The organism is Archangium sp., assembly GCF_057119385.1.
The window spans coordinates 1-88,067 of the sequence record NZ_DBNGVP010000033.1 but is presented as its reverse complement, the minus strand read 5'-3'; the positions used below and the strand labels follow the sequence as shown (position 1 = coordinate 88,067).

Below are 88,067 nucleotides of genomic sequence, written 5' to 3'. Positions count from 1 at the left end.
GCGAACGAAAACGGACGTCGGGAGAGATAACCTCAACCAACCGAACCGCCGGATGCGGATCCGCCTGTCCGGTGGTGTGGCAGGGGGAGTAGGGAGTTACCCTCTCTACCCCCCTATGCCGATTGGGGACCAAATCGTGCTCCCTGGGGTCCAAATTCGGACCAAACCGGAGCGCACGACATGGGCAACAACAGGGTATGGGCGGGGAAGTGGAAGGGGGGGCGGACGTTCAACGGGAAGGATGGCCGTCCGGTGTTCGTGCTGCGGAAGATGGTTCAGGGACGGGCCTATACCGTCCACCTGGACGCCCGCAGCGAGACGGAAGCGGAAGCCGAGCTGGCCCTCTTCATGCGCGACCCCGAGGGCTACAGCACCAAGCGGGAGGCGCGACAGCAGCAGCAGGAATCCGCCGTTCACCTCAACGCCGAGACCGTGGGCCGCTTCCTCGACTCCATGAGGCAGGCAAAAACCACCGAGCGGTACGTGGGCAACGTCGGCTACTACTTGGCGACGTGGGCCGAAGCTCTCTCGGGGAGGGATCTGCGCACCGTCACCCTCCAGGAACTGCTGCGGGAGTTGGCCCGTCACAAGACGGCCAGGAAGAACCGCATTACGGCGCTCAAGTCGTTTGCTTCTTGGTTGAGGGAGCAAGGGGCCCTCTCCCTGGCCGAAGACCCCACCGTGTCCCTCAAGGTGCCCGTGACCCGTCCCGAGAAGGCCGTGCGGGAGAAGGGTTACAGCATCGAGACCACCGAGCGGCTCTATCGAGCCATCAGCGGATGGGAGTTCACCAACTTCGGGCAGGAGGAAACGCGGCGCATGACCGACGTGCAGTGTGTGCGCGACGTGCTGTGTATCCACGCCAAGACAGGGATGCACGGCACGGAGATCGAGCGGCTAGCCAAGGGCGAGGGAAAGGTTGCCGTGTTCGAGGACCAAGGCGAGATCGCCGCAACGGTGACGTTCATCCACAAGAGCGGGAACGTTCACCGGCAGAGCATCGACCGGCAAACCCTGGCGGCTGTGCAGCGGCTACAGGCGAGAGGGGCTGCGCCGGTTGATAGTCATATCCGCCGGGTTGTGACTCGCGCCTGTGAAACCCTCGGAATCGAGCCGATTAATTTCGGGGAGTACCGGCACAGCTTCGTTACCTGGGCTTCGGAGTGCGGGCAGGAAGTAAGGCCCAAGGCGGGAGGGCTCCCACTGGCCGCGATTGCCGCCGTGGTCGGCCACCACTCGGCAAACACAACGAAACGCTTTTACGACAACGTGAAGGTGCCCCCGATGATCAAAATTCCGATCAAACTGGAGCACCCCGACGACCCGGCACTGCTGCCGGTGCGGCGAGCGCAAATCAGGCTCGTCGAATCAGCTTGAGGATTTCATCCCGCTCCCCCCGCCCGGCGTTGCTCTGGGCGGGGCGCCGCTTGAGCATGGGCGCTGGTTCGCGTTTGAGCTTGGGCGCTGGCTCGCGGTCGATGCCGTCAATGAGAGCTTCGAGGCTGGGCAGGTCGATCATGGCCACCTTCCCAAGCTTCGGGGCACGACGGAGGACGCCACTCTTCAAAAGCTCGAAGATGCGCGAGCGCCCGCAGCCGAGCAGGGCCTGCGCGGCTTCGATGGAGACGGCTCGCACCGCTTGAGCAGGAGCCGCGTTGCTGAGCCTGTTCGTGATCTCGCGCACGGACTCGCGCAGGCCCCGCACTTCCTCGTAGAGCGCCCGCAGTAGGTCAGCCTCGCCAGTTGAGGCAGGGCGGGCCGCTGGTTGCGCCCTGGTCTCTGGACCACCCTGCGCACCCGCAGAGGCACATCCGCAGCAATCAGAGGCGCCCGCCCGCCCGCCAGCCGTGGAGGGAGCCCCCTCCGTACAAACGTCGATCTCCGCCATACCCGCCACCCATCCAAGCAACCAACCCCGACCAAACAACCCACCAGATACAGCGACAGGCACCAAAGTGACACAACCCTGTGGAATGTGTCCAGGCTGCTAGTCGTGGGCCGCCGATGACTGGCCTGCGCATAGTCAGGCAACCAAGTAACGCGAGGCGCGCCACCACCGGGGCCACCACCGGGGCCACCACCGGGGCCACCACCGCGCCACCACCGGGGCCACCACCGGGGCCACCACCGCGCCACCACAACGCCGCTGTTGTGAAGCGTCCAAGCAGGCGGCCCGAGGTTTGTGCCGCACTCCGGTGCTCTCCACCACGCCCGAGGCTCGGCTGCCGTGCCCTGGTGCCCTGTGGCCTCCACTGCGCCCTGGTGCCGCTACCGCGCTGCTGATGCGCTCCACGCGCCCGAGGCTCGGCTGCCGTGCTCCGGTGGTCTTCCACCGCGCCCTGGAGGGCTCCACGGGCCCGAGCTTCGGCTGCCGCGCCGTAGGTGCCCGCCACCGCGCCGCTGATGCGCTCCCACCGGCCCGAGGCTCGCGCCGCGCCCTGGTGGCGCTGCCGCACTGTTGGCGCTCCAACCGGCCCGTGCTTCGGCTGCCGCGCTGCTGGCGCCCTCCGCCGAGCCCCGGCGTCGTGCCCTGGCGCCGTGCTCGAGAACTTCGAAGCCGCGCCAATTCCGGCGAACTCCAGAGGCCGGATTGCTGCGCAACCAGGGGCGCTAGGTCTGAGCCCCAGGCGGCTGGGCGCAGCGTCGGGCGGCGCGGTGGATGCACCGGGGCAGCAGCCGAGCCTTGGGCCCGTGGAGGGGGCATCAACGGCGCGGTGAAGCCCATCAGGGCACGGTGCGCCACTCGGGGGGCAGGGCGCCAGAGGACGGCAGCCGAAGCTCGGGACCTGGGAGGGCTCGCACGGGGCGGCACCTCTCCCGCCCGCTCACGTCGGGGCGGCCCTGTTGACCCCCGCAGTCGGCTGGTCCTTCCCTTGGTTGGTCCCGCATGTTACCTAGCGGTCTACTCACTAAGGTTCACGGCTGGTCTATTCGACCACCCGTTGTCACAACTCGCGAGGTGTCCATGCCGAACGCTCCCCATGCGCGCCGGATAGGGGCTCGTGTTGCCCGTGCTCGCCCCTGGCCCTTTCCCCTCACGCCTGCATTGCTGGCTGTGCTGTTGCTGTGTCCCGCCGCATGCGCCAGCGGCCCACGTCCCGAGGTGTTCCGCGCCATGCGGGATGTGCTCGCGGACTTGGACGACTTCGGCGCGCTGCTGCTGGAGGCCGGACTACCGCCGGACATGCTGCCCCCGGGCCGGGAGGTGTCGCCGGAGGAAGCAACGCGGCTGCGCGTCGCCTTCGGCCTATATCCGCCCACCTCCCGCACCTATGGCCCGCGACTCGTCGCGGACATGCTGCTGCGGGAGGTCACCGAAGGCGCCGCCTCCGTGAAACGCTCTGAGCTGGATTCACGCCTGCTGCGTTACCGCGAGTTAAGCGTGATGGGCTCCGATGGCTTCCTCTCCTCAGCCCTCACTGGCACTCCCGCCCAGTGCATCGGCCCGGTAGAGGTGAAAGGCGGCGCGCTACGGGCGGGTGAGTTCGAGGTAGGCGGCTTCTACGCGCCGGATGGCAATGGCGGCTGGCTGCGCGTCGTCTTCCTTCCCCCCTTCAAACGCTCTCTGTAGCTCTAGCTGCAAAGCCTTCCACATACCGGAGTCACACCATGCCCTCACCAGGAAATAGCCCCCGGCGAGCGACTCGCCAGGGGGCGGATCGTTACAGGGATTATCGTTTCTCTTTCGAGTCAGGGGATTATCGCTATGACGTAGAAGCACCCCTCTTGCTCCACCCCGACTTTGACACGCTGTTGGTCGCATCACGTCGGCACCTCAAGAAGAAGGAGCGCCGTAGCATCATACTCAAAAAGGTTGGTGCCATTTCCGGGCGCGAAGCGCGGGCGCGCGCCACGGAAGAGGTTCGGCTCGCGGGGTTTCTGCATCATCCCAGAATCGCGCGGGTTTTTGATTTCGTCGTCCACGACGGCACCCCCTTTGTCGTCATGGAGCACGCGAAAGGCTCTTTCCTTTTCACTCTTCTGGACTTGGCGGCGGCGGTGGAGTACCGCCTGCCCACTCCCTTTGCTGTCCACGTTGCCGCCGAGGTGGCCGACGCCTTGGCCTATGCGCACGAGTGCGAGGATGACATGGGGACTCCCTTGCATATCGTCCACCGTGCCGTGGGTCCCATGCGTATCCGCCTCACCTTGGATGGCCGAGTCAAACTGACCAATTTCGGGGCGGCTTATTCCGAGTTGGCCGGGCGTATGCCCACACCGCGCGATTTGCTGAGAGGAGATCCAGCCTACATCGCCCCGGAACTCCTGCGCGCCATATTCGCGGCCAATCAGAGGAAGTCAGACCCGCTCGCTCCGAAAGAACTCGACGGGCGCGCGGATGTCTTCTCCTTGGGGCTGGTCTTGTTGGAGATGCTGACGGCGAAGTATCCGCTAGACCCGCTCGGGCTCCTCCCCGAGCGCCCAGCTACGCGCTTCCCTCCGGGCATTCGTACCGAGCGCCCCACTTGGATAGGCTTGGACGTGTTGGCTAACCGCGTGCTGCGGTTTGGGACGGAAGAGGTATCGCGGGCGACTGGGTTTGTTTCTGAGCCGCTCCGAGCGATCCTGATTCGAGCCCTCGCGGCGGACCCTGGCCAGCGTTACCCGACAGCCGCCGACTTACGCGACGACTTGCGCGGCTACCTCCGCGAGGTGGCCGGGCCTTCCTACGGGCGCCAGCAAGTCATGGCCGAGGTTCAAACCGTTGTGCGGATGGCCACTGAGCGCAAGAAGCTGGCAGCCCAGCCGATGGAATACGGCGTGCTCCCCGACCTTGAAGATTTGCAAGACGAAGCGAACGGCGGCTGAGGACTCTCATCATGTCCAATAGACATCCCACACAAATCAAGCTGGCAAGATACTTGGGAGCCGCTGCGCGTGAATGTCGGTTGCGTGCGAACATGACACAGGCGGACGTGGCGGAGTTGGTCAACATCGCAACGGAGGTGTATGGCCGCATTGAGCGGGGGGGAGTGCTCCCGAGCTTGCCCACCTTCCGGCGCCTGTGCCGTGCCCTCCGAGCGGATGCCAACAAATTGCTAGGGCTCGACGCTCCCCCCACGTCGGAAGCATCGGCGCGGTCATCTACGGAAGCGTCGGAGCCCTTGCCCGTGGATGTCCTGGAGGAGCCCATATCTACGCCAGAGGACCCGCCCGGATTGCGGCGCCTGTTCCGCTACCTCAAGAAGCTAACTCCGGAACAACTCCGCGCCATAGGCCATGTTGCCAGTACCTACCTCAAGCCATATGAACGCCGGTAGGGCATACCAGCGCAACCAGAGGGGCTGACACATGGATGACTTGGATTCTGAATACGGAGACCTGATGAAAAGCCTTGGTGAGGCGGCCCGTGCCGTCCGCGAAAGGTTGAACGTGACTCAGGCCGAAATCGCGAGGGGTGCCGGAATCGCGCCAGCCGTTTACGGGAGGATTGAGCGCGGCCACATGATGCCCGCCGTTCTAACGCTGCGCAAAATCGCGGTGTCCCTCGGCATCTCGGCGGACGTGCTGTTGGGCATTACCTCGAAGGAGGTGGCCAAGAACATGGACGAGCCACCGCCCGAGGGGGATTTGACTCCCGAGGTGCGCCGACTCGTGCGCACCTTGAAGGCGTGGCCTGACGAAAAGGTGAAGCTCCTGTCGCGCTTCGCCAAGCTGCTGGAGCCGGTGCAGTTGCCCGACTCCGAGCCGGAGGAATGAGCGGGCTCCCGGCGTTGGGGCCGGGGCGTGGGCGGCTCGCGTTCGTGCTCGGCGCGGACGTGCCATGGAGGGGACTGCCTTCCGCTCCGGCCCCAGTTTCCAACCGGGCGAGCCTGCGCGAGAACGACCCAACCGCGCGCGTTGGGTTCTGCTAGAGTTGCGGACCTTCGGAGGTTCGCGGCATGGTCATTCATCTTCCAAAAGACGGCGCCCGGGTAGGCGACTATACAATCCGCCACAAGCTAGGCGAGGGCGGCTCTGGCTATGTCTACAAGGCCGAGCGCGGCGGGCGTTACTTCGCCATCAAGTTCCTTTCGGAATTGGAGTGGACCGGCTGGAACCGGCGGGAAGTCACCATCATGGTCCGCCTTCAAACCCTCAACCTTCAAATCCCAAACGTGGTGGGCTTTCGCGGGTGCGAACGGTGGCCAGACCCGGACATAGGCTATCCATACATTGTTATGGATTTCGTCCCCGGGTTGACCATGGACAAGTATGTCCAAAAAAACAACCCCTCGGCCCGGGTGGCATTGGGCAAATTCCTGAAGATTGCGAAGGCCATGGGGGCGGTGCATCGGCTCGACGTGCTGCACCGGGACTTGAAGGAATTAAACATCATCATCCGAGCCGACGACGGCGAGCCAGTCGTGATTGATTTTGGCTACGGAGCCATGAAGGGAATTCAGACTGAAACAGGGCCGGGGCGAGTGCCCCCCGGGACGCCCGAGTATCGCAGCCCCGAGATCATCAAGTTTCTGAGAGGCGAGACACCAGAGGACATATATACATACACCGTGTCTGACGAGTTGTGGACAATGGGAGTAATTCTGTATTGGCTGCTGACGGATGTAATGCCGTTCGGTGGCCGGTTGGAAAGTGGGCTGAATGATCGGATCCGCCTGAATACACCCAGGGCGCCCCACCTCATCAATCCGCGCGTGCCCGAGTCGGCAAGCCGCTTGTGTATGCGCATGTTGGAGAAGGACCCGCAGGCACGCTTCAAGGATGATGAGGAGTTGTGCGCCGCTCTGGATGCGGTGCTGACTGCCTCCGAGGGTGATGCAAGTTGGGATTTGCCGTTGATAGATCCCCTCTCCCCCCACGATGCGACAACGGCAGGCAATGCGAGTGCGGACGAAGAGCCGAACGGAAGGGCGAAGGAAGTACAGCTGTGGATAGCAGCGCACAAACCCCGGCGCGGCTGGTGGCCTGTGGAGGGGCCACCGGCACGGGAGCAGGAGGCGCCCCCGCCCCCGTCCCCGGACGAGTTGCCCTCCCCCAGGGCCAAGCCGGAGGCGCCCGCTGCGGGCCCAGTGGCGGACGGGGCGGCGCCAGGAGGGGCACGGGGCGTGCGTCGCTGGCTGGGAGCCTCGGGCCCCCTTCCCATGGGGGCCCTGATGGTGGACATGCTCAAGCGGCCTCCCCTTGCGCTCGTGGCGGGGCTCGCGGTGGTGGCGCTCGCGGTGGGCTCCCTGGGGCCGCTGCAAAAGCCCGCCCCCGCTCCGAGTGTCGCGCCTGCCTCCATGGCCCAGAAGGCCTCGCCCCCACCTAGCGCGTCTGCCAGCGGTGGGGAGACGGAAGGGGCCGCACCCATCCGCGAAGTGGCGCAGCCGCACAACCCAGCCGAAGCTAACGCGGGCGCGGCGCCCGTGAGGGCCCAACCCCCCGCGCCTACCCTTACCGCCATGCTTCGCAAGTCAGACACGACGAACAAGCCAGACGACACGCCCAAGCCCCAGCCGCAACGCGCGGGCAGGCTCCCCCCCTTGAAGAGTGCCGCCGCTGTGGGCGCTACCTGTGCGCTGCTTGAGGGATGCACTGGAGGCACGACCCCCCAGGTGCGCCCCACGCCCGCGCCTGTCGAGTGCCCCGCCGATTGGAAGACGTCGCACGAAAGGTTAGGCATTCGCAGCGGGCGGGCAGGCGTCGTGCTGCAAGGGTACGAAGGGGAGAACACCGAGAGGGCTCCTCTGCGGGAGGGTCCCGTTACGGTGGTGCTGGATGACAAGGTGGGCAAGCTGCCCGAGGGCTCCTTGCTTTCGGGGACGTTGCAGCTTGGGGAAAGCCGCTTTTATGGCACCTTCACCCGGGTGCAGATTCCAGGCGGGGACGCCTACCCCGTGTGTCTGGTTATTGGCCTGAATGACCCGTCAGCCATGCCGGGTGGACCGGATTGCCCCGCCGGACTGGGCGACTGCCCAGCGCACGAGAGCAGGCCCGGCAACGTGAAGATGTTCACTCGCTTTGACGTGTTCCCGAAGGGCTCTCGCTCGGGGAACACGTTTTTTTAGTCAGTGCTGCCGCGCCGTTGCGGTTAATACGGGCCCGCCGGTTGCCGGACGCGGGCCCGCTTGCATTCTGGAGGTTGGATTTCCGTGCTGCCCCCGTCCCCTGGCGCCCTTTTGGCGCTCGCCCTTCTCGCTGGCGCCGCACAGGCCGCCGAGCCGCCGCCCCCCGTTCCCCTCTGTGCTGCTACCTCCCGCATCGATGTGGCGGCGTACTCCACGGGACAGGTCTCCGAGGTGTGCGTTAGTCCGAACGAGACGACAACGTTTGCGTTTGACTCCCGCCTTGCTGCTGGGGCCGTGGAGGTCCAGCCAGAGGGCCGCCTTGCGGATTGGACCCCGGGCAAAGAGGGTCTGACTCTCCACGTCATTCCCAAGGGGGATTTTCTGCCAGGGGAGAGGGTCAAGGTAACGGTGCGCTTCGCGGATGGCGCGGCCCCGACAGGTGCAACCTTCTGGCTCGTGGGCCATGCGGCAAGGGGGGCGCGGCGCGTGGAGGTGTTCCGCAAGCCCCGCCCGGCGGACGTGCTCCAGAAAGAGAAGGACGAAGCACAGGCCGAAGCGCGCCAATGCCAGGAGGACAAGGCGCGGCTTCTGGCCGAGCGCAAGGAGCCCGGCGGGCTCATGGGCGCCGCGTGGCTGGAGCGTGAAGAGGAGGTTGAATCGCGAGACATTGGGAGGGACTTGAAGCACGACCCGGCCAACGCACTACAGACAAAGGCGGCCAAGAGTTACAGCCAGCGCAAAGGCGTAACCCTCCCAGGAGGCATGGCGGTAAGGCTTCAACTCCTAAACCCTGGCGCCGAACCCTGGACGGCGGCGGGGGCGGTGTTGAAGGACGCGACGGGCGCGGAGGAGGTGGAGCTTTCCGCGTGGCAAGTGTCGGCCATTGCTCCCGGCGCTCGTGGCTTTGTCGTGATGGGCGCGGAGCGGGAGCCGGGGCAACTCGCCTGCCCCTGCACCCTCAAGCTGTGGGAGGCGCAAGGGCCGCGCACCGTCAACCTCGGGAACGTCACCTTCCCGGCTGAGGAGTAAGCTGGGAAGCAAGGCGCGGCGCGCGAGTAGTGCCGCCACCCCATCCGGCGGGAGGGAAAACCAACCTACCCGATGGGCTTTCAGCACCTCACCAGACCCGGCGGCTTGACCTAGCTATCAGCCGCTTTCTGTAATGGACGGGTTTGGGCTTCCAGCTCGGGCGGCTCGCCCGGAGAGGTGCGGCAATGTCTAGGCATTCTGTCGATACTCGCCCCGTGGACACACGGCGGCCCCAGCGCGCGGGTGCGCTGGCCCTGGCGGCGCTGATGCTGGTTACAGCGTGCGCCACGGGGGCCCCCATGGGTGGTGGGTTGACGGCTTCCCGTTACCGTCAACCCGTGCCGCACGACTCGTCCGAATCATCGGGGCTGGAAGCGGAAGCCGAAGACGGGAGCCAGGAGGGAGAGGCTTTCTTTGCCAAGCTGCCCACGGACTTTGCGCCTGTGCAGGTGAGTGACGCCGAGTTTTCGGAGACCATGACAACGCTTTGGCTCAACATGCCGCTTCGGGTGGCCGCGTCCCGTCCCCCGTTGTATGTCGGCCGTAGGCTGGCGTTGGCTTCCGCGCCCTTGAGTGGCGAAGCGTGGCAATCAGACCTGGCCCGCTCCTATGGGCATTTTTGCGAGCGGTGCGGCACGCCAGGGGATTGCCTGACGCTGTTTGAAGACGGGCCCCGCCTTCAGGATGACGACAAGCGAAGCCTTGCGCTCGCCCTGGCGGTGGGTCCTGCCCTGGAAGGCGTAAACGCGGAAGTGCGGGCCATGCTCGACCCTACGCGAATGCTCGCCATGGTCAGCATTGGCATCACGGCGTATATGGCGCTGCTGCTGGCGCCCGTGCCCGAGCCGATAACGAAGGGCGCGGCCCTGGTGTTTAGCGCCGCCCTGTGGGGCTATCTTGGTTATGAATTCTTCGACCTGCTGCGTGCCTATGCGCAGCTTTACGAGGATGCACCCCGGGCCTCTACCTTCGCGGAGCTCCGCGAGATTGGCGAGCGTTTCGGACGTGTCATCGGTCCCAACAGTGTGCGGATTCTCGTCATCGTCGGGACGGCGGCCATTGGTGAGACGGCGGCCCTCGCTTCCAGTGCCCCGAAGCTCCCCGGATTCGCGCAAGCGTCGGAGAGAGTCGCGGCTAACACCGGCTTGGGCTTGCTGGAGACGGTAACCGGAGCCGAGCGCCTTATTATCTCTGTGCCCGAGGGGACGATCCGCGTGGTATTGGCGCCTCATGCTGTGGCCATGGCCGCCCGGGGAGTTGCCGCTGGGAGCCCGGCCCCGACTCGGGGTAAGCTCCTTCCGAACGGACATAGGGCGTGGGGGTCGTTCGGTGGTTTTAAGTCGGCCATGGGTTCAGCGGGCCCCGGAAAGGAATGGCATCACATCGTGGAGCAGACCAAAGGCAACGCGAAGCGGTTCGGGGGCGAGGCCCTGCATAATACCGAGAATGTCATTGCGTTAGACAAGGCGCTTCACACGCGGGTTAGCGCCCTCTTTTCTAGAAAGGCGCGTAGGATTACGGGCTCAAGGATTCTGACGGTGCGGGAGTGGCTCAGCACTCAGTCCTACGAGGCGCAACGGGAATTTGGCCTGCTGGCCATTCAGAACGTCAGGAACGGCATTTGGCCATGATTGATTTGCAAGGTCTTGTGGCGGAGTTTGCGCGGCATGTACAGGCAGAAACCGAGGCTGCTTGGCGGGGCGATTCCAAGACGGCGAACAAGCACGCTGATCAGTGCTTAGCCGTGTTTGACAAACTGCGGGCTCATGGCGACACCGGACGGGATGCGCTCGCGGTGTTCTTCACGCATCCACGCATGGACGTGCGTGTGTCAGCGGCGGCGCTGCTGTTGCGCCATCGCACGGCGGAAGCCAAAGCGGTTTTGGAGGAAGCAGCGAAGGGCCAAGGACTGATCCCTTTTGAAGCATCCCAGGCGTTGAAACGCTGGGAAGAGGGTACATGGGCCCTAGACCCTGCCGACGATAATGTGGGGTCTCCCGAAGCGACCGGCCCGGCAGCGCCGAGCAAGCGCAGCCGACCGCGCACGGAACGCGCCGCGCCTGACAAACGGAGGGGGAGCAAGCGGGGCAAACGCGGTGGGTGATCCCGAAAGGGCTTGGCAGTCGAAACTCGGGCCCGGTGGAGTCCGCCAGGGCAGCCCGGCAGCCACAGTGGGCACCTCGGGCCGGTACTCGGGTCAACGGTGCTCAGGGCGGTGGGGCCTGCACGCGCGATCCGCGCCCGAGTCGATTTCTCGGGCCTTGCAGCGAACAACCGTTCGAGAATAGTGAGCGCTCATTCAGGGGTTAGAACTGTTGAGCAGGGCCATGACAGTGGGGTCCTTCGCGGACTTTTCGTCTTTCCACTGGTTGTGGCAGCGCAAAACGTGGAAGTACCTCGTTCCGGCCCGGAAGTCGTCGGGGAACTCCCTGACGGTTTCATCAATCCAGTTACGAAAGTCGCGCCGGTAAACATCCTCGTTGACGAGACCGCGCACGATGCACGCGCAGAGACGGTCCATCGTATTCAGATACTCCTCAGCGGACTCTGCGAGCAATGCCTTGGCGCCGTTGATCTCGTCATCACTCGGTGGATTCGCAGATTTCACCGCGTTGGCAATCTTCATGGCTTGTCCGGCCGCTTCAGCCCAGCGTCGCCTAGCAGACCGAATGCCTTCCTCAAGCTGGAGGACGGCCATCAGGCTCGATATCCGGCTTGCCTCAGCGCCGGTACGAGCCGAATCCGCAACGCCCTTCAATTGAAGCCCAGTAAAGACAAGGGCTCCAACTGCGGAGAAAGCAGACACAGCTTGAATATAAAGTCCAATTTCCTCGGTCGTCATTACTCCCTCTACTTCCTTTGCGCAGCAGCAGCCAGCATCTGGGAGGCCACGGCATGGAGGTCGAACAGCCGTCTTGCGGCTGTAGTATCGTCAAGCCGAATCTTGGGTGCCTTCGCGTACCGCTTTTGCACCTCACTCCAGAACCACTGACGGGTCGCATCGTCTGTGTTGCTGGCCGTCAGTTCACGTTGAATGCGGCCGATAACGGCTTGAAATTGATCAGTGGCAACGCACATCGAGAGATCGTAGACGCACTGATCAACGTAGGCGTTTGAAATCATGTCTCGTGCTCCTCACTTCCCTGGCGAGGCGGCAGCAAGCGACTGCTGCTGTGCGGTCGCCAGCATTTGCGAAGCTACTCTGTGGAGATCGTACAACCTCGCAGCGGCAGTAGTGTCCTTGAGTACGAGTTTGGGTGCCTTTTCATAGCGCACCTGCACCTCGCCCCAGAACCACTGACGATTATCGCGGTTGGTGCCCCAGGCGTTCAGGTTGCGCTCGATGCCGCTGACGATGTTTCTGAAATCGTCGGTGCTGCGGGCCATCGCAAGGTCTTTGACACACTGATCAACGTACTCGGACCAAGTCACTCATTCTCCTCTGCGGATCACGCTGAGGTGCTGAATAACCACTGCCGAGCCAGTGTCAAGAAGTGCCCAGAACACCGCGCGCTCCGCCCCTGGGAGCCTGTCTAAGTGTCTTCGTGACCTACCGCATATTGGGCGGTGCGAGTTATGCGCACCACTATATGTGGTATGTAGGAGTCGTCTTCGGCGGTGCTCCGACAAGCTCCAAGCGTCTTCGGGCGCGGGTGTGCGGTGGATGGGGCAGCGGGCGCGGCAGCCAAAGCTCGGGCCCGGTAAGAGGCACCAGGGCGGCAGACGAGGCTGGTACTCGGATCAACGGTGCTCAGTCGGTGGAGGCCCACCAGGGCAGCCGGGCAGCCACGGCAGGCATCTCGGGCTCGGTGGATGCCACCAGGGATGTGCGGCGCGGTGCCACTTCGAATTATCCTCGACGCTCTCGCGAGCTACGGAAAGAATGGGTGCTCCTGACCCGGCCCTGGCCTGGAGTCCCCATGACGAGCCTCACCCCGTACCTCAAAGACGCCTTGCAGCGTGTGCAGCGGCTGGCGGATGGCACCTTGTTCACTCTGAACCCCCACAACAAGAGATATCAGAGTCTGTACACCGCCGAAGAGTGGGCCAATATCCGGAAGCGCATATCTGTGACCACCTTCGGGGAACGGTTTCTGAAGTACATTGAGGACTACAACCGCGACCATGGACTCATCGCGGAGATTCTTGAAAAGCTCACTAACAATAGACAGCCGTACCGCAAGGTGGGACCACCAGCCTCGGAGTAACAGAGCCTTTTCGCGCGCCTGCTGGCGGATGGCAGCGGCGCCCACCGTGGTGCCCTCGCGCGTCGGATTCCCGGCGCTCGGCTCGACCAGTTCGGCCTGTGGAGCATGCGCCAGGGCCGCAGCAGTGCTCACCGTGGCACGGCCCACGATGGAGACGGAGCTTTCCGCGTGGCAGGAGACAGTTATCCCCCCCGGCGCCCGTAGCTTTGTCGTGGTAGGCGCCGAGAGGGCGCCGGGGCACTTGGCGCCCCTGCACCCTCAAGCTATGGGAGGCGCAAGGGTCGCGTACTGTCACCCACCGTCACCCTCGGGAACGTTACATTCCCAGTGAGCCAAAAGGCGGAACCTTGAGCCCTGCCATTTCAAGCGGGGCCGGTCTCAATGGACTGTTCGTCAACACCAGGGCGGCCCAGCGGCCATGGTGGGAGAAACTCGGGGCGGGGTGGGGGGGGCACCAGGACAGCACGGTGGGCACCTCGGGCCATTGGACGCCGCCAGGGCCCGGCGGTAGTAGACTAGCGCATCAGCGCTAGAAGATAGATCCAGGGCTGGAGGGCTCGCCGCTCCCACCCGGTGAGGGGCCCAAGGGGACCAAAAAAGGACCAAACCGAACGGACGCGCCTGGACTCGCCCGGACAGATGGGCGCCCCATTTTCAGAGGGAAACGGCGGGTGTGCCTCTGGGTCCGAGGGAGGTCGGAGCCGCCCTTAGCGGCTTCGATTCCCGCCGCTTCCACTGGATGTAGCAAGGCCCTGGCCGCCATCAAGAGTCGCCGCTTGCCTCCACACATCACGCAGGCGAAGATGTCGAGGTCGAACGTCCTGTTCTGGAGAATGGGGCTTGCCTCCCCACCTCATGGGGGGTGAACAATCACCGGCTGACGCTCCTGGAGTGCTCGAGGGGCAGGAGGAGCCGGTCATGCGTCAGCTTGTCACCCACGCCCTGTGTCTGATGCTGATACCGATGTTAGCTCGAGCCGCCCCTCTCGGCAGAGAGCTCGAGCCTGTCGAAGTGCGCGAGTACGACGGCGGCTGGGGGCGTAAAGGGGTCCAACTCGTCTTCAAGCGACTCCCGCCCGACCACGACCAGGGGGGGCTGACTCGGGAGGATGGGCAAGCCATCCGTGCGGCCTTCGAAGAGGTATACGGCAAGCAGGAGCCACTCCCTCCGCCACGGTACCCCGGCGGGACGAGGCTTGCGAGTGTGGGGACGCAATATGTCAGCACGGCCCCTTCAGAGTGGCAGGAGAAGATTCGCAAGGACTATGAAGAGCTTTACGGGAAGGGGCCGTCTGCCCTCGCATTGCCAGGCAACCTGGAAAACAGCCGCTTCTTCCAGGCGCTGAGGCTCTCCCCTCAATATATGGGAGAGGGCGCACGCGAGGCGGCCATGGAGCTGTTCAGCTCGCCCGCCTTCATCGTATCCATGGCCGCCTCAATGACTTTGTATCTCGCGGCGCTCGCGGCACCTGAGCCCGTTCTGAGTAAGGGGTTTGTGGCGGCTGTCTCGCTATGGCTCCTGGTCACCTATGGCGCTACGGAAATCATGAACGTAGCGATGGTGGTCAAGCAGCTGTACCAGGAGGCCGAGGCGGCGCAGAACTTCGAGCAGCTGGACAAAGCCGCCCGGAACTTTGGCCCGAAGATAGGCGGCACGGCGCTGAGAGTCCTTGTGACGATCGCCCTGGGGCGGCTGGCGGGGAAGCTGCCACAGGTGCCGAAGGCGCCGGGGGGAGGTGGTCTGTGGACAAGGCTCGGCATGCCTCGGTACGCACTGACGAGAACTGTCACACTGCAGGGGGCACCGGTCGTGCAGGGGACCGGTGCGCAGGTGACGGTCGTGATCGGAGAGGCAGCGGCTGCGGAGACCTCGGTGGCGAACGGCACGGTCCTGCTGATGGGGGCTCTGCTGGGCACAGAGGCGTCCGCGGCCAAGGCAGCCATCCAGGCGGCCCGGACAACGGGAGGCTGCCGGGAAGACAACAGCAAGGGTGATGCTCCAGAACACCACATCGCCACCGACAAGAATGGCAAGGCCGAAGTCAGGGGTGGCCCCTGGACACCACAGTTCGAGCCTCTCTTCGAGCGAGCCGGCATGAGCCTCGATGATCCAGCGAACAAGCTCTTTGTGATTGGCCATAAGGGGCCTCATCCCGAGCAGTACCATCAAGAGGTTTATGATCGTCTGAATAACGCAACCAAGCTGTGCGCGGGGCCAGACGAATGCAGGCGCAAGCTGACCCATGCGCTTGATGAAATCGCGGGCGACATCTGCAGGTCTGGCTCGAGACTCAACAAGCTCGTTACAAAGAAGCCATGAGCACTCAGGATAGATATTTCCGTCTAACGGGCGATGTGCACATTCCGGGGCGCTGGTATGTCCAAGGCCCATGGGACGCTGAGGGAAGAAGGGTTGTTCCCGGGCGGCTACAAGAGGGAAAGGCTTTGAGCTTGGACTGGATGCCCTTCTTCTCTGTGCGTTGCCCCGGGCAAGCACTCGATTATACGGAAACAGAGGCCACTGCCGTTGTAAGCCATCGCTTTGTTTCCCTGTGCGAGCAGCTAGGCATCCAGAACAACGTGCAGTTCATCCCGGCGCGAGTGGAGAACCAGTCTGAGCGGTATTTCATCCTCAACACACTCCACATCATCAGGTGTATTGATGAGGCTCGATGCGAGGAGGTTTCATTTTGGGAGCCCAGGCATGGAGAGCCAGAAAGGGTGGGCGAATACCGGAACGTCGCCGGTCTGAGGATAGACCCGACGAAGGTTGGCGGCGCTGATATCTTCCGTCCTTGGGGCTGGACGGTGGTGCTGATCGTCTCCGAGCGCGTCAAACTGGCCATGGAGGAAGAAGGCGTCACCGGTGCCAGCTTCATCGAAGTGTGACAGCATCCGGCCGCCCGTGGCCCTGCCTCCCGTACGCGAGGTCGTTGTGGACACGGATGGCGTTACGATCAACGGGCTCGAGCCGAGGCGTACCGGGTGGCCGCGCTCAATGGGCTCAACCGCCTGTTCTGACGGGTGCCCCCTCCAGCCCTTCGCGCAGGGACTGCACATGCTGGCGGAAGGCCTTCCCTCCGTCCTCCGCCTCTTCCCAGACCATTCGCAGCTCGCTGGACTCGTTGACGAGGAGTGGGAGGAGCCGTAGGGCTGCCTCCACGGCCTGGCCCAGGTGTTTGGCGGGTGCGTCCGGCAGTCGGTCCCCGAGCCCGCGGGGCACGGCGGTCCGCGGGAGCGCTCCGCTCCAGACCGCCACACACGCGGCGAAGTCGTACGTGCGCTGGTCCCCTCCAGCATCCGGCCGCCCGTAGCCCTGACGCCCGTGCGCCAGGTCGTGGTGGACACGGATGGCGTTCACCACGCCGAACTCCACCATCCACGGCAGCAGGTCCTCGCCAAAGCTCACCGGGTCCCCGAAGGGCGCGGGGGTCGCGCGGGCCCGCCGGGCCGGCCAGGCGTGCCGGTGCGCGGCGCGGAAGGCACGCTCCCACTCCTCCGGGGACCGCACCGTGCCGGGGGCAGGCAGGCGCCCCTCCGCGGCCTCTCGCGCCAACGCAAGCAGTTGCTCGGGCGAGCGGCGGGTGTACTCGGGGTGGCGGCGCGCCTCCGCGTAGTCCACGTGCTCGAAGTTCCCGGCCGACGCGCTCGTCAGCGAGTAGAGCGAGAAGGGGACCGACTCGAAGGCGTAGCGGATGGGCCGCGCCAGGTCCTTCCGCAGCGGAAGCTTCGTGGTGACCGGCCACTGCCGCGTCACGTGCGAGAGGCTGCACGGGATGCGCCGCGCGGGCCCTTCACCCCCGACAATGCGCGCCGCCTCCCCCTCAGCGCCCGCACCGGCGAAGAGCGCGAGCTCGCCGGGCCCGATCACCTGCGCGAAGGCGAAGCGCCCCTGGCCGACGGGAAGGGCGAGCACGTCCCCTTTCGTCGCGCGTGCGGGCCGGGCGGCAGAGTCCTTCGGAGCAGCCAGGCGCTGCTTCAGCTCCGCGAGCTGCTGCGCGAGCTTCTCCCGGTGGCCGCCGTCCTCGAACAGCTCCAGCAGCTCCGAGCGGCTTCGCGTGAGGCGGGAGAGCGCCCCCGCCGCCTCCTCGCAGAGCGCCGGGGTGGCCCGGAGGCGCGCGGCGGTCTCCAGCACGTCGTCCGGCGCGTCCTTCGCGGGCGCTCCCCGGGCAGCCGCCACCAGCTCGGCAGCGGCCCACGCAGTGGCTCCCGCGTCCACCTCGAGGTACTCGGTGTCGGGAGTTCTGGCGACGGCCTTCAGCGCGGCGCGCACGAGCCTTCCGGGGGATTCCTCCTCGCGCAGCTCCGCGAGGAAGTCCGCCGCAGCATCCGACTCGAAGGGTCCGCGCCCCCATGCTCCCATGCTGTTCTCTCCGGGAAATCGCCGAGGAGTACTCTCTCAGAGGAGAGGGACCTGGGCGAGTCGCTCAACCGCCTGTTCTGACGGAGAGCCCCTGCGCTCGATACCCAGGCTGAGCCTAGCTCAGGCGTACCTTCAGGTGCTCCACGGCGGCGTTGGGCCGCCCCAGGAAGGCATCGAGCAGGCGTTCCTCGACGGACTCCTGTTCCCAGACCGCGGCACGCTCGAGTCCCACGCATTCCTGGAGCTCGGCGGCTCTCGCGTTGCCCGCCGTGTCGAAGATGGTGCAGCGGCGGAAGTCTCCCACGTCCTGCCTGAACTGGACGAGTGGCTGGGCCAGGTGCTGCTCGAGCGCTCTCCATCCGATGGGCTCCCACGCATTCAGGGCCATCAGGTTGACAGCGATCTTGAAGAGGACGGGCTTCGACGAAATCCTGTCCACATCAGAGTCCGGGTCCGTGGTTCTGTGTTTGTAGAAGGCAATATGGGGTGGTTCGAGCAGTCTCCCGTAGCCAAAGGAGCCATCGGCGAGCGCAAGCCTGACAAACGTGCCTGTTTTGTGCTTCGGCTTGCCCAACTTTCAATCTCCCGTGTAGGGGGGGAGTTGCCCCCGGTGCTTCAGTATCCATCAGCCCACCATGAGGCGTACCGGGTGGCCGCGCTCAACGGGCTCAACTGCCTGTATCCGACGGTTGAGCCCCTCCGCGGGCATCAGCGCTGGCGGCGATCCTCGCGCGTCTCGCGGCGGTCTTCCCGCGTCTCACGCCGGTCCTCGCGCAGCTCGCGCTTGTCGCCGGCCACCTCGCCGCGGGCGAGCTGCGTCAGCTCCACGATGAGCGCGCGCTTGCGGTCCAGCTGCGCGGGCGCCTGGGCTCCGGCGAGCGTCTTCAGCTCCTGGGCGATGCGTCGGCGCACGGACTGGGACGCGGCCTCCACCTGGGTGTCGCGCCGGTCATCGCGGCGGTCGCGCCGGTCGTCGCGGAGGTCGTGCCGGTCGTCGGCGAGCGCTCCCGGACGGCCAGCGGCCTGGTCCCGGCGCACCTCGCGGCGATCCGAGCGGATTTCACGGGTGTCTCGGCGGACCTCGGCCTTGTCGGCGGCGAGCTCGGTCCGACCCTCGGCGAGCTCCTGGCGCAGCAGGGTGTTCAGGCGCGAGTCCACCTCGGCGAGCCCTGCGGCATCCTGGTGGGCGCGGGCCGCATCGAAGCGGGCCAGCACGGCCTCGAGCTCCACCACGTCCTTGCGGTCATCGCGGGTCTCCTGGCGGTCCTGGCGCTTGTCCTGGCGGTCCTGGACGCGCTCGGCGTGGTTGCGCACGGCCTGGGCGCTGGCGGTGGTACCGGACAGCAGGAGGGCGGCGACGAGGGCTCGGGTGGGACGGTTCATGGCGTTATTCCCCTGGAAAATCGGTTCGAATCTCCCAAACCCGGGAGATGAATGGAAGTTGCGGGCTGCCTTCGGGGGAGGGTCTTGGGTAATAGACGGGGAGGGGCGCGCGAGGTGCGCACCCCGTGACTCCGAGGTACGGCATGCGGGAAGGCAACGGTGAGGGGGAGCTGACTCCAGCGGTGGTGGAGTCGCTGGTGGGGAACCATCGGCGCTTCCTGGGTTTCCTCGAGCGGCGGGTGGGGAGCCGGGCCCAGGCCGAGGAGATCCTCCAGTCCGCCTATGTGCGCACCCTGGAGAAGGGGGGCGAGCTGGAGGACGGAGAGGGCGCGGTCGCCTGGTTCTACCGGCTGTTGCGCAACGCGCTCGTGGACCACTACCGCCGGCAGGGCGCCGAGGGCCGGGCCCTGGAGCGCGAGGCCCGCGAGGCCTCCGAGCTGGGGCCGGACCCCGAGCTGACGCAGACGGTCTGCGCGTGCATCCACGACCTGCTGCCCGCGCTCAAGCCCGAGTACGCGGAGATGGTGCGGCAGGTGGACCTGGAGGGGCGGGGCGTGCCCGAGGTGGCCCGGGAGGCGGGCATCACCGCGAACAACGCCGGGGTGCGGCTGCACCGGGCGCGGCAGGCCCTCAAGAAGCAGCTGGAGCGCAGCTGTGGCACCTGTGCGTCGCACGGGTGCCTGGACTGCACGTGCGGCAAGCCGGGTGGGGGCTGCAAGCCGTCCGCGTGACGGAGTGCGTCAGGGCTGGACGCAGGAGGGGGACAACCGCCAGCCGCCCGCTTGACGGGCAGGGGGGCGCGGTGATGCACCCATCCGAACCAGGGCGCGAGGCGTGCCCACTGTAAGAGCCTGGCGGGAGTTCCGTCAGCCCGGGTGAAAGGACGAATTTCCTCATGGCCCACGAGCACACCCACGCGCACGATTCCCACGCCGCCCACCCGGAGGGCCCCCCGGCCCCGGGCGAGGGCAAGGTGCTGGACCCGGTCTGCGGAATGACGGTCGACCCAGCAACCGCCAAGGGGGGCAGCCACGTCCACAAGGGCGCGACCTACCACTTCTGCAACCCGAAGTGCCGCGAGCGCTTCGCCGCCGAGCCCCGGAAGTACCTCGAGGCGAAGGGTGAGCCCGAGCCGGTGGAGGCCCCGCCGGGCACGATGTGGATCTGCCCGATGGACCCCGAGGTCCGCCAGGACCACCCGGGCGCCTGCCCCAAGTGCGGCATGGCGCTGGAGCCCGAGCAGCCCATGACGCTGGCGGCGCGCACCGAGTGGGTGTGCCCCATGCACCCGGAGATCGTGCGGAACGAGCCCGGGGCGTGCCCCATCTGTGGCATGGCGTTGGAGCCGCGCACGGTGCTGCCCGAGGAGCAGCCGGACCCCGAGCTGCTGAGCATGACGCGGCGGTTCTGGGTGGGCGTCGTCCTCACGCTGCCGCTGCTCTTCCTCGGTATGTCCGAGATGATTCCCGGCCAGCCGGTGCAGCACGCCGTGGCGCCTCAGCTGCTGGCGTGGATACAGCTGGCGCTGGCGAGCCCGGTGGTGCTCTGGGGCGGCTGGCCCTTCTTCGAGCGCGGTTGGGCGTCGGTGAAGAACCGGCACCTCAACATGTTCACCCTCATCGCCATCGGCACGGGGGCGGCGTACCTCTTCAGCGTCTTCGCCACGCTGGCCCCCGGGCTGCTGCCGCATGCCTTCACCGGCCATGGCGGCGCGGTGCCCGTCTATTTCGAGGCGGCGGCGACCATCATCACGCTGGTACTGCTCGGACAGGTGCTGGAGCTGCGGGCCCGCCGCGCGACCTCGGGGGCCCTGCGCGCGCTGCTCAGCCTCGCTCCGGCCGTGGCCCGGCGCATCCGCGAGGACGGCCGTGAGGAGGACGTCTCCCTCGAGCAGGTGAAGGCGGGGGACTCGCTGCGCGTGCGCCCGGGCGAGAAGGTGCCGGTGGACGGCGTGGTGCTGGAGGGCGAGAGCGCCGTGGACGAGTCCATGGTGACGGGCGAGTCCATCCCGGTGGAGAAGGTGCCCGGCGCCCGCGTCACGGGGGGCACCGTCAACGGCACGGGCAGCCTGGTGATGAAGGCCGAGCGGGTGGGGAAGGACACGCTGCTGTCGCGCATCGTCCAGCGGGTGAGCGAGGCCCAGCGCTCGCGCGCGCCCATCCAGCGGCTGGCGGACAAGGTGGCCGCGGTGTTCGTCCCGGCCGTCATCACGGCCTCCGTGCTCACCTTCCTCGTGTGGGCCTTCCTCGGGCCGGAGCCGCGGCTGGCGCACGCGCTGGTGAACGCGGTGGCGGTGCTCATCATCGCCTGCCCGTGCGCGCTGGGCCTGGCCACGCCCATGTCCGTGGTGGTGGGGACGGGCAAGGGCGCCGGGGTGGGCGTGCTCATCCGCGACGCCGAGGCGCTGGAGTTGCTGGAGAAGGTGGACACCCTGGTGGTGGACAAGACGGGCACGCTGACGGAGGGCAAGCCGAAGCTGGTGTCGGTGGTGGCGGCCGAGGGCATGGACGAGGCGCGGCTGCTGCACCTGGCGGCGAGCCTCGAGCGGGGCAGTGAGCACCCGCTGGCGGCGGCGGTGGTGGCGGGGGCCGAGGCGCGCGGGGCGGTGCTGTCGGCGGCGCAGGGCTTCCGCTCGGTGACGGGCAAGGGAGTGACGGGGCGCGTGAACGGCTCGGAGGTGGCGCTGGGCAACGTGGCGCTGCTGGAGTCGCTGGGCGTGGACGCGGAGGCGCTGAGGCCTCGCGCCGAGGCGCTGCGGCGCGAGGGCCAGACGGTCATGTACGTGGCGGTGGAGGGCAGGCCGGCGGGGCTGCTCGGCGTGGCGGACCCCGTCAAGGCCACCACGGCCGAGGCCCTGGCCACGCTGCACCGCGAGGGCGTGCGGGTGGTGATGCTCACGGGCGACAGCCGCACCACGGCCGAGGCGGTGGCGCGCCAGCTGGGCATCGACGAGGTGGTGGCGGAGGTGCTGCCCGAGGGCAAGGGCGACGTGGTGAAGCGGCTGCAGGCCGGGGGCCGCACGGTGGCGATGGCGGGAGACGGCGTGAACGACGCACCCGCGCTGGCGCAGGCGGACGTGGGCATCGCGATGGGGACGGGGACGGACATCGCGATGGAGAGCGCCTCGGTGACGCTGGTGAAGGGTGACTTGAGAGGCATTGCCCGGGCGCGCGGGCTGAGCCGGGGCACGCTGCGCAACATCCGGCAGAACCTCTTCTTCGCCTTCGTCTACAACACCCTGGGCGTGCCCATCGCCGCGGGCGTGCTGTACCCCTTCTTCGGGTGGCTGCTGAGCCCCATGCTCGCGGCGGCGGCGATGAGCCTCTCGTCGGTGTCGGTCATCGGCAACGCGCTGCGTCTGCGAAAGCTGAAGCTTTGACGTGTCACTTCGCTGACAGCACCGAACACTGAACATCGCCAAGAGGGAGCCTGCGAGGACGGCGGGAGGCGTCTGTCCGCCCGCTCCCTCCACGGGCTGACGGTGGAGCGTGTCGCTCCCACTTCGACGGGACGAGCACCAGCCTCCCAGGGGCGAGGTGGAATATGCGCACGCTGTTGCTCTCCCTGGGTCTGTTCCTGGCCTTCCCCGTCGGAGCACAGGAGGCGGAGCACGGGCACGACACTCACGCGGAGCCTCCGGCCCAGGGTGGGCACGACACCGGACACATGGGCCACATGGGGCACATGGGACACGAGGCGCGCGAGGTCCAGTCGCTCCGGGACATCCCCCTGATGCGGCGGGGCTCGGGCACGTCCTGGCAGCCGGACCTCATCCCCCCATCCATGTTGCATGGGGAGGTGGCGGGCTGGGGCCTCATGTTCCAGGGCCTGCTCTTCGGCGGCTACGACGTGCAGGGCGGGCCCCGGGGAGACGACGCGTTCGCGGGAATCGGCTGGCTGATGCTCATGGCGAACCGGGAGCTGCCCTCGGGGCAGCTCGTCGCGAGCGTCATGTTGAGCCCCGAGCCCTTCACCGCGGGCGCGAACGGTGGCTACCCCCTGCTGCTCCAGACGGGAGAGAGCTTCGAGGGCGAGCCGCTGCGGGACCGCCAGCACCCGCATGACCTCTTCATGGAGCTGGCGCTCTCGTACTCGCACTACTTCTCGGACACGTGGGGGCTGATGCTCTACGCGGCGCCCGCGGGCGAGCCGGCGCTGGGCCCGGTGGCCTTTCCGCACCGGGTGTCGGGCTGGTACGACCCGCTGGCCGTGTTGGGGCACCACTGGCAGGACTCCACGCACATCTCCTTCGGGGTGCTGACCGCGGGCATCCTCACGCCGAAGGCGAAGCTGGAGCTCTCCTGGTTCAACGGCCGCGAGCCCGACGAGAACCGCTACGGCCTGGACCTGCGGGCGCCGGACTCGTTCTCCCTGCGGCTGTCGGCCAACCCCACGGCGCGGGTGAGCGCGCAGGTGTCCTACGGCTACCTGAAGAGTCCCGAGCTGCTCGAGCCGGACGTGTCGGTGCACCGGCTCACCGCGTCGGCCACGTACCACGCGCCCTTCGGGAGCAATGGCTTCTGGGCGACCACGGCCGTCTTCGGCCGCAACCTCGAGGAAGAGGAGGCGCCCACCAGCTCCTTCCTGCTGGAGAGCAGCCTGGCCCTGGACGGGCACCACGTCGTCTTCGGGCGGGCGGAGTACGTCCAGAAGGCGGGGCACGACCTGGTGCTCCCCGAGCCGCTGGAGCACTCCGTCTTCGACGTGGGCAACCTCGTGCTGGGCTACGTCTACAACCTCGGTCCCTTCGGTCCGGTGCGGCCGGGCGTGGGCGTGCGCGGTGCGCTGAACCTGGTGCCCGAGGGGCTCGCGTCCTTCTACGGCAGCCGCACCCCCGTGGGCGGCATGGTGTACGTCCGCCTCGCGCCGGCCGGGGGGCACCACTGAGCCACCAGGAAGCGTGCACTCCCCAGGCATCCCATTAGAGTGGGGCCATGTTTTCTTCTCGTGAGGAAGGGCGTGGCCCGGCCGCGCCGTCAGGACTCGTCTCGGTGGTCCGGCTCCCCCAGAGCTGGTTCATCCTCTGCGCCTCGCGCGAGCTGGGGCGCAAGCCGCTCGCGCGCACGCTGCAGGGCACGCCGCTCGTGCTCTTCCGCAACGAGGCCGGCAAGCCCGCGGCGCTGGTGGACCGCTGCCCCCATCGCAACGTGCCCCTGTCCCTGGGCAAGGTGGTGGGTGGCCAGCTCCAGTGTGGCTACCACGGCTGGCGCTTCGACACGGCGGGCCAGTGCCGCGCCATCCCCGGCCTCATGGGCGAGCCCGGCGCGAAGTCCCGCTGCGCCGCCTGGCATGCCACGCGCGAGCAGGAGGGCTTCGTCTGGGTGTACTCCACCCCCGGCGTCGAGCCCACGCACGAGCCCTACCGCTTCCCCCTGCTGGACGCCCACGGCTACAGCACCGTGCGCCGCACCCTGCGCGCGAAGGGCTCGCTGCACTCCCTGCTGGAGAACACGCTGGACGTGCCCCACACGTCCTTCCTCCACGGAGGGCTGTTCCGCACCGAGAAGAAGAAGAATGAAATCGAGGTGGTGGTGCGCCGGGGCGCGGACCGGGTGGAGGCCGAGTACATCGGCGAGCCCCGTCCCGAGGGCCTCGCCGCGCGGCTGCTGGCCCCGGGCGGCGGCGTGGTGCAGCACTTCGACCGCTTCCTGCTGCCGTCCATCGCCCAGGTGGAGTACCGGCTCGGGGACGACAGCCACGTCATCATCACCTCGGCGATGACGCCCGCGGACGACTGGGACACGCTGGTGTACGCCGTCGTCACCTTCCGCATGCCGCTGCCGCACTGGCTGGTGAAGCCCTTCATCACCCCGGTGGCCCTGCACATCTTCGGGCAGGACGCCCGCATCCTCGAGCGCCAGACGGAGACCATCCGCCGCTTCGGCACCGAGACGTTCGCCTCCACCGAGGTGGACGTGCTCGGCCCGCCCATCCTCCGCCTGCTGCGCCAGGCCGAGCGCGAGAAGGTGGCCACCTCGGCCGAGGTGCAGGAGACGCGGCTGAAGATGCAGGTGTGAACAGGGCGGCTGCGCGCCACCGGACAATCCGGGACCTTCCGGGCTGACCGAGTTTCCACCAGCGCACAGATTCGCGAGAGGGGGCATGGCCGGAAGTCGGGGGGAATTGTCACCCTGCGGGCATGCTCCCCACGCTGACCACCGAGAAACTCGTCTTCGCGCAGTCCGTGGATGCCCTCTTCGTGCGCGCGCTGGGACCGCACCTGACGCGGGAGGGGCGGCGCCGGCTGAAGGACGTGGGGCTGGATTTGAACGAGCCCTTGCGGCCGGCCTACCCGCTGGAACTGTGGAAGGCCTTCCTACGGGTGGCGGTGAGCGACGTCTTCCCGGCGGCCCCGCCCCAGGAGGCGTGGTGCGGCCTGGGCGAGCGCTACCTGCAGGGCTTCCGGCAGACGGCGCAGGGCCGGGCGAGCATGTCGCTGGTGACGCGGCTGGGGCCGAGGCACACGCTGGAGCGCGTGCCGCACAACGTGCGGGCGGGCAACAACTTCAACGAGGTGCGGGTGGAGGAGCTGGGCACGCACGCGGCCACGCTGTGGATGAAGGACGTGGCCGCGGACAACCCCTTCTTCGCCTGTGGCTTCCTCGCCGAGACGCTGCGCGCGGCGGGGGCGGGGGACATCTCCGTGCACCCGGTGGCCTTCGATGGCACGGCGGCCACCTTCCGGCTCACCTGGACGCACGCCGCCACCCGGCCGGCCGCGGTGGGGCTGACGCGGCGCTGAGCTTCAGGCGGCCAGGCGGCGCGCGAAGAACGAGAGGATCTCATCCCGTGCGGCGAGGGTCGGCTCTCCCGCCGCGTCGATGAGGTGCGCCGTCACCACGCTGTGGGGGCCACCGACGACGCGTTTGAAGAAGGGCGGGGGCTCGGGATTCGCCGCCTCATCGGGGAGGACCTTCGCGACGAAGCGGTCCCCGAGCGCGGCGGTGTAGGCCGCGAAGCGTTGCGCCGTGCAGAACCGATCCCCCGCGAACCGGTAGCCCATCACCGTCAGGTCCTCGCGCTCCAGACGCTCCTTCACGCGAGCGAGCTCCTCGGGGGCGATCTGGATTTCCCCTGGATTGTTCAGCGGCAGCGAGGGTTGGCAGAGCACCGGGGCGAGCATCGAGGGCTCGAGCATCATGCTGAGCGCGAAGTTGCCGGTGAAGCACATCCCGATGGCCCCCACGCCCCGGCCGCCGCACTGCTCGTGGGCGAGGCTCGCCAGTGCGCGCAGCCACCGCGTGACGGGACTCGATTCATTCGCCGCGAACGCGCGGAACTCGGCGCTGACGCACGCGCGCTGGAGCACGGCCGCTCCCTCCTCCGCATCCGGGAATGCACCGTCGCGCCCGAAGAGCGACGGCATGTAGACGGTGAAGCCAGAGTCCCGGACCCAGCGGCTGAAGCGGGCGACGTGCGGGCTGATGCCTGGCATCTCCGCCATGACGATCACCGCCGGGCCGGTGCCGGCGACGTAGACCCCCTTGGTGTTGCCGAGCAGTGTGATGGAGCGGCGCTCGAAATCGTCGAGCGGCTCATCCGCCATGGGTTGTTTGAGCATGAGAAGAGGATGGCGCTTTGGGTCCACGCGCCCAAGTGGCAGGACTGACAATCTTCGGTCTAGGCTTGCCAGATGATGATCACTCACCTGGTCTTCGACGGAGTCGCGGATGGTCCGATGGGCGTGGCGCTCGACATCGTGGGAGCCGCGGCGCGGGTGGTGCGGGCGGGGCTCGTGGCGCTCCCCAAGGGCCGCCAGGCGCCGCGCCAGCGTGTGGTGTCGATGGATGGGGAGCCTGTCCGCACGGCGGCGGGACGCACGCTCGCGGTGGATGGCGCTCCGGCTCTACGAGGAATGGGGGCGGGTGATGTCCTGGTGCTACCCGGGCTCGGGATGGCGACGGCGCCCGAGCTCTCCGCCGCGCTCGAGCGCCCGGACATCGTGCGTGGTGTGGAGCTGGTGGCGCGCGCGGCCGCGAAGGGGGTGCTCGTCGCCGCGTCCTGCTCGGCGACGTTCGTTCTCGCGTCCGCGCGTGTGCTCGATGGCCGGCGGGCGACGACCACCTAGTGGCTGGGTCCGGTGTTCACCCAGCGCTTCCCGCGCGTGACGCTGCGCTCGGATCGCATGGTGGTCGAGTCCGGCGGCGTCTTCACCGCGGGCTCCGCGTTCGCGCACGCCGATCTCATGCTGGCGATCCTGGCCTCCACCTCGAGCCCCTCGGTCGCGCACACGGTCGCCCGGTATCTCGTCCTCGACGAGCGCGCGTCGCAGGCGCGCTACATGGTGCTGGAGCATCTCGGCAGCTCGGACCCGGTGATTCGTCAGCTCGAGTCATTCGTGACGGCCAACATCGAACGGCAGAGCACCCTCCACGAGATGGCTCGCGCCACGGCCACGTCCCCCCGCACGCTCGCGCGAAGGGTGGCGAAGGGGCTGGGGATGACGCCCCAACGGTTCGCACAACGACTGCGGGTCGCCCAGGCGGTCCACCTGCTCGAGACGACGCGGCACCCGGTCGACGAGGTGGCGGCTCGTGTCGGTTACGCCGACCCGGCCGCGTTCCGGCGCGTTTTCCGCCGCGAGACGGGGGAGACACCGCGCGCGCGACGCATGCGCTCCGTCCGTGATGGCTGAGCACGCGAGCGCCGGGCCCGCGCGTGGGTCAGCCAAAGCGGCACTGCCTGTCCAACGCGAGGAACGGGTCCGGCATGCACTCCATGAAGGAGAGCATCCGCTCCTCGAAGGCGGCCGTCTCGCTGACGAAGCGCCAAGCACGGACTCTCCCCGCGGGTGGGCGGGGGGCCTCCCCTGGCCTCCTGCTGAATGGATGCGGAGCGAACAGTCCCCGCGCCGGCTGTGCGGTGCTGAACCCGCGTACAGTCTTTGTGCAGGGTGCCGCGTGGGCCCCGATGTAGTCTGCGTCGGGTACTGGCTGTTCCTCCTCGAGCCGAGGTGGTGCCGTGGGCATTTCAACGCGACTCACGTGGCTGTCCGCATTCCCGCGCTGGCTCGTGGTGGTTCTGCCTGCCCTCTCGGGCTGCAGCATCAATCATTACCAGCCGAGCCACTTCCAATTCACCACCATTGTCGAGAAAACTGGAGCGGGGCCAGGTGGCTGGCGGGCCGCGTGTATCCATGCGACCGTCATCAATCAATCGACCCTGGAGCCCTATTTCTGTAACTTCGGTGTTGAAATGCCAATCGAGCACAGAGACGTCGGATTGATCTCCGAGCCGCTTGCTCAGCGGCTTGCCGCCGATTGCGCCAACCAGGCGTTGCGAGAGGTGCTTGCCGCCCCTGCCTCTCCGCTTCCTGGGCTTGTCTGCACGCAATTCAGGAAAATGTTTCACGAGGTCCTGAATCGCGCCGTGCGGGGCGCGAAGGTGACGGTTTTGTGCGAAGAGGAAACAAGTCCCATTCGAGTTGACTTCTAGGCCCATGCCCATTTCGGCGGAAGAATTGCTGGCTGTTGTCCGGCAGTACTGGCGTTCAGACCATGAATTTGACGATAAGCTGGAAAGGAGCCCTGAGCTGAAGAGGTTCCATGCCGTGTGGAAACAGGCACTCAAGAATCTCGATCAGTGGCGCGCGCTCATGGACGAGCTCCGAGTGGAACTGCCGCACCTCAACATCGGGCATCCCACAGCCACCTGTGATCCCTGCTTCAAATGCATGGTGTATACGAACCAGGAACCCGTGTCCTCGGACCCATACGATGACGAGCCGCGATCGCGCCTCTGGACGGTGGTCGGCTGCCTGAGCGTTCTGGCGCCTGTCTATACCGTTTATGGCGTGCAGTACGACTACAAGGGTCGAGACGTGCGCGGTTCCGCCAGGGTCTTTTTCGATCCACTTCCGCCCGAGATGCAGGCCCCTGCGGAGGTGATTGCGAGGAAGATCGAGGCGAGGTACAGGGCCGAGGCCCTTCCCCGCGAGAGCGCCGAAATCCGGGTCCCGTTGATTGTGCATTTCAAGGAGCCGCCCGAGACCACGCTCTTTCACGCGCTCTTCACACCCGAGCCTGAAAACCTGCCTCTCTAACCCCCTTCGAGGAGCCCGCAGCCCGGGCTCTCCATCGCTCCCACTTCCCGACGGCCGCCCACCCCTGGGGCGGGCGTGCGCATTGACGGCCCTCCTAAACCGGTGTTCAGTCTGAGGGAGAGCGCGCCATGGCCCCCCAGATTGCCCTCGATTTCGCCACGTCGTCCCAGAAGCCCGTGCACCCGGCCCTCGAGCCGTTCCACCCGGTGGTCCAGCGGTGGTTCACCGAGCGGCTCGGCGAGCCCTCGCGCCCTCAGGTGGAGGGCTGGCCCCTCATCCAGGCCCAGCAGGACGTGCTGATCGCCGCCCCCACGGGCAGCGGCAAGACGCTCACGGCCTTCCTGGCGGCCCTGGACCGGCTGTTCCGCCTCGCCCTGGAAGGGAGCCTGGAGGACCGGACGCAGGTGCTCTACGTGTCGCCGCTGAAGGCCCTGGGCAACGACGTGCAGAAGAACCTGCTGCAGCCGTTGGAGGAGCTGATGCAGCGGGCGCGGGCGGCGGGCTTCTCGCCGCAGGAGCTGCGGGTGCAGGTGCGCACGGGGGACACCTCGGCGTCCGAGCGTGCGCAGATGGTGCGCCGGCCGCCCCACATCCTCATCACCACCCCAGAGTCCATCTACCTGTACCTGACGGCGGACCGGGCGAGGGCCACGCTGCGCTCGGTGCGCACGGTCATCGTGGATGAGATCCACGCACTGGCGAGGGACAAGCGGGGCAGCCACTTCGCGCTGTCGCTGGAGCGGTTGAAGGCGCTCACGGAGGTGAGGCCGCAGCTCATCGGCCTGTCGGCGACGCAGAAGCCGCTGGAGGCCATCGCCGGCTTCCTGACGGGGGAGCGGGCGGCGGAGTGCCGGCTGGTGCAGGTGGGGCACCAGCGGCCGTGGGATTTGAGGGTGGAGATTCCTGACGCGGAGCTGGGCTCGCTGGCCACGAACGAGATGTGGGGCCAGGTGTATGACCGGCTGGTGCAGCTGGCGGGGGAGCACCGCACGACGCTCGTCTTCGTGAACACGCGGAAGATGGCGGAGCGGGTGGCGCACGACCTGGGCGAGCGGCTGGGTGTGGACAAGGTCGCGGCGCACCACGGCAGCATGTCGAGGGAGATGCGGCTGTCGGCGGAGGAGCGGCTGAAGGAGGGGCAGCTCTCGGTGATGGTGGCCACGGCGTCGCTCGAGCTGGGCATCGACGTGGGCAACGTGGACCTGGTGGTGCAGCTGGGGACGACGCGCTCCATCTCGGTGCTGTTGCAGCGGGTGGGCCGAGCGGGCCACTACAAGGGAGGCATCTCGAAGGGCATCCTCATCGCGATGACGCGCGACGAGCTGATGGAGTGCGTCGGCTTGCTGAACGCGGTGCGCGAGGGGGACCTGGACGCGGTGCGGATTCCGGAGAAGCCGCTGGACGTGCTGGCGCAGCAGGTGGTGGCGGCGTGCGCGTGCGAGGAGTGGGACGAGCGGGCGCTGTACAGCCTGTTCCGCCGGGCGTACCCGTACCGGAGCCTGACGTACGAGGAGTACGAGAAGGTGCTGGAGACGCTCTCGGAGGGCGTGTCGCTGAGGCGGGGGCGGGCGGGGGTGCACCTGCACCGGGACCGGGTGAACCAGCGGCTGAAGGCGCGGCGGGGCGTGCGAATCACGGCGCTCACGAATGGAGGAGCGATTCCGGACACGTTCACCTTCAACGTGGTGGCGGAGCCGGAGGGGAAGGTGGTGGGGACGCTGGACGAGGACTTCGCGGTGGAGTCGACGCCGGGGGACATCTTCCTGCTGGGGACGACGGCGTGGAGGATTCAACGGGTGATGGGGGCGTCGGTGATGGTGGAGAACGCGCACGGGCAGCCGCCGACGGTGCCGTTCTGGCGAGGCGAGGCGCCGGGCCGCACGGACGAGCTGAGCTTCCACGTGGGGCGGCTGCGCGAGGAGCTGACGGCGCGGAAGGACGCGGCGCTGTTCCTGGAGAAGGAGCTGAGGGTGCCGCCGCCAGCGGTGGACGCGCTGCTGGCGTACCTGAGGGCGGGGCAGCAGGTACTGGGCACGGTGCCGAGCCACACCACGATCGTCGCCGAGCGCTTCTTCGACGAGGCGGGAGGGATGCAGCTCATCCTCCACGCGCCGTTCGGGAGCCGGGTGAACCGGGCGTGGGGCCTGGCGTTGCGCAAGCGCTTCTGCCGCACGTTCGACTTCGAGCTGCAGGCGGCGGCGACGGAGGACGGGCTGCTGTTGTCGCTGGGCGAGCAGCACTCGTTCCCATTGGAGGACATCTTCCAGTTCCTGAATCCGGAGAACGTGGAGGAGGTGCTGGTGCAGGCGGTGCTGCAGGTGCCGCTGTTCGGGACGCGGTTCCGGTGGAACGCGACGCGGGCGCTGTCGCTGTCGCGGTTCTCGGGGGGGAAGCGGGTGGCGCCGAACCTCCAGCGGGCGAGGAGCGAGGACCTGCTGGCGGCGGTGTTCCCGGCACAGGTGGGGTGTCAGGACAACCATGGAGGGGCGGACGTCGAGCTGCCGGACCATCCGCTGGTGAAGCAGACGATGGAGGACTGCCTGCGCGAGGCGATGGACATCGACGGCCTGCGCGAGGTGCTGAGGCGGATGAAGGACGGGCGCATCAAGCTGGTGGCGAAGGACGTGCCGGAGCCGAGCCTGTTCGCGCACCAGATGGTGAACAGCCAGCCGTACACGTTCCTGGACGACGCACCGGCGGAGGAGCGGCGGGTGCGCAACGTGGTGCTGCGGCGGACCTTGCCGGCGGAGGACGCGGCGTCGTTCGGAGCGCTGGACGCGGACGCCATCGACCAGGTGGTGCGGGACGCGGCGCCGCCGATGCGGGACGAGGACGAGCTGCACGACGCGCTGCTGCAACTGGTGCTGTTGCCAGAGGCGGAGGTGCCAGGGCGCTTCGTCTCGAGCCTGCTGGCGCAGCGGCGGGTGGCATGGCTGGAAGTGGGAGGGAGGCGGTTCCTGGTGCCGGCGGAGCGACAGGGGGCGATCCGGGCGCTCTTCCCCGAGGTGCCATTGCAGCCGGAGCTGCAGCCGTTGCCGGGGGACAAGCCGGTGGAGCGGGACGCGGCGGTGCAGCAGGTGGTGCGAGGGTGGATGGAGCTGTTGGGGCCGACGACGGCGGGAGAGCTGGCGGAGCAGACGGCGCTGGACGAGTCCGAGGTCTTCCTGTCGTTGCACCAGTTGGAGGCGACGGGAGGAATCCTGCGAGGCCGGTTCCGCCCCTTCATCCCTCACCAGGAACAACAGTCACAGCCCCAATCAAAGCCTCAATCACAGCCCCAATCACATCCTCAACCAAGGACAGATCCCCTCTCCCTCCGGGAGAGGGACGGGGTGAGGGTGTCGGAGATCCCGGGTTCCACCCCGGCCGTGGTGGAGTGGTGCGATCGCCGTCTCCTCCAGCGAATCCACCGGCTGACGGTGGGACGCCTGCGCAAGGAGATCGAGCCACTCAGTGCCCAGGACTTCATGCGCTTCCTCTTCCGGTGGCACCACCTGGAGGAACTGGACGCGCTGCGAGGCTCGACGGGCCTCTCGAAGGCGATCACCCTGCTGCAGGGTTACGAAGCGCCGGCCTCGGCGTGGGAGCGCTACCTGTTGCCCGCGCGGATGAAGGGCTACCTGGGAGACCTGCTGGAGCGGGCCTGCTACTCGGGCGAGGTGGCCTGGGGACGCCTCACCCAGAAGGACGCGAAGCCCGCGCCCGGCCCGCGCCGGGGAGCCCCGGCCACGCCCCCCGAGCCCGAGCCCACCCGCTCGCGAGCGGCGACACCGAACCGCAACGCGAGCCTGACCTTCGTGCGGCGAGAGGACCTGGACTGGATGCTCTCGGCGGCGAGGCCGAACGCGGTGCTGTCGGACGGGGGCGTCTGGGTGCCACCGGACCTGTCGGGGCCGGCGAGGGACGTGGTGGCGGTGCTGGAGCAGCGAGGCGCGTGCTTCTTCAACGACCTGTGCTCGCGCTCGCGCCGGCTGCCCGCGGAGGTGGAGGACGCGCTGTGGGAACTCGTGGCGCGAGGCCTCGTCACAGCGGACGCGGTGCAGAACCTGCGAGTGCTGCAGAGCCCGGCGCAGCGCAAGCGCCAGAAGCTGTTGCAGCGAGGAGGCCCGGGCCGCTGGAGCCTGCTGGTGCCCTCGGAGCCGAAGGCGGAGGAGGAAGTCCGGGAGTCACTGGCCCGGCTGTTCCTCCAGCGTTACGGCATCGTCTGGAGGGACCTGGTGATGCGCGAGTCATTGGCGCCCACGTGGCGCGAGCTGCTGTACGTGTACCGGCGGATGGAGGCGCGAGGAGAAATCCGCGGAGGCCGCTTCGTGGCGGGCTTCGTGGGAGAGCAGTTCGCTTTGCCAGAGGCGGTGGACGTCGCGCGAGCAGTGCGGCGGCAGGCGCCCTCGGGAGTGAGGGTGCAGCTCTCGGCGGTGGATCCACTCAACCTCACGGGAGTGGTGACGCCGGGCCCGCGAGTGCCGGCGACGGTGGGCAACGTCGTCACCTATGTGGACGGAGTGCCGCAGGGCTTCGACGCGCGGGGAGACGACGAGGATGGGGTGGAGGAGTCCAGCCCTGGCGAGACGGCCCAGACCAACTGACCTCATCCGGGCGAACTGTTCGGGTCAGGGAGCAATCCCTCCAGTGCGGCGAGGCGCTTCGTGGTCTGTATTTCATCCTCGAGATAGGTGTTGGGCTCGGGGAAGACTTGCTCCACCAGGGCACAGAGTCGAAGGGCTTTTTCCAGGGATTCTTTCGTCCGCTCGAGATTCCAATATCTGAGTTTGAAGAACCACGCATCCTCGAGTATGGCCAATGCCTTCTGTTCCCCTTCTTCGTAGAGCTTCATCGCTCCCAGTGGATCGTTCTGGAAGGTATCCAGGAAATTACCCAGCTCCAGAATGACGGGAGCGCCACGGTTCGAACCCAGGATGGCCAGTTCGAGGAGGCGCTGGATTTCAGAGAATACCTCCTCCGGGTTTCTGCCGGGTTGGTCGATGACCTGTTGTACCCGGGCCAGGTAGAGAAGGTTGGGGGTGAAGGCAGGACATTCTTCCGCGAGCTCGCGAAGCAGTCTCAGTTGCTCCCGGTTTCCTCGCTCGTGCTCACCGGCTTTTCTGGCTGCCTCGAATCTCTTGACCAGTTCGTCCACGCTGAGATGTGTCATGAGGTTGCCCCTACAGCTTCTCCATCAGCCGTTTTGGATTCTGAAGAATCTTGACCACACTATTGAGCTGCGCCTTGGTCGCCAGGCTGAAGTCTTCCCGCTCCAGCATTTGTTTGACTTCGAAGAGCGTGTAGTCCTTGAGTTGTGAGGGAAAATTGCGCGCACGCTGAAGCGTGGCGGGAAGCTGTCCCACCCGCATATTCAGCAAGGAGATCCTGTCCAACATTCGCGCGGCCATTGGGGCAGCGATGAGTCCCGATGCTTTTGCCTCGGCAATCAGGACTTGCGCCTCTGCGAACTGGCCGTTGTTGATGAGAGCCCAGATCCGAGCGGAGACCGTGTTGCAGCTCTCATCAGCCGTGTCCGTTGCCTGAGGTGTACCCGGCACCTGGCGGACCGCGCTGCTTTCATGACTGCATCCGCTCGCAAGAAGGACGGCTCCCATGAGGAGCAGACAGGTCTTCATGCTTGGACTCCCAGGGTGGAGCTGCTTGCGATGGGGATTGTGTCAAAGAGGGGGGCGGCGCATGCTCTTGGGGACACACCTTTACAGGCGTACCTGATGGGGATTGATGCCCCCCTCGTCCCTTGGGAAAAGGGAAATTGCCGCGAGCAAGTTGTCAGTGCAGTTTCCCAGGAGCGTCCTTCGCGGATCTACCTGAAGGGGATTAGAGTGCGCGCCCTGGAACGGAGATTCCACTAATCCGCCGGAATAGAGAGAGAGCATAGCGGTCAGTCATCCCACTGACGTAGTCTGTCACCCGAAGGAGTCGGTGATACGTGGACGAGAAGCTTTTCTTGCCGGCCCTTTGCTCCATTAGCGCAACCAGCTTTTCATCTCGCTGCGAGGGCTTTTCCTTCATCGCAGCAACGACGAAGGACGAAAGAAGCCCACCCAGCGCTTCGTATCCAGCGAGTTCAATCTCCAGTACGCTCGTGGCCTTGTAGCACTTTGCTTGAGCGAGTTGCTGCAGTTGCTGCAAGTCACTTGCGGAGGGAATAACCTTTGACAGAGAGCGCTCGAACTTCCCCTCGAGTATTTGGGGCTCATTGGCCATGAATGCCTCGACGCATTCCCTTAGGAACTGACCAACTGCCATGGCGCGCAGATATCCAATGGCGCTGCGCTTGTCCTCGGTTCGCTTGTATTCGTCCTCTTTGAACCCCGAGACTTTCCGGACTACTGGGAGGAGGACTGATTCGGCGGCTTCTGCCGCGACGTAGCCGAGCCGCACCCCGTCCTCGATGTCAAGGATGGAGTAACAAATATCGTCTGCAGCCTCGACCAGAAACGCAAGAGGGTGTCGTGTCCAGGCCAAGCCATCGAAGCTGGGCTGTTGCGGTACCAAGCCAACCTCGTCAGCCACCAGCCGAAACAAGGGTGCCTCCGATTGGTTGAAACCGTGCTTCTTCAAGTCCGCTCGCAGTGAGTTCTTGTTCTCGTTGGAGAGCTCCAGCGCTTTGTGTGACTCTCTTGGGTACTTGGTGAATGTAGCAAGCGTCGCTGCAGTCAGTTGCATGCCCCCGTCTCCTTCAAGCTGGAGGCGGGACAACAGTCTGAACCCTTGCGCGTTGCCCTCGAACTTCAAGAGGTCCATGCGCTCGCGGCCGGTGAGATTGGTTAGGAATTGCTGTCCATCACCGTGCTCGAAGAAGGAAGCAATCGCGGACTCACCGCTGTGTCCGAAGGGAGGGTTCCCGATGTCGTGAGCCAAGCATGCGGCAGCAACAACTGCACCCACATCCTGCGGGAACCGCTCAGGCAACTGGTCTCTCTCTCGGATCCGCTTCCCGACCGCGATTCCAAGCGACCGCCCCACCGAGGCCGCTTCCAAGCTGTGGGTCAGTCGCGAGTGGACGACATCGTCCTCGGGCAATGGGAACACCTGCGTCTTGTCGTGCATACGGCGGAATGCCGTAGAGAAGAGGATCCGATCCCAGTCTCGCTCGAATGCGCTGCGCTCGGGCTCCTCGGTCTTCTCCAGGAGTGTGCCGTCATTCCTGAGGCGCTTTGTCGAGAGCAACTTTTGCCAGTCCAAGGATGACCTCGTGTAGAAGGAACTCTGTAGAGCATAGCGCACAACAACTGCCCAGGCACTTACTGATGTAGTGTCATGAAATCTACTTTCTCTCGGCAGAACGGCGTACTGCCAGAGCTATGGGGGAGAGCCAGGCCACTTCTACATCGAAGCGTCGGACCTTCATCTCCGAGAGCAAACGGTATAGACGCTGAGAAATGAGTATCAGCGGTTGGGTACGGAACAGGCCCTGCCGCAGACCGACTCGCTGACGGGTGCACGCCCAATCATTTCCGTCGAGACTCGACCGAGAAACGTAGACCTCGGAGAGCACACGGAGTCCCAGGACGTGTCCCTTGGGGCAGCGAGCCGTATCGGGCTCTGGCGCGAAGAAGCTGTTGCCGACCCGGGTGGGTGCGGCCACTTCCAATGAACACGAGGGAATGACGAGCTGCCGCCATGCCTTGCTCCGCTCGCCCTGCTTTCCCAGTACGGGCCGCAATTCCATCCCCGTGATGCCGTGCGCACGCAGTGCTTCGGCCAGTCGCGAGGAAACCACGAGTTCACCCCCGAGCGTCTGCGCGATGTCCCGCCCCTTGGGGATGCGTTTGAGGTCGAGCCGCAGCTCGGAGACCTGCCGTGCGCCGGATCCACAGGTGGCGCATGCCTGGGACTCGTCATAGCGGGTGCCGCACTCCTCGCCCGTGGGCTCGAAGAAGGGCCGGACCCTCATCCAGAGCAGCTCGGCGGATTGTAGCTCGCGCTGTGAATAGCGGCGGCGCACCTGCCAGAAGGTAACCATCGTCGTTCCCTGGCGGTGCTCTTCCTGCTCGTGCTTGCGAATGGCCTCGACCAGTGGGTCATCCACGTCCAGTTCGAGCCGGCGGGTGATGTCCCAATCCTCGCCAACACCTGGCGGAAGGAAGTGCTGGGCTTTGTCCGAGGAGATCCGGATTTCGATGGTTTCACGCATGGCGTCTAGAAATGCACCCCGGGGAGCGGATATTTTGCGTAGACCTTTCGCATGATCTCTTGCTGTTGAGCGGGGCTGGGGATTTCCTGCCCATAGGGATGCTCGCGCCGGAAGGCATTGGTAATGAGTTGATGATAGGCGGGGTCCACATCAACCGTCGGCCCATCGTCAACACCACCGAGATACTTGGGATGCAGGTGGTGTTTCTGCTTCGGCTTCCCGAATAAATGGGGGAAGGCAGTTCGGGCCTCCGCCTGACCCTTGTCGAAGTTCTCGCGCGCGACCTTCGGGTCCAGGATCTTCGTGAGTGGTGATGGGCCAGCGGGCTTGGGCTGCTGGGTTGCCTTGGGCTGAGAGGCTTGCGGCTTGGGCTGCTCAGCGGGAGGAGGCTTGACCGGTAGAGAAGGGGTGTTGCGGATACGTGGCGTGCGGAAGAACTTGGGACCGAGCGCTACGATTTCAGAACCATGTTCATCGCTGGCATCGAGCCCCAGGCGCATGGGGCCGGATACGGCCGCACAGCCCTCGAGGATGGTCAGCCATAGCGAGAGCAGCACAATCATGCGCATCGGGATTGTTCTCAAGACGCGTGGTGACTACACATGCGCCGGATGGCTCGACGAGACGGCGGCTGGGTCTTCCAGGGCCGCCGCCTCGCCGTTGCGGACAACGCGCTACTTCGCGCGCCCTTCCTTCCACGCCTGCAACAGCTGCTCATAGGGCACGGTCTCGCCCTTGGGCTTCTCGTTGGCGAGCTTCGCGTGCGGCGCTCCCGGCGCGTCCAGCCAGAAGCTCGCCTCCTTCACCGGGTTGAGCTTGGGCGGGCAGTTCTGCATGCCCGCGCGCTCCAGCCGGCCCAGTACGTCGTCCATCTGCTCGGCCAGCGCGTCCATGGCCTGCTGCGGCGTCTTCTCGCCCTCGACGGCCAGGCTGATGTTCTGCCACCACAGCTGCGCCAGCTTCGGGTAGTCCGGCACGTTGGTGCCCGTGGGCGTCCACGCCACGCGCGCCGGGCTCCGGTAGAACTCCACCAGGCCGCCGTACCGGTCCGCCACCTTCGTCACGTGCTCGGAGCGCACGTCCGAGTCACGCACCGGCGTCAGCCCCACCAGGAACTTCTTCAGCGACGTCGTCTTCGCCACCGTGAACTGCGCGTACAGCCACGCCGCCTTCCGCTTCTCCAGCGGGGTGCTCTTGAGCATCGTCCACGAGCCCGTGTCCTGGTAGCCGAGCTTCATGCCGTCCTGCCAGTACGGGCCGTGCGGCGAGGGCGCCATGCGCCACTTCGGCGTTCCGTCCGCGTTCACCACCGGCAGCCCCGGCTTCGTCAACGGCGCCGTGAAGGCCGTGTACCAGAAGATCTGCTGCGCCACGTTGCCCTGGCCGGGGACCGGTCCCGCCTCGGAGAACGTCATGCCGGCCGCCTGGGGCGGTGCGTACTTCTTCAGCCACTCGATGTACTTCGTCAGCGCGTACACCGCGGCCGGGCCGTTCGTCTCGCCACCGCGCGCCACCGAGGCGCCCGCCGGGTTGCAGCCCTCGACGCGGATGCCCCACTCGTCCACCGGCTTGCCGTTGGGCAGGCCCTTGTCTCCCACGCCCGCCATGGACAGCCACGCGTCCGTGAAGCGCCAGCCCAGCGACGGGTCCTTCTTCCCGTAGTCCATGTGGCCGTACACCCGGACGCCGTCGAGCTCCTTCACGTCGTGGGTGAAGAACTCGGCGATGTCCTCGTAGGCGGACCAGTTCACCGGCACGCCCAGCTCGTAGCCGTACTTCTTCTTGAAGCGCTCGCGCAGGTCCGGCCGGCTGAACCAGTCCTGGCGGAACCAGTACAGGTTGGCGAACTGCTGGTCCGGCAGCTGGTACAGCTTCCCGTCCGGGCCGGTGACGAAGCTCTTCCCCATGAAGTCGTCGATGTCGAGCGTGGGCAGCGTCACGTCCTTGCCCTCGCCCGCCATGAAGTCCGACAGCGGGATCACATGCCCGTAGCGCACGTGCGTGCCAATCAGATCGCTGTCATTCACATACATGTCATAGATGTTGCGGCCCGACTGCATCTGGGTCTGCAGCTTCTCGATGACATCGCCTTCCTGGATGAGGTCATGCTTGACCTTGATGCCCGTCATCTCCTCGAAGGCCTTGGCCATCGTCTTGGCCTCGTAGACGTGGGTGTCGATCGTCTCCGAGACCACGTTGATGGTCTGCCCGCGGTAGGGGGCGGCGGCCTCGCGGAACCACTTCAGCTCCGCGAGCTGCTGCTCCCGGGTGAGGGTGCTCGGCTGGAACTCCTGGTCCACCCACTTCTCGGCGGCCTTCTCCAGCGCGGCCAGGTCCGCCTGCTGCTGCTGGGCGGTGGCGGCGGGCTTCGCACCTTCCTCTGGCTTCGACTCCTTCTTGCACCCGGCGATGGGGACTGCCACGGCCAGTGCCAGCACACACTTCAACGTGTTCTTCAACGGGTTACCCCCAGCGAGCAATGAAGAGCATGAACAGCAACGACAGACCCAAGGCGAACCAGACGGAGGCATCCGTCAGCCCCACCCATGCGAGGTGGATGAAGGCGCTGCCCATGAGCCCCACGAAGAGGCGGTCTCCGCGGGTGGTGGCCATGGGCAGCAGGCCGCGGCGGGGCAGGGAAGGGGAGCGGATTCCCCAGACGGTATAGGCGGCGAGCAGCAGCACGATGACCACGAAGAAGCCGGCCGTGGGCGCGGTCCAGGCCATCCATTCCAGGTCCATGGGGGCTCACACCCTTCCCAGGGCGAAGCCCTTGGCGATGTAGTTGCGCACGAAGTAGATGACGACCGCGCCGGGCACGAGCGTCAGCACTCCGGCGGCGGCGAGCAGGCCCCAGTCCATGCCGGCGGCGCTCACGGTGCGCGTCATGGTGGCGACGATGGGCTTGGCCTCCACGGACGTCAGCGTGCGCGCCAGCAGCAATTCCACCCAGCTGAACATGAAGCAGAAGAACGCCGTCACGCCCACGCCCGAGCGGATGAGCGGCAGGAAGATGCGCAGGAAGAAGCGGGGGAAGCTGTACCCGTCGATGTATGCCGTCTCGTCGATCTCCCGCGGCACGCCGGACATGAAGCCCTCGAGAATCCACACGGCCAGGGGCACGGTGAAGAGCATGTGCGCCAGGGCCACGGCCCACGGCGTGTCGAACAGGCCGATGCTCGAGTAGAGCTGGAAGAAGGGGAGGAGGAACACGGCCGGGGGCGACATGCGGTTGCTCAGCAGCCAGAAGAAGAGGTGCGAGTCGCCGAGGAAGCGGTAGCGCGAGAAGGCATAGGCCGCGGGCAGCGCCAGCAGCACGGAGAGCACGGTGTTGATGCCCACGTACGTGAGCGAGTTGAGGTAGCCGTTGCTCCAGTCCGGGTCCGTGAAGATGGTGACGTAGTTGGCGAACGTGGGATTCCGGGGCCAGAGCGTGAAGCCGCCCAATATCTCCTCGTTCGTCTTCAGCGACATGCCCACCAGCCAGTAGATGGGGATGAAGCTGAGCAGCAGGTAGAGGGGCACGGCGAGCCGTCTCATCGCGCCTCCTTCGAGCCAGCCGTCGCCGTCATGGCCGTGTAGAAGATGTAGCTGAGCAGCAGGATGACGAGGAAGTACACGAGCGAGAAGGCCGCCGCCGGGCCGAGGTCGAACTGGCCCACCGCGAGCCGCGTGAGGTACTGGCTCAGGAAGGTGGTGGCGTTGCCGGGTCCGCCGCCGGTGAGGACGAAGGGCTCGGTGTAGATCATGAAGCTGTCCATGAAGCGCAGCAGCACGGCGATGGTCAGCACGCCGCGCAGCCGGGGCAGTTGGATGAAGCGGAACGTGGCCCAGGCCGAGGCGCCGTCGATACGGGCCGCCTGGTAATAGGCCTCGGGGATGGCGCGCAGGCCCGCGTAGCAGAGCAGGGCCACCAGCGGCGTCCAATGCCAGACGTCCATGAGCAGCACCGTGAGCCAGGCATCCAGCGCGTTGGCCGTGTAGTTGTATGGGAAGCCGAGCGCGTTGATGAGCACGCCGAAGAGGCCGATGTCCCCGCGGGCGAAGATCTGCCAGATGGTGCCCACCACGTTGAAGGGGATGAGCAGGGGCAGGCCCAGCAGCACCAGGCACACGGACGCGGCGCGGCCCTCCTTGGGCAGCACCAGCGCGAGCGCCACGCCTAGCGGAATCTCCAGGGCCAGCACCGCCAGCGAGAAGCCGAGCTGCCGCCGCAGCGCTCCGTGCAGCTCGGGGTCCCTCAACACCTTGCGGAACCACTCGGTGCCCACGAAGACCCGCTGCTCCGGGCCGAGGATGTCCTGCACCGAGTAGTTCACCACCGTCATCAACGGGATGATGGCGCTGAAGGCGACGGCCACCAGCACCGGCAGCACCAGCAGCCAGGCACGCTGATTCGTGGGCTTGTTCATGGAATGGCTCGGCCTCCGGCGTACAGCGTCGTCCAGCGCGGCGGCAGCTCCAGCCAGCAGGCCTCGCCCGGCGCGAGCCGCTCCTCCTCGGGCAGCCGCACCTTCAGCGCCTGCGTCCCCAGCCGCGCGGTGGCCAGCTTGTGCCGCCCCAGGTCCTCCACCTGCGTCACCTCGACGCGCACCGAGGACGGCGTGCCCTCGGGGACGCGCCGGAGGAACTCGGGACGGATGCCGAGCCGCAGCTCGCCCCCGTTCTCCCGCGCCCGCGCGCACACGCCCGCGTCCAGCGGCAGCCGCTGCCCCTCCACCACCACCGCGCCGTCCTCCACCGTGCACGGCAGCAGGTTCATCCCCGGGCTGCCGATGAAGTAGCCCACGAAGGTGTCCGCCGGGCGCTCGAAGAGCTCCTGCGGCGTGCCCACCTGCACCACGCGCCCCTGGTTCATCACCACCACCCGGTCCGCGAGCGTCAGCGCCTCCACCTGGTCGTGCGTCACGTACACCAGCGTCATCTTCAGCTGCTCGTGCACCTGCTTCAGCTTGCGGCGCAGCAGCCACTTCACGTGCGGGTCGATGACCGTCAGGGGCTCGTCCAGGAGGATGGCCGCCACGTCCCGGCGCACCAGCCCCCGGCCCAACGAAATCCGCTGGCGCATGTCCGCCGACAGCCCGCTGGCCCGCATGCGCAGGTCCGGGGTGAGCTCCAGCAACTCCGCGACTTCCTCCACCCGGGCCCGTGTCTCGGCGGCCCCCATGCCCCGGTTGCGCAGCGGGAAGGCCAGGTTCTCCGAGACGCTCATCGTGTCGTAGATGACGGGGAACTGGAACACCTGGGCGATGTTGCGCCGCTGCGGCGGGGCCGCGGTGACGTCCACGCCGTCGAAGAGCACCTGTCCCCGGGTGGGCTTCAGCAGGCCGGAGATGATGTTGAGCAGCGTCGTCTTCCCGCACCCGGACGGCCCCAGCAGCGCGTAGGCGCCACCGTCCTCCCAGACGAGCTCCAGGGGGCGCAGCGCGTAGTCCTGCTCGGACGCGGGCGCGGGCACGTAGGCGTGGGCGATGCCGCGAAGCTCAATCCTGGCCATGGGCGGGCGCCTCGGAGGAGAAGGGGGGCGCGGCCATCAACCGGCCCTCGGGGCTGAACACGAACATCCGGGAGGGCGGGACGAACAGCTCCAGCGGCGCGCCGTACGGGTGCCGGTGCACGCCCTCCACCTGCGCGGTGAGCGCCAGCCCCGCGTGCGCCGCGTGCACGAGCGTCTCGGAGCCGCTCACCTCCTCCACCTCCACGTGCGCGGGGATGCGCACGTCTCCGGGGCCTCCGGGCGACAGCCGCACGTGGTGGGCGCGCACCCCCAGCCGGTAGCGCCCCGGCGCGAGCCCTCGCAGGTGCCCGGACAGCGGGAAGGCCACCTCGGGCGACAGGCGCGCTCCCTCCTCGGAGAGCTCGGCGTCCCACAGGTTCATCTGCGGGTCGCTGAAAATCCGGCCCACGCGTTCGGTGGCGGGGGCCTGGTACACCTCCAGCGTCGGGCCCGTCTGCAAGAGGCGGCCCTCGTGGAGCACCGACGTCTTCCCGCCGAGCAGCAGCGCCTCGGTGGGCTCGGTGGTGGCGTACACCACCACGGCGGGGCGGTTGCGGAAGAGCTGGCGGATTTCCGTGCGCAGCTCCTCGCGCAGCTTGTAGTCGAGGTTGGCCAGGGGCTCGTCCAGCAGCAGCAGCGAGGCGTCCTTGGCCAGCGCGCGCGCCATGGCCGTGCGCTGCTGTTGTCCGCCGCTCAGCTCCGCGGGCAGCCGCTGGAGGTAGGGCTCCAGGCGGAGCGCGGCGGCCGTCTCGCGCACGCGCTTGTCCAACTCCGGCCCGCGCAGCTTCCCCGCCAGCCGCAGCGGCGAGGCGATGTTCTCGTAGACGGTGAGGGAAGGGTAGTTGACGAATTGCTGGTACACCATGGCCACGTTGCGGTGGCGCACGTCCACGCGCGTCACGTCGGCCCCATCCGCCCGCAGCGTCCCCGTGGTGGGCTTGTCCAGCCCGGCCATCAGCCGCAGCAGCGACGTCTTCCCCGCCAGCGTGCGGCCCAGCAGGATGTGGAAGGCGCCAGGCTCGAGCTTCAGGTGGATGTCCGCGAGGTGGGTCTCCCCCTCCACCACGCGGGTGACGTTCTCCAGCTCGATGCCATGGCTCACCCGGTGTGTCCCCTCGATGCGCTGCGCCGTGAGTGACCGCGGGCGCATCGTAGGGAGAAGGCTCTCACCGGGTCCAGCGCCAGGAGCGCGGGCTTCACCGGTGCGTCTGGGGCTGGACGCGTCGCATCATGGCACCCTAGCGTCCGGTGTGGACCCACTTCCGGGTCAGGGGGCCGTTCATGCGCCGTCGTCTCGCCATCCTGGGGCTGTTGAGTCTCACTGCTTGTCCCATCCTCGAAGAAGATCCACCCACGCCCGAGCTCGCCGGTACGGTGCAGGGCGTGCTGACTCCGTTCCAGGGGCAGTCGGCCAGCGTGCGCACCACCCCCTCTCCGCTGGAGACCGGGGACCGGAGCCTCTCGCGGGCCGTTGTCGGTGCCCTCGCCTCCAAGGGGGTGCTGCGTACGGGCATTCCCGAAAGACCGCTCCCGGCGCGGGAGTCCCTCATCCTGGGAGAAGTCATCGTCCGCTTCGACGAGGCGAACCTGCCCGTGGAGACGGCCCTCGCGCGGGCGCGGGCGCCCGGCTACCGCGCCGTGCACCGGGGCCGGGTCAGCGAGCACCTGCACGTCATCCGCTACGAGCCCACGGGGGTGAAGGCTCAGTCGCAGCCGGGCGCCGGGGACGCGCGGTCCGTGGGCGCCCTGACGAGCGCGGAGCACACCGCGCTCGTCCAGCGGCTGTCGGCGGTGCCCGGGGTGCGTTACGCGGAGAGCAACCTGCGCGTGAAGGCCTTCTCCCTTCCGAATGATCCGCTCTACTCCCGTCAGTGGCACTACCCGGGCATGAACCTGCCGGCAGCCTGGGACATCACCACCGGCCTGGACTCCATGGTGGTGGCGGTGGTGGACACCGGCATCGTCCGGCACCCGGACCTGGACTCCCGCGTCATCGCGGGCATGGATCTCATCTCGGACCCCGCCAACGCGGGGGATGGCAACGGCGTCGACAATGATCCGACGGACATGGGCAAGGACTCGCCCAACGGCGGCTCCTCGTACCACGGCACGCACGTGGCCGGCACCATCGGCGCGGTGTCCAACAACGGGCTGGGCGTGGCCGGTGTCACCTGGAAGGGGAAGGTGCAGCCGGTGCGCGTGCTGGGCGCCTCGGGCGGCTCGCTGGCGGACATCGCCGCGGGGATGAACTGGGCCTCGGGCGGCTCGGTGCCCGGCGTGCCCGTCAACCCCACGCCCGCGCGCGTCGTCAACCTGAGCCTGGGGGGAGCGGGGAGCGTGCCCCAGTCCGTCCAGGAGATCGTCAACGCGGGCGTGGCCCGGGGCTCCGTCTTCGTCATCGCCGCAGGCAACGAGAACCAGAACGCCACAAACACCTTCCCGTGCAACATGCAGAACGTCATCTGCGTGGGCTCGGTGCGCTTCAACGGCAAGCGCAGCAGCTTCTCCAACTATGGCCCTCCGGTGGATGTGATGGCCGCGGGCGGGCAGACCAGTGAGGACCGCAACGGCGACAGCTACCCGGACGGCGTGCTCTCCACCCTGATGGACGCCCGCAACCAGCCCTCCTACGAGTGGTACAACGGGACGAGCATGGCGGCCCCGCACGTGGCGGGCATCGTGGCGCTGATGCTGGCGGTGAATCCCTCGCTCACCGCCGCCCAGGTGGAGGCCATCCTCAAGGAGACGGCCGACACCTCCAGCCAGTGCGCCGAGGGTTGTGGCGCCGGCCTCGTCAACGCCCAGGCCGCCGTGCTGCGGGCCAAGGGCTCCTCCGGCACCGAGGTGGCGCCGAAGCTCGGGGTGGGCTCCACCCAGCTCTCCTTCTCCGGCGGGGGCTCCCAGCAGCTCTCGGTGCGCAACCTGGGCGGGGGCACGCTCCAGGCCAGCGCGAGTGTCACCGGCGCGCAGGCCTCCTCGGTATCCCTCTCCAGCCGGACGTTGTCGATTCCCGCCTACGGCTCGGTGCCCCTCACGGTGAGCGTCAACCCGGGCACGCTGCCCGATGGCAGCTACGTGGCCCAGCTCTCCCTGCGAGCCACCACCGGAACGGGCTCCGCCGACGTGCTGGTGAAGTTCCGGGTGGGGGCCTCGCAGGACAAGGACGCCGTCATCGCCTTCGCCTACAAGACGCTGCTCGGGGAGTGGCAGGTGGACGACGAGGGGGTGGCCCTGGTGCCGGCGGCGAGCGGCTATGCCTATTCCCTCTCCCTGCCTCCGCGGACCTACTACGCGCTGGCCACCATCGACGATGACGGGGACAACGAGTTCTTCGAGGAGGGAGAGCGCGTGGGCTTCTGGCGTGACGCCACCGAGTTCGAGGCCATCGACGTGAAGCAGGACCAGGTGAGCAAGGACGTCAGCTTCACCCTGGTGCCCTACAGGTCCGTGGAGGAGTCGCCCGAGCCGGTGGTGGGACAGTCCTGCACCAGCGATGCGCAGTGTGGCACCGGGGGCCTGTGCGTGACGGCCTCGCAGGGCTACCCGGGAGGGTACTGCACGCGGGAGTGTCTCACCGCCGCCTGCCCGGTGGGCTCCAAGTGCTACGCCAACACCGAGGGCACGGAGGCCTACTGCTTCGCGACCTGCACGGGCGTGGGAGGCCAGGGCACCTGCCGGACAGGCTACGTCTGCTACGACGATGGGGCCGGTGGCGGAGCATGTGACACCCCTTGAGGGTTGGGAGGGATCCGCTGTTCGCGACAGGACGGGCCGGGCGGCGAGGGGGTGACTGCCTCTCCGCCGGCTCTCCGGGCTGGCCTGGGGTTGACACTCGGCCGCAATCCTCGTTTCCCGGTGCGCGGCCAATGGACATGCTCGGAAAAGCCTTGTTCTCACCAGAGCCCCGTACACCAGAGCCCCGTTCCTTGTTGCAGACGTTGAAGGCCGAGACCCGCCCGCACCACGAGCGCGCCGAGCGCGTGGTGCGCCTGCTGTCTCCGGACCTCACCCCCTCCGGCTACCGGCGCCACCTGGAGGCCCTCCATGGCCTCTACGCCCCGGTGGAAGCCTCCCTCGCCGCGTGCCTGGAGGGCCGCATCCCCGGGCTGCGCCTCGCCGAGCGGTGGAAGGTGCCCCTGCTGGAGGAGGACCTCCGGGCCCTCGGCCATGACGATGCCTCGCTGGCCTGTCTGCCCCGTCACCCGGGCCTGCCCTGCCTGTCCGGGGTGCCCGAGGCGCTCGGGGCCCTGTACGTCCTGGAGGGCGCGACGCTCGGGGGGCAGCTCATCCTGCGCCACCTCACCCGGCACTTCGCGGGTGCTGCCGTGGGCGGGTTCGCCTTCTTCCGGGCCTATGGCGAGGCCGTGGGGCCCATGTGGAAGGCCTTCGGCGAGGCCCTGACGCGCGCCTGCCCGGAGCCGGCACTGGCACCCCGGGTGGTGCGGGGTGCCCAGGACACCTTCGAGGCCTTCGAGGCCTGGCTTCGGGAGGCCCATGTCGATGCGCCCTCCCGTCTCTGAAGTGGAGCTCTCGCAGTGCGAGCGCGAGCCCATCCACCTGCTGGGCGGCATCCAGCCCCACGGGGTGTTGCTGGCCTTCTCGGAGCCGGACTTCACCCTGCGGCTGGTGAGCGCCAACACCGAGGCCCTGCTGGGACGCCCGCCGGAGGCACTCCTGGGCCGGCCGTTGTCGGACGTCCTCCACGCCTCCTCGCTCGTCCTGCTCACCCGGGCCCTGTCCCAGCCGGCCTCCGGCCAGCTGCGCCTCGAGGCCGCGGGCCGCTTCTTCACCGGCGTTCCGCACCGCAGTGACGGGCTGGTGGTGCTGGACCTGGAGCCTGGCACGCCGGGCGCCCACGAGGAGGAGGCGCTGGGGATGGTGGACCTGCTCCTCACGCCGCTGGCCCGCGCCCGGGGCCCCCAGGGGCTGCTCCAGGCGGCGGCGGAGGCGGTGCGCGCGCTCACCCGCTTCGACCGGGTGATGGTGTACCGCTTCGACGCGGACTGGCATGGCGAGGTGCTGGCGGAGAGCCGCGACGAGGCCATGGACAGCTTCCTGGGCCTGCACTTCCCCGCGAGCGACATCCCCGCCCAGGCCCGCGCCCTCTACACGCGCCACACGCTGCGCCTCATCGCCGACGCGCGCGCCGCGCCCGTGCCGCTGCGGCCCCCCGTGCTGCCCTCCGAGGGACGTCCGCTGGACTTGTCCGGCTCGGCCCTGCGCAGCGTGTCCCCGGTGCACCTGGAGTACCTCGCCAACATGGGGGTGGGGGCCTCCATGTCCATCTCCCTGGTGCGCGACGGCCGCCTCTGGGGCCTCATCGCGTGCCACCACCGCACGCCCCTGGTGGTACCGGCCGCCACGCGCCGCGCCTGTGATGTGCTGGCCCGGCTGGTGTCGCTGCAGCTCGCCGCCGAGGAGCGCGCCAGCGTGTCCGCCGAGCTCGCCCGCCGCGCCCACTTGCAGACCCTGCTGGTGGAGCGGCTCTCCGAGCAGGCGGGGACGCTGCCCGCGGCCCTCTCCCAGCAGACGGAGCTCCTGCTCGGCCTCACCGGCGCGGGCGGAGTGGCCCTGCTGCTCGGCGAGGCCCTCATGCTCGTGGGCACCACGCCCTCCGCGGAGGACGTGCGGGAGCTGGCCACCTGGCTCGCCGGACAGCACTTCGACGGCACCTTCCACACGGAGCGCCTCGCGAAGGCGCACCCGCCGGCCGCCGAGTACGCGGACGTGGCCAGCGGGCTGCTCGCGGTGCGCCTGGACGCGGCCTCTCCGCGCTTCATCCTCTGGTTCCGCCCGGAGGTGGCGCGCACCGTCACCTGGGCCGGCAATCCCCAGAAGCCGGTGGTGCCCGGGCCCGGCGCCAGCCGCCTCCACCCGCGTGCCTCCTTCGGCGCTTGGCAGGAGACGGTGCGCGGGGCCAGCGGCCCCTGGACGCCCGAGGACGTGGCCTCCGCCGTCAGCTTCCGCTCGGCCCTGGTGGGCGTGCTGCTGCGCCATGCCGCCGCCCTCGCCCGCTCCAACGCGGAGCTGGACGCCTTCGGCGGCACGGTGGCGCACGACCTCCAGGAGCCGCTGCGCGGCATCCAGCAGTACGTGGGCTTCCTCCTCGAGGACCATGGCGAGCAGCTCGGCGAGGACGGGCGCCGGCAGCTCGAGGAGGTGCGGTGGCTGGCGGGCCGCACCCAGGGGCAGATGGATGCCCTCTTCGAATACAGCCGCGTGGGGCGGGTGGAGCTGGCCTGGGGCGAGGTGGACATGCAGGAGCTGGTGGACGAGGTGCTGCTCACCGTGTCCGCCCGGCTCCAGGAGAACCGTCTGGAGGTGCGGATGCCCCGGCGTCTGCCCCGGGTGCGGTGTGACGGGGTCCGCATCCAGCAGGTCTGGGCCAACCTCCTCACCAATGCCGCCAAGTACCACCGGAAGGACGGGCCGCGGTGGGTGGAGCTGGGCTTCCACGGCCCGGGCGAGCCCCTGTCCCATCCGGCACGGCGGCGGCCGGATGAGTACGTCTTCCATGTCCGGGACAACGGCATCGGCATCGCGGAGCGGTTCCACGAGGACATCTTCGAGATGTTCCGCCGGCTGCACCCCGCCCACGCCTACGGGGGCGGAAGTGGGGCGGGTCTCGCCATCGCCCGGAGGCTCGTCCGGCTGCACGGGGGCGAGCTGTGGGTGGAGTCCTCTCCCGGCCAGGGCTCCACCTTCTCCTTCACGCTGGGAGAGAGGCCCCGCTGATGCAACGGCCCCTGCTGCTCGTGGAGGACAGTGATCCGGACTCGGAGGCGCTGTTGCGCGTGGCCCGCAAGCTGCCGCTGTCCGCGCCCGTGGTGCGCTCGACTACCTCTTCCAGCGGGGGGCGTACGCGGAGGCTCCCCAGCCGGTGCTGGTGCTGCTGGACCTGAACCTGCCGGGCATCGGGGGCCAGGAGGTGCTCGCCCAGCTCAGGGCGGACCCGGTGCTGCGCTCCCTTCCCGTCATCATCTTCTCCAACTCCACCGAGGCGCGGGACGTGCGCTCGGCCTACGGCGGGGGTGCCAACAGCTACCTCTTCAAGCCGAGCGGCGCCGTCGAGTTGCAGGAGGCCGCGCGCGCGCTGGAGTGCTTCTGGTTCAGCGCCGCGCTGCTTCCCGGACTGGAGGAGCCCACGGGATGAGCCTGCGTGTGCTGCTCATCGACGACAGCCTCGCGGATCAGCGGGCGCTGCGCAGGGCGCTCGAGAAGGACACGGAGACGCGGTGGGAGGTGGAGCAGGCCAGCTCCGCCGAGGAGGCCCTGGAGCGCTTGCGCCACCCTCCAGCGCCCGACGCGCTGGTGCTGGACTTCCACCTCCTGGAGGTGACGCGGGGAGGGGAGCGGCCGCTCGAGCGCGAGGAGGTGGACCTGTTCGCGCTGGTGCGGGTGAAGGTGCGCGAGCTGGGGCCCCTGGTGGCCACGCACCCGGTGCACCTGCACGTGGAGGGCACGGACTTCCAGGGCAAGTGGGACGAGGCGAGCCTGGAGCGGGTGTTGGACAACCTGCTGGGCAACGCGGTGAAGTACAGCCCGCGCGGAGGCTCCATCGACGTGTGGCTGGCCGAGGAGTCTTCGGGGCCGGAGGGCTGGGTGCGGCTGAAGGTGCAGGACCAGGGGATGGGGATACCGGCGGCGGACCTGCCGCACATCTTCGAGCGCTTCCGCCGGGGCCGGAACGTGGCCCCGGTGATTTCTGGCAGTGGCGTGGGACTGGCGAGCGCGCACCGGCTGGTGGAGCTGCACGGCGGAACGCTCACGGTGGAGAGCGAGGAGGGCAGGGGCTCCTGCTTCACCGTGCGCCTGCCCCGAGCGCTGAGCGTGCGCGAGTCCCAGGTGGAGCAGGAGCAGTCGGCCTGAGGTTTCAGGGGCCGATGGAAGTGGGGGGACGAATCGGGGCGCCCACGCCGATGTAGCACTTGCCCTGGTACTCGGCCGCGCCTTCGGAACAGGGAGGGCGTCTGGCGACTTCCAGCCAGCACCCACCGCGGATCTCCACTTCGTCTCGCTTGGGATTGCACGGAGGCTTCTTCTGACCCGCCACGGGTTTGTCAGGCATGGGGAATCCTTCAATCCCGGCCCAGGAGTCGTCACTCGTGCGGCTGAGGACCAGTTCTTCCACCGTGGAGTGCGCTTCCTGTGAGTGCAGCTCCTGAGGCGGGTGCTCGGTGGCCCGTGGCCAGAGGACCACCGTGAGCGCGAGCAGCGCGGCCAGCGCCAGAGCCGCCCTGGGCGAGCCGAGCCGGCCCGCCGGACGCGGACGGGACTCCTTCGGACCTCCCGTCAGGTGGGCGCGCACCTCCGGCCGGGCGTCGATGCGCATGAAGGTCGCCGCCCATCGCTCGAGCATCCACGTGAGCTGCCGGGGTTGTCCGTTCCCGGGAGCGTGCTCCACCTCCAGCGCGAGGTAGGGCGGGGTGACGTTGGCGGTGGCGCGCACCTGCCAGTTCTCTTCCGCGCGCAGATCTCCCTTGGGGGCGGGCATGAGCACCAGGGCGGGGTTGCCCGTCTCGGTGTTGCGAGCCTCGTACAGGCGGCCCAGCCCACCGCCGATGGCGCGATGGCGCAGGGTGACGCGATACGGCCCCAGTGCTCCTCCGCTCCAGGGTTTGTCTTCTTCTTTCATTCGCTCCTCCGATCCCGGGTTCCTAGCACGGCGACACGGCTGATGACCATACAGGTCAATATTGTCCACCCGGGCCATACCACGTCCGCGGTAGGGCGGTGGGTTCAATGAGCGGAACCGAGGCCGGAGGAGAGTTGAGGGCCCGTGCTTGGTCGCGACGTTGGAAGAGCCGATGAAGCAGAGGACGCTGTAGGTGGACTATGCGCATCTGCTGCGCCGTACTTTCGTGCTGGGTGTCTTCGTCCGTTCTCAATGCGGATGCAGCAGGCAGGTGCAGGCGTACTTGAGGCCACTCGGTGGGGTCCTCGCCATCCTGGAGCACCAGGGACTGCTCAGGCGGGCCGATGCTGGTTGCGGCACTTGGAACACGCTAGCTTGGCAGACGTGGTGCTGAAGCTGGCGCAGCCACTATCAAGTCGCTCTAGCCTTCTGAGGAGCCGTGGCTCGGGAGAGGCTGTGTGCCCCAAGGGGTTGCTCGGCCCTCAGCACTGGCGCCGTACATGGCCTTGCTGACCCCAGCAGTTGCCCTACGCGGACGCCCTGCACCAGCCCGCTGCCCGCAGCGGGGCCTCTATCTCTTTTTGTTGGGAGACAAGCAGCCTCGTTTCGTGCTCTCAACCTTCGTGCTAGTAGGAGCAAGCGGCACTCCTACCTTGGTGACCTCTCTCTATCTACTGGAATCAGTGAGTTAATGGAACGTCTCTCAGAGAAAGCGCAGGATTCTCTCTCCGCTGCTCTCCGCCATGTGCGGGACGCAGAGCATCTCGCAGACGCTTCGAACCCACATGCCTCTCTCGATCAGGCATTCCATCTGGCGGGATTTGGGCCGGAGTGCGTGCGGAAGGCGACTTTGAGCGATCGCGCATTGGACAAGGCGATTGGACATGGGGTAGGGCCCAGCGCTGAGATGGCGCTAAGCGCAGCTCTTGCCTGGGACGTTGTCGCGCACCGCTACCGACTGGGGGACTGGGCTGAGCGGTTCTCAACCTTGAGGCAGTGGTCTGTCGACTCCCGATATGCGCGCACAGGCCGCTTCACGGCAACCGAGGTTCAGGCGCTTCTCTCCGACGCTCGTAGGGCTGTCGATGAGGTTGTGTGGGCGATCTGGGCCGATGGTCGGCTTCCGAGGACGTTCACATGGTAACCTTTGACGACGTCCTGCCCACGCTCGTGCGCGTCATCGAGGAATCGTCGGTCGCCGCGACGATTCGGCGTGCCGGTGTGGTCCGGGATCTGGAGGGCCGTGTTCGCCTTATCATAGAGCCAGATCCATCTCAGCCAATACCAGATATGAGCGCGTTGGAGCAAGCTCTCGTGCAAGCCCTTCAGCGGTGGATCGAGCCCCCTTTGCTAATGACGACGGACCTGCGGGAGCCCGGGCGGCTAGCGCGAGCGTTGATGGGCAAGAGCAACATACAGTGGCCTGATGCCCGTTACGTACAGTCGAGCACGCTCCAAGAGGTGCCTGCCACCCCTGGTCGCTGGAACAAGATCGAACGGCGGCTTTCCAAGTACGATTGGGTTCGGGACGAGAGAGCGACGCCCCCATGGCCTTTGAGAGAAGGTTCTCCACCGATCGTCACTTTTTATTCTTTCAAGGGAGGTGTTGGACGTACCACTCTGCTCGCATCGTGCGCGTGGCAACTCGCCGAATTGGGCAAGAAGGTGGTCGTAGTCGACCTGGATGTCGAGGCTCCTGGATTGTCAGCCCTATTCGAGGTTGAGAGTCGGCGGGGCGTGGTTGACTTTCTCGTGGACTTCATTGGGACTGGCCAAATTGATATGGACGGGTTGGTTTCTGCGCCGGGTTCCTTGGGTCCGTTGAAAGGCAACATTGAGGTTGTTACAGCGGGAAACCTTGATGAGCGCTACTTCGAGAAGCTGTCCCGGCTCGATTTTATCGGGGGCGGGCTGCTGGATGTTAAGGGAGAGAGTCCCGTTGAACGGGGGCTACGCCACCTCCTGGGCGCGTTGCGCGGTCGTCAAGCCGATTACATCTTTATTGATTCACGGGCTGGCTTACATGACATCGCAGGACTGTCTCTTCACGGGCTCGCACACGTAGATGTGTTCGTAAGTCGTGCATCCGAACAGGGGTACCGCGGACTTGAACTGACGCTCCAGGCTCTGGGCAGGCGCAAGAAGGTGGATGACCTGCTTTGCGTCGTGGCTCACTCATTGGCCCCTCCAGATCCAGCCTCTCAGGAAGCCAAGATTGAGGAGGAGGAGTTCCTCAAGAGGGCTTACCGTGCGTTTGACCAAAGCCTTTATGGCAAATTGCCGGAGAGTCCTCAGCTTGAGGATGACGAGGAGCCACATTGGCCGAAAGTCATTCGGCGCCACCCGCTCCTTGAGCGCCTGACGCATCTCGGTGCCGCACGTGAGGTGTTGTTCTCAGAGGGCTACAAGCAACTCCTCGAACGCATTGTCGAATTGTGCGAACCAGAAGAAGACGTGGAAAGCACGAGTGAGGAAGGCATCCAATGACCAACCAGGAGAGGCTCAAGCTTCTGGAGAAAATGTCCCGCCTCAAGCATGTCGAGGACGAGAACGTCAGCACGGCCGATGTCTTTCTACCACTGCCGATGCATCGGATGGCCTTGCGGCCGGAGATGGTTATCATCCGAGGAGGCCGTGGGACGGGAAAGAGTGCGTTGTTCCGGTTCCTTCGGACTTCGGGACCGCTTTTGAGAGATTTTTTTCAGGATACGAGCCTGCCTGACGCTTCTTTCATTGACGCGTTCTCCGATGACAGTCAGGCGCACCCGCAGCCGATCGTGCTGGATAGTATCGCCGCCACTAGGTCCATGGGCTCTTTGCGTGTTTTCTGGATGACGCATCTGCTCGTACGCATCCAAGCTGGTTTGCCAGGTAGCCCTCCGCTTCCTCCACAACTTGTGACGGTTCGTGAGGGGCGCGAGCATGATCTGGCTCAATGGCTGCCGTGGGCCGAGGCGAATATCGGTCAGGTGGCCTCCGCCTTGGATGGGCTGGAGAGCTATCTCTCGAAGCAGAAGCGCACGGTTTTTGCCACCTACGATCATCTTGACCGACTCGGAGAGTTTGATCGTGAGGTCCGAAGTCGATACGCCAGTAGTTTGCTGGCACTTTGGCTTTCGCTGTCAAACCGATTTCGCCACCTTCGCGCGAAGATCTTCCTTCGAGACGATCTATTCGAGGACGCGGAGGGTAGTTTTGCCGATGCGAGCAAGTTGCGACCACGCTCAATTGCGCTCGATTGGACTGTTGAAGCACTCTACCGCGTTGTCGTGCGTCAACTTGCCGCACCCTCCGATGAGCACCCCTCAAGACTCAAGGAGATGCGTACATGGCTTCGGTCTATCGCGGGGCTTCAACTCACGGAACGTCAGGGCTTTGGTCTCCTCCCTGGGGAGATGCCAGAAACAGTGCAAAGGGCATTTGCTGATCGCCTTACTGGCAGATTGATGGGCAAGGGTTTAAAAAAAGGGTTCACCTACAGATGGATTCCGAACCGCCTGCAAGATGCGAATGTGCGCATCGTGCCGCGTTCGTTTCTTGTCCTCCTAGGGCATGCTGCTGAAGATGCTAAAAACCGTTCGCCGGGTAATATTAACCGGTTGATGAGCCCACAAAGCCTCGTTGCTGCATTGGTCCCAACTTCGCGAGCCCGTGTCAAAGAGATTTCCGAAGAATACCCAATCGTGAACCGACTGGAGAACCTGCGTGGTTTGGAGGTCATGCTCGAACGGGATGAAGTCATCCGGCGGTTGGCGAAGCCTGTGCCTGCAGAGCATGCGGGTCTCCCGCAGAATGGAGAGAGCGTGCTGGACGAACTCCTGAGGATCGGTGTCCTCAAAGAGCGTGATGACGGTCGCATTGATGTTCCTGACATCTACCGGTATGGGTTCGACATCAAACGCAAGGGCGGAGTGGCCCGCCCGAAGTAGGAATACCGCTTCAATAGATTGGAAAGAGCTGGGGGAGGTGTGAGGCGGCGTGCAGCGGTGCGGGGACTGAGTGGAGGAGGTAGAAGCCGAGGCTCGCGCACGCGACAAGCCAGTATTGTGGGCGTGCGCCGTAAGGGTGAGCCCTTTCAAGGTGAAGGAGAGGACCGCCTCCTGGCAGGGCCTGCAAGAAAGCACTTGGAGATGGAAAGGCAGCCTCGAGCAGGGCGCAGAAGAGCAGGACAAGGCTGCTGGCCCGCCAATCCTTATCGAAAGCAATGCCCCAGCACAGTCCTCTGGAATCAGGGGACACCTGGCTTCACCCTGGGGGCGCTCATTGTCTGCATTCCGTCAGGTCTGCTCTTGCCCTCGTAGCACTCGTGCAGTCGATATATGCCGTCGGGCGACCTCTCCCGGGACGTACTCCTTCTTGGTCTTCTTCTTGGATTTGCGCGGGTGCTTGCGCAGCCTGGCCACTCTCACGTTCGCCGCCAGTTCCAGCAGCGTCCGGCTCAGCTCGGGCGCTGACTGCAACTCATAAGGCCGCCATGTGGGTTCTGGTAATGCAATCATCTCGCTCCGCCAGCACATTCGTCAACAGGCGGATGATGTTTTCACCGTGCCGGGTTGGCTCGTCCAAATGCAACTCGATGCGCCGCAACCTCAACTGGCGCCCTGTCTCGTCCTCTATCCCTACGGCCTGTTCATACACAAGCCCCGTCTCCACTCGCCCCTCCTCCCGCCGCTCCTCCACTGGCGTCGGGTTGGGAGAAGCTCCATGCTCGCGGATGACGAAAGCGGCCTGCTTGTCATGAATGCCGAGCAGAATGCGCGTGGTGGAGAAGTTCCTGTCGGCCAACTACAACTCCCCCGGCCGCACCTGCTCCAGCACCGGCCCCATGAGGGCCCGCTCCTGCGCATGCGCATCCTCGGCGGGCACCATATCCACCACCAGGTCCAACTCCGGCGCATATACCACCAGGGACTGTCCGGGCAGCGCCGCTCCGCGAAACTCTCGCAACGGCTTCATCCTCTTCTCACTGGCCGCCAGGTGGTTGCCGTCCAGCACCCTCACCACGTATCCCGCTGCCCAGGGCGCTCGCCCCTGCCTCATGGGCTTCACCACCGCAGTCAGCCTCTCGGCGCTCCCTCGCACCAGGGCGCCCACCACCTCCGGCTCGGTACGCTTCACCTTGTCGTACAGCGCCGTGAGGGACACCCCCAACTCGGGGCTTGCCTGCGCCGCCGCATGCAAGGAGGGCTTGAGCCCCAGCGCCACCAATCCCATCAGGTCCACCACCGTGGAGAACATCAACTCGCGCGTGTACTGCTTGTCCCGGTGGCGCTCGAACACCTCCTCCATCCACTCCCGGCTCAGCGCCTGCTGCATCACCAACCGCACCATTGTTACCGTCAGCGGACTGCTCTTCTTGAATCGCTCCAGGATGGCTTCCAGGGCCATGGCTCCCTCCCTTCGGAGTCGTCCCTGAACCATGACCTCTCCGGTAGCCCTGTGCTGCTCCCTCGCTTTCTTGCCCGCTCTCTTGCTCGCTTTCCTTCCGGAGTAGTATCACCCGCCCAACCCGCGGGCTCGTGGCCATCCCATCAGCCTACGTGCCTCACCTTTCCAGTCTCGGTGATGGGCTACCCCTGCTCACGGGGGGCCTGCCCATCAACCAACTCGCTCACCCGGGCCCACTTCTCCCTCATCCATCGTGCTCGGTAACACTGAAGGCGCTCGAATAGCCTCCTGGCCAGGCCGGTGACCCGAATTCTTTGACACCCTCTCCGGAGCCCTCATGTCCCTCCGTGTTCGTCGTCATGCATCCTGGGCCGCCGCGGCCGTGCTGTGGGCCACCCCCATGACCGTCCCGGCCGCCCTCGCCCAGACAGACCCCGCTCCGGCCGTGCCCGCTCCCGCGAAGGCGCCCGGGGAGGGTTGTGCCAAGGGCCGCCGCGTCCAGGTGAAACCCCAGGAGCTGAAGAAGAAGGTGCGTGGCGCCACCTCGCGCACGGAGCTGAAGCAGCTCCTCGGCTCGCTGGGGATGAACATCGAGTGGAACGGGCTGTCGTGCTCCAAGAAGGAGGAGGAGGAGCCTCCCTCCGTGGTGCTCGACGTCTTCAAGGCCCGCATCGTCTCCGCCGAGCAGCAGGACCTCGTCGTCCAGGCGCGTGGCCGGGTGTGCGAGGAGGCCCAGCTCCTGAGTGGCGTGGTGCTCCACCCGCTCGAGGGGAAGGACACCCACTGCGCCATCGACATGCCCTTCCTCCCCGGGCTGCCGGACACCTACCACCGCAAGACCGTCTTCGGCTTCGAGAACCTGATCGACCCGGTGCGCCAGGTCTTCAAGGTCGACTCCCAGAGGGAGGACTCGCGCAACACCTACTTCGAGCTGTCCTACTGGGAGGCCCAGGACGGCGAGCTGCGCCACATCTTCTCCATCTCCACGGGCGAGCACATGGGCTTCATGAATGGCGTGTCCACCGCGAAGGTGACCGCCCAGGGCGCCGGCTTCCCGCGCCAGCTCCTCATCAAGGAGTCGAGCAGGACGTGCGGGAATTTCGTCGACATGCCCTCGGGCGAAAGCGTCTACACGAGCGACTGCACGGAGGTCTTGAACGAGCAGCTCCAGTGCTACCAGCGAGACCCCAAGACGGGCCGCGCCGGGTACGCCGAGTGCCAGCGCTCTCCATACTGAGCCGGGGGCGCCACGCGCTCATTTCTGTTGGCGCATCCGCTCCTGGGTGAGCTTGCGTGTGTCATCGTCATAGAAGCCGAGCGGGGTGTACTCCCTGCGGCGCAGATCGATGATGGCCTCCACCCTCGCATTGGCTTCCTCCGGGGAGAGGTTCGGGAAGTTCTCCGCGATGTACACCGCGAGCATCGTGCGATCGTCCGTGTTGTAGTTCGCGTCGCCCCCGCTGACGTAGTCCGGAATCATCGTGTTCAGCGCCGCCACGACGGCGCGCACGGCTCCGAGCTGGGAGGGCAGCAACACCGAGGCCACCGCCGAGCCCGATGGCCGCTCCGGTGTCGCCACCTGCCACTTCTGGAACCAATCCATCTCCTTGTAGTTGTACTTCTTGAGCATCTCCTGGAGCCCCTGGGGCACCTCCTTGGGATCGACCTGGTGGGTGAGGAGCTGGATCATGCTCGAGGCCCCGAGGTATTCCGCGGACAGCTTGAGGTGGCTGTCGCGATGCCGCTGAGCCCGCTCCCAGTTCGGGAGCTTCTCCTTCAGGAGGTTCTCCGCCGTGCCGTGCTTCTTCTTCATGGAGGGAGAGCGATCCAGTTGGGCCTGGCAGCTCTCCCGGGTGGGCTTCAGCTCCGCGGGGCCCAGTTGGTCCTTGTAATTGTGCTGGACCGCGAACCTCTTCTGCAGGTCCTTCGCGAGACTCTCGGTCACCCCACCGATGATCTGCAGTCCGAGCCCCATCCGCGTGCCCTTCGTCTGGAATCCCAGGACCGTCTGGAAGGGCATGCCGAAGTGCTGATTCCAGTCGTACATGGGCTCGAAGTCACTCACCTCCATGTTGCCCTGGGTGATCAACAGATCGCCCGCACAGCCCGTGGCGAACGGATCCTGTCCCAGCGAGATGACATAGACATCCACCTCGCCCAGGGTTTCCGGAGACTGGCTCTGCTCGTGGGTCTTGATGAGGACGCGATTTCCCTGCGGCTCGACGGTGACGGGCTTGCGGCCGATCTTCTTGATGTCGATGTCCGTTTGCGGCTTCTCGATGGGGAGCCGGTGGCCGGGGAGGAAGATGGGGGTTCCGTTCCCCCAGATCCACATCACCTTGTGGCCGAGCTGCCAGGCCCGCTGCGCGGCATCGATTCCAGCGTTCGTTCCATGGACGGCCACCGTCAGTTTCTGGACGGGCGTCTCCCGGTGCCGGGTGTTCCCCCGGATGCGAGAGGTCTCCGGGAACAAGGTCATGAACTCATCCAGGTTCACCACCTTGCCCCGGAGGGCGTCCTTCATCTGGGAGACCGTCATGTCCTCCCGGTCGTCTTTCGGTACCTTGGGGCAGATGGAGTCGCCCAGCCCGCGGTGAGCGCCAAGTCCTGTCGCGACCACGACGAACGCCGCGGAGTACGAGCCCTGGCGGGTATTGATCCGGAAGACGTCTCCGAGCTTCTCGATGGAGACCACTTCGTTCGTGACGAGGGTCGCGCCCTGGCTGAAGGCATTCTCGAAGGCCTTGGCGTTCTCCTCCGCGAACGCGGACCGCTGCATGTACTCCTGGCTGTATTGGGGGACCTTCTTGCCCCAATGGCTGATCTGATGGCGCTCGTGATTGATGTAACCGTCGCCCCGCACGGTCCTGTCCCAGGGATCAACGGAGCCGAACACCACCATTCGCTCGTAGAGGTCCTTCTTCGAGACCTTGCCCGACACGCTGGCTTGCGCCAGGGCGGTCAGATAGTAGGCAACGGTGCTGCCGTGTCCGATGAAGGCGATGCGGTACATCTTGTCGCCCGCCCAGTATTCGTTTCCGGCGGCATCCTTCCAGGAGGGGCTGCCGGAAGGTCTCTGCTCCACCACTTCCCAGCGGTACTCCTGGTTCTTCGTGATGCGCTTGAGGTCGAAGTACATGGCCTCGCTCCCGGATCACCCGCGTGAAGGGGCGCATTGTACCTGCTGGACAGCCCCTCAGCCAGGGCGTGAGCCGGGGTGAGGAAAGCGGGCCGGTGTTCGGAGCGCTCCCGAATGACAGACATCCGGACTCCGCACACTCCGGCGTTGGAGAAAGTTGCACGTATGTGACACAACGGAGGCGCTGATGCCCCCGCTGCTCCGCCTCGCCGTCCTGTCGCTCCTCGTGGCGCTCCTCCCCGGCTGTCACGCCGAGCGGCCGCCCCCGGGCATCACCGTGCTCATCGAGGCCCCACCGGAGAGCCTGGACGACCGGTTCACGCTCTCGGCCATGGGCCAGCGCCTCGCCCAGCTCATCACCCCGGGGCTCGTCACCCTGGATGACAGCAGCACGCCGGTGCCGGACCTGGCCGAGTCCTTCCGCGAGCTGTCTCCCACGCTCGTGGAGCTCACGCTGCGCCCGGGGCTCACCTTCCATGATGGCAGTGCCCTCACCACCGAGGACGTGAAGGCCACCTACGACAGCATGTGGGACGCGGCCATCGCCAGCCCCCGGGCCGAGAGGTACGCGGCCGTCGAGCGGGTGGAGGTGGTTGACGCGCGCACGGTGCGCTTCCACCTGCGCCGGCCCTATGCGCCCCTGCTCTCCGAGCTGTCCCTGGGCATCCTTCCCGCCGAGCGGGCCTCGGCCGCCGGCAAGGAAGTCCAGGGCCGGGCCCCCATGGGCGCGGGCCCCTTCCGCTTCGAGTCCCAGCCGGACGAGGACCACCTCACGCTGGTGCCCTTCGCGGGCTACTACCGGGGTGCGCCCGCCATCCCCCGGCTGCACTTCCGCGTGGTGCGCGACGAGACGACGCGCGTGCTGGAGCTGCTCAAGGGGCGCGCGGACCTCGTCCTCAACGCCCTGTCCCCGGCCGTGCTGCCCGCGCTGGAGCGAGAGCCCTCGCTGCGCGTCCTCACGAAGGAGGGCACCGGCTTCGCCTACCTGGGCCTCAACCTGCGCCACGGGCCGCTCGCGGACGCGCGGGTGCGCCGCGCCCTGTGCCACCTCGTCGATGTGGGGCCGCTCGTCACGTACAAGTTCCACGGGCTGGCGGTGCCCGCCCACGGCATGCTGCCGCGCACGCACTGGGCCTGGGCTCCCGTCGCCGGCTGCCGGTACGACCCGAAGGAGGCCGCCCGGCTCCTGGACGAGGCCGGCTACCCGGACCCGGATGGCCCCGGAGGCGCGCCCCGCCTCTCCTTCCAGCTCAAGACGAGCACCGACCGCTTCCGCCGCTCCGTGGCGCTCGTCCTCCAGGAGCAGCTCTCACGCGGCGGCGTGGCCGTGGAGGTGCGCTCGCTCGAGTTCGGCACCTTCTTCAATGACATCCGCCGGGGCAACTTCGAGCTCTTCACCCTCAAGTGGGCCTCCGTCATCGAGCCGGACCTGATGCGCAGCGCGTACCACTCGGGCAACGTGCCCACGGAGGCCAACCACTGGGGCGGCTTCAACCGGGGGGCGCTGCGGGACGAGGCGCTCGACGCCCTCCTCGACGAGGCCAGCCGCGTCTCCACCCCCGAGCGCCAGGCGCTCTATGCGCGGGCCCAGGAGCGCCTGGACGTGCTGATGCCTGTGGTGCCCCTGTGGCACGAGAGCTCCGTGGCCGTGGCCTCCCGCCGGCTCCAGGACTTCGAGCCGAGCGCTCACGGCCGGTTCACCCCGCTCGCGTGGGCGAGGATGGTGGAGCCATGAAGCGGCTCGCCTCGGCGGCGGTGGCCCTGTGCGGTGCGCTGCTGCTCGTCTCGCTCTTCCTGCACCTGGTGCCGGGAGACCCCATCGACGTGATGCTGGGCGAGGAGTCCACCCAGGTGGATAGAGCGGCCCTGCGCCGCGCCGTGGGCATGGACCAGCCCGTGCACCTCCAGCTCTGGAGCTTCACCCGGGACTTCGTCACCGGAGAGCTGCGCACCTCGGTGCCTCCCTTCCAGCGGAAGGTGATGCCGGCCATTGGCGCGGCCCTGCCCCTCACGCTGGTGCTCGCGCTCGCGGCCATGGCCGTGGCCCTGGTGCTGGCCCTGCCGCTCGGAGTGGCCGCCGCGGCGCGCCGGGGCACGGCGGTGGATACGGCCGCCATGAGCGCGGCGGTGGCCGGCGTGGCCCTGCCGCGCTTCTGGCTCGGGCCGGTGCTCATCATCCTCTTCTCGTTGAAGCTGGACTGGCTGCCCGTGTCCGGCGCCGACTCGTGGCGGCACCTCGTCCTGCCCGCCTTCACCCTGGGCACCGCGCTCTCCGCCTTCCTCGCGCGCATGACGCGCGCCGCCATGCTGGAGGCCCTGCGCGAGGACTACGTCACCGTCGCCCGTGCCAAGGGGCTCTCTCCCCGCGCCGTGCTGTGGCGCCATGCCTTCCGCAACGCCCTGCTGCCCATCCTCACCGTGCTGGGGCTCGAGTTCGGCGCCCTGCTCGGCGGCGCCATCGTCACCGAGAAGGTCTTCGCCTGGCCCGGCATGGGCACCCTGCTGCTGAGCGCCATCGAGAAGCGCGACTACAACACCGTGCGCGCCATCGTGCTCGTCTTCACCTGCTGCTACGTGCTCGTCAACACGCTCACGGATGTGGCCTACGGGCTCGTGGATCCGCGCGTGCGGAGGCGCGCATGAGGCTCCGCCTCCGCTCCGTGGGCGGGCGTTTCGGACTCGCCGTGGCGGGGCTGCTCGTCCTCGTCGCGCTGCTCGCCCCGGTCCTCAGCCCTCATGCTCCGGAGGCCATGGACCTCGCCACGGAGCTCGTTCCTCCTCGTCCCGGCCATCCGCTCGGCACGGGGGAGAACGGCATCGATCTGCTCACCCATGTGCTGTACGGCGCGCGCGTCTCGCTCGTCGTCGCCGCGTTCGCCGTGGCGCTCTCGGCCCTGGTGGGCACCGTGCTCGGCGGTCTCGCGGGGTTCCTGGGAGGGCTCGTGGACGAGGCGCTCATGCGGCTCACCGACGTGCTGCTGGCCTTCCCCGGCATGCTCCTGGCCATCTTCATCACCGCGGTGCTGGGGCCCTCGCTCACCCACGTCATCTTCGCGTTGAGCTTCACCGGGTGGACGGGCTACGCCCGGCTGGCGCGCGGGCAGGTGCTCACCCTGCGCGAGCGGGACTACGTGCAGGCGGCACGGGCGCTGGGTGCCAGCAACGCGCGCATCCTCTTCCACCACCTGCTGCCCAACGCCGCCGGGCCCCTCGTCGTGCAGGCCACATCCGCGCTGCCCGGCGCGATCCTCGCCGAGGCCTCGCTCAGCTTCCTCGGGCTGGGCGCGCCTCCGGGGACGCCCTCGTGGGGCGCGCTGGTGGACCAGGGCACGCAGTACCTCCTCGTCGCTCCCCACGTGGCCCTCTTCCCCGGGCTCGCGCTGGCCCTCACCGTGCTCGGCTTCCACCTGCTCGGTGATGCCGTGCGCGACACCCTGGACCCCAAGCACCTGGAGCGTTAGGCCATGCGGTGGAGTTCCGCATGGCCGGCTCCGTGGAGGGTGCTGCCCGTCATGCACCCGCTGCGCGAGTCGCGCGGGCCTGGGCCGGGGCCCCGCTGTCTCGGGATTGTGTCTGGCTGGGATTGACCGGCTGGTACTCGAAACTGGGGCCGGTGAACACGGCCGGATTCGGGATGCCGGACATCATCGCCTTCGCCTGCCCCTTGAGCGACATCATCAGACCGATGGCCGTGTTGAACTGTGCCTGCGTGTTCTGCCCGTTGAAGAGCGAGTGCAGCGCGAGCAGCAGGCTCGTGTACGTGTAGTTGAAGTTGTCACAGGCGAACTGCTGCGCGCCGCCGGCCGGATAGTTCGCCGACTTCGGATTCGTCGGCACGTTGTAGACGCCTGTCGAGTCGAAGGACACCGGCGCGCCCGCGTAGGCGTAGTGGGCCGGCGGCGGGGCCGGGACGAGCAGCTTCCCCTTCTGGATCTGCATGTACCGGTAGTAGTGGGCGACGCCCTTGCCGACGACTTCCTCGGGGGAGGTGCTGGTGCCCTCTCCCTGTTCGATGATCGTCGTGAGCGCCTGCTGCGCGGTGGCGACATCGGTGACGACGATCGCCTCCCGCATGATGTCGGGCCCCACCTGATTCCTCGGCGGATTGACGAACGCACCGTCGCCCAGCAACGCGATCGCGTCGGAGATGGCCGTGTAGAACTGCCCGATCGTGATCGGCTGCGCCGCCTCTTCCGCCAGCGCGGCGACGGGGAAGTTGAGCGGATCCTCCGGCTGCTCGATGTCGAGGAACGTCTGCAATTGCGTCATCGAGAACGGCGCGAGGTTGACGATTAATCCGCTCTGGACTCCGCCGGGCAGCGGCCCGGGGTAGCTCGGGATGAAGCCGGGTTTGTCGATGGAGGGCGAGCCGCCCAGTGCGTTGAGCACGTTCGAGGCGAGCGTCATGTGCAGCATCTCCTCGATGATCACCGAGTCGAGGATGCTGCTGATCTCCGCGTTCTTCGTCGGATCGAGCGAGTACTTCGCGTACAGGTAGACGGGAATCGTGGCGTGTTCCAGCTCGATCGCCTGCTGCAGCGCCGGCCAGAGCGCCTGCGCACTGGTGGGAGCGGTGAGGCCCTCGAGAACTTGTCGTTTCAGCAGGATCATGACGTTGCTCCTCCCTTCACCGCGCTCTGGACGACCACGCGCCGTACCGCGGCAGCGGCCTTGCCACCCATACGTGCCAGCTTGACCTTGCCCGGTGGATCCTCCGCCTGGGCCGCGGCCACGGCGGCGCGCGCCACGGCCCTGAGCCCCTTCTCCTTCTGAACGCCCTGCTGGGGATTGGCGAGGAACGAGAGGATCGCCTGCCGCTTGGCGGGGGAGAGATCTCGCGTGACCGGCATCGCGTTCGGATTGGACGGATCCAGGCCAAACGCGAGCGTGAGCAGCGACGCGTGCTTCACGACCGAGGCGTAATCGCCGAGCTGCAGGAAGCGATTCATGACGGGGTAGAGGTTCCCGTACTGCACGAAGATGGGCTCGACGTCCGTCCACGTCACCGGATTGGACGCGGTGAAACCGCTCCACACCAGGAAGCTGATGAAGTTCCAGGGGTTCCCCGGGCCGCCGTTGTCGCTCGAGTCGGTGAAGCTCGGCCGGACACCGTAGACTTGGCCGTCGATGCCGTAGTCCTGGCCGCCGTTGAAGTAGCGCGGCGTGCCGGGATCGCTGGCGTTGAAGGTGAGCGTCGCGAGGCCATTGCAGTTCGTGGTGGCCGTTGGCGAGAAGGTGAGCGCGCTCGACGGCGTGCCGACCGGCGGTACGTCTTTCGGGTGGATGGAGTTGCTCGGCTGCAGGCCCGAGAGATCGGTCGTGAAGGTCACGCTCGTGTTGGCGAGCGGGTTGCCCCATTGCGTCGCGTAGACCTGGACCTGGGCCGAGTCGCCGGGGCTCATGCGGTAGACGAAGCGGTCCGCGCGGACGAACGTGCCGGCCGGCGCTTCACTGATCGACGACGAGGACGACGCCAGCGTCAACGGCGCGGCCGCGATGGCCTGGAGTTGAGCGCTGCTGAGCGGAAACGAGACGACCCCCGCGGTTCGCGAGTACCAGGTTGGATCCGACGAGTAGCCGCCGGTGCCCGTCGACGCAATCGTGCCGAGCGGTGTGCTCATGCCGGGGACGGTGAGCGAGAGGTCGCCGATGTCCTTCGGCTGGCCCGTCGTCGCATCGGTGCTCAGGGCATTGCCGAGATCGAGCAGGATGCAGCTGGCGCTCGAATCCACCACGGCCGGGAAGAAGTTGATGTTGCCCGCGGGGAAGAAGAAGTTGAACTGGGTCGAGGATGGCGCGGCCATGAACTGCCGACCCAGGACCATGTGCTGGGGCTCGGACGCGCTCGCTGGACCGATGGTCCCGACGATGCGTCCGCACATGAAGTCGGGCGAGGTGAAGTCCAGGTTGATGTTGTCCACGTTGAACTTGATGGACAGGAGTCCGTCGCTGGCCGCGGCCTGGAGCGCGGTGAGGAACGGGGAAGCGGAGACGTCCGCCCACTGCAGATTGGTGAGCACGGACTGGTACGTCGCACCGGCGTCGATATCGCCGCCGCTCAGGTTGCCGATGGCGCGGTCCCAGATGTCCAGGAACGCCGCGGGCGTGAAATCGCCGCGCAGCAGCGTGTTGCCGTTGCTGTCGGCGATGCGCACCTGCAGGCCCCAGATCTCCGAGACGAGCTGCTGCTCGGGATCCAGATCGACCAGCTTCGCCGGCGCCTGCGTGTCCGAGTCGGCGATGAGGCATTGCAGCACGGGATCCGACGTGACCGCACCGGAGGACGGCATCCAGGCCGAGGTGACACGGCAGCCGAGGAGCCGCCACACCGCGTCGCCCTGCGGATTGAACCAGCCATTCATGGCGGTTCTCGTCTGCATGTCCTGGTAGCTGGGTTTGAATGAGGCGTTGTCGAAGTGTCCCGGATCGTTGTTGACCGTCGACACGTTCGACTGGAACTTGCCTGCGAAATGCAGACGCAGCGGGTTGAGATAGCTCACGACGGGCACCCCTCGGCCAACAGCGTTACGGGTGGAGGCCGGGCAGCGTAGCACGGACGGTGGTGGGCACCGTGCCTGGCGGCCTCGCGGGGAGGGCTCGTGGACGAGGCGCTCATGCGGCTCACCGCCGTGCTGGGGCCCTTGCCTCCGCCCATGTTCACGACGCCAACGTGAGCCTCCTTTGGAGGTCCCACCCACGGCACCCGTAAATCCCACCTTCCTGGTATTTACAACTAAGTGGCAATAGTTTAGTATCCTTGATTGAACGCGGTCAGTGATGAAGCCGTCACGCTGACGCTCCTTCACGCTGACGCTCCTTGAGGAATGGCATCGATGCAGCGATCCACGCTTCGTTCCCCCCTGTATGCCGTGTTGTCTGGGATGTGGTTGCTCGCGTGCGGAGAGGTCCCCGGCGCTGACCCGTTGCGCTCCGAGGAGCCGCTGGCCACCGAGACGTCGGCGCTGTGCTCTGGCGCGAGCGTCAGCAACCTCTCCCTTGGAGGCATGAGCTCGTACCAGGGCGAGCTGGCTGGCGGAGGCAATTGGGCGGTGAACTACCCCGCCAACGCGATTCGGCTGGACTACTACGTCAATGGAGTCTGGCGCGGCTCGGAGGAGCGCTGCAACGCCTTGGGCGGGACGACGAGCTGCACCGGCTCGGGCTCCTGGTCTTTCAGCATGTCGGGCATGTCCTGCGGCTGGCACTCCGTCGAGGTGCGGGCCCTGCCCATGGTCATCGACAGCGCGGGCAACCGCAGCACCTGCGGCGTCACCCCCACGACGATCTCCACGAGCGTCCTCGAGTACTGCAACCCCACCGCGTCCCTGTCCTGCCTGCGCGGCTATTCCTCCGTCGTCTCCTGCTCCGCCAGTGGCAGCAACGGGACCGGTGATTACACACCATACTGGTTCGACTCGCGCAGCGGCTCATGGAACGCGGGCGGCTGGGACAGCAGCTACAATCAGTGCGCGCCCCCCAGCTACGGCCAGCCCTCCGAGTGGCTGACGGTCGCCTTCAAGGTGGTCGACAGCCAGGCGACGGAGTCGAACACCCAGTACGCCTACTTCGAGTGCGCCCTGGGCAACTACCCGGACTTCTAGTGGCGGTGAGGCGTGGCATCATGCCCGCATGAGCGACCGAGCCCGCCCGCCCGAATCCGTCACCTCCATCTACACCCTGGTGCGCGGCGAGGACTGGCGGGCGGCCGAAGCCCTGGGCGAGTACCGCGGCAGCGCGGACGACACGCGTGACGGCTTCCTGCATTTCTCCACCGCCGCGCAGGTGCGCGCCAGTGCCGCGAAGCACCGCGCCGGCGAGCCGGACCTGTTCCTGGTCGAGGTGGACGTCGCCGCGCTCGGGGACGTCCTGCGCTGGGAACCAGCTGCCAGCCGTTCCCGCCCCGGCCTGTTCCCACACCTCTACGGCCCGCTTCCCCTCGGGGCCGTGCGGAGCGTCACGAGGCTGCCGTTGAACCCGGACGGGACGCATACCTTCCCGGCCGGGTTCCCGTGATCTACCATACTCCGCTCGGCCCGCACACCCGCGCTTGAAGCGCCCAGGAATGTAGGGCGGCGAGGCTGGCGCGAGCCCACATGGCATTCGTTGAGGTGGCGAGGAGGTGCACATGCGCGGCAGGTGGCGTGGACTCGGGTTGTTGCTGCTGGTGCCCTGGATGGCGGGCTGTATGGGTGGGCCCAGGGTTGTCCTGGACACGGGCGGTGGTGCCCCCATCGTCCACACAATCCCAGCCGCCGAGCCCCCACCGGTGCAGGTGCGTCCGGAAGAGCTCGTCCAGGCCATGACGGAGCTGGTGCTGCACATGCCGCTGAAGCTCTCCCCGCCACGATGGGAGGGCCGGGTGGTGCTCGCCTCCTGGGGAGGAGGGGAGCGGGATGCGCTCCAACAGATGCTGCGCGGGCAGTGTTCGCCCATGGAACCAGAGGAGGGGTGCCTCGTGCTGCCGGAGAACGCCCCCCTCTGGAGACGCTGGAGCGGATGCGGCTGGCGCTCTCGTTCTCCTTGGACAGCGTCTGGGAAGGCGCGGCCGTGCCTCTTGGCGAGCTCGTCGACCCGGTGGCCTTCAAGGTCATGGTCTACACGGCGATGAGCACCTGGCTGCTGACACTGATGATGCCCGAGCCAGTAACGAAGGGATTGGCGGCGGTGCTCACGGTGTACCTGGTGGCGTACCTGGGGCTGGGGCCGGTGTGGTCCATGGTGAAGGCCGGGTGGGTGTTGTTGGAGGAGTCCGAGGGGGCGAGGACCGTGGAGGCGGTGAAGCAGGCAGGCCGGCGCTTTGGTCGTGTGCTGGGGGACAACGGGATGCGCGTGTTCCTCCTGCTGGCGACGGCGGCCATCGGGGGACAGACACAGTTCGTGGGCAGGGGGCCGGGGTTGCCCGGGTTCCCTCAGGCGGCGTTGGCGTCCGCGGCACGCACGCGGGTGAGCCTGGAGGCGGCTGGGCAGGTGAGGACGGTGGTGCTGGGGGCCAGGGAGCTGGTGGTGGGCCTGGCGCCCACGGCCGTGGCCGCCAGTGTCCTGGGGCCGGGTGGCGGGTTGTCTCCCGAGCACAATGCTCAAACCCGGGATGACAATGATGGTTCACCACCCCAGGCATTGCTCGAATCACAGTCCAAACATATCCAGAAGATAGACAACATCATCCGAGATCATGCCAAGCCGGGTGATTTCGAAGGGGTTGCCAGGGAGCTGGCTGGCCAGAAGCTTCCCAAACCCGGTGGGGGTTACTGGGATCACCGGCGCGAGATGCTCCAGTCCATCAGGGATCTCAAGAGACACGTTCGAGCACTTGAGGGCAGTCTGGAGAATCCGGCACACTCGCCCGCCGTGCGTTCGTACGTCCAACGGGCGATGGACAAGGCCCGGTCCATGATCTCCCGGATGGAGGATGCTCTTTCTGGAGGACGGCCACGTGGACAATAGGGAGCGAGTGCGGCACCTGACCTCCTCCCATCCGGAGGAGGTCCTGGAGGCTCTTCGGGAGCTCAAGCTGGACAGGGATACGCCACCGTCCGAGGAGGTCATGGAGGCGGGTCTGGAGTTGATGAAGAGCCCGGATTCCGAGCTGCGGTACGAAGCCGTCTGGGCCCTGTGTCTTCATTGGGGGCACCCGCGCACGCTCCCCATGCTCCGGGCCATGCTGGAGGGCGGCGAGAAGGATCTGGAGGTACAGCTCCTCGCCGCCCGCTCCATCGGCTCCATGGTCGAGCGGTGTGGCCACCCGGATGAGCAGTCGTTCAAGACGTTGGCGCGCGTCGCGTTGGACGAAAGCGCGGCCGCTGAGCTCCGGGGCGTTGCCTATACCAGTCTTCGTGCGGCGGCCGGGCTGCTGCCCGCGCAAGAGGAAGCCTCTCTCCCGGAGGACATCCGCCAATTGCAGGTGGATTGGGCGTGGCTGCGCGCGCTGGCCGGCTGAAGCAGCCCGGGCCCCTCAGGGCACCGCGGGCAGGCTGTCGCGCAGCATGAAGAAGATGACCACGCCCGTCACGGACACGTAGAGCCAGATGGGCGCCAGCCACCGCGTCACCTTCCGGTGCTTGTCGAAGGCCTTGCGCCACGCGAAGTAGAAGGACAGCAGCGCGCCCGGCACCACGAACATCGACAGCAGCACGTGGCTGGCCAGGATGCTCAGGTACACCGTCTTCATCACCCCGCCGCCCGCGTAGCGCGTGTCCCCGTGCACGAAGTGGTACGCCAGGTAGCACACCAGGAACAGCCCCGAGGCCGCGAACGCGGACACCATCAGGTACTGGTGCACCCGCCTCGCCTTGCGGCGGATGGCCACCCAGCCCGCCGTCAGCAACGCCGCCGCGAGCGCGTTCAGGCTCGCGTTCACCGCCGGCAGGAAGCGCAGATCCACCCCCTCCACCGCTCCTCCTCGGCGGATGAGAAGCAGATACGCGAGAAATGAGAGAGCGGCGGCGGAGACCACCGCCGTGAAGACGTAGAAGCCACGGTCACTCACCGGGGCCTGCGGAGCAGAAGTCGCGTCAGACATGGCGTAGCTTTCTGTCCCGACTGTGCCCCGCATGCAACTGCCGACGCTTGCTTCTTCGTGACATGAGCAAGCGTATAGCCATTAACGGGAATTCCTGGCATAAGGGCAAGCGCAGTCACCCCCGCTGCGCCCCCCCGGAGGTCCCCGTGCGACTCGCACGACGCTTCCTCGCCCCCCTGGCGACGGCCGTTCTCTTGGCTTCTCTCCCCGCGCTCGCGGAAGAACCGGTGTGTGCCCCGGTCTCGAAGGTTCCGCTCGAGCGTCATCTGCGCCAACTCTCGCTGGACCTGCTCGGCCGGCCGCCCACCCATGAGGAGTACCAGGCGGCCCGGGCCAAGGGGCAGGTGACGGTCGAGGACGTGCGCGCCCTCATGGACAAGGAGGAGTTCTACGCCCGCGTCCGTGCCTACCACCGTGCGCTCCTCTGGAGCAACGTGAGCAACAGCGTCTTCAACAACGGCAACTCGCGCCTGTCGGGCGCGGGCTCGGCCACGGACGCCCTGTCCCTGCGCGGCAACAGCAGCCGCCCGCTGCGCGGCGCCAACGGCGTCACCTGCGACAACGCCATCGCCCAGGACGTGTGCACCGCCCGGCAGGACACCCATGTGGACCCGCCGCTGCCCTCCACCGCCGCGGCGTGCGCCGCCGAGCGCTACGACGAGCGCGGCGTGCCCATGCCGGTGAGCTGGGACTACGACACCAACTTCTATACCTGCACCCGGCTGGACCGGGACGCGAGCGGCGCGGCCATCCCCGGGGTGACCTCGTGCGAGACGGCCATCGCCAACAAGCCGTCGCTCGACTCCATCCGCTACTTCTGCGACATGCGCCTGGTGGGCTCCACGCTGGTGCCGCATGAGTGCAAGCCCCGGACGGCCACGCTCGCCGCCGTCGTGGATGCGGCGGACAACAACCGCGTGGTGGCCTACGCGGACGCCAGCACCCGGCTCGATCGCTGCTCGCTGAAGCTCACCCAGAAGCGCACCGGTGGCGTGGAGATCAAGGGCTCCTACGAGCCGCAGCGCGGCTGCGTCCAGCGCGAGGGCTACGTCACCCGGCCCGCGCCCTTCTGGAACGCGGGCGGCGCGGACGTGAAGGTGTGCGCCATCGAGGCCCAGACGCGCCTGGCCAACCCCTGGACGCTGGAGCCCTGCACCACCGCGCGCTTCAACGGCGACCGCAGCTGCGGCTGTGGCGAGGGCATGCGCCGCTGCGAGGCGCCCAACGGCTCCACGCACACGGCCCGCATCGAGGCCATCAACGAGGAGCCCGAGCTCATCGCCGAGTCGGTGGTGCGCCGCGACGAGCCCTACTTCAACATCCTCACCACGCGCCGCTCCTTCGTCAACGGCCCGCTGTCCGCGCTGTACCATGACCCCCAGCAGGCGGTGGGCGTGCTCAGCGTGACGGCTCCGGCCCCGCCCGAGGTGGTGCCCGACATCCCCTACGCGCAGGTGGACACCTGGAAGGAGTACGTGCGTGACGCCGAGCACGCGGGTGTGCTCACCACGCCCTCGTTCCTCTACCGCTTCCCCACCCAGCGCGCGCGCGTCAACCAATTCTACGCGGCCTTCCTGTGCAAGTCCTTCGCGCCGCCGGACAACGCCCGCCAGCCCGCCGCCGAGGACGCGTGCAACCGGGAGAACAACCTGGCCAGGCGCTGTGGCTGCAACTACTGCCACGCCACCATCGAGCCCACCGGCGCCCACTGGGGCCGCTACGCCGAGCGCGCCGCCCTCTTCCTCCACCCGGAGCAGTTCCCCCGCTATGACCCCAAGTGCCGCGACTGCGCGCTCTCGGGCAACACCTCGTGTGGCGGCGAGTGCGGCCAGTACGTGATGCAGGCCTACGACGGCGATGGCGCCAACTCGCTCGGTCTGCTCAAGACGTACCTCTACCGCACCGCGGACGAGGAGAAGAACATCGAGAGCGGCCCGGCCCTGCTGGCGCAGCGCATGCTGCAGACGGGAGACCTGGAGCGCTGCGCGGTGCGCCGCGTCTGGCAGGAGTTCCTCGGCCGCCCCATGTCGGCGGAGGAGCAGCGCATGTATCTCCAGCCGCTCGCGGATGACTTCGCGCGGGACGGCCACCGCTTCAAGGCGCTCATCGAGCGCGTGGTGATGTCCGATGCCTACCGGAGGATCGACTGATGCGCCGCCTGCTCCTCTTCGCACTGCTCGCGCTCGGCGCCACCGGGTGTGAGAAGACTCCCGCCGCTCCGCCCCCGGTGGACGGCCAGCTCGAGCCCGTGGGCAACCCGCACGGGGACATGGGCACGCCGCTGCCGGACCCCGAGCTGCAGGAGGGCCGCGTGGGCCGCTCGCCGCGCCGGCTCAACGTGAACCAGCTCGCCCGCTCCATCGAGGTGGCCGTGGGCCGCCCGTGGACGAGCCTCGAGGGCGGCCTGGCCACCACCCTGGGCCGCGCCGACTACGCGCTCGTCAACCAGGAGAGCACCGAGCCCAACCTCGTCTTCGCCAAGTTCCTCGAGGACGGGGCGCGCGAGGTGTGCATGGCCCAGGCGGCCGCCGAGAAGAGCCTGGCGTCCCCCGAGGCGCGCGTGCTCAGCCGCACCATTCCCGGCCCGCTCACGGACTTGCGCAAGCTCTCCGACGCCCAGGTGCGCGAGCTGCTCGTGTACCTGTCCATCCGCTTCTGGGGCTCGCCGCTGCAGGGCGACGAGCTGACGCGCTGGGCTGCCTTCTTCACCAAGGCGGCGGCGCGCGCCGAGGCCATCACCAACGGCCGTGACCAGGCGCTGGCCGCGGTGTGCATCGCGTTGATGACGGACTCGCGCTTCCTCACCTACTGACGGCTCCGGGGAGATGTCACCATGAAGAAGAACGAACCGACTCCTACCTCGCGCCGCACCCTGCTGAAGGCCGGCGCCGGCTTCCTGGGCGCCAGCCTCCTGGGCGGCATGCCCTTCCGCACCTTCGCGCAGGCCGCCTCGCTCAAGCCCGCGGACCGCTGCTTCGTCTTCGTCTACTTCTCGGGCGGGTGGGACCAGCTCCTCGCCTTCGATCCGAGGGACCCGGACGTCTTCACGCCCGAGCGCGTGGCGGAGACGCGCATCCTCCCGGGCTACAACCTCTTCACCGATGGGACGGCCCCGTTCCCCATCACGCCCGCCGGCTCCAACATCACCTTCGGTCCGGGCGTGGCCAACCTGGCCAAGCACTATGACCGCATGGCGGTGGTGCGTGGCATCAACATGACCACGCTCGCGCATGAAGAGGGCATGCGCTATTTCATCACCGGCAAGCGCCCCATCGGCTCCGCGGCGCGTGGCTCGTCCACGGCGACGGAGATCGTCGGGCAGATGGTGCCCTCCGTCCCCATTCCGTCCATCGCGTACGGCGTCGAGTCGTACAACGACCGCTACGCCGGCAGCGCCAACGCGCTGCGGGTGAGCCGCTCGAAGGACCTGGTGGACACGCTGTCGCCGAGCACGAAGCGGCTGGACAGCCAGATCGAGACCGAGCTGCTGGCCCTGGGCGGCGAGCCCGTCACGTGTGAGGAGGCGGCCCTGGGCGCGGGCGGGGTGGGGAACACCTACCACACGAGCCGCGAGCAGGTGCAGCAGGTGCTGTCGGGCGGGCTCAACGAGGCCTTCAACTTCGCGCTGAAGCCCAAGAACGACGCGGTCCGTGCCTTCTACGGGCTGCCGGACGCGGGGCCGTACGACAGCGCGGCGGGACGCGCGGCGCTGGTGGCCACGGCGCTGAAGCTGGGCATCAGCCAGTGCGTGTCCATCAACCTGGTGGGCGGCCTGGACACCCACTTCGGCACGCAGACGACGCACCTGACGAACCTGCGCACGGGCTTCAACGCGCTGTCGCTGCTGGTGGATGACCTGGAGCGCACCGCGCACCCGTCCGGCGGCAACTTCATGGACCACACCACCCTCCTGGTGTTCTCCGAGTTCGCCCGCACTCCGCTCATCAACGCCACCAACGGCCGGGACCACCACCTGACGAACAGCTGCCTGCTGATGGGCGCTGGCGTGAAGCACAACAGGGTGTTCGGCCACAGCGGTGACATCGCCATGGCGGCGGGCCTGGTGGACCTGAAGACGGGCGCCAGGGACCCGAACAACGGAGAGAACATCCTCCCCGAGCACATCATCGCGACGGTGCTGGCGTCCGCTGGTCTGGACTACAGCATCACGCGCGTGGAACCCCTCAAGCCGCTGCTGGCGACGTGATGATGAACCGAGCTTCGTACCGTATCGGCCCCCTGATGCTCGCGGCCCTGCTGTCCGGCTGCGAGCCCACGCCCTCCCTCCCGCGGGACCACCCGAGTCCCCAGCCCTTCGCGCCGGTGCAGGTGCGGACGGACGTGGCCATCGCCCCGGCGATCGGCTTCGCGGACCAGACGGGCGGCGGCATCTTCGCGACGGCGGATGGACGCGTCATCCGCCTGCGGCTGGACGGGACGAGGGCGGCGCTGGAGAGCCACCCGGGCAACACGGTGACGCCGGGCCGCGCCCGCGCCGTCTTCCGGTTGGGAGCGGGCTCGGCGCTGGTGGAGGCGGACAACGGCCTCTTCCTGGCGCAGTCCGGCTGGCTCATCGCCCCGCCCTGGCGCGAGGTGCCAGGCACGGGGCTGGTGGCCACGGCGGCGACGCCGGATGGGGCGGTGTGGCTTGGACATTCCTCGGGCCTGTACCGGCTGCAGGACGGCGCGCTGTCCGCGCTCAAGGTGAATGGCCAGGCGCTGGAGGGCATCACCGCGCTGGCCTCGGCGCCCGCCGAGGATGGGGCACAGGGCCTGTGGTTCCTCCGCCAGGAGACGCTGAGCGTCGCCGTGCGCACGGCCCCGGGCACGTGGCAGGTGCGTCCCGTCACCTCGCTGCCGCTGCAGGAGGGCGAGCGCGTGGTGGGGCTGGCGGGGCTGGGCGCCTCGGAGAAGGGCAAGGGCGAGGCGTGGGTGCTGACGTCGTCGCGGCTGCTGCGGCTCGCGGCGGACGGGTGGCGGCAGGTGGCGCTCGCGCGCAAGCCGGAGCAGGTGCTGGCCGCGGGGCGCTTCGTCTGGGTGAACATGGACGGCAAGCTGCTCGTCCATGACGCCGAGGCGGGCACGTGGGGCGAGGCCTCGGGCGTGGACACGCGCGAGTTCCGCTTCCTGTCGGCCGACGAGAGCGGGTGTGCCTGGGTGCAGCTCGGCGCCGAGACGGTGGCGCTCACCAACGGCCCGGTGCCGCGGGTGCTCGGACTGCTCGAGGGCACGCAGGTGGTGGAGGACTCGCTGGTGGTGCGCGCGCGGCTGGTGCCGGGCGTGGCGCCGCTCAGCTTCACCTACGAGGTGGCGGGCGTGGAGGTGCCGGTGCGTGGCCCCACCTACAGCCTCGGTGGCACGGAGGCGGACGGCACGCCCAAGGCCTACTCCTTCGTGGGCCTGGAGCCCGGGCCGCACACCCTCAGCGCCGTGGCGCGCTACGCGGATGGTACCGAGGCCCGGCGCTCGGTGAGCTTCGACTACCAGCCCCTCACCTCCGTGGCGCTCGGCTGGGACAAGGACATCCGTCCCATCCATGTGGCGCGGTGCGCGAAGTGCCACGACACGGGCCCGGCCCGGCCCCTGTCCACGTACACGCTGTGGAAGGACAACGCGGAGCTCATCATCGCGGCCGTGAAGGATCAGCGCATGCCCGCGGATGGCCCGTTGGATCCGCAGCTCATCTCCCTCATCCAGCGCTGGGCGGCCACCGGCGCGAACCCCTGAGGCGCTCTCATCATGATTCGAGTCACCCGCGCGTCGCTCGTGCTCGCCCTGTTGTCGGCTGGCTGCATCCCGGAGGAGCCGCCTCCCGAGCCCCCTCCGGCGGTGGATCCCTGCGCGGGCCTGCCGCCCCTGGCCCTCTCCGCGAGCCCCACCCGCACGCGGGTGAATGACCCCGTCACGCTCACGGCCACGGGCGGCAGCGGCCACTACCGCTACCTCGTCGAGCCCGGAGGCTCCTCGGGAGAGATGCGCGGCTCGCGCTTCATCGCCGGGCTCACTCCCTCCAAGGACACGCTGGTGGTGGAGGACCTGCGCTGCCCCGGAGACGCGAGCGCGCAGGTGGAGGTGGTGGCGGCCTTCGACGTGGCGCCCGCGCGGGCCATGCTGAAGCCGGGCACGTCCTTCCAGGTGCAGGTGACGGGGCAGATGGGTGAGCCCGTCTTCTCGTTGGACAGGAGCGACGCGAACAGCACGGTGACGCCCTCGGGCCTGTACACGGCGGGCACGGGCACGGGTGTGGACCTGGTGCGCGTGCGTGACAGCCGCACGGGCGACGAGGCCCTGCTCCAATTCGAGGTCCGCACGGACGCGGTGCTGCGCGGAGAGCCGGCGCTGCTGGCGGTGCCCGCGGGCTCCTCGGTGGATCTGGCGACGGTGGGCGGCAGTGACCGCGTCATCTGGACGAAGGTGTCCGGCCCGGGCTCCGTGGCGGCTGGCCGCTTCCTGGCCGAGCCGGGTGCGAAGGGCGCGGCGGTGCTGGAGGCGGCGGATCCCTTCACGGGCCAGAAGGCCTCGGTGTCGGTGCGCGTGCTGGACGAGCTGACGCGTGACACGCTGCCGCACGGGCAGATCACCGACACGGCCGCGGTGGTGACGGCGGACTTCGACGGGGATGGGGTGCCGGACGTGGCGGTGGGCCGGCCGGAGAGTGATTTGGCCCGGCCCCAGGGGGGCGCGGTGCTCATCTTCAAGGGGAGCACGTCGGGCCTGCCCGCGCAGCCCACGTGGGTGCTCACCGGCGAGACGGACACGGCCCGGTTCGGCGACGGACTGGCCGCGGGAGACATCGACAAGGACGGGAGGGCGGAGCTGGTGGTGTCCTCGCCGGGCGCGGACGTCACCATCGACGGCTCGGGCGCGGTGTACCTGTACCGCTTCGGCACCAGCGGGCCGGAGCGCATCCGCCCGCCCCTCGCCGGAGTGGGCCGGGCCGCCTTCGGCACGGGCCTGGCGCTTGAGGACGTGGACGGAGACGGGGACCTGGACCTGCTGGCAGGCTCGCCCAACGGTGACCTGGCGTCCAGCGGCAGCCTCACCAACCGCGGCGTGGTGGACATCTTCCAGCTCACCCCGGGCCAGCCCGTGCCGGACCTGCCCACCCTCCGTCTGGGCGGCAGCGACCAGAGCGTGAGCGGCGCCGTGGAGCAGCGCTCCCGGACGAACCTGGGCCAGGCGGTGGTGGTGGCGGACCTCAACGGGGACGGACGGGCGGACATCGCGGCCCTGGGCAAGACGTCGCGCTACCGGGCGGACAACACCTCGCTGGGTGTCATCCAGCCCGCGGTGTCCGTGTTCTTCGCGCGCGCCGAGGGCAATCGCTTCCGCGCCTCGCCGGACGTCTTCGTGCTGCCCACGAACACCGCGGACGGCAACGAGGGCTCCTGGCGGCTGGGCACCCTCCCGGCCGAGGGGTCGCGGCCGCCGCTGCTGGTGGTGCTGCTGGACCGCGCGGACTCGCCGGACCTCCGGAGCACCGGCGGCCTGGCGGCGATGACGGACGCGGGCGGGGCGCTGCTCTTCGACGTGAGCACGTACGCGCCCACGGGCGAGCCCTCGGCCACGCCGCCGCAGCAGTTGCTCGCCAACGCGTATGCGCGGTTCTACGGAGACGCGAGCTCCATCGTGGCGGGGCGCGGCTGGGCCCTGGCGGACGTGGACGGCACGCCCGGCGTGGAGCTGCTGCTGGGCGCGCCCTACGCGACCGTCGGCTCGGGCACCACCTCGCTGCGCTATGGCGGCAAGGTGCTGGTGTACCCGCTGAAGGACCTGGCCCGGGGCACCGCCCTCAACAAGCCCGTCACCTTCCTGCCGGGCGTGGCGAAGTCGGACGCCTTCGGCGTGGGCATCGCGCCGTGGGCGCTGCCGGGCAACCCGGGGCTGGTGGTGTTCGCGGGCCGGGCCTCCGCGCCGGACGGGCGCGCCTTCACCGGACGGGTGGATGGTTTCGTGAAGGCGGGTGCCTCGTTCGCGGAGTGGGCGCGCACGAGCTACCTGGTGCCGGCGAAGCCGAGCGTGGAGCGCTTCGGCGAGGCGGTAGCGGTGTCGCGCGACGCGTCCGGGGCCGTGGTGGCGCTGGTGGGCTCGCCGGGCTTCCATGGCCCGGGCATCAACGCCGACGGTAACGACCTGTCGGCGGGCCGGGCGTGGACGTATGGCGCGGCCGGTGGCGCGGGCACGCTGGTGGCCGAGGGGACGAACTCGCCGCTGTACAACGGGCGCAACGTGGGCACGGACGTGGCCTTCACGGACTTCAACGGGGATGGGCGGGCGGACCTGGTGCTGGGCGCGCCGTCCTTCACCGTGCCCAGGACGGCCTCGAGCGCCACGGAGCTGGGCAACGCGTACCAGACGGTGCGGACCGAGTGTCTGCCCACGGGCTCCACCGACCTGCAGGCGGGCGGCGTGCTGGTGTCGCTGGCCCAGGCGGATGGCACCTACAAGGCCGCGTACCGGCTGTGGGCCATCGGCAACATCACGGAGAACTGCAGTGGCACCTGCTCGCGCGGCGGCATCGGGCGCGGGGTGGTGGGCGGCTTCGACCTCAACGGCGACGGTCTGCAGGACATCGGCGCGCTGCGCAACAACGGCTTCGAGCTCTTCCTGGGACGTGCGCCGGATGACGCCTCGCTGGCCAGGCGGACCATGGGGTGCGATCCCGTCTACTCCTCGCCCTTCTTCGCGCAGACGACCTCGGTGCCCGTGGCGCTGGGGGACCTGAACGGGGATGGCTGCCACGAGGTGGCGTGGCGCTACTCGGATGGCAGCACGCGCTCGGGCGTGGCGGTGCTGTTCGGCTTCGACAAGGGCGGCGCCCGGTGCGGTGGACGCACCACGGCGAAGCTGGTGCGGCTGGCGGCGGACCCGGAAGTGGGGATGAACTACCTGGGCCTGGGCCTGTCCATCGCCCGCGTGGGCCGCGTGCTGGGCAAGACGGGCGCGGACTACCTCGCGGTGAGCGCGACGAACGTGCCCTACAACGGCGTGACGCAGCCGGCGGTGATGCTCTTCGACACGGAGAAGCTGAAGGACGCCTGGCTGGGCACGTCCGGCAAGGACGTGGTGGGCGCGATGGAGGCCGCCGTGCAGCCGCAGATCGTGGTGCACCGCACGCGGGCGGTGGGCTTCGGCTCGGCGCTGGCCGGCGGGGTGGACCTGACGGGTGACGGCGCGCCGGAGCTGGTGGTGAGCGCACCGGGCGCGTCGGTGGCCTCGGATGGTGGCGGCGCGGTGTTCGTGTACGCGGGCGGGCCGAACCTGGCCGGCGCGCTCACGCCCATGCTGACGCTGACGGGAGACGTGGCGGAGCGCTCGGGCTTCGGCACCGACCTGGCGCTGCTGGCGGGGAGTGGCAGCTCTCCGCCCACGCTCGTCGTCGGCGCGCCGCTGAGCTACCGCACCGGCACGCAGAACGGCACGGCCTTCCTGGTGCCGCTCGGCTTCTGAGCGGGGCCCTCAGTGCGTCATGGAGGAGGAGGGCTCGGAGATGCCTTCGAGCACGCGGCCGGCGAGCCGCTGGTCCTCCATCTCCATGGCCAGGTCCCCCAGGGAGACGATGCCGATGAGCCGCTCGCGCTCGTCCACGACGAGCAGGCGGCGCACCTGGAGCTCCCTCATCTGGTGGGCGACGTCCTCCACGTCCTCGTCCACGGAGCACGTCTGCACGTTGCGCGTCATCACGTCGGCGACGGAGGCCGTGCGCGGGTTGAAGCCCAGGGCCAGTCCTCGCACGACGATGTCCCGGTCGGTGAGGATGCCCACGACGCGCTCGCCCTCCACGACGGGCAGGGAGCCCACGTTGAGCAGGCGCATCATCTCGGCGGCGGCCATCAACGTCGTCTCCGGGTGGGCGGCGACGGCGTCCGGAGTCATCACGTCGCGAATCTTCATGGGACGCACCTCAGGGCTGGATGTGGATGCTTCGCAGGGGAGGGTGTGTCCGCTCCGGCGTGGTTGCCGCGTATTCCGCATTCCCTGCCCGTGACTGGACGCCCGCCCTCCAGGCGGAAGGGCCTCGCGCGGCCGTGGGCGTGCGCATCGTTGAGAACATGGGGAGCGAAGCCATCGGCTGGTTCAGCTCGTTCGTGCTCGTGCTGACCATCGCCCAGCAGGTCTACAAACAGTGGCGCTCGGGCAGCAGCCAGGGCGTGTCCAGGTGGCTCTTCGTGGGGCAGCTCACCGCCTCCACGGGCTTCACCCTCTACAGTGTGCTGGTGGACAACTGGGTCTTCGTGGTGACCAACGCGCTGATGTTGCTCAGTGCTCTGCTGGGGCTCGCCATCGTGCTGAAGCACCGGCGCGCGGAGCGGCGCAAGTCCCAGCCCGGCCCGGCGCCCACGGGCATGCGCCCCGCGAGGGCGTGAGGGCCCCCAGGCGCCTCCCGGGGGAGGGGCAGGGGGCCACCGGGTTCAGCTCACCGGCTGCGGAGACATCTGGCGGGTGAGCTCCTCGGGCGACTTCAGCAGGGAGGGGTGGCCGCCGTGCTGGACGCGCTGCTCCTCGTCGAGGGGCGCGGAGAACGTCTTGGCGATCTTGTTGTAGGTCCCGAGGATGAGGATGGTGGGGGCCCACTGGCCGACGAAGTTCGCCCACGTCTTGCGCCCGCTGATCATCAGGAGGGCGCTGGCGGCCATGCACCCGATGGCGACGCCGAGGAAGCCGATGGAGGGAATGCGCCGCGTCTGCATCTCGACATGGGTGGTGACCGCGTCTTCGTTCTTCATGTTCCAGTGCCTCCACTGGGAGAGAGGTGTGGGGCAAAGGTGCGCACGGGGGAGGACGCGGAGCGGGTGAGCCTCCCCGCCTGCTGTCCGGGCGGGCGCCGGGGCGGTGGGGTTGGCCGTGCGGGCGGGTCCGATCAGATTGCCGGGGACTCTGAGGCGAGGGGGCGGGGAGGAGACATGGGTCGCAAGTCCGAGGTGGAGAAGCTGCGGAGCCTGGCGCAGATGGATGTGGACGCGGTGGGGGCGTACGACGCGGCGATCGCGCGGGTGAAGGAGCCGTTGGTGCGCGAGCGGCTGAACGACTTCCGGGTGGACCACGTGCGGCATGTGCAGGACCTCAACGCGTTCATCCGCCAGTTCGGGGGCGAGCCGGTGGAGTTGCGGCCGGACCTGAAGGGCGCGGCGATGAAGGGCCTGACGGCGATGACGAGCATGATGGGGACGGAGGCGGCGCTGGTGGCGATGCTCGGCAACGAGGAGTTCACCAACCGGGCCTACGAGCTGGCGCTGAACTTCGAGTGGAGCCCCGCGGTGCGCTCGCTCATCGAGAAGAACCGGCGGGACGAGGAGCGGCACATCACGTGGGTGAAGGACGCGGTGCGCCAACGCCCCTGGGTGGTGGCCGACGAAGGCGCCGAGGTGCAGGCCTAGGAGAAATCCCCGCTCCCCCTGGGAGAGGGCCAGGGTGAGGGTCTACATTCCGGTGCCCACCCCGCGCGGAGCGCGGAATCCCGAGCCCCGGAGGCCCCACCGTGAGTGACACCCTGCCCGAGCTGCGCGAGACGTTGAGGGAGCTGGTGGCGCTGGACACGACGTCCACGCGCCCCAATGCGCCGCTGGTGGACCTGGCGGGGGCACGGCTGGAGGCCGCGGGCTTCCAGGTGGAGCGCGTCACGTACCGGGACGGGGCGGGGGTGGAGAAGGTGAACCTCGTGGCCGTGAAGGGCGGAGGCGGCGAGGAGCGCGCGGGGCTGGCGCTGGTGGGGCACACGGACTGCGTGCCGTACGACGCGGCGTGGACGGACGCGCTGCGGCTGACGGAGCGGGACGGGAAGCTGTACGGCCGGGGATCGTGTGACACGAAGGGCTTCATCGCCTGCGCGCTGTACGCGGCCACGCACTTCACGGGGAAGCTGAAGGCGCCGTTGATGGTGCTGCTGACGGCGGACGAGGAGCTGGGCTGCGAGGGAGCCAAGCACCTGGTGGCGCTGGGCAAGGGGCGGGCGAGGCACGCCATCGTGGGCGAGCCCACGAGGCTGGTGCCGGTGCGGGCGCACAAGGGGTACTGCCTGGCGGAGGTGGAGGTGCGGGGGCGCGAGGGGCACAGCGCGTACCCGGACGAGGGCGCGTCCGCCATCTTCCGCGCGGGGCGCTTCCTGCAGAAGCTGGAGACGCTGGCGCGCACGCGGCTGCGCGAGGAGCGGGACGAGTCCTTCGAGCCTCCCTTCACCACGGTGAACGTGGGCCTCATCAGCGGGGGCAAGGCGCCCAACGTCATCTCCGGGGCGTGCCGCTTCACGGTGGAGTGGCGCCCCATTCCCCGCCAGCCGAAGGAGCGGGTGTTGGAGCTGCTGGAGTCCATCCGGCACGAGCTGGTGCGCGACGAGCCCGGCTACGAGGCGCGCATCCAGCTGCTGCGGGCGGAGCCGGCGGTGGACACGCGGGCGGACGCGGAGGTGGTGCGGGTGCTGGCGGAGCTGTCCGGCAACGCGCCCATCACGGTGCCCTTTGGCACCGAGGCCCCGCAGCTCACGGAGCTGGGCGCGCAGGCCGTGGTGTTCGGCCCGGGGGACATCCGCGTGGCGCACCAGACGGGCGAGTACGTCCCCCTGGAGGATCTGATCCGTTGCGAGGCGTACCTGACCCGCGCCATCACCCACTTCTGCGGCGCGGCGGTAGCGGGAAACCCCTATTGAGAAGCCCTATTGAGGGGTCAACGTGTACCCGGTCACGTGTCAAGACGTACCCGGTCACGTGCAGAGGGAAGAAGGCCGGACTTGTCTGCTTTCCGGCGTTGGGTGTTACAGTCCTGAAAGGTAGGGCCACGGGGAGGGGCCGCGACATGCAATTCGTCCCTTTCGAAGAGGGCATCGAGGTCAAGGGACATGCGGTGAAAGCGGTCGTGGATGGCTTCAGCCACTTCGCGGTGCTGGGGAGCGCCTACCTGCTGGACGAGGGCATTGGCACGCCCACTGCCCAGGGCCTGGCACACCTGGAGCTGGAGGGCTGGTACCCGCAGCGCTCCTGGTTGCTGTGCTTGCAGCAGATCGGCAAGCAGGTGGGGGACGGGCTGCTGATGCAGATCGGCATGGCGATTCCCCGCAGCGTGCGGTTGCCGGAGAGCATCCGCGACATCCACAGCGCCCTCAAGACGGTGGACGTGTCGTACCACCTGAACCACCGCAAGAATGGCCGGCCCATGCTCGACCTGGAGACCGGGCGGATGGAAGAGGGGATCGGCCACTACGGCTACGAGCCGGTGCCGCGGCAGCGGAAGATCATCAGCCTGTGCGAGACGCCGTACCCCTGCGCGTTCGACCACGGCGTGCTCACGGGCATGGCCCAGCGCTACGAGTCGAGTGCACGCGTGGTGCATGACGAGACGAAGCCGTGCCGCAAGTGGCGGGGCGATCGCTGCACCTACGTCATCACCTGGTGAGGGGGGCTTCCCCAGCAGGCAGGGGAGGGTGTCCGGGAGGGAGCAATTCCCGCCCCCCTCCCTCCCTCCCTCCCTTCCACCTGATAGCCTGAAGGTCGGCAGACAGATCGGATCCCATGGCAGCGCTCAATTCCCTCGGAACCACGGGCCGCATCCTCCTGGTGGATGACAGCCCCATCGCACTCGAAGCCATCGGCTCCCGGTTGATGGAGAGCGGGCTGGACGTGGTGATGACCACCTCGCCTCGCGAGTCCCTCGGGCTCGCGACCGAGGGCCCCCAGCCGTTCGATCTCCTCATCCTCGACGTGATGATGCCGGAGATGAATGGCCACGAGCTGACGCGCCGTCTGCGCAGCCACTCGCGCACCAGCAACACGCCCATCCTCCTGCTCACCTCGCTGGACTCCACCGATGACCGGGTGAATGGCCTGGTGGCGGGCGCCGACGACTTCTTCACGAAGACGGCGCCGGACGCGGAGATGCTGGCGCGGGTGCGCTCGTTCATCTCGCTGGGGAAGATGCGCGCCCAGCTGCAGGCGCAGCACGAGGCCATGGCCCGCGTCATGCGCGAGCCGGACGCGCCCACCCCTCCCCAGGCGCGGGTGGAGATCGTCCACCACATGCCCGTGGTGAGCGAGCGGCTCGCCCGGGCCCTGCGCGGCACGCCCGTGGGCGGCGAGTTCCAGCTCACCCAGCGCGCGCCCTCGCAGCGGCTGGGCACGTCGGACGCGGATCTGCTCATCGTCAGCTACCCGGTGGCGCTCGAGGGGGAGCAGCCGCTGCTCAAGCGTTTCGGCTTCGACGAGGAGGCGCCCGCCCTGCTGGTGGTGGACGAGGTGGAGTCCACCTCGCGGCGCGTGCTGGCGTTCGACGCGGGCGCGGACGACTACCTCACCCTGCAGACGCCCATGGCCGAGCTGGCCGCGCGTCTGGCCAGTGCCCTGCGCCGCCAGCGCCGCCAGCGCCAGCTGCGCACCTCGCGTGACCGCGCCATGCTGGTGGCGGTGACGGATCCGCTCACCGGGCTGTACAACCGCGCCTACTTCCACGAGGCCCTGGGCGTCGAGTTCCGCCGTGCCCAGCGCTACAAGCACCCGATGACGCTGGTGCTGCTGGACCTGGACCACTTCAAGCAGGTCAACGACAACCTCGGCCACACCGCCGGGGATCAGGCGTTGCGCGAGGTGTCCCTGCGGCTGCGGCAGACGGCGCGCTCGACGGACGTGGTGGCCCGGCACGGAGGCGAGGAGTTCGCGATGATCCTCCCCGAGACGGACCTGGAGCACGGGTTGATCGCCGCCGAGCGCTTCCGGGCCGCGGTGGACGGGGCCACGGTGCACGGCGCCCGGGGCGGCAGCCGCGCGCTCACCATCAGCGCCGGAGTGGGTTGCTACCCCGCGCACGCCACCTCCATGTCCGAGCTCATCGAGCTCACCGACGCGGCGCTCTACAACGCCAAGCGCCAGGGCCGGAACCGGGTGTGCCCGGTGACGGTGGGCGCGGAGCCCGCCCACGTTCCGGCTCCGGCGCCCGCCGCCAGCGCCACCAACACCGTCCTGGAGCGGCTGCGCCGGCTCGTGGCGGAGGACGTGGAAGGTCCGCTCACCGCCACGCGCACGGCCGCCCGCATGTTGCATGAGGCCTCCGCCCCCGGAGACGCGCTGCACATCCTCACCACGCAGCTGCGCAGCTCCTCCGACGAGGTCCGGCAGGAGCTGCTGCGGGTGATGGACGATCTCTCCCGGGCCGTGCTCGACGCCGGCCGGGTGGGCGGCTCACGCGACCACAAGTGAAGGGATATATCCCCTCTCCCCCCGGGAGAGGGTCGGGGTGAGGGTGTCTGTCCCTGTTCTCCAACCCGGGAAGTCGACGTGACTTCCTGAAGGGACTCAGAGCCCCGTGCCGGTGTACCGCTGGAAGGGGCCGGTGATGACCAGGGTGAGGCCGTCGCTCTGCATGTTGGCGAAGAGCGCGCGCCCATCCGGAGAGAAGCACACCCCGGCGAACTCGCCCTGGGAGAGCGCGTTGCGCGCGAGGTTCCTCACCTCTCCGGAGGGCGTGAGGATGCGCAGGTGCTCGTCGGGCCTGCGCGGGTCGTCTCCGTCCTCGGCCATCACCACGTCGCCCCAGGGAGCCACGCAGATGTTGTCCGGCATGTCGAGCAGGCCCCGATCCTCCGCCTGGGCCAGCAGCCGCAGCGTACCGCCCTGCGGCCCCGAGGCCGTGTAGCGCCAGAGCTGCCCGCCGGACTCGGGGCCGCCCGTGGTGGCGCAGAAGTAGAGGGCGCCCTCGTGGAAGAAGATGCCCTCGCCCCGGCGGAAGAGGGCGGCCCCGCGGCCGGCACCCTGTGCGCGCAGGGAGTCGTCCTGGGCATCCGGGCGGGGCATGTCCACCCAGTCCACCTGGAAGGTGTCGCCCGGCCGGACGCGCGCGTTCATGTCCCGTCCGGGCTCAGCCTCCACGCGCAGGGCCTGCAACCGGCCCCGCGACTCCGGCCCGAGCCGCTCGCCCGGGCGCTCCGGGACGAAGCGGTAGAGGCAGCTGTCACCCCGGTCCTCGGTGAGGTACGTGACGAAGGTGGTGGGGTCCACCACGGCCGCCTCGTGGTTCATCTTGCCGAGCGCGGGAATGGGCACCGCGTCCCGCACCTCGCTGGCCGCCGGGTCACAGAGGAAGACGGAGCCGTGGCCCTCCTTGACGGTCTCCTCGCAGGTGAGCCAGCCCCACGGTGAGGCGCCACCGGCGCAGTTGCGCGCGGAGCCCGTGAGCACGAGGTTGCTGGAGACGCGGGTGAAGGTGTTGGCGTCCACCACCACGCGCGTCACACCGCCGGGGTTGCCGCCCTGGGGCCGGTACGCCTGGGGTGGCACCGGCTGCCCGGGGAAGTACGGGCCCATGTTCTCCTGGCCCGCCTCGAGCTCGTGGTTGCGCATCAGCACGAGGGTGTTGCCGCCCTCGGGCCCGGCGAAGCAGCCCATGCCGTCGGGCTGTCCCGGGACGCGGTAGCCATCGCTCATCCGCTCTCCCCGGCGCTCGAGGATGCGGTAGCGGAAGCCCTCGGGCAGCTCCAACACGCCGTCGGGGTCCGGCAGCAGGCCTCTGCCGTTCTCGGGAAGAGTGCAGCGGCCCAGCACGAAGGGCAGCGCGAGGGCCGTGCTCGCCTTGAGGAAGGAGCGGCGGTGGAGGCCGCGCGGATGGCTCATGGCGGGGAGAAGAGCGAAGCGCGAGGCCCACGTCCAGCGGCGGGGGAGCGGGCGCTTCCCGCTCGCCAGGCGCCCGTGGAGGGGTATGATTGCTGCTCAAACTATATTCCAGGAGGACGGGACATGGGGAAGAAGCTGCTGGCACCACTGTGCGCCTTCGTGCTCGCCACGGGGTGCGTGCCGCAGGGCAAGTACGACGCGGCGATGCAGAGGGCGCAGACGCTCGACGAGCAGTTGCAGGAGGAGAAGGGGGCCCGGGCGGCGGCGGACGCGAAGGTGCGCCAGCTGGAGGAGCAGGTGAAGGGGTTGGAGGAGAAGGTGGCGGGGCTGGAGCAGGACCAGGCGGCGCTGAGCACGCGGCTGAACACGGCGGAGGCGCGGTTGACGGCGGGCGCGGCCGAGCGCCGGGCACTGGAGCAGAAGAACGCCGAGCTCACCGCGCTCAACGAGGAGCTGGCCAGCTCCCGGCGCAAGCTGGCGGAGGCGAAGGAGGCGCTGGAGAAGCGGAGCGCCGAGTACGAGAGCCTGGCCAAGAGCCTGGAGAAGGAGATCTCCGAGGGGAAGATCGAGCTGTCGGAGCTGAAGGGCCGGATGACGGTGAACCTGAAGGACAAGATCTTGTTCGCCTCGGGCTCGGCGCGGGTGGGCAAGGAGGGCCAGGATGCGCTGGCGAAGATCGCCGAGGCGCTGAAGGGGGTGCAGGGGAAGATCATCCGGGTGGAGGGGCACACGGACGACGTGCCCACGGACCCGAAGGGGCCGTTCCCGTCGAACTGGGAGCTGAGCCTGGCGCGGTCGATGGCGGTGGTGCGCTCGCTGCAGGACGCGGGGGTGGACCCCACGGTGCTGTCGGCGGCGGGCTATGGCCCGTACCAGCCCATCGCGCCCAACGACTCGCCGGAGAACCGCAGCCTCAACCGGCGCATCGAGATCGTCCTGGCACCCGGGGCGGCCACGGCCGGCCGCTGAGCCGGGCCCTCGGAGGAGGTCCCAGCCGGGCGCGGTCTTCACGAACTTGTCCAACAGTTGGAGTGCGCCAGGCGAAGCCTGGGTGAGGAGGAAGCGATGTAGGAGCGGAAACTTCACGAAGGGACCCTGCGGGTTCAAACCCCGCCCGGCAAAGGAGGCCGCCAGCCGGAAGC

The 88,067-nt window shown here is 67.9% G+C and carries 76 protein-coding genes and 2 pseudogenes; 49 read left to right on the top strand and 29 right to left on the bottom strand.

All coding sequences use genetic code 11. From position 1 onward, the window contains the following. The first annotated feature begins 180 nt into the window (after positions 1-180). A complete protein-coding gene (locus AC16DP_RS08805) occupies positions 181-1,377 on the top strand; it encodes a site-specific integrase (protein WP_329734284.1) in 1,197 nt (398 codons plus the stop codon). Here the strand turns inward: AC16DP_RS08805 and AC16DP_RS08800 are convergent. Beyond that, a complete protein-coding gene (locus tag AC16DP_RS08800) occupies positions 1,355-1,684 on the bottom strand; it encodes a hypothetical protein (protein ID WP_329734283.1) in 330 nt (109 codons plus the stop codon). The genes AC16DP_RS08805 and AC16DP_RS08800 overlap by 23 nt on opposite strands. Before the next feature lie 1,431 nt (positions 1,685-3,115). Here AC16DP_RS08800 and AC16DP_RS08795 point away from each other — a divergent pair. The 8 genes and pseudogenes from AC16DP_RS08795 to AC16DP_RS08760 form a co-directional block, all read left to right on the top strand. Next, positions 3,116-3,571, top strand: a complete 456-nt coding sequence (locus AC16DP_RS08795) for a hypothetical protein (protein ID WP_329734282.1) — start codon at positions 3,116-3,118, stop codon at positions 3,569-3,571. Between the two features lie 155 nt (positions 3,572-3,726). Then, on the top strand, positions 3,727-4,809 hold the full coding sequence (locus AC16DP_RS08790) for a serine/threonine-protein kinase (RefSeq protein WP_329734281.1): 1,083 nt from the start codon (positions 3,727-3,729) through the stop codon (positions 4,807-4,809). An 11-nt stretch (positions 4,810-4,820) separates the two neighbouring features. Next, positions 4,821-5,261: a helix-turn-helix transcriptional regulator gene (locus tag AC16DP_RS08785; protein WP_329734280.1), complete on the top strand. Its 441-nt coding sequence runs from the start codon at positions 4,821-4,823 to the stop codon at positions 5,259-5,261. Between the two features lie 31 nt (positions 5,262-5,292). After that, entirely contained in the window at positions 5,293-5,700 is a 408-nt protein-coding gene (locus tag AC16DP_RS08780; protein ID WP_329734279.1) for a helix-turn-helix domain-containing protein, read from the top strand. 182 nt (positions 5,701-5,882) lie between these two features. Further along, positions 5,883-7,991 (top strand): serine/threonine protein kinase, encoded by a 2,109-nt coding sequence (locus AC16DP_RS08775; protein ID WP_329734278.1) that lies wholly within the window; start codon positions 5,883-5,885, stop codon positions 7,989-7,991. An 84-nt stretch (positions 7,992-8,075) separates the two neighbouring features. Next, the gene (locus AC16DP_RS08770; RefSeq protein WP_329734277.1) at positions 8,076-9,020 is read left to right on the top strand and encodes a DUF2381 family protein; all 945 of its coding nucleotides are present in this window, start codon (positions 8,076-8,078) and stop codon (positions 9,018-9,020) included. Positions 9,021-9,205: 185 nt separating this feature from the next. Then, the gene (gene sitA5, locus AC16DP_RS08765; protein WP_483956671.1) at positions 9,206-10,651 is read left to right on the top strand and encodes a SitA5 family polymorphic toxin; all 1,446 of its coding nucleotides are present in this window, start codon (positions 9,206-9,208) and stop codon (positions 10,649-10,651) included. Further along, positions 10,648-10,995 (top strand): annotated as a pseudogene (locus AC16DP_RS08760) (DUF2019 domain-containing protein); the annotation flags it as partial. The gene sitA5 (AC16DP_RS08765) and the pseudogene AC16DP_RS08760, both read left to right, overlap by 4 nt. 324 nt (positions 10,996-11,319) lie before the next feature. Here the strand turns inward: AC16DP_RS08760 and AC16DP_RS08755 are convergent. From AC16DP_RS08755 to AC16DP_RS08745, 3 genes are read right to left on the bottom strand one after another with little or no spacing between them, the layout of a single operon-like run. Continuing rightward, positions 11,320-11,862 carry a hypothetical protein gene (locus tag AC16DP_RS08755; protein ID WP_329734275.1) on the bottom strand — a complete coding sequence of 181 codons (543 nt, stop codon included), beginning with the start codon at positions 11,860-11,862 and terminating at the stop codon, positions 11,320-11,322. An 8-nt stretch (positions 11,863-11,870) separates the two neighbouring features. Further along, on the bottom strand, positions 11,871-12,143 hold the full coding sequence (locus tag AC16DP_RS08750) for a hypothetical protein (RefSeq protein WP_329734274.1): 273 nt from the start codon (positions 12,141-12,143) through the stop codon (positions 11,871-11,873). A 12-nt stretch (positions 12,144-12,155) separates the two neighbouring features. Further along, positions 12,156-12,452: a hypothetical protein gene (locus AC16DP_RS08745; RefSeq protein ID WP_329734273.1), complete on the bottom strand. Its 297-nt coding sequence runs from the start codon at positions 12,450-12,452 to the stop codon at positions 12,156-12,158. A 488-nt stretch (positions 12,453-12,940) separates the two neighbouring features. Here AC16DP_RS08745 and AC16DP_RS08740 point away from each other — a divergent pair, with 488 nt between their 5' ends. The 3 genes from AC16DP_RS08740 (at position 12,941) to AC16DP_RS08730 (ending at position 16,116) form a co-directional block, all read left to right on the top strand. Next, positions 12,941-13,228, top strand: coding sequence for a hypothetical protein (locus AC16DP_RS08740; protein ID WP_329734272.1), 288 nt, complete (start codon positions 12,941-12,943; stop codon positions 13,226-13,228). Positions 13,229-14,146: 918 nt separating this feature from the next. After that, positions 14,147-15,547 carry an AHH domain-containing protein gene (locus AC16DP_RS08735; protein ID WP_329734271.1) on the top strand — a complete coding sequence of 467 codons (1,401 nt, stop codon included), beginning with the start codon at positions 14,147-14,149 and terminating at the stop codon, positions 15,545-15,547. Positions 15,548-15,687: 140 nt separating this feature from the next. Continuing rightward, positions 15,688-16,116, top strand: a complete 429-nt coding sequence (locus AC16DP_RS08730; protein WP_329734286.1) for an imm11 family protein — start codon at positions 15,688-15,690, stop codon at positions 16,114-16,116. A 115-nt stretch (positions 16,117-16,231) separates the two neighbouring features. Here the strand turns inward: AC16DP_RS08730 and AC16DP_RS08725 are convergent, their stop codons facing one another. The 3 genes from AC16DP_RS08725 to AC16DP_RS08715 all read right to left on the bottom strand — a co-directional run bounded on the left by AC16DP_RS08725 (position 16,232) and on the right by AC16DP_RS08715 (position 18,973). Then, positions 16,232-17,590, bottom strand: a complete 1,359-nt coding sequence (locus AC16DP_RS08725; RefSeq protein WP_329734270.1) for a DUF4259 domain-containing protein — start codon at positions 17,588-17,590, stop codon at positions 16,232-16,234. 115 nt (positions 17,591-17,705) lie between these two features. Continuing rightward, positions 17,706-18,164 (bottom strand): Imm26 family immunity protein, encoded by a 459-nt coding sequence (locus tag AC16DP_RS08720; RefSeq protein ID WP_329734269.1) that lies wholly within the window; start codon positions 18,162-18,164, stop codon positions 17,706-17,708. Between the two features lie 134 nt (positions 18,165-18,298). Then, positions 18,299-18,973, bottom strand: coding sequence for a hypothetical protein (locus tag AC16DP_RS08715; RefSeq protein ID WP_329734268.1), 675 nt, complete (start codon positions 18,971-18,973; stop codon positions 18,299-18,301). Positions 18,974-19,116: 143 nt separating this feature from the next. Here AC16DP_RS08715 and AC16DP_RS08710 point away from each other — a divergent pair, with 143 nt between their 5' ends. The 5 genes from AC16DP_RS08710 (at position 19,117) to AC16DP_RS08690 (ending at position 25,715) form a co-directional block, all read left to right on the top strand. Then, positions 19,117-19,704 (top strand): RNA polymerase sigma factor, encoded by a 588-nt coding sequence (locus AC16DP_RS08710; protein WP_329734285.1) that lies wholly within the window; start codon positions 19,117-19,119, stop codon positions 19,702-19,704. A 164-nt stretch (positions 19,705-19,868) separates the two neighbouring features. After that, positions 19,869-22,352 carry a heavy metal translocating P-type ATPase gene (locus AC16DP_RS08705; RefSeq protein ID WP_329734267.1) on the top strand — a complete coding sequence of 828 codons (2,484 nt, stop codon included), beginning with the start codon at positions 19,869-19,871 and terminating at the stop codon, positions 22,350-22,352. A 164-nt stretch (positions 22,353-22,516) separates the two neighbouring features. Then, on the top strand, positions 22,517-23,860 hold the full coding sequence (locus AC16DP_RS08700) for a hypothetical protein (RefSeq protein ID WP_329734266.1): 1,344 nt from the start codon (positions 22,517-22,519) through the stop codon (positions 23,858-23,860). Positions 23,861-23,907: 47 nt separating this feature from the next. After that, positions 23,908-24,990 (top strand): aromatic ring-hydroxylating dioxygenase subunit alpha, encoded by a 1,083-nt coding sequence (locus tag AC16DP_RS08695; protein ID WP_329734265.1) that lies wholly within the window; start codon positions 23,908-23,910, stop codon positions 24,988-24,990. A gap of 122 nt (positions 24,991-25,112) precedes the next feature. After that, positions 25,113-25,715: a DUF2378 family protein gene (locus AC16DP_RS08690; protein WP_329734264.1), complete on the top strand. Its 603-nt coding sequence runs from the start codon at positions 25,113-25,115 to the stop codon at positions 25,713-25,715. 3 nt (positions 25,716-25,718) lie between these two features. Here the strand turns inward: AC16DP_RS08690 and AC16DP_RS08685 are convergent, their stop codons facing one another. Then, positions 25,719-26,534 (bottom strand): dienelactone hydrolase family protein, encoded by an 816-nt coding sequence (locus AC16DP_RS08685; protein ID WP_329734263.1) that lies wholly within the window; start codon positions 26,532-26,534, stop codon positions 25,719-25,721. A gap of 72 nt (positions 26,535-26,606) precedes the next feature. Here AC16DP_RS08685 and AC16DP_RS08680 point away from each other — a divergent pair, with 72 nt between their 5' ends. From AC16DP_RS08680 to AC16DP_RS08660, 5 genes are all read left to right on the top strand, one after another. After that, on the top strand, positions 26,607-27,041 hold the full coding sequence (locus AC16DP_RS08680) for a DJ-1/PfpI family protein (RefSeq protein ID WP_329734262.1): 435 nt from the start codon (positions 26,607-26,609) through the stop codon (positions 27,039-27,041). A gap of 12 nt (positions 27,042-27,053) precedes the next feature. Further along, positions 27,054-27,608, top strand: a complete 555-nt coding sequence (locus AC16DP_RS08675; protein ID WP_329734261.1) for a GlxA family transcriptional regulator — start codon at positions 27,054-27,056, stop codon at positions 27,606-27,608. Positions 27,609-27,934: 326 nt separating this feature from the next. After that, positions 27,935-28,408: a hypothetical protein gene (locus tag AC16DP_RS08670; protein ID WP_329734260.1), complete on the top strand. Its 474-nt coding sequence runs from the start codon at positions 27,935-27,937 to the stop codon at positions 28,406-28,408. Positions 28,409-28,412: 4 nt separating this feature from the next. Then, positions 28,413-29,015: a hypothetical protein gene (locus AC16DP_RS08665; protein WP_329734259.1), complete on the top strand. Its 603-nt coding sequence runs from the start codon at positions 28,413-28,415 to the stop codon at positions 29,013-29,015. 128 nt (positions 29,016-29,143) lie between these two features. Further along, positions 29,144-33,601 (top strand): DEAD/DEAH box helicase, encoded by a 4,458-nt coding sequence (locus tag AC16DP_RS08660; protein WP_329734258.1) that lies wholly within the window; start codon positions 29,144-29,146, stop codon positions 33,599-33,601. Between the two features lie 2 nt (positions 33,602-33,603). On the opposite strand, the gene AC16DP_RS08655 is transcribed toward AC16DP_RS08660, so the two are convergent. The 11 genes from AC16DP_RS08655 to AC16DP_RS08605 all read right to left on the bottom strand — a co-directional run bounded on the left by AC16DP_RS08655 (position 33,604) and on the right by AC16DP_RS08605 (position 43,805). Further along, on the bottom strand, positions 33,604-34,152 hold the full coding sequence (locus AC16DP_RS08655) for a hypothetical protein (RefSeq protein WP_329734257.1): 549 nt from the start codon (positions 34,150-34,152) through the stop codon (positions 33,604-33,606). 25 nt (positions 34,153-34,177) lie between these two features. Beyond that, positions 34,178-34,633 carry a hypothetical protein gene (locus AC16DP_RS08650; protein ID WP_329734256.1) on the bottom strand — a complete coding sequence of 152 codons (456 nt, stop codon included), beginning with the start codon at positions 34,631-34,633 and terminating at the stop codon, positions 34,178-34,180. Between the two features lie 202 nt (positions 34,634-34,835). Then, positions 34,836-36,206 carry a deoxyguanosinetriphosphate triphosphohydrolase gene (locus AC16DP_RS08645; protein WP_329734255.1) on the bottom strand — a complete coding sequence of 457 codons (1,371 nt, stop codon included), beginning with the start codon at positions 36,204-36,206 and terminating at the stop codon, positions 34,836-34,838. An 82-nt stretch (positions 36,207-36,288) separates the two neighbouring features. Further along, positions 36,289-37,158, bottom strand: a complete 870-nt coding sequence (locus AC16DP_RS08640; protein WP_329734254.1) for a hypothetical protein — start codon at positions 37,156-37,158, stop codon at positions 36,289-36,291. Between the two features lie 5 nt (positions 37,159-37,163). Then, positions 37,164-37,727 (bottom strand): hypothetical protein, encoded by a 564-nt coding sequence (locus AC16DP_RS08635; protein WP_329734253.1) that lies wholly within the window; start codon positions 37,725-37,727, stop codon positions 37,164-37,166. Between the two features lie 105 nt (positions 37,728-37,832). Beyond that, complete coding sequence (locus AC16DP_RS08630) at positions 37,833-39,617, bottom strand: ABC transporter substrate-binding protein (protein WP_329734252.1); 1,785 nt, start codon at positions 39,615-39,617, stop codon at positions 37,833-37,835. A gap of 4 nt (positions 39,618-39,621) precedes the next feature. Then, entirely contained in the window at positions 39,622-39,900 is a 279-nt protein-coding gene (locus AC16DP_RS08625; protein ID WP_329734251.1) for a DUF2160 domain-containing protein, read from the bottom strand. Between the two features lie 6 nt (positions 39,901-39,906). Next, on the bottom strand, positions 39,907-40,698 hold the full coding sequence (locus AC16DP_RS08620; protein ID WP_329734250.1) for a carbohydrate ABC transporter permease: 792 nt from the start codon (positions 40,696-40,698) through the stop codon (positions 39,907-39,909). Continuing rightward, positions 40,695-41,570 (bottom strand): carbohydrate ABC transporter permease, encoded by an 876-nt coding sequence (locus AC16DP_RS08615; protein ID WP_329734249.1) that lies wholly within the window; start codon positions 41,568-41,570, stop codon positions 40,695-40,697. Before AC16DP_RS08615 ends, AC16DP_RS08620 begins: the two co-directional genes overlap by 4 nt. Beyond that, entirely contained in the window at positions 41,567-42,655 is a 1,089-nt protein-coding gene (locus AC16DP_RS08610; protein ID WP_329734248.1) for an ABC transporter ATP-binding protein, read from the bottom strand. The genes AC16DP_RS08615 and AC16DP_RS08610 overlap by 4 nt, the downstream gene beginning before the upstream one ends. Then, on the bottom strand, positions 42,642-43,805 hold the full coding sequence (locus tag AC16DP_RS08605; protein WP_329734247.1) for an ABC transporter ATP-binding protein: 1,164 nt from the start codon (positions 43,803-43,805) through the stop codon (positions 42,642-42,644). Before AC16DP_RS08605 ends, AC16DP_RS08610 begins: the two co-directional genes overlap by 14 nt. A 131-nt stretch (positions 43,806-43,936) precedes the next feature. On the opposite strand from AC16DP_RS08605, the gene AC16DP_RS08600 reads away from it, so the two are divergent. From AC16DP_RS08600 to AC16DP_RS08575, 6 genes are all read left to right on the top strand, one after another. Beyond that, positions 43,937-46,390, top strand: a complete 2,454-nt coding sequence (locus AC16DP_RS08600; RefSeq protein WP_329734246.1) for a S8 family serine peptidase — start codon at positions 43,937-43,939, stop codon at positions 46,388-46,390. A gap of 191 nt (positions 46,391-46,581) precedes the next feature. Further along, positions 46,582-47,175 (top strand): biliverdin-producing heme oxygenase, encoded by a 594-nt coding sequence (locus AC16DP_RS08595; protein WP_329734245.1) that lies wholly within the window; start codon positions 46,582-46,584, stop codon positions 47,173-47,175. Beyond that, a complete protein-coding gene (locus AC16DP_RS08590; RefSeq protein ID WP_329734244.1) occupies positions 47,156-49,390 on the top strand; it encodes an ATP-binding protein in 2,235 nt (744 codons plus the stop codon). The genes AC16DP_RS08595 and AC16DP_RS08590 overlap by 20 nt, the downstream gene beginning before the upstream one ends. After that, positions 49,390-49,557, top strand: coding sequence for a hypothetical protein (locus AC16DP_RS08585; RefSeq protein WP_329734243.1), 168 nt, complete (start codon positions 49,390-49,392; stop codon positions 49,555-49,557). Before AC16DP_RS08590 ends, AC16DP_RS08585 begins: the two co-directional genes overlap by 1 nt. Further along, positions 49,536-49,808, top strand: a complete 273-nt coding sequence (locus AC16DP_RS08580; protein WP_329734242.1) for a response regulator — start codon at positions 49,536-49,538, stop codon at positions 49,806-49,808. The genes AC16DP_RS08585 and AC16DP_RS08580 overlap by 22 nt, the downstream gene beginning before the upstream one ends. Further along, positions 49,805-50,524, top strand: a complete 720-nt coding sequence (locus AC16DP_RS08575; protein ID WP_329734241.1) for a sensor histidine kinase — start codon at positions 49,805-49,807, stop codon at positions 50,522-50,524. The genes AC16DP_RS08580 and AC16DP_RS08575 overlap by 4 nt, the downstream gene beginning before the upstream one ends. Positions 50,525-50,528: 4 nt before the next feature. On the opposite strand, the gene AC16DP_RS08570 is transcribed toward AC16DP_RS08575, so the two are convergent. After that, positions 50,529-51,290: a hypothetical protein gene (locus tag AC16DP_RS08570; RefSeq protein WP_329734240.1), complete on the bottom strand. Its 762-nt coding sequence runs from the start codon at positions 51,288-51,290 to the stop codon at positions 50,529-50,531. Between the two features lie 1,137 nt (positions 51,291-52,427). Between AC16DP_RS08570 and AC16DP_RS08565 the strand changes: the two genes are divergently transcribed. After that, complete coding sequence (locus tag AC16DP_RS08565; protein ID WP_329734239.1) at positions 52,428-53,777, top strand: KGGVGR-motif variant AAA ATPase; 1,350 nt, start codon at positions 52,428-52,430, stop codon at positions 53,775-53,777. Next, positions 53,774-55,219 carry a hypothetical protein gene (locus AC16DP_RS08560; RefSeq protein WP_329734238.1) on the top strand — a complete coding sequence of 482 codons (1,446 nt, stop codon included), beginning with the start codon at positions 53,774-53,776 and terminating at the stop codon, positions 55,217-55,219. Before AC16DP_RS08565 ends, AC16DP_RS08560 begins: the two co-directional genes overlap by 4 nt. Before the next feature lie 532 nt (positions 55,220-55,751). On the opposite strand, the gene AC16DP_RS08555 is transcribed toward AC16DP_RS08560, so the two are convergent. Then, entirely contained in the window at positions 55,752-56,075 is a 324-nt protein-coding gene (locus AC16DP_RS08555) for a hypothetical protein (protein ID WP_329734237.1), read from the bottom strand. Beyond that, positions 56,076-56,678: a hypothetical protein gene (locus AC16DP_RS08550; protein ID WP_329734236.1), complete on the bottom strand. Its 603-nt coding sequence runs from the start codon at positions 56,676-56,678 to the stop codon at positions 56,076-56,078. Positions 56,679-57,015: 337 nt separating this feature from the next. Here AC16DP_RS08550 and AC16DP_RS08545 point away from each other — a divergent pair, with 337 nt between their 5' ends. Then, a complete protein-coding gene (locus AC16DP_RS08545; protein ID WP_329734235.1) occupies positions 57,016-57,915 on the top strand; it encodes a hypothetical protein in 900 nt (299 codons plus the stop codon). Between the two features lie 18 nt (positions 57,916-57,933). On the opposite strand, the gene AC16DP_RS08540 is transcribed toward AC16DP_RS08545, so the two are convergent. Continuing rightward, positions 57,934-59,817 (bottom strand): hypothetical protein, encoded by a 1,884-nt coding sequence (locus AC16DP_RS08540; protein ID WP_329734234.1) that lies wholly within the window; start codon positions 59,815-59,817, stop codon positions 57,934-57,936. A 187-nt stretch (positions 59,818-60,004) separates the two neighbouring features. Between AC16DP_RS08540 and AC16DP_RS08535 the strand changes: the two genes are divergently transcribed. The 3 genes from AC16DP_RS08535 to AC16DP_RS08525 are packed head-to-tail and all read left to right on the top strand — an operon-like array spanning position 60,005 to position 63,278. Next, the gene (locus AC16DP_RS08535; protein ID WP_329734233.1) at positions 60,005-61,552 is read left to right on the top strand and encodes an ABC transporter substrate-binding protein; all 1,548 of its coding nucleotides are present in this window, start codon (positions 60,005-60,007) and stop codon (positions 61,550-61,552) included. Further along, complete coding sequence (locus AC16DP_RS08530; RefSeq protein ID WP_329734232.1) at positions 61,549-62,460, top strand: ABC transporter permease; 912 nt, start codon at positions 61,549-61,551, stop codon at positions 62,458-62,460. Before AC16DP_RS08535 ends, AC16DP_RS08530 begins: the two co-directional genes overlap by 4 nt. Next, positions 62,457-63,278, top strand: a complete 822-nt coding sequence (locus AC16DP_RS08525) for an ABC transporter permease (protein WP_329734231.1) — start codon at positions 62,457-62,459, stop codon at positions 63,276-63,278. Before AC16DP_RS08530 ends, AC16DP_RS08525 begins: the two co-directional genes overlap by 4 nt. A 49-nt stretch (positions 63,279-63,327) precedes the next feature. On the opposite strand, the gene AC16DP_RS08520 is transcribed toward AC16DP_RS08525, so the two are convergent. Together AC16DP_RS08520 and AC16DP_RS08515 are read right to left on the bottom strand one after the other, a co-directional pair. Further along, entirely contained in the window at positions 63,328-64,428 is a 1,101-nt protein-coding gene (locus AC16DP_RS08520; protein WP_329734230.1) for a ferritin-like domain-containing protein, read from the bottom strand. Beyond that, the gene (locus AC16DP_RS08515) at positions 64,425-66,317 is read right to left on the bottom strand and encodes a hypothetical protein (protein ID WP_329734229.1); all 1,893 of its coding nucleotides are present in this window, start codon (positions 66,315-66,317) and stop codon (positions 64,425-64,427) included. The genes AC16DP_RS08520 and AC16DP_RS08515 overlap by 4 nt, the downstream gene beginning before the upstream one ends. Positions 66,318-66,650: 333 nt before the next feature. Between AC16DP_RS08515 and AC16DP_RS08510 the strand changes: the two genes are divergently transcribed. The 4 genes and pseudogenes from AC16DP_RS08510 to AC16DP_RS08495 all read left to right on the top strand — a co-directional run bounded on the left by AC16DP_RS08510 (position 66,651) and on the right by AC16DP_RS08495 (position 69,754). Next, positions 66,651-67,418 (top strand): hypothetical protein, encoded by a 768-nt coding sequence (locus AC16DP_RS08510; RefSeq protein ID WP_329734228.1) that lies wholly within the window; start codon positions 66,651-66,653, stop codon positions 67,416-67,418. A gap of 28 nt (positions 67,419-67,446) precedes the next feature. Next, complete coding sequence (locus tag AC16DP_RS08505) at positions 67,447-67,830, top strand: DUF952 domain-containing protein (protein WP_329734227.1); 384 nt, start codon at positions 67,447-67,449, stop codon at positions 67,828-67,830. A gap of 112 nt (positions 67,831-67,942) precedes the next feature. Then, a pseudogene (gene sitA5, locus AC16DP_RS08500) lies at positions 67,943-69,261 on the top strand (SitA5 family polymorphic toxin). After that, entirely contained in the window at positions 69,251-69,754 is a 504-nt protein-coding gene (locus AC16DP_RS08495; RefSeq protein WP_329734225.1) for a HEAT repeat domain-containing protein, read from the top strand. The pseudogene sitA5 (AC16DP_RS08500) and the gene AC16DP_RS08495 overlap by 11 nt, the downstream one beginning before the upstream one ends. 15 nt (positions 69,755-69,769) lie before the next feature. Here AC16DP_RS08495 and AC16DP_RS08490 read toward each other — a convergent pair whose 3' ends face one another. Then, positions 69,770-70,336, bottom strand: coding sequence for a DUF420 domain-containing protein (locus AC16DP_RS08490; RefSeq protein ID WP_329734224.1), 567 nt, complete (start codon positions 70,334-70,336; stop codon positions 69,770-69,772). A gap of 146 nt (positions 70,337-70,482) precedes the next feature. Between AC16DP_RS08490 and AC16DP_RS08485 the strand changes: the two genes are divergently transcribed. Genes AC16DP_RS08485 through AC16DP_RS08465 form a run of 5 tightly spaced genes read left to right on the top strand, consistent with a single transcriptional unit; the run spans position 70,483 to position 79,786 of the window. Then, on the top strand, positions 70,483-72,486 hold the full coding sequence (locus tag AC16DP_RS08485; RefSeq protein ID WP_329734223.1) for a DUF1585 domain-containing protein: 2,004 nt from the start codon (positions 70,483-70,485) through the stop codon (positions 72,484-72,486). Continuing rightward, positions 72,486-73,148, top strand: a complete 663-nt coding sequence (locus tag AC16DP_RS08480; protein ID WP_329734222.1) for a hypothetical protein — start codon at positions 72,486-72,488, stop codon at positions 73,146-73,148. The genes AC16DP_RS08485 and AC16DP_RS08480 overlap by 1 nt, the downstream gene beginning before the upstream one ends. 21 nt (positions 73,149-73,169) lie before the next feature. Next, positions 73,170-74,543: a DUF1501 domain-containing protein gene (locus AC16DP_RS08475; protein ID WP_329734221.1), complete on the top strand. Its 1,374-nt coding sequence runs from the start codon at positions 73,170-73,172 to the stop codon at positions 74,541-74,543. Further along, positions 74,543-76,063 carry a hypothetical protein gene (locus AC16DP_RS08470; RefSeq protein WP_329734220.1) on the top strand — a complete coding sequence of 507 codons (1,521 nt, stop codon included), beginning with the start codon at positions 74,543-74,545 and terminating at the stop codon, positions 76,061-76,063. The genes AC16DP_RS08475 and AC16DP_RS08470 overlap by 1 nt, the downstream gene beginning before the upstream one ends. Positions 76,064-76,075: 12 nt before the next feature. Next, entirely contained in the window at positions 76,076-79,786 is a 3,711-nt protein-coding gene (locus tag AC16DP_RS08465) for an FG-GAP-like repeat-containing protein (protein WP_329734219.1), read from the top strand. Between the two features lie 9 nt (positions 79,787-79,795). On the opposite strand, the gene AC16DP_RS08460 is transcribed toward AC16DP_RS08465, so the two are convergent. Then, on the bottom strand, positions 79,796-80,230 hold the full coding sequence (locus AC16DP_RS08460; protein ID WP_329734218.1) for a CBS domain-containing protein: 435 nt from the start codon (positions 80,228-80,230) through the stop codon (positions 79,796-79,798). A gap of 158 nt (positions 80,231-80,388) precedes the next feature. On the opposite strand from AC16DP_RS08460, the gene AC16DP_RS08455 reads away from it, so the two are divergent. Then, positions 80,389-80,703 (top strand): PQ-loop repeat-containing protein, encoded by a 315-nt coding sequence (locus AC16DP_RS08455; protein ID WP_329734217.1) that lies wholly within the window; start codon positions 80,389-80,391, stop codon positions 80,701-80,703. Between the two features lie 45 nt (positions 80,704-80,748). Here the strand turns inward: AC16DP_RS08455 and AC16DP_RS08450 are convergent, their stop codons facing one another. Beyond that, positions 80,749-81,063 carry a hypothetical protein gene (locus tag AC16DP_RS08450; protein WP_329734216.1) on the bottom strand — a complete coding sequence of 105 codons (315 nt, stop codon included), beginning with the start codon at positions 81,061-81,063 and terminating at the stop codon, positions 80,749-80,751. A gap of 177 nt (positions 81,064-81,240) precedes the next feature. On the opposite strand from AC16DP_RS08450, the gene AC16DP_RS08445 reads away from it, so the two are divergent. From AC16DP_RS08445 to AC16DP_RS08430, 4 genes are all read left to right on the top strand, one after another. Then, the gene (locus AC16DP_RS08445) at positions 81,241-81,714 is read left to right on the top strand and encodes a ferritin-like domain-containing protein (protein WP_329734215.1); all 474 of its coding nucleotides are present in this window, start codon (positions 81,241-81,243) and stop codon (positions 81,712-81,714) included. Between the two features lie 101 nt (positions 81,715-81,815). Then, positions 81,816-82,979, top strand: a complete 1,164-nt coding sequence (gene argE / locus AC16DP_RS08440; protein ID WP_329734214.1) for an acetylornithine deacetylase — start codon at positions 81,816-81,818, stop codon at positions 82,977-82,979. Positions 82,980-83,125: 146 nt separating this feature from the next. After that, a complete protein-coding gene (locus tag AC16DP_RS08435) occupies positions 83,126-83,722 on the top strand; it encodes a hypothetical protein (RefSeq protein WP_329734213.1) in 597 nt (198 codons plus the stop codon). Positions 83,723-83,838: 116 nt separating this feature from the next. Beyond that, the gene (locus AC16DP_RS08430) at positions 83,839-85,515 is read left to right on the top strand and encodes a diguanylate cyclase (protein WP_329734212.1); all 1,677 of its coding nucleotides are present in this window, start codon (positions 83,839-83,841) and stop codon (positions 85,513-85,515) included. Positions 85,516-85,611: 96 nt separating this feature from the next. Here the strand turns inward: AC16DP_RS08430 and AC16DP_RS08425 are convergent, their stop codons facing one another. Continuing rightward, positions 85,612-86,925 (bottom strand): alkaline phosphatase PhoX, encoded by a 1,314-nt coding sequence (locus AC16DP_RS08425; RefSeq protein WP_329734211.1) that lies wholly within the window; start codon positions 86,923-86,925, stop codon positions 85,612-85,614. A gap of 123 nt (positions 86,926-87,048) precedes the next feature. On the opposite strand from AC16DP_RS08425, the gene AC16DP_RS08420 reads away from it, so the two are divergent. Continuing rightward, complete coding sequence (locus AC16DP_RS08420) at positions 87,049-87,894, top strand: OmpA/MotB family protein (RefSeq protein WP_329734210.1); 846 nt, start codon at positions 87,049-87,051, stop codon at positions 87,892-87,894. Positions 87,895-88,067 lie beyond the last annotated feature (173 nt).

Coding starts and splice junctions, on each gene's coding strand:
- AC16DP_RS08805 (WP_329734284.1), top strand. CDS start 181: ATGGGCAACAACAGGGTATGGGCGGGGAAGTGGAAGGGGGGGCGGACG.
- AC16DP_RS08795 (WP_329734282.1), top strand. CDS start 3,116: ATGCGGGATGTGCTCGCGGACTTGGACGACTTCGGCGCGCTGCTGCTG.
- AC16DP_RS08785 (WP_329734280.1), top strand. CDS start 4,821: ATGTCCAATAGACATCCCACACAAATCAAGCTGGCAAGATACTTGGGA.
- AC16DP_RS08780 (WP_329734279.1), top strand. CDS start 5,293: ATGGATGACTTGGATTCTGAATACGGAGACCTGATGAAAAGCCTTGGT.
- AC16DP_RS08775 (WP_329734278.1), top strand. CDS start 5,883: ATGGTCATTCATCTTCCAAAAGACGGCGCCCGGGTAGGCGACTATACA.
- sitA5 (WP_483956671.1), top strand. CDS start 9,206: ATGTCTAGGCATTCTGTCGATACTCGCCCCGTGGACACACGGCGGCCC.
- AC16DP_RS08755 (WP_329734275.1), bottom strand. CDS start 11,862: ATGACGACCGAGGAAATTGGACTTTATATTCAAGCTGTGTCTGCTTTC.
- AC16DP_RS08750 (WP_329734274.1), bottom strand. CDS start 12,143: ATGATTTCAAACGCCTACGTTGATCAGTGCGTCTACGATCTCTCGATG.
- AC16DP_RS08740 (WP_329734272.1), top strand. CDS start 12,941: ATGACGAGCCTCACCCCGTACCTCAAAGACGCCTTGCAGCGTGTGCAG.
- AC16DP_RS08735 (WP_329734271.1), top strand. CDS start 14,147: ATGCGTCAGCTTGTCACCCACGCCCTGTGTCTGATGCTGATACCGATG.
- AC16DP_RS08730 (WP_329734286.1), top strand. CDS start 15,688: ATGCCCTTCTTCTCTGTGCGTTGCCCCGGGCAAGCACTCGATTATACG.
- AC16DP_RS08725 (WP_329734270.1), bottom strand. CDS start 17,590: ATGGGAGCATGGGGGCGCGGACCCTTCGAGTCGGATGCTGCGGCGGAC.
- AC16DP_RS08715 (WP_329734268.1), bottom strand. CDS start 18,973: ATGAACCGTCCCACCCGAGCCCTCGTCGCCGCCCTCCTGCTGTCCGGT.
- AC16DP_RS08710 (WP_329734285.1), top strand. CDS start 19,117: ATGCGGGAAGGCAACGGTGAGGGGGAGCTGACTCCAGCGGTGGTGGAG.
- AC16DP_RS08705 (WP_329734267.1), top strand. CDS start 19,869: ATGGCCCACGAGCACACCCACGCGCACGATTCCCACGCCGCCCACCCG.
- AC16DP_RS08700 (WP_329734266.1), top strand. CDS start 22,517: ATGCGCACGCTGTTGCTCTCCCTGGGTCTGTTCCTGGCCTTCCCCGTC.
- AC16DP_RS08695 (WP_329734265.1), top strand. CDS start 23,908: ATGTTTTCTTCTCGTGAGGAAGGGCGTGGCCCGGCCGCGCCGTCAGGA.
- AC16DP_RS08690 (WP_329734264.1), top strand. CDS start 25,113: ATGCTCCCCACGCTGACCACCGAGAAACTCGTCTTCGCGCAGTCCGTG.
- AC16DP_RS08685 (WP_329734263.1), bottom strand. CDS start 26,534: ATGCTCAAACAACCCATGGCGGATGAGCCGCTCGACGATTTCGAGCGC.
- AC16DP_RS08680 (WP_329734262.1), top strand. CDS start 26,607: ATGATGATCACTCACCTGGTCTTCGACGGAGTCGCGGATGGTCCGATG.
- AC16DP_RS08665 (WP_329734259.1), top strand. CDS start 28,413: ATGCCCATTTCGGCGGAAGAATTGCTGGCTGTTGTCCGGCAGTACTGG.
- AC16DP_RS08660 (WP_329734258.1), top strand. CDS start 29,144: ATGGCCCCCCAGATTGCCCTCGATTTCGCCACGTCGTCCCAGAAGCCC.
- AC16DP_RS08650 (WP_329734256.1), bottom strand. CDS start 34,633: ATGAAGACCTGTCTGCTCCTCATGGGAGCCGTCCTTCTTGCGAGCGGA.
- AC16DP_RS08640 (WP_329734254.1), bottom strand. CDS start 37,158: ATGCGTGAAACCATCGAAATCCGGATCTCCTCGGACAAAGCCCAGCAC.
- AC16DP_RS08635 (WP_329734253.1), bottom strand. CDS start 37,727: ATGCGCATGATTGTGCTGCTCTCGCTATGGCTGACCATCCTCGAGGGC.
- AC16DP_RS08625 (WP_329734251.1), bottom strand. CDS start 39,900: ATGGACCTGGAATGGATGGCCTGGACCGCGCCCACGGCCGGCTTCTTC.
- AC16DP_RS08620 (WP_329734250.1), bottom strand. CDS start 40,698: ATGAGACGGCTCGCCGTGCCCCTCTACCTGCTGCTCAGCTTCATCCCC.
- AC16DP_RS08615 (WP_329734249.1), bottom strand. CDS start 41,570: ATGAACAAGCCCACGAATCAGCGTGCCTGGCTGCTGGTGCTGCCGGTG.
- AC16DP_RS08610 (WP_329734248.1), bottom strand. CDS start 42,655: ATGGCCAGGATTGAGCTTCGCGGCATCGCCCACGCCTACGTGCCCGCG.
- AC16DP_RS08605 (WP_329734247.1), bottom strand. CDS start 43,805: ATGCGCCCGCGGTCACTCACGGCGCAGCGCATCGAGGGGACACACCGG.
- AC16DP_RS08600 (WP_329734246.1), top strand. CDS start 43,937: ATGCGCCGTCGTCTCGCCATCCTGGGGCTGTTGAGTCTCACTGCTTGT.
- AC16DP_RS08590 (WP_329734244.1), top strand. CDS start 47,156: ATGCGCCCTCCCGTCTCTGAAGTGGAGCTCTCGCAGTGCGAGCGCGAG.
- AC16DP_RS08585 (WP_329734243.1), top strand. CDS start 49,390: ATGCAACGGCCCCTGCTGCTCGTGGAGGACAGTGATCCGGACTCGGAG.
- AC16DP_RS08575 (WP_329734241.1), top strand. CDS start 49,805: ATGAGCCTGCGTGTGCTGCTCATCGACGACAGCCTCGCGGATCAGCGG.
- AC16DP_RS08570 (WP_329734240.1), bottom strand. CDS start 51,290: ATGAAAGAAGAAGACAAACCCTGGAGCGGAGGAGCACTGGGGCCGTAT.
- AC16DP_RS08565 (WP_329734239.1), top strand. CDS start 52,428: ATGGTAACCTTTGACGACGTCCTGCCCACGCTCGTGCGCGTCATCGAG.
- AC16DP_RS08560 (WP_329734238.1), top strand. CDS start 53,774: ATGACCAACCAGGAGAGGCTCAAGCTTCTGGAGAAAATGTCCCGCCTC.
- AC16DP_RS08550 (WP_329734236.1), bottom strand. CDS start 56,678: ATGGCCCTGGAAGCCATCCTGGAGCGATTCAAGAAGAGCAGTCCGCTG.
- AC16DP_RS08545 (WP_329734235.1), top strand. CDS start 57,016: ATGTCCCTCCGTGTTCGTCGTCATGCATCCTGGGCCGCCGCGGCCGTG.
- AC16DP_RS08540 (WP_329734234.1), bottom strand. CDS start 59,817: ATGTACTTCGACCTCAAGCGCATCACGAAGAACCAGGAGTACCGCTGG.
- AC16DP_RS08535 (WP_329734233.1), top strand. CDS start 60,005: ATGCCCCCGCTGCTCCGCCTCGCCGTCCTGTCGCTCCTCGTGGCGCTC.
- AC16DP_RS08530 (WP_329734232.1), top strand. CDS start 61,549: ATGAAGCGGCTCGCCTCGGCGGCGGTGGCCCTGTGCGGTGCGCTGCTG.
- AC16DP_RS08525 (WP_329734231.1), top strand. CDS start 62,457: ATGAGGCTCCGCCTCCGCTCCGTGGGCGGGCGTTTCGGACTCGCCGTG.
- AC16DP_RS08520 (WP_329734230.1), bottom strand. CDS start 64,428: ATGATCCTGCTGAAACGACAAGTTCTCGAGGGCCTCACCGCTCCCACC.
- AC16DP_RS08510 (WP_329734228.1), top strand. CDS start 66,651: ATGCAGCGATCCACGCTTCGTTCCCCCCTGTATGCCGTGTTGTCTGGG.
- AC16DP_RS08505 (WP_329734227.1), top strand. CDS start 67,447: ATGAGCGACCGAGCCCGCCCGCCCGAATCCGTCACCTCCATCTACACC.
- AC16DP_RS08490 (WP_329734224.1), bottom strand. CDS start 70,336: ATGTCTGACGCGACTTCTGCTCCGCAGGCCCCGGTGAGTGACCGTGGC.
- AC16DP_RS08480 (WP_329734222.1), top strand. CDS start 72,486: ATGCGCCGCCTGCTCCTCTTCGCACTGCTCGCGCTCGGCGCCACCGGG.
- AC16DP_RS08475 (WP_329734221.1), top strand. CDS start 73,170: ATGAAGAAGAACGAACCGACTCCTACCTCGCGCCGCACCCTGCTGAAG.
- AC16DP_RS08470 (WP_329734220.1), top strand. CDS start 74,543: ATGATGAACCGAGCTTCGTACCGTATCGGCCCCCTGATGCTCGCGGCC.
- AC16DP_RS08465 (WP_329734219.1), top strand. CDS start 76,076: ATGATTCGAGTCACCCGCGCGTCGCTCGTGCTCGCCCTGTTGTCGGCT.
- AC16DP_RS08460 (WP_329734218.1), bottom strand. CDS start 80,230: ATGAAGATTCGCGACGTGATGACTCCGGACGCCGTCGCCGCCCACCCG.
- AC16DP_RS08455 (WP_329734217.1), top strand. CDS start 80,389: ATGGGGAGCGAAGCCATCGGCTGGTTCAGCTCGTTCGTGCTCGTGCTG.
- AC16DP_RS08450 (WP_329734216.1), bottom strand. CDS start 81,063: ATGAAGAACGAAGACGCGGTCACCACCCATGTCGAGATGCAGACGCGG.
- AC16DP_RS08445 (WP_329734215.1), top strand. CDS start 81,241: ATGGGTCGCAAGTCCGAGGTGGAGAAGCTGCGGAGCCTGGCGCAGATG.
- AC16DP_RS08435 (WP_329734213.1), top strand. CDS start 83,126: ATGCAATTCGTCCCTTTCGAAGAGGGCATCGAGGTCAAGGGACATGCG.
- AC16DP_RS08430 (WP_329734212.1), top strand. CDS start 83,839: ATGGCAGCGCTCAATTCCCTCGGAACCACGGGCCGCATCCTCCTGGTG.
- AC16DP_RS08425 (WP_329734211.1), bottom strand. CDS start 86,925: ATGAGCCATCCGCGCGGCCTCCACCGCCGCTCCTTCCTCAAGGCGAGC.
- AC16DP_RS08420 (WP_329734210.1), top strand. CDS start 87,049: ATGGGGAAGAAGCTGCTGGCACCACTGTGCGCCTTCGTGCTCGCCACG.